Annotated in this window: 58 protein-coding genes, 1 pseudogene and 2 riboswitches (1 of these 61 running past the window's edge); of the genes and pseudogenes, 31 read left to right on the top strand and 28 right to left on the bottom strand. The window is 71.0% G+C overall.

Features of this window, described 5'->3' with window-relative positions; genetic code table 11:
- The first annotated feature begins 194 nt into the window (after window positions 1–194).
- From ACWCWD_RS24995 to ACWCWD_RS24950, 10 genes are all read left to right on the top strand, one after another.
- Window positions 195–803 carry a CDP-alcohol phosphatidyltransferase family protein gene (locus tag ACWCWD_RS24995; protein WP_390966761.1) on the top strand — a complete coding sequence of 203 codons (609 nt, stop codon included), beginning with the start codon at window positions 195–197 and terminating at the stop codon, window positions 801–803.
- A gap of 110 nt (window positions 804–913) precedes the next feature.
- On the top strand, window positions 914–3,409 hold the full coding sequence (locus tag ACWCWD_RS24990; protein ID WP_450775779.1) for a sugar phosphate nucleotidyltransferase: 2,496 nt from the start codon (window positions 914–916) through the stop codon (window positions 3,407–3,409).
- Between the two features lie 110 nt (window positions 3,410–3,519).
- Entirely contained in the window at window positions 3,520–4,440 is a 921-nt protein-coding gene (locus ACWCWD_RS24985) for a DUF881 domain-containing protein (RefSeq protein ID WP_450775777.1), read from the top strand.
- A complete protein-coding gene (locus ACWCWD_RS24980; RefSeq protein WP_031069011.1) occupies window positions 4,437–4,769 on the top strand; it encodes a small basic family protein in 333 nt (110 codons plus the stop codon). The genes ACWCWD_RS24985 and ACWCWD_RS24980 overlap by 4 nt, the downstream gene beginning before the upstream one ends.
- A gap of 5 nt (window positions 4,770–4,774) precedes the next feature.
- Window positions 4,775–5,578, top strand: coding sequence for a DUF881 domain-containing protein (locus ACWCWD_RS24975; RefSeq protein WP_450775776.1), 804 nt, complete (start codon window positions 4,775–4,777; stop codon window positions 5,576–5,578).
- A gap of 202 nt (window positions 5,579–5,780) precedes the next feature.
- Complete coding sequence (locus ACWCWD_RS24970; protein WP_450775774.1) at window positions 5,781–6,545, top strand: FHA domain-containing protein; 765 nt, start codon at window positions 5,781–5,783, stop codon at window positions 6,543–6,545.
- A gap of 44 nt (window positions 6,546–6,589) precedes the next feature.
- Window positions 6,590–7,336 (top strand): transcriptional regulator FtsR, encoded by a 747-nt coding sequence (gene ftsR, locus ACWCWD_RS24965; protein WP_450775772.1) that lies wholly within the window; start codon window positions 6,590–6,592, stop codon window positions 7,334–7,336.
- Between the two features lie 53 nt (window positions 7,337–7,389).
- Complete coding sequence (locus ACWCWD_RS24960; RefSeq protein ID WP_327174595.1) at window positions 7,390–7,863, top strand: bifunctional nuclease family protein; 474 nt, start codon at window positions 7,390–7,392, stop codon at window positions 7,861–7,863.
- A gap of 169 nt (window positions 7,864–8,032) precedes the next feature.
- Window positions 8,033–8,650 carry a MerR family transcriptional regulator gene (locus ACWCWD_RS24955; protein ID WP_450775769.1) on the top strand — a complete coding sequence of 206 codons (618 nt, stop codon included), beginning with the start codon at window positions 8,033–8,035 and terminating at the stop codon, window positions 8,648–8,650.
- 110 nt (window positions 8,651–8,760) lie between these two features.
- Window positions 8,761–10,305: a DNA polymerase IV gene (locus tag ACWCWD_RS24950; RefSeq protein WP_450775767.1), complete on the top strand. Its 1,545-nt coding sequence runs from the start codon at window positions 8,761–8,763 to the stop codon at window positions 10,303–10,305.
- Here the strand turns inward: ACWCWD_RS24950 and ACWCWD_RS24945 are convergent.
- Window positions 10,227–10,598, bottom strand: a complete 372-nt coding sequence (locus ACWCWD_RS24945; RefSeq protein WP_450775765.1) for a PRC-barrel domain-containing protein — start codon at window positions 10,596–10,598, stop codon at window positions 10,227–10,229. The two genes, ACWCWD_RS24950 and ACWCWD_RS24945, sit on opposite strands and share 79 nt — an antisense overlap.
- Window positions 10,599–10,791: 193 nt before the next feature.
- Window positions 10,792–10,888: riboswitch (glycine riboswitch) on the top strand.
- A 191-nt stretch (window positions 10,889–11,079) separates the two neighbouring features.
- On the opposite strand from ACWCWD_RS24945, the gene gcvP reads away from it, so the two are divergent.
- Window positions 11,080–13,965: an aminomethyl-transferring glycine dehydrogenase gene (gcvP, locus tag ACWCWD_RS24940; protein ID WP_450775763.1), complete on the top strand. Its 2,886-nt coding sequence runs from the start codon at window positions 11,080–11,082 to the stop codon at window positions 13,963–13,965.
- A gap of 131 nt (window positions 13,966–14,096) precedes the next feature.
- Here gcvP and ACWCWD_RS24935 read toward each other — a convergent pair whose 3' ends face one another.
- Window positions 14,097–14,303, bottom strand: coding sequence for a DUF5999 family protein (locus ACWCWD_RS24935; RefSeq protein ID WP_266702118.1), 207 nt, complete (start codon window positions 14,301–14,303; stop codon window positions 14,097–14,099).
- Between the two features lie 327 nt (window positions 14,304–14,630).
- Window positions 14,631–15,221, bottom strand: coding sequence for a hypothetical protein (locus tag ACWCWD_RS24930; protein ID WP_450775762.1), 591 nt, complete (start codon window positions 15,219–15,221; stop codon window positions 14,631–14,633).
- Between the two features lie 497 nt (window positions 15,222–15,718).
- Here ACWCWD_RS24930 and ACWCWD_RS24925 point away from each other — a divergent pair, with 497 nt between their 5' ends.
- Window positions 15,719–17,224 carry a glutamate--cysteine ligase gene (locus tag ACWCWD_RS24925; protein ID WP_450775760.1) on the top strand — a complete coding sequence of 502 codons (1,506 nt, stop codon included), beginning with the start codon at window positions 15,719–15,721 and terminating at the stop codon, window positions 17,222–17,224.
- A 64-nt stretch (window positions 17,225–17,288) separates the two neighbouring features.
- Here ACWCWD_RS24925 and ACWCWD_RS24920 read toward each other — a convergent pair whose 3' ends face one another.
- Entirely contained in the window at window positions 17,289–17,537 is a 249-nt protein-coding gene (locus ACWCWD_RS24920; RefSeq protein WP_450775758.1) for a hypothetical protein, read from the bottom strand.
- 149 nt (window positions 17,538–17,686) lie between these two features.
- Window positions 17,687–19,480: a VWA domain-containing protein gene (locus tag ACWCWD_RS24915; protein WP_450775756.1), complete on the bottom strand. Its 1,794-nt coding sequence runs from the start codon at window positions 19,478–19,480 to the stop codon at window positions 17,687–17,689.
- A 130-nt stretch (window positions 19,481–19,610) separates the two neighbouring features.
- Between ACWCWD_RS24915 and ACWCWD_RS24910 the strand changes: the two genes are divergently transcribed.
- Window positions 19,611–20,441, top strand: coding sequence for a CPBP family intramembrane glutamic endopeptidase (locus ACWCWD_RS24910; RefSeq protein ID WP_450775754.1), 831 nt, complete (start codon window positions 19,611–19,613; stop codon window positions 20,439–20,441).
- A 246-nt stretch (window positions 20,442–20,687) separates the two neighbouring features.
- Here ACWCWD_RS24910 and ACWCWD_RS24905 read toward each other — a convergent pair whose 3' ends face one another.
- The 3 genes from ACWCWD_RS24905 to ACWCWD_RS24895 form a co-directional block, all read right to left on the bottom strand.
- Window positions 20,688–21,509 (bottom strand): PhzF family phenazine biosynthesis protein, encoded by an 822-nt coding sequence (locus ACWCWD_RS24905; protein WP_450775752.1) that lies wholly within the window; start codon window positions 21,507–21,509, stop codon window positions 20,688–20,690.
- A 25-nt stretch (window positions 21,510–21,534) separates the two neighbouring features.
- On the bottom strand, window positions 21,535–21,993 hold the full coding sequence (locus ACWCWD_RS24900) for a hypothetical protein (protein ID WP_450775750.1): 459 nt from the start codon (window positions 21,991–21,993) through the stop codon (window positions 21,535–21,537).
- A 159-nt stretch (window positions 21,994–22,152) separates the two neighbouring features.
- On the bottom strand, window positions 22,153–22,578 hold the full coding sequence (locus ACWCWD_RS24895) for a nuclear transport factor 2 family protein (RefSeq protein WP_450775748.1): 426 nt from the start codon (window positions 22,576–22,578) through the stop codon (window positions 22,153–22,155).
- An 85-nt stretch (window positions 22,579–22,663) separates the two neighbouring features.
- On the opposite strand from ACWCWD_RS24895, the gene ACWCWD_RS24890 reads away from it, so the two are divergent.
- Window positions 22,664–23,248 (top strand): TetR family transcriptional regulator, encoded by a 585-nt coding sequence (locus ACWCWD_RS24890; protein WP_450775746.1) that lies wholly within the window; start codon window positions 22,664–22,666, stop codon window positions 23,246–23,248.
- 116 nt (window positions 23,249–23,364) lie between these two features.
- On the opposite strand, the gene ACWCWD_RS24885 is transcribed toward ACWCWD_RS24890, so the two are convergent.
- The 3 genes from ACWCWD_RS24885 to ACWCWD_RS24875 form a co-directional block, all read right to left on the bottom strand.
- Window positions 23,365–24,522 (bottom strand): phosphoribosylaminoimidazolecarboxamide formyltransferase, encoded by a 1,158-nt coding sequence (locus tag ACWCWD_RS24885; RefSeq protein WP_450775744.1) that lies wholly within the window; start codon window positions 24,520–24,522, stop codon window positions 23,365–23,367.
- Window positions 24,523–24,552: 30 nt separating this feature from the next.
- Window positions 24,553–24,641, bottom strand: a riboswitch (ZMP/ZTP riboswitch).
- Window positions 24,642–24,712: 71 nt separating this feature from the next.
- Window positions 24,713–25,768, bottom strand: a complete 1,056-nt coding sequence (locus ACWCWD_RS24880) for a phosphotransferase family protein (RefSeq protein ID WP_450775742.1) — start codon at window positions 25,766–25,768, stop codon at window positions 24,713–24,715.
- 289 nt (window positions 25,769–26,057) lie between these two features.
- A complete protein-coding gene (locus ACWCWD_RS24875; protein ID WP_450775740.1) occupies window positions 26,058–26,714 on the bottom strand; it encodes a PadR family transcriptional regulator in 657 nt (218 codons plus the stop codon).
- A gap of 516 nt (window positions 26,715–27,230) precedes the next feature.
- Here ACWCWD_RS24875 and ACWCWD_RS24870 point away from each other — a divergent pair.
- Window positions 27,231–28,271 (top strand): EamA family transporter, encoded by a 1,041-nt coding sequence (locus tag ACWCWD_RS24870; protein ID WP_450775738.1) that lies wholly within the window; start codon window positions 27,231–27,233, stop codon window positions 28,269–28,271.
- A 171-nt stretch (window positions 28,272–28,442) separates the two neighbouring features.
- Window positions 28,443–29,144, top strand: coding sequence for a Clp protease N-terminal domain-containing protein (locus ACWCWD_RS24865; protein ID WP_450775736.1), 702 nt, complete (start codon window positions 28,443–28,445; stop codon window positions 29,142–29,144).
- Between the two features lie 136 nt (window positions 29,145–29,280).
- Here the strand turns inward: ACWCWD_RS24865 and ACWCWD_RS24860 are convergent, their stop codons facing one another.
- Window positions 29,281–29,994, bottom strand: a complete 714-nt coding sequence (locus tag ACWCWD_RS24860; RefSeq protein WP_450775734.1) for a pyridoxamine 5'-phosphate oxidase family protein — start codon at window positions 29,992–29,994, stop codon at window positions 29,281–29,283.
- Window positions 29,995–30,029: 35 nt separating this feature from the next.
- Here ACWCWD_RS24860 and ACWCWD_RS24855 point away from each other — a divergent pair, with 35 nt between their 5' ends.
- Entirely contained in the window at window positions 30,030–31,361 is a 1,332-nt protein-coding gene (locus ACWCWD_RS24855; protein ID WP_450775732.1) for an aminotransferase class I/II-fold pyridoxal phosphate-dependent enzyme, read from the top strand.
- Between the two features lie 36 nt (window positions 31,362–31,397).
- Here the strand turns inward: ACWCWD_RS24855 and ACWCWD_RS24850 are convergent, their stop codons facing one another.
- Entirely contained in the window at window positions 31,398–31,868 is a 471-nt protein-coding gene (locus ACWCWD_RS24850; RefSeq protein ID WP_450775730.1) for a pyridoxamine 5'-phosphate oxidase family protein, read from the bottom strand.
- 199 nt (window positions 31,869–32,067) lie between these two features.
- Window positions 32,068–32,619, bottom strand: coding sequence for a Rieske (2Fe-2S) protein (locus tag ACWCWD_RS24845; protein WP_450775728.1), 552 nt, complete (start codon window positions 32,617–32,619; stop codon window positions 32,068–32,070).
- A gap of 199 nt (window positions 32,620–32,818) precedes the next feature.
- Between ACWCWD_RS24845 and ACWCWD_RS24840 the strand changes: the two genes are divergently transcribed.
- On the top strand, window positions 32,819–34,486 hold the full coding sequence (locus tag ACWCWD_RS24840; RefSeq protein WP_450775726.1) for an FAD-dependent monooxygenase: 1,668 nt from the start codon (window positions 32,819–32,821) through the stop codon (window positions 34,484–34,486).
- A 42-nt stretch (window positions 34,487–34,528) separates the two neighbouring features.
- On the opposite strand, the gene eno is transcribed toward ACWCWD_RS24840, so the two are convergent.
- Entirely contained in the window at window positions 34,529–35,806 is a 1,278-nt protein-coding gene (eno, locus tag ACWCWD_RS24835) for a phosphopyruvate hydratase (protein WP_450775724.1), read from the bottom strand.
- A gap of 204 nt (window positions 35,807–36,010) precedes the next feature.
- On the opposite strand from eno, the gene ACWCWD_RS24830 reads away from it, so the two are divergent.
- The 3 genes from ACWCWD_RS24830 to ACWCWD_RS24820 all read left to right on the top strand — a co-directional run bounded on the left by ACWCWD_RS24830 (window position 36,011) and on the right by ACWCWD_RS24820 (window position 37,978).
- Window positions 36,011–36,433 carry a MarR family winged helix-turn-helix transcriptional regulator gene (locus tag ACWCWD_RS24830; RefSeq protein ID WP_450775722.1) on the top strand — a complete coding sequence of 141 codons (423 nt, stop codon included), beginning with the start codon at window positions 36,011–36,013 and terminating at the stop codon, window positions 36,431–36,433.
- A 148-nt stretch (window positions 36,434–36,581) separates the two neighbouring features.
- Window positions 36,582–37,178 (top strand): hypothetical protein, encoded by a 597-nt coding sequence (locus ACWCWD_RS24825; protein ID WP_450775720.1) that lies wholly within the window; start codon window positions 36,582–36,584, stop codon window positions 37,176–37,178.
- Window positions 37,179–37,276: 98 nt separating this feature from the next.
- On the top strand, window positions 37,277–37,978 hold the full coding sequence (locus ACWCWD_RS24820; protein ID WP_450775718.1) for an Lsr2 family DNA-binding protein: 702 nt from the start codon (window positions 37,277–37,279) through the stop codon (window positions 37,976–37,978).
- 131 nt (window positions 37,979–38,109) lie between these two features.
- On the opposite strand, the gene ACWCWD_RS24815 is transcribed toward ACWCWD_RS24820, so the two are convergent.
- The 6 genes from ACWCWD_RS24815 to ACWCWD_RS24790 all read right to left on the bottom strand — a co-directional run bounded on the left by ACWCWD_RS24815 (window position 38,110) and on the right by ACWCWD_RS24790 (window position 45,594).
- Complete coding sequence (locus ACWCWD_RS24815) at window positions 38,110–39,915, bottom strand: gamma-glutamyltransferase family protein (protein ID WP_450775716.1); 1,806 nt, start codon at window positions 39,913–39,915, stop codon at window positions 38,110–38,112.
- An 82-nt stretch (window positions 39,916–39,997) separates the two neighbouring features.
- Window positions 39,998–41,020: an ABC transporter ATP-binding protein gene (locus ACWCWD_RS24810; RefSeq protein ID WP_450775798.1), complete on the bottom strand. Its 1,023-nt coding sequence runs from the start codon at window positions 41,018–41,020 to the stop codon at window positions 39,998–40,000.
- Between the two features lie 62 nt (window positions 41,021–41,082).
- Window positions 41,083–42,186, bottom strand: a complete 1,104-nt coding sequence (locus ACWCWD_RS24805; protein ID WP_450775714.1) for an ABC transporter ATP-binding protein — start codon at window positions 42,184–42,186, stop codon at window positions 41,083–41,085.
- A complete protein-coding gene (locus ACWCWD_RS24800; RefSeq protein ID WP_450775712.1) occupies window positions 42,183–43,064 on the bottom strand; it encodes an ABC transporter permease in 882 nt (293 codons plus the stop codon). Before ACWCWD_RS24800 ends, ACWCWD_RS24805 begins: the two co-directional genes overlap by 4 nt.
- Entirely contained in the window at window positions 43,061–44,014 is a 954-nt protein-coding gene (locus ACWCWD_RS24795; protein ID WP_386890004.1) for an ABC transporter permease, read from the bottom strand. The genes ACWCWD_RS24800 and ACWCWD_RS24795 overlap by 4 nt, the downstream gene beginning before the upstream one ends.
- Window positions 44,011–45,594, bottom strand: a complete 1,584-nt coding sequence (locus ACWCWD_RS24790) for an ABC transporter substrate-binding protein (RefSeq protein WP_450775710.1) — start codon at window positions 45,592–45,594, stop codon at window positions 44,011–44,013. Before ACWCWD_RS24790 ends, ACWCWD_RS24795 begins: the two co-directional genes overlap by 4 nt.
- A gap of 507 nt (window positions 45,595–46,101) precedes the next feature.
- Between ACWCWD_RS24790 and ACWCWD_RS24785 the strand changes: the two genes are divergently transcribed.
- Together ACWCWD_RS24785 and ACWCWD_RS24780 are read left to right on the top strand one after the other, a co-directional pair.
- Window positions 46,102–48,687: a glycoside hydrolase family 3 C-terminal domain-containing protein gene (locus tag ACWCWD_RS24785; RefSeq protein WP_450775708.1), complete on the top strand. Its 2,586-nt coding sequence runs from the start codon at window positions 46,102–46,104 to the stop codon at window positions 48,685–48,687.
- A gap of 33 nt (window positions 48,688–48,720) precedes the next feature.
- Entirely contained in the window at window positions 48,721–49,761 is a 1,041-nt protein-coding gene (locus tag ACWCWD_RS24780) for a LacI family DNA-binding transcriptional regulator (RefSeq protein WP_450775706.1), read from the top strand.
- Between the two features lie 75 nt (window positions 49,762–49,836).
- Here the strand turns inward: ACWCWD_RS24780 and ACWCWD_RS24775 are convergent, their stop codons facing one another.
- A complete protein-coding gene (locus ACWCWD_RS24775; RefSeq protein WP_450775705.1) occupies window positions 49,837–50,256 on the bottom strand; it encodes a hypothetical protein in 420 nt (139 codons plus the stop codon).
- Between the two features lie 104 nt (window positions 50,257–50,360).
- Complete coding sequence (locus ACWCWD_RS24770; protein ID WP_450775703.1) at window positions 50,361–51,662, bottom strand: phospholipase D-like domain-containing protein; 1,302 nt, start codon at window positions 51,660–51,662, stop codon at window positions 50,361–50,363.
- Window positions 51,663–51,936: 274 nt separating this feature from the next.
- On the opposite strand from ACWCWD_RS24770, the gene ACWCWD_RS24765 reads away from it, so the two are divergent.
- On the top strand, window positions 51,937–58,419 hold the full coding sequence (locus tag ACWCWD_RS24765) for an RHS repeat-associated core domain-containing protein (RefSeq protein ID WP_450775701.1): 6,483 nt from the start codon (window positions 51,937–51,939) through the stop codon (window positions 58,417–58,419).
- Between the two features lie 206 nt (window positions 58,420–58,625).
- On the opposite strand, the gene ACWCWD_RS24760 is transcribed toward ACWCWD_RS24765, so the two are convergent.
- Complete coding sequence (locus tag ACWCWD_RS24760) at window positions 58,626–59,741, bottom strand: DUF1996 domain-containing protein (RefSeq protein ID WP_450775699.1); 1,116 nt, start codon at window positions 59,739–59,741, stop codon at window positions 58,626–58,628.
- Window positions 59,742–59,829: 88 nt separating this feature from the next.
- Window positions 59,830–62,013 carry a discoidin domain-containing protein gene (locus ACWCWD_RS24755; protein WP_450775698.1) on the bottom strand — a complete coding sequence of 728 codons (2,184 nt, stop codon included), beginning with the start codon at window positions 62,011–62,013 and terminating at the stop codon, window positions 59,830–59,832.
- 846 nt (window positions 62,014–62,859) lie between these two features.
- Here ACWCWD_RS24755 and ACWCWD_RS24750 point away from each other — a divergent pair.
- From ACWCWD_RS24750 to ACWCWD_RS24735, 4 genes are all read left to right on the top strand, one after another.
- A complete protein-coding gene (locus tag ACWCWD_RS24750) occupies window positions 62,860–66,558 on the top strand; it encodes a LamG-like jellyroll fold domain-containing protein (RefSeq protein ID WP_450775696.1) in 3,699 nt (1,232 codons plus the stop codon).
- 203 nt (window positions 66,559–66,761) lie between these two features.
- Complete coding sequence (locus ACWCWD_RS24745; RefSeq protein ID WP_450775694.1) at window positions 66,762–73,394, top strand: RHS repeat-associated core domain-containing protein; 6,633 nt, start codon at window positions 66,762–66,764, stop codon at window positions 73,392–73,394.
- Window positions 73,395–73,551: 157 nt separating this feature from the next.
- Entirely contained in the window at window positions 73,552–73,968 is a 417-nt protein-coding gene (locus ACWCWD_RS24740) for a hypothetical protein (RefSeq protein WP_450775692.1), read from the top strand.
- Window positions 73,969–74,181: 213 nt separating this feature from the next.
- Window positions 74,182–75,027: a prephenate dehydratase gene (locus ACWCWD_RS24735; RefSeq protein WP_450775796.1), complete on the top strand. Its 846-nt coding sequence runs from the start codon at window positions 74,182–74,184 to the stop codon at window positions 75,025–75,027.
- Window positions 75,028–75,162: 135 nt separating this feature from the next.
- On the opposite strand, the gene ACWCWD_RS24730 is transcribed toward ACWCWD_RS24735, so the two are convergent.
- The 3 genes and pseudogenes from ACWCWD_RS24730 to ACWCWD_RS24720 all read right to left on the bottom strand — a co-directional run.
- Window positions 75,163–77,175, bottom strand: a complete 2,013-nt coding sequence (locus tag ACWCWD_RS24730) for an FHA domain-containing protein (RefSeq protein ID WP_450775690.1) — start codon at window positions 77,173–77,175, stop codon at window positions 75,163–75,165.
- Between the two features lie 377 nt (window positions 77,176–77,552).
- A complete protein-coding gene (gene thpR, locus ACWCWD_RS24725; RefSeq protein ID WP_450775688.1) occupies window positions 77,553–78,167 on the bottom strand; it encodes an RNA 2',3'-cyclic phosphodiesterase in 615 nt (204 codons plus the stop codon).
- 124 nt (window positions 78,168–78,291) lie between these two features.
- Window positions 78,292–78,603, bottom strand: a pseudogene (locus ACWCWD_RS24720) (thioesterase II family protein); the annotation flags it as partial.
- Window positions 78,604–78,999: 396 nt separating this feature from the next.
- On the opposite strand from ACWCWD_RS24720, the gene ACWCWD_RS24715 reads away from it, so the two are divergent.
- From ACWCWD_RS24715 to fabG, 3 genes are all read left to right on the top strand, one after another.
- Window positions 79,000–79,860 carry a HipA family kinase gene (locus ACWCWD_RS24715; RefSeq protein WP_450775686.1) on the top strand — a complete coding sequence of 287 codons (861 nt, stop codon included), beginning with the start codon at window positions 79,000–79,002 and terminating at the stop codon, window positions 79,858–79,860.
- A complete protein-coding gene (locus ACWCWD_RS24710; protein ID WP_450775684.1) occupies window positions 79,857–80,240 on the top strand; it encodes a DUF3037 domain-containing protein in 384 nt (127 codons plus the stop codon). Before ACWCWD_RS24715 ends, ACWCWD_RS24710 begins: the two co-directional genes overlap by 4 nt.
- A gap of 257 nt (window positions 80,241–80,497) precedes the next feature.
- On the top strand, window positions 80,498–81,202 hold the 5' portion of the coding sequence (gene fabG / locus ACWCWD_RS24705; RefSeq protein WP_450775682.1) for a 3-oxoacyl-ACP reductase FabG. The gene runs 57 nt beyond the window's last position; the window shows 705 of its 762 coding nt (coding positions 1–705); its start codon is at window positions 80,498–80,500; its stop codon lies beyond the right edge, outside the window.

Raw genomic sequence — 81,202 nt, 5'->3', positions numbered from 1 at the left:
GGTACTGCAGGGGGGACCCTGTGGGAGAGTAGGACGCCGCCGAACAATTTTTCCGGGAGACCCCCGTGCCTTTGGGCACGGGGGTTTTCTGCGTTTCAGGGTGGTTTTCCGACCCCTGCTGCACCTGCGCACGGTGGCTGACGGTAGGGTCAGGGGGCATCATTGGCACATTTCTTCGCACAGGAGGCCCCCGGGTGGAGGTCCAGGAGACTCGGGTTCAGACGGACCGGGTCCTCACCATCCCCAACATCCTCAGCATGGCTCGCCTTGTCGGGGTACCGCTTTTCCTGTGGCTGATCCTTCGCCCGGTGTTCGGCGGCCCACAGAGCGACGGCTGGGCGCTGCTGGTACTCGCGTTGAGCGGTATCAGCGACTACCTCGACGGCAAGCTCGCCCGCCGGTGGAATCAGATCAGCAACCTCGGGCGGCTGCTGGACCCGGCAGCGGACCGGCTCTATATCCTTTCCACCCTCGTCGGGCTCACCTGGCGCGAGATCCTGCCGATCTGGCTCACGGCCGCGCTCGTCGCACGGGAGTTGATGCTCCTGGTGATGGTCGGCATCCTCCGCCGGCACGGTTATCCGCCGCCGCAGGTGAACTTCCTCGGGAAAGCTGCAACGTTCAACTTGATGTACGCCTTCCCCTTGTTGCTGCTCAGCGACGGAAGTGGTTGGCTTGAAACGTTGGCCGCAGTTTTCGGATGGGCGTTCGCCGGGTGGGGTACAACTCTGTATTGGTGGGCAGGACTCCTCTACGTGGTTCAGGTCCGCCGGCTGGTGAAGGCGGACGCAACAGCCGATTGAGCTCGTTGAAGCGGTGCCGTGCAGTGTGGCCGGACCGCGGCAGATGTCTCTCGACGCCGCCCGACGGGCCGAGTCGGCTTAACCGTCGTCTCTAGGAGGACGTTTCCGACATGAAGGCCGTCGTGATGGCTGGCGGCGAGGGCACACGCCTTCGCCCTATGACCTCGAGCATGCCCAAGCCGCTCCTCCCCGTGGCCAACCGGCCGATCATGGAGCATGTGCTCCGACTGCTGAAGCGGCACGGACTCAATGAGACCGTGGTGACCGTCCAGTTCCTGGCTTCTCTCGTCAAGAACTACTTCGGGGACGGGGAAGAGCTCGGAATGGAGCTCACCTATGCCAATGAGGAGAAGCCGCTCGGCACCGCGGGAAGCGTGAAGAACGCCGAGGAGGCGTTGAAGGACGACACCTTCCTCGTCATTTCCGGCGACGCGCTGACCGACTTCGACCTCACCGACCTCATCGCCTTCCACAAGGAGAAGGGCGGACTGGTCACGGTCTGCCTGACACGGGTCCCCAATCCTCTGGAATTCGGGATCACGATCGTGGACGAGCAGGGCCAGGTCGAGCGGTTCCTGGAGAAGCCCACCTGGGGTCAGGTGTTCTCGGACACCGTCAACACGGGTATTTACGTGATGGAGCCCGAGGTCTTCGACTACGTCCAGGCCGACACCTCCGTCGACTGGTCCGGCGACGTCTTCCCGCAGCTCATGAAGGAGGGCAAGCCGATCTACGGCTATGTCGCCGAGGGCTACTGGGAGGACGTGGGCACGCACGAAAGCTATGTGAAGGCCCAGGCCGACGTGCTGGAGCGCAAGGTCGACGTCGAACTCGACGGCTTCGAGATCGCCCCCGGAGTCTGGGTGGCGGAAGGCGCGGAGGTCCACCCCGACGCGACCCTCCGCGGCCCGCTCTACATCGGTGACTACGCCAAGATCGAGGCGGACGTCGAAATCCGGGAGCACACGGTCATCGGGTCGAACGTGGTGGTCAAGTCCGGTGCTTTCCTGCACCGGGCCGTGGTCCACGACAATGTCTTCATCGGCTCCCACAGCAATCTGCGGGGCTGTGTGATCGGCAAGAACACCGACGTCATGCGTGCCGCGCGCATCGAGGACGGCGCCGTCATCGGCGACGAATGCCTCGTCGGAGAAGAATCGATCATCCAGGGGAATGTGCGGGTCTACCCCTTCAAGACCATCGAGGCCGGCGCCTTCGTCAACACTTCGGTGATCTGGGAGTCGCGCGGGCAGGCGCACCTTTTCGGCGCCCGGGGCGTCTCCGGAATCCTGAACGTCGAGATCACCCCGGAACTCGCGGTCCGGCTCGCCGGGGCCTACGCGACCACCCTCAAGAAGGGGTCGACCGTCACCACGGCGCGCGACCACTCCCGCGGTGCGCGAGCGCTGAAACGCGCGGTCATCTCCGCGCTTCAGGCGAGCGCGATCGACGTACGCGACCTGGAGAACGTACCGCTGCCCGTGGCCCGTCAGCAGACGGCCCGCGGAAGCGCCGGCGGCATCATGATCAGAACGTCTCCCGGTGTCCCCGACTCCGTCGACATCATGTTCTTCGACGAGCGCGGTGCCGATCTCTCGCAGGCCCAGCAGCGGAAGCTGGACAGGGTCTACGCCCGCCAGGAGTACCGCAGGGCCTTCCCCGGCGAGATCGGGGACCTGCACTTCCCTTCGAGCGTCTTCGACTCGTACACGGGCTCCCTGCTCCGCAACGTCGATACGACCGGTATCGCCGAATCGGGTCTGAAGGTCGTCGTGGACGCCTCCAACGGCAGTGCGGGGCTCGTCCTGCCCAGCCTCCTCGGACGGCTCGGCGTGGACTCGCTCACCATCAACCCGGGACTCGACGAGTCGCGGCCCACCGAGTCCGCCGAGACCCGGCGCGCCGGGCTGGTCCGGCTCGGCGAGATCGTCTCGTCGGCGCGCGCCGCCTTCGGCGTACGGTTCGACCCGGTCGGTGAGCGGCTCTCCCTCGTCGACGAGCGGGGCAGGATCATCGAGGACGACCGGGCGCTGCTGGTCATGCTCGACCTGGTGGCCGCCGAGCGACGGAGCGGGCGTGTGGCGCTGCCGGTGACCACCACGCGGGTCGCCGAACAGGTTGCCGCGTACCACGGCACGCAGGTGGAGTGGACGACTACCTCGCCGGACGACCTGACGCGGGTCGGCCGTGAGGAGAGCACGATCTTCGGCGGCGACGGGCGCGGCGGATTCATCGTCCCCGAGTTCAGCAGCGTCTTCGACGGATCGGCCGCCTTCGTCCGGCTCATCGGGCTGATCGCCCGCACCCAGCTCACCCTGAGCCAGATCGACGACCGCATCCCGCGCGCCCATGTGCTCCGCCGCGACCTGGCCACCCCCTGGGCGGTCAAGGGACTCGTGATGCGCCGCGTCGTCGAAGCCGCGGGCGACCGGGACGTGGACACCACCGACGGGGTCCGCGTCGTCGAGGCGGACGGCCGCTGGGTCATGGTCCTGCCCGACCCGGCCGAGGCCGTCACCCACCTGTGGGCCGAGGGCCCCGACGACGCCTCCGCCCAGTTGCTCCTGGACGAGTGGGCCGCGGTCGTCGACAGCGCCGGGGACTGACCCCCGCCGCACACCCGTCTCCGGGGAGCCGTCGTACACCGGCGGCTCCCCGGACCCGTGTGGTCAGGCCCATTCGGCGGTAGCCGGGGTGACGTGCGACGATGTGCGGCATGCCGCAGCCGCCCCCCGAACGGAGTAGTTCCGCTCCGCCCGCCCGCCCAGACGCCTCCATGTCGTTGCTGACCCAGGTGATGGACCACAGCCTGGACGAGGGGTACGCCGAGGCCGCGGCGCGCCGCGAGGCCGGCGGGACCGCGGGAGTGCCCCGCAGACTGCGGGCCAAGCTGGGACTCGCCGCCGGACTCGTGCTCATCGCGCTCGTCGTCACCCTCGGTGCCGCACAGGCCAGGGTGTCCGCCCCGGTGGTGGCCAAGGAACGCCAGGAACTCATCGACCGCATCGACGGCGAGACCCACGCGGCCGACTCCCTCGAATCCGAGGTGGAGAAGCTCCGCACGGATGTCGGGGAGCGGCAGCGCGCGGCCCTTCTCCAGCACGGCGGGGACCAGGGCGAGCTGGTCGCCCTGCTCTCGGGGGCCACCCCCGTCGAGGGCCCCGGGGTGAAACTCGTCGTGGACGACGCCGACGAGACCGACCAGGGCACCGACGGACCGCGCGGCACCAGCGGGTTCGCGGACACCGGCAGGGTGCGGGACCGGGACATGCAGCGGGTCGTCAACGGCCTCTGGGAGTCCGGCGCGGAGGCCGTCGCCATCAACGGGCAGCGGCTGACCGCACTTTCGGCGATCCGCGCTGCGGGAGACGCCATACTGGTCGACAACAGGCCCCTCGTGCCGCCCTATACGGTGCTCGCGGTGGGGAACGGGAAGAAGCTGGCCGCGACGTTCCGGTCCAGTGCGGACGGCCAGTACCTCCAGGCCCTGCACGACGGCTTCGACATCCGGACCAGCCTGTCCGACCAGAAGACGGTACGGCTCCCGGCCGCGCCGAGCCTGATCGTACGCACAGCAGAACCGAAGGCCGCAGACACCGGCAGTGGTGCGGCAGACACAGGGAAGGGCACATCGTGATCGCCGTACTGGGCCTCGTCGTGGGAGTCGTGGTCGGACTGTTCGTCCGGCCCGAGGTACCGGCGGTGGTCGAGCCCTACCTCCCGATCGCCGTGGTGGCCGCGCTCGACGCCGTCTTCGGTGGACTGCGCGCCATGCTGGACGGGATCTTCGTCGACAAGGTCTTCGTCGTGTCGTTCCTGTCCAATGTCGTGGTGGCCGCGCTCATCGTGTTCCTCGGTGACAAGCTCGGTGTGGGCGCGCAGTTGTCGACCGGCGTGGTCGTCGTGCTCGGTATCCGGATCTTCTCCAACGCCGCCGCCATCCGCCGGCACGTCTTCCGGGCCTGACGCCGATGAACGACGAAGAGACGCCCCGGGAAGAGGCGACCGACGGCCCGGCTCCGGAGACGGCTGCCGCACGCCCCCCGGAGAAGAACGACCTGAGCGGACGTCAGCGGCTGCGTGCCGGGCTCTGGCCGCCCCGGGTCACCCGTGCCCAACTCATCGTGGCGCTGCTGCTGTTCGTGCTGGGACTGGGCCTGGCGATCCAGGTGCGGTCCAACAACGACGACAGCGCGCTGCGCGGCGCCCGCCAGGAGGACCTGGTCCGCATCCTCGACGAGGTCGACGACCGGACCCAGCGGCTCGAGGACGAGAAGCAGCGTCTCGACGCCCAGCGGACGGAGCTCGAGAACAGTTCCGACCAGGCGGAGGAGGCGCGCAAGCAGACGCTGGAGAAGGAGCGGCAACTGGGTATCCTCGCGGGTACCGTCGCGGCCCACGGACCGGGAATCACGCTCACCGTCGACGACCCGACCAAGTCGGTCGCCCCCGACATGCTGCTGGACGCGGTCCAGGAGCTCCGTGCGGCGGGCGCCGAGGCCATCGAGGTCAACGGGGTGCGCGTGGTCGCCAGTACGTACTTCTCCGGGGACGCCGGGTCGGTGAAGGTCGACGGCCGTGCGGTACAGGCGCCGTACGCCTTCGAGGTGATCGGCAGGCCCGAGGATCTGGAGCCGGCGCTCAACATCCCGGGCGGGGTGGTCCAGACACTGGAGAAGGAGCAGGCGACGGCGGTGGTGGAACGGGCCGACGACATTGCGGTGGACGCCTTGCGACCTGCGAAGCAGCCTGACTACGCTCGGTCGTCGTCGTAGTGGTCCACCGGCGGGGTAAGGCCCTCGGCAACTCCAAGCAGGTGTGCGGGGTTACGGGGGGTCGCCGCACCGTATCCATGGTGCGTGGTGGAAACTGTCGGGTGGATACGGACGTTGTGAGAATGTCCGGGTCGGCAGGTGTGTTCAGTCAGGGTTCGTCCTGCCCCACGGGCGGGTCTATGTCGGTCAAGGGGAATCGCCCGTGAAGTTTTTTGCGAAGTTGTTCGGAAAGAGCGCACGCGAGGACAGCAACAGTGCTGCCCGCCATCGCGCGCCGCGGCACGGCCAGGACGAGGAGCAGGGCGGCGACCGTCCCCTCTTCCGCGACGAGTTGTCCGCCCAGGGCGGCGGCTCCGGAGCGCAGGCGGGTGCCTCCGGCATAGGTTCCGGTGACTCCGGGCCGAGCACCGGATTCCACCCCGCCCCGGCGGGCTCCGGCGTGGCGCTCTGCGCGAGGTGCGGCCACCGGAATCCGGCGACGAGCCGGTTCTGCTCCAACTGCGGCGCGCCGCTGAAGGGCGGAATCCCCGAGCGCGCCTCCGAGACCACGTCGACGATCTCGATCTCCGGACTGGAGGCGTACGACGCCGAGGCCACCGGCCAGACCATGCTGCCGTCGCTCTCTCCCGAGGCGCAGGCGGCCGTGGACGCGCTGCCCGCGGGGAGCGCGCTCCTGGTGGTCCGCCGCGGTCCGAACTCGGGCAGCCGCTTCCTGCTGGACGGCGACCTGACGACGGCCGGCCGTCACCCGCAGAGCGACATCTTCCTGGACGACGTGACCGTGTCGCGGCGTCATGTGGAGTTCCGCCGGGCCGCGGACGGTAGCTTCACCGTGGGAGACGTCGGCAGCCTGAACGGCACCTACGTCAACCGTGAGCGCATCGACTCCGTCGCGCTGACCAATGGTGACGAGGTCCAGATCGGTAAGTACCGGCTGGTCTTCTACGCGAGCCAGCGGAGCGTGTGACCCTGCCCCGGACCACCACGTCCGGGGGAACCCCAGGAAGGCCCATGCTGCGAACATCCCAGGGCGGTGCCGGGAACGGCACCGCCGCCGTGGACCGGCGTGCGATGAGCATCGGCGCGGTACTCTCCCAGCTCCGCGAGGAGTTTCCGGAAGTCACGATCTCGAAGATCCGCTTCCTGGAGGCGGAGGGGCTCGTCGAGCCCGAGCGGACGCCTTCCGGATACCGGAAGTTCAGTTCCGAGGACGTGGAGAAGCTCGCGCAGGTGCTGCGCATGCAGCGGGACCACTACCTCCCCCTGAAAGTCATCCGGGAGTACCTGGACGCCCTCGCCCGGGGGGAGCAGGCCGTCCTGCCCTCCCCGGGGGGCCAGAAGGACCTCGCGGACAGCTGCTGGGACGCGGCGACGGCGGGGGCTCCCACCGCGGCCCGTATCGGCCGTGCCGAGCTCCTCGCCGTCACCGGTGCGGACGAGGAGCAGCTCACCGAATGGGAGTCCTACGGCCTCATCGTGTCCGAGCCCGAGGGCGGGTACGACGCCGAAGCGGTGAACGTCGCGAAGCTCGTTTCCGACCTCGGCAGGTTCGGTCTCGAACCGCGGCATCTGCGCGCCGTGCGGGCCGCCGCCGAGCGGGAGGCCGGGTTGGTCGAGCAGGTGGTCGCGCCCCTGCGCCGGCACCGGAATCCGCAGACCAGAGCACGTGCCGAGGCCACCGCGCAGGAGCTCGCCGAGCTGTCCGTACGGCTGCACGCGGCGCTCGTGCAGACCGCCCTGCGCATGCGTTCGCACTGACCTCGGCGGAGCCCGACTACCCAAACATGGCGAGCACGTCCTAGGGTTGCTGTGTGAACGAGCTCGACGTTGTCGGTGTCCGGGTGGAAATGCCCTCCAATCAACCGATCGTTCTCCTGCGTGAAGTGGGAGGCGACCGGTACCTCCCCATCTGGATCGGTCCCGGCGAGGCCACGGCCATCGCCTTCGCCCAGCAGGGGATGGCCCCTGCCAGGCCGCTGACCCATGACCTTTTCAAGGATGTCCTCGACGCGGTCGGCCAAGAGCTCACCGAGGTCAGGATCACGGACATCCGGGACGGGATCTTCTTCGCGGAGCTGGTGTTCGCCAGCGGTGTGGAGGTGAGCGCCCGGCCGTCCGACGCCATAGCGCTGGCGCTGCGCACCGGAACGCCGATCTACGGCAGCGACGGAGTGCTCGACGACGCGGGGATCGCCATCCCGGACGAGCAGGAGGACGAGGTCGAGAAGTTCCGCGAGTTCCTCGACCAGATCTCGCCCGAGGACTTCGGTACCAACAGCCAGTAACCCGTCCGGACCGGGCGGCGGGCGCGCATTCGGGAAGCCCTTCCCGGTCCGACGTCACGGGAAACCACCCTCAGGGTGATTATCACTCGGCGTGCCGAGTGTGGCGATCGTTGACGCACCCCCGGTGACTGCCTACCTTCGAGGGGGCAGGTCAAGGACGGAGGTCGGCGTGAGAAGCAGCGGCGACGGTGCGGCGGCGGGCGGGCCGTATCCGCAGCACGGGAGTGGGGCCGACCACACCATCAGGCAACCGGTTCACCCGGTGGCCCCGGTGTCGGAAGGTGTCCCAGGGGCGAACGGCATCGGCTACCGCGGGCCGACGGCATGTGCGGCGGCCGGGATCACCTATCGGCAACTCGACTACTGGGCACGTACGGGACTGGTCGAACCGAGCGTCCGGCCCGCCTACGGCTCGGGCACCCAGCGTCTCTACAGTTTCCGCGACGTGGTGCTCCTCAAGATCGTGAAGCGCTTCCTGGACACGGGCGTCGCCCTGCAGAACATCCGCACCACGGTGCAGCACCTGCGGGCCCGGGGATTCCAGGACCTCGAACGCATGACGCTGATGAGCGACGGAGCCACCGTCTACGAGTGCTGCTCGCCCGACGAGGTCGTCAATCTGCTCCAGGGCGGCCAGGGCGTCTTCGGTATCGCCGTGGGGGTGGTGTGGCGGGACGTGGACGCGGCCCTCTCACAGCTGCACGGGGAGCGCGTGGACACGGGGGAGACCCTGATCGGCCACAACCCCACCGACGAACTCGCCCGGCGCCGCAACCGCGCCGTCTGAGACGTCACCGGCGGACGACGCCGGTGACGGACATCCTCCGAAACGCCCGGCCCCCGGCGAACGGGTGCCGGGCGGTGTCGTTGTCAGTGGCGTAGGGCACCATCGGCGGTGTGAGATCCGCGCCCACCATCCTGCACCTCGACATGGATGCGTTCTTCGCCTCCGCCGAGCAGGCCGCCAAGCCCAGCCTGCGCGGCAAGCCGGTCGTGGTGGGCGGCGTCGGCCCGCGCGGGGTCGTCGCCACCGCCTCGTACGAAGCCCGGCGCTTCGGCGTGCACTCGGCCATGCCGACCGCCCAGGCGCGCCGGCTGGCCCCGAACGCCGCCTACCTGGTGCCGCGCTTCTCCCTGTACCGCGCGGTCAGCGAGCAGGTGATGGAACTTCTGGGACGGCTCTCCCCGCTGGTCGAGCCGCTCAGCCTCGACGAGGCCTTCGTGGATCTGGAAGCCGGAGGAGCCGCCGACGACTCCGCCTCGGCCCGCGCCACCGGCGAGCGGCTGCGGGAGGCCATCCGCACGGTCACCGGACTCAGCGGGTCGGTGGGGCTCGCCGGGTCCAAGATGCTGGCGAAGATCGCCTCCGAGGAGGCGAAGCCGGACGGGCTGATGCTCATCGAGCCGGGCACCGAGCGTGAGCTCCTGGCGCCCATGCCCGTACGCACCCTGCCCGGGGTCGGTCCGGCCACCGGGGACCATCTGCGGCGCGCCGGGATGACCACCGTCCACGACCTGGCCGAGGCGGGCGAGGACGAGCTCGTACGGCTGGTGGGCAGGGCCCACGGGGTCTCGCTGTACCGGATGGCGCTCGGCCTGGACGACCGGCCCGTGGTCGCAGAACGCGACGCCAAGTCCGTCTCGGTCGAGGACACCTTCGAGGTGGACCTCCACGACCGCACCCGGGTGCGGACGGAGGTCGAGCGGCTGGCCGGCCGGTGCGTCGAGCGGCTGCGGAAGGCCGGGCGCTCCGGGCGCACCGTCGTACTCAAAGTGCGCCGGTACGACTTCTCCACCCTGACCCGCTCCGAGACCCTGCGCGGCCCCACGGACGACCCCTCGGTGGTGCGTGAGGCCGCCGCCCGCCTCCTGGAGGGGGTGGACACCACCGGAGGGGTGCGGCTGCTGGGCGTGGGCGTCACGGGCCTGGCGGACTACACGCAGGAGGACCTCTTCGCGCAGGCGGCGCAGGCGGAGCGTGCCGAGCAGGCTGCGGAGGCCGAGCGGGCGGCCGGTGAACCGGCGGCGCCGGCCCAGGGGGCGGCCGCGGGGGCGGAAGCGCCCGTCGAGGCGTCCGGCCCGCCGCCCGGGCTCCCCGGTGTACCGCCCGGCCCGCAGGGGCACCCGGCGGCCGGCGCGCCCGGGGACGAGGCCGCCGAGCTCGCCGCGCGACGCTGGTCCCCGGGCCACGACGTACGGCACGGGACGTACGGACACGGCTGGGTACAGGGCAGCGGCGTCGGCCGGGTCACCGTGCGGTTCGAGCGGCCGGGCGACCCGCCCGGCCGGGTGCGCACGTTCCGGGTGGACGACCCGGACCTCGTCCCGGCCGATCCGCTGCCGCTGGTGGCGGAGCCGGTGGACTACTCGTCCTGGCCGGCCAGCCTGCCGAAGTCCCGGTCCGGGCCCGGATCGGTCGCGGAGGAGGAGTCGAGCCCGTAATGCCGGTACAGCTGAAGCTCCTGCTCGGGCGAGAGATGCCGCCCGACACCGAAGTCCGGCGCGTCCCGGATCAGCGCGCGGTCGAACGGGACACGCAGGGTGTCCTCGACGAATTCGCTCGGCTCCAGCGGGACGAAAGCGTCCCTGCTGAACAGGCCGGTTCGGACGGCGGCCCACTCGGGGACGCCGGTTGCGTCGTCGAGGTAGACCTCGTCCACCGTGCCGATCTTGACGCCTGCGCGGTCGAATGCCTTGCGGCCGATCAGGCTGCGCGGATCGATGTCGGTCTGCACGGTGCCTCCCGCTGGTCGCGACGACTGGAGCCGGGCCGTGTCCTCGAGGTGCCGTCTGCCTCCGGCCGAACGACGCCACTTCGAAGACACAGCCGAGCAACTACTCCACAGCCACTACAGAAGTGCAGATTCCGGATATCGGCCACTCGAAGAAACGGCGAAGATCCCCGCTGGTAGGCTGGCACATGGCTGCTGACCCCGTGCGGGAGAGCCTCCGGTGTTGATTCCGGAGGCGCCGAAGGAGCAAATCCTCCCCGGAATCTCTCAGGCCCCCGTACCGCATGGACGAGGTCACTCTGGAAAGCAGGGCGGTCCCACCCGGCACGTGCCCGGTGCGGCCACCCTCACCGACGGTGAAAGCCGGTACGCCCCAGGGCGCGCCGGTGAAGCTCTCAGGTCGAGATGACAGAGGGGGAGGCCGTACGGGCAGCCGCGCCGCGGTGCCCCTCGCAGGTCGTGTCAGACCATGGAGGCCTCCATCATGACCCCCCGCCGCACCCCGCTCTCCCAGCTGGAGCAGGGCATCCCCTTCGAACAGCGCCACATCGGGCCGGACGACGAGGCCCGGGCGAAGATGCTCGCGCAGGTCGGATACGGCTCGCTCGACGAGCTCACCGCCGCCGCGGTGCCCGACGTGATCAAGAGCACCGAGGCGCTGAACCTCCCGTCGGCGCGCACCGAGGCCGAGGTACTGGCGGAGCTGCGTACGCTCGCCGACCGCAACCAGGTGGTCGCCCCGATGATCGGGCTCGGCTACTACGGCACCTTCACGCCCCCGGTCATCCTCCGCAACGTGCTGGAGAACCCCGCCTGGTACACGGCGTACACGCCGTACCAGCCGGAGATCTCGCAGGGCCGTCTGGAAGCCCTGCTCAACTTCCAGACCATGGTCGCCGAGCTCACCGGCCTGCCCACCTCCGGCGCCTCGCTGCTCGACGAGGGCACCGCGGCCGCCGAGGCCATGGCGCTCGCGCGGCGCGTCGGCAAGGTCAAGGGCGGGGTCTTCCTCGTCGACGCCGACACCCTGCCGCAGACGATCGCGGTCATCGAGACCCGCGCCGAGCCGACCGGCGTCGAGGTCGTCGTCGCCGACCTCGGCGACGGCATCCCGGCGGACGTCGCCGAGCGTGGCGTCTTCGGCGTGCTGCTCCAGTACCCGGGCGCCTCCGGGGCCGTACGGAACATCGCCCCCGTGATCGAGCGTGCCCACGAGCTCGGCGCGATCGTCACCGTCGCCGCCGACCTGCTGGCCCTCACCCTGCTCACCTCCCCCGGCGACCTCGGCGCCGACATCGCGGTCGGCACCACCCAGCGCTTCGGTGTGCCGATGGGCTTCGGCGGACCGCACGCCGGCTTCATGGCCGTCCGCGAGAAGTTCGCCCGCTCGCTCCCCGGCCGCCTGGTCGGTGTCTCGGTGGACGCGGACGGCGACAAGGCGTACCGCCTGGCCCTCCAGACCCGCGAGCAGCACATCCGCCGCGAGAAGGCCACCAGCAACATCTGCACCGCGCAGGTCCTGCTCGCCGTGATGGCCGGCATGTACGCCGTCTACCACGGCCCCGACGGGCTGCGGACGATCGCCCGGCGCACCCACCGCTACGCCGCGATCCTCGCCGACGGTCTGCGGGCCACCGGCGCCGATGTCCTGCACGACTCCTTCTTCGACACGCTGACCGTGCGGGTGCCCGGCAAGGCCGCCGAGGTCGTCGCCGACGCCCGCGGCCGCGGGGTCAACCTGCGGCTGGTCGACGCCGACCTTGTCTCCGTGGCCTGCGACGAGACGACCACCCGCGCCCACCTCGAATCCGTCTGGGCCGCCTTCGGCGCGCAGGGCGACGTCGAGGCGCTCGACGCCACCGCCGCCGACGCGCTCCCCGAGCAGCTGGTGCGCACCGACGACTTCCTCACCCACCCGGTCTTCCACCAGCACCGCTCGGAGACGGCGATGCTGCGCTACCTGCGGCGGCTCGCCGACCGCGACTACGCGCTCGACCGCGGCATGATCCCGCTCGGCTCCTGCACCATGAAGCTGAACGCGACCACCGAGATGGAGCCGATCACCTGGCCCGAGTTCGGCGCGCTGCACCCCTTCGCCCCCGCCGAGCAGGCGGAGGGCTTCCTCACCCTCATCCGTGAGCTGGAGGAGCGCCTCGCCGAGGTCACCGGCTACGACGCGGTGTCGATCCAGCCCAACGCCGGTTCGCAGGGCGAGTTCGCCGGTCTGCTGGCCGTCCGTGCCTACCACCGCGCCAACGGCGACGACCAGCGCACCGTCTGCCTCATCCCGTCCTCGGCGCACGGCACCAACGCGGCGAGCGCCGTGATGGCCGGCATGAAGGTCGTCGTGGTGAAGACCGCGGACGACGGCGAGGTCGACATAGACGACCTGCGCGCCAAGATCGAGAAGCACCGCGACGAGCTCGCCGTGCTCATGATCACGTACCCGTCGACACACGGTGTCTTCGAGGAGCACGTCGCCGCCATCTGCGGCGAGGTGCACGACGCGGGCGGTCAGGTCTACGTCGACGGAGCCAACCTCAACGCGCTGGTCGGCCTCGCGCGGCCCGGCAAGTTCGGCGGCGACGTCTCGCACCTGAACCTGCACAAGACCTTCTGCATCCCGCACGGCGGCGGCGGCCCCGGCGTGGGTCCGGTGGGCGTGCGCGCGCACCTCGCGCCGTACCTGCCCAACCACCCGCTCCAGCCCGCCGCCGGTCCGGAGACGGGTGTCGGCCCCATCTCGGCCGCTCCCTGGGGCTCGGCCGGCATTCTGCCGATCTCCTGGGCGTACGTCCGGCTGATGGGCGGCGAGGGACTCAAGCGCGCCACGCAGGTGGCCGTGCTCGCGGCGAACTACATCGCCAAGCGGCTGGAGCCGCACTTCCCGATCCTGTACACCGGCCCGGCCGGCCTGGTCGCGCACGAGTGCATCGTCGACCTGCGGTCGATCTCGAAGGAGACGGGCGTCAGCATCGACGACGTCGCCAAGCGCCTGATCGACTACGGCTTCCACTCGCCGACCATGTCGTTCCCGGTCGCCGGCACCCTGATGATCGAGCCGACCGAGAGCGAGGACCTCGCCGAGATCGACCGGTTCTGCGACGCGATGATCGCGATCCGCGGCGAGATCGAGAAGGTGGCCTCGGGGGAGTGGAGCGCGGACGACAACCCGCTCGCCAACGCCCCGCACACCGCGAACGCGCTGGGCGGGGAGTGGAACCACTCCTACAGCCGTGAGGTCGCGGTCTTCCCGGCCGGCGTCTCGGCCGCCGACAAGTACTGGCCGCCGGTGCGCCGGATCGACGGCGCCTTCGGCGACCGCAACCTGGTCTGCTCCTGCCCGCCGCTGGACGAGTACGACCACTGACGCGTAAAAGCGTCACGGGCGCGTGAGCGCACGCGGACATGCGTCGGGGCCGGTTCCGAGATCTCTCCGGGCCGGCCCCTGTCCGTACCGCCGGGGCTCTCGGGTCCTCGGACGGCTCTCGGGCGGCCTTCTCAGGCGGCCTTCACCACGCGGCCGGTGGCCAGCGGGCGGTGCGGGGCGATGATCTGCCCGTCCGGGAGCAGTTCGCCGGTGTCCTCGAAAAGAAGGACGCCGTTGCAGAGGAGGCTCCAGCCCTGCTCGGGGTGGTGCGCCACGAGCCGGGCGGCCTCCCGGGCGGCTGATTCGGCGGTGGGGCAGGGGGGTTGATGCTGGCACATGGAGGGTTCTTTCGCTGTGTCGAGTGGTGGATGCAGGATCTGCGGGTGAGTGCCGAACGGCCTTTCCGTACAGGCCGGTCGGTCTCAGTGTTGCGCCACGCGCCGCGTTCCGCAGGGATTTCGGCTCAGCTCGTTTCACGCTCCGCCCAGGTGTCACCCGCGCGGACGGCTCACCGCGCGGCCCCCGCCTCTTCGGGGGGTCCGGGGTAGTCCGAGTGGGCCATGGGCGCGTCTCGCCGGGGTGTGCGCCGAGCGGACGGACGTGCGAAGGCCCGCCCCCGTTCGGGACGGGGGCGGGCCTTCGGGCAGTCCTGGGGGAGCGGCGGGTCAGGCCGAACCGACGAGAGGGCCCGGGCGGGGTGCGATGCGCAGGGAGAGTACCGGGAGCAGATCCGCGGCCCGGTAGGGCCGGTGGGCGGCGATCCCGGTCGGAGCGGGCGCGAGCGGAACGAGGATGTCGTTGGGCGCGACCGCGCCGGAGGCCGGGTCGGCCCCGGTGTCACCGTGCAGCCAGAGCGTGAGCATGTAGAGCTCGGGTACGGAGAGCAGTCTCGGCTGGTGGAGCGTTGCCGTCGACTCGGCCTGGCGCAGGGCGCGTTCGGTCGAAGCGAGATAAGGGCCCTCGAAGAAGTGCGAGAAGGCCCAGCCGTCCGCGGTGAGGACGGTGTCGGCGGCGGCGACGATCCCCGACTCGGCGCGGATCAGGAACCGCCAGCCGGTGAGCCGGGTCGCCGGCGCGGGCGCGGCGGCGGACGACCGGTCGAGAACGTGTACGGGCAGGGGGAGTTCGGGGCTCAGCGGTCCCTGGACGGAACGCAGAGCGGGGGTGTGGGCTTCGCGGACCGCGGTGGGAGAACCGAGTGCCGTGAGAACGCTGCGCAGTGCGGGCGCGGGGGCCGGGGGAACATGCAGCGGCATGATGGGTCGCCTCTCGCTTCGGAGACACGGTGATGCGTGGGTGGGTGCAGACGGCGCTGTCGGCGTGCGGGACGTCAGAAGGAGGCCGGTCGACGGCTGGACGCATCGACAATCGGCCTCGTCAGCGGAGTTTATATGACAAGTGTTCGCCCGGTGTTTCCACTAGCTGTCGGTCATATGACGCGCAAGGGTCTTTTGCGCCTTTGAAATGCGGAGTTTCTGGTGATTCATGGTGGGTGCCCCGACCGCCGCCTGCGGGCTTTCACATTTCGGGGTCGGCTCAAAAAGATCGGTGTTTCCGCCACCTGTGTGAAGGGAACGCGAGCCCGAATGAGCCACCCGCGGCATGCCTCCGGAATGTGCCTGATGACCGAGCGGCCCCAGCCTATCCGGTGCCGGACGCTTCCGCAGGCGTTATGGATCACTTCTGCGGGGCATTATCGATCGAGATGCGAGCGGGCCTGGTCGCGGGCCGCCACTGATGGAGGGACTCTTCGATGGGGGAGAAGGTCGTGGCGCACGCCTTTGACCTGTCCGACCGCCCGGCCTACCGGCGCAAGTTGGCCCGGTGTCTGGACGGACTGGAGAGGCTGCTGGAGGAGCGGAGGTTCGACCGTCCCCGAAATTTCATGGGGCTGGAGATCGAGCTGAATCTCGCCGCCTCGGACGGCACGCCCCGCATGATGAATGCCGAGGTGCTCCAGCGGATCGCGAGCAGGGATTTCCAGACGGAACTGGGGATGTTCAACCTTGAGGTGAATATCGTTCCGCACCGGTTGAGCGGCCGGGTTTTCGATCAGCTGGCGGAGGAGCTGCGCACGGGTCTTGCCTATGCCCATCGGAAGGCCGCCGAGGTCGACGCGGGCATTGTCATGATCGGAATTCTTCCCACGCTGGGACCGGACGACCTGGTCTTCGGCAACCTCTCGGACGTGGACCGCTACACCCTTCTCAACGACGAGATGGTCGCCGCTCGGGGCGAGGATTTCGCGATCGACATCGAGGGCGTCGAGCACCTCGTGTGCACGTCTCCGTCGATCGCCCCCGAATCGGCGTGCACCTCCGTGCAGTTGCACCTCCAGGTGACCCCCGCGCGCTTCCCCGACGTGTGGAACGCGGCGCAGGCGGTCGCCGGGGTGCAGATCGCGCTCGGCGCGAACGCGCCGTTCCTGTTCGGCAAGGAACTCATGCGCGAATCGCGGCCGCCGCTGTTCCAGCAGGCCACGGACGTACGGCCGCCCGAGCTGCGGAACCAGGGAGTCCGCCCGCGGACCTGGTTCGGGGAGCGCTGGATCGGTTCGGCGCACGAACTCTTCGAGGAGAACGTCCGCTTCTTCCCGCCGCTGCTGCCGATCCTCTCCGACGAGGACCCGCTGCGGGTGCTCGACGAAGGAGGGGTACCGACACTGGCCGAACTCGTCCTGCACAACGGGACGATCTACCGGTGGAACCGGCCCGTCTACGGAGTCGCGGACGGGGCGCCCCACCTGCGGGTGGAGAACCGGGTGCTGCCCGCCGGGCCGACCGTCGCCGACGTACTCGCCAACGCCGCCTTCTACTACGGGCTGGTGCGCGCGCTCGCCGACGAACCCCGCCCGGTGTGGAGCAAGCTCTCCTTCGAGGCCGCCGAGGAGAACTTCGACAACGCCTGCAGGTACGGCATCGAGGCCGAACTGCTGTGGCCGCGCCCCGGCCGGTCCGGCGGGGTCGCGAAGGTCCCCGCCGTCAAGCTCGTACGGGACGAACTGCTGCCCCTCGCCTCCGCCGGGCTCGACGCGTGGAACATCGAGCCCGCCGACCGCGACCGGTACCTCGGCATCATCGAGGAGCGGTGCCGCCGGCGGACCAACGGAGCCTCCTGGCAGGTCGACACCTACCACCGGGCGCAGGAGGCCGGGCTGGGACGGGAAGCGGCCCTCGCCGCCACCACCCGCAGGTACGGCGAGCTGGCGCGCAGCGGCGAACCGGTGCACACCTGGCCCGTCGGCTTCCCCAAGCCGTGAGCGCGGGCGCGCACCGCTCCGGGAGGTCCACCGCCCCGTGCCCGCACGGGCCCGGCCGGTCCTCTCAGGGCAGCAGGGGGCGTCCCTCGATCGCGGCCTGGATGTGACGGGGTCCGAGCACCTCCGATCCGTGCTCGGCCGTGAAGGCGCGCACGCGGGCCAGAGGCGAGTCGGGCGGCGGCGGCTCCTCGCTGATCGCGAAGCCGTGGGCCTGCGCCCAGAACGCCACACCCAGCTCCTGCGGGTCGTCCAGGTGGGACATGTCCGTCCTGTCCGTCCCGTCCGTCCTGTCTGTCCTGTCGATCGGGTCCATGGAGCGAACGGTAGACGGAGGCACTGACAACGCGTGACCGGCCGGCGCCGTCTTTCGCGCCCGCCGGCCTGCCGGCCCGTCCACCCGCCGGCCGGTGCGGGCCGGTGCGGACGCCCCGTACCGTCGCCGGGCGGAGAGCCGGAGCCGGTCTACTCGGGGATGCGGGCCTGACTTGCCGTCATGATGGCCTGCAGAATGACCGACTGGATCTCGGCGGGGTCGCTCACCCCGTAACCGCCCCCGCCCGTCACCTTCGCGATCTCCGCGACCTCCTCACGGTCCGCGTCCGGCCCCACCGCGATGGCGAGGATCGGCACCGGGCGCTCCGGGTCCGCGAGCGCCTTGAGCTGCTGGACCAGGCCGGTGCGCGAGATGCCGTGGTCGTCCTGGTCGGAGCCGTCCGTCAGGATCACCAGGGCGTTGAACTTGCCCGGCACGTAGCTCGCCACCGCAGCCCGGTACGCGGCGAGCGTGGTGTCGTAGAGCCCGGTGGCACCGTTCGGCACGGGCTCCAACTCGTCGAAGGCCGAGGCGAGTTCATTCCGGTGGGTGGTGCCGCTCGCGGTCCGTTCGCCGAGACGGCGCGTCGGGGTCAGCTCGCGGTAGTCCTTCTCGCCGTCGAGCGTGGTGGCGAACTCCCACAGGCCGATCTCGTCGTCGTCCGTGAACTGGCTCAGCGCCCGCAGCAGCGACTCCTTCGTCACCTCCATCCGCGACTCGCCGCTGCCCGGGACCGGGGTCGCCATCGAGCCCGACGCGTCGACCACCGTGGAGAGCCGGGCGCTCTGCACCGTGATGGTCCACATGCCGAGCACCTCCTGGAGCTCGGCGGCGGTGGGCGCGGTAGCGGGAGCCCCGGCGTACGGCTGCGGGTCGTCCCCGCCCGCCGCCCGGACGATCCGGGCCTCCGCATCGCCGTCCGGGGACCGGAAGCCGTGGGCGGGCAGGACGGCGCCGGGCCCTCCCGCACCGCTCTCGCGGAGCAGTGTCATCAGGCGCAGCGCGGTCCGGCTCTGCTCCACGGTCATCGCCGTCTCGTCCACCAGCGTGTACGGGTAGTTGAGCTGCGGAGCCCCGTCCTTCGGGTAGAAGAGGTCGACCTTGCCGCCCGCGCCGGCCTTCGCGTTGTGCGCGAAGGCGGCCTGCTCCGACAGGATCAGCGCCTGGTTCCGCTTCACGTCGTCCCGTTCGGCCGCCACATCGTCGTGCGCGAGCGTCCCGGCCGCCTGCGGATCGCTCTGCGACATCCGCTCCGAGAGGAGCTTCGCGGTCTGCGCGGCCCGGGTGTCGCTATCGCCGCCCTGGTCCGCGGAGGCCGCCCCGATGGCCGCGAGCGCCAGCAGGCCGGTGGCGCTGCGGGCCGGATCGGCCGCCCCGAGCCGTACGGCACCGTCCGGCCCCAGGGCGGCGGCGACCAGTTCGGCCCAGCCGAGCCGCTTGTCCGGCCAGCCCAGGACCTTCGCCGCGGACGGCACCACCGCGAACCCCACCGGGGAGGTGGCCACCGAATCGCCGGGCGTCAGCGGGATACCGTCCCCGGCCCCCTTCGCCCGGTCCAGCCAGAGGTCCGAGTCCGGCAGCCAGACCTGGTACGGGGCCTTGCCGCCGGCCGCCACGGTGTTGGCGACCTTGTACGAGTCGGCGGCCACCACCCGGACGTCCATGCAGCGTCCGTCCGTGCGCACCTCGTCCTCGCGCGCCCGGTCGGCGACGGCGCGTACGGCGGGGGCGATGTCGGGCGAAGCGGCCACGGTGAGCCGGACCGCGTCGCTCCCGCACGGCTCGGAGAACGAGAGCAGGCCGCCGCGCGCGACCACCGCCGTTCCGGCCGCGACCGTGACGACGAGTGCGCCGGCGACGGCGACCGCGCGGCGACGGGGCGGCGGCGATGCCGCCCCGGGTCTCTCCGCCGCGGAGCGGTCGGGCAAGCTGTGACGTCCCATGTCGGTGGTGCCCTCCTTGAGAATGAACAAGGAAAGGGGGACCACACCATCGGTGATGGTGCTCGTCCCCCGGCCTGTCGCGCATGATCTTCGTACTTGCTTTCGAGACCCTAGCGGTGCGGCGGGTGGCATGGGACGCGATTGCAGAACTAAAGGCGGTGTACCGGTGGAGGTGGGGCGTGTGGCTGATTCTTGTCCCCAAGAGTCGCTTTCCCGAAGGACTTTGCGGTCCGAGACAGTGTTGGTCCTCGCGCTGTCGTTGGGCGCGAGCGGGGTCTCCGCACTCATCAGTTTTGTCGGATCGCTGACGAAACCGGGGGGTTTGAAGGATCAGGCGGCCACGCTCAACGGCTCGTACGCGCCAGGACGTCCATGGCTTGATCTGGCATGGCAAACGTTTGGGATCGCAACGGCTCTGGTACCCGTCGCATTGGTGGCGCACCTGCTGATCCGGGAGGGCGCGAGCCTGCGGACCATCGGGTTCGACCGCACCCGGCCCGGCCCCGATCTGCGGCGCGGCGTCGCGGTGGCGGCCTGCATCGGCAGCGCCGGGCTCGCCTTCTACCTCGTGGCACGGGCCACCGGCTTCAACCTCACGGTGGTGCCCGAGTCGCTGCCCGAGGTCTGGTGGAAGTTCCCCGTACTGATCCTCTCCGCGCTGCAGAACGCCGTGGTGGAGGAGGTCATCGTGGTCGGCTACCTGCTGCGCAGGCTCGACCAGCTGGGGTGGACACCCAGGGCCGCGCTGCTGGGCAGTTCGGTGCTGCGCGGTTCCTACCACCTCTACCAGGGGATCGGCGGCTTCCTCGGCAACATGGTGATGGGCGTCGTCTTCGTCCTGCTCTACCGGCGCTGGGGCCGGGTCGGCCCGCTGGTGGCCGCGCACGCGCTCCTCGACATCGGGGCCTTCGTCGGATACGCGCTGCTCGCCGGGAAGGTGGACTGGCTGCCCACGCCGTGAGCCGCCGCGCTGCCGCGGGGCGTTGGTCGCGGGCGCAACGGGTGATGCGGGCGGGAGCGGGGGAGCAGGGGCGGAGTGGGGGGCGGGGGATCTTCGGGAGTTGTGCGAGTCCGGGGAGTCGTGCGGGACCGGGCCCGGGACTCGTGCCGCTTCCGGGACGGCGGGGGCTCCTGCGGGTGATGCCGCGGGAGCCCCTCGGTGCTGTTCCGGGGCGGCGTGCTGCCGCGTAGGGCTCGCACCGTCCGCTCAGAGCGCGGCGAGGAGTTCCCCGTCGATGACGGTCACGGCATTGCCGGTGAGCAGCGTCCGGTCCCCGCGCAGTTCGGTGCGGACCAGGCCGGTACGGGCGGATCCCTGGAGGCCGGTCAGCGCGTCACGGCCCAGCCGGGCCGACCAGAACGGGGCGAGCGCGGTGTGCGCGCTGCCCGTCACCGGGTCCTCGTCGATGCCGACCCGGGGGAAGAAGCCCCGGGAGACGAAGTCGTACCCCAGCGTGGGGTCCTCGGCGGCGGCGGTGACGATCACTCCGCGCCGCGAACACCGTACGAGGGCCGCGAAGTCGGGCGTCAGGCCGCGTACGGTCGCCTCGTCGTCGAGCTCGACCAGCAGATCGCCGATGTACTCGGCCGTGTCCAGGACCACGAGGGGCTCGGCGCCCAGCGCGCGGGCCAGACCCTCCGGCTCCGGCTCGGGCGTGAGGGGGGAGGTGGGGAAGTCCATCGTGTACGCGGAGCCGGGACGGGCAACGGTGGTGAGCACCCCGGACCGGGTGGCGAACCGTACGGCGCCCGTGGCCGTCCCCGTCGAGTGCAGCACGTGCGCGGTGGCGAGCGTGGCGTGCCCGCACAGGTCGACCTCCGTCGTCGGGGTGAACCAGCGCAGCGCCCAGTCGGCGTCCCCGCCCGGCGGCAGGGGGTGGGCGAAAGCCGTCTCCGAGAGGTTGACCTCGGTGGCGATCCGCTGAAGCGTGCCCGCTTCGGGGAATGCGCCGGAGTCCAGGAGGACGACACCGGCGGGATTGCCGGCGAAGGGCTGGTCGGTGAACGCGTCGACGATACGGATTCTCATGGGGCGACCGTAACGAGGACGGTTCTCAGAAGTTCGCCCGGACCGTTTCCTCGGCGCGCTCCGTTTCCTCGGCGCGCTTCGTTTCCTCGGCGCGCTCCGCCTGCGAGGCAGCCGCGGCGTCCAGCAGGAGCCAGCCGTCGATTTCCACCGGTCCCCGGTCTTCCGGCCGCCATCCGTGCGCCATCGCCGCGTCGAGCAGCGCGCGGGCCGCGCCGGGCTCGTGGAGGTTCAGCGAGCTGCCCCGGATCCACCCCACGTCCCCCGATCCCAGAGGGGCTCCGCCCGGGACGTACCGGTCGGGCCCACTCGCGAAGACGATGCGCAGCGGTCCGCCGGTGCCGGAAGGCTGCGGGGACAGAGTGAGAACCTGGCGGCAGTCGGCCGGCCGGCCGTGCTCGTCCTTGCGGTGGCTGTGGCGATGCTGCCAGAAGTAGGTACGCCCGTCGGCGACCAGGCGGCGGAGGCTTCCCGATTTGCGTGGCACGGGACGGAGGATACGCGGCGCTGCCCGCCCTGCCGAGACGTGGGCCGCACTCATGACCGTGCGGAACCGGTCGCTGTCGGCCTTGCTTTCGGCCTGCTTTCCTCGCTTTCGGCCTCGCTTTCGGCCTCAAGCCGACTTGTGCCGTACGGTTTTGGCGTTTCAGGCTCGGGCGGCGGCGACTCCGAAGCCGTCCATGTAGTCGCGGACGCGCGTGATCAGTCCGTCGCGGACGTGGAGTACCAGGAGACCGGGGACGGTGAACACAGTGGCGTCGGCCGCCACTGTCCCCACCACCACGTGCTCGGCGATGAGCACCTCCGGATCGGCGGTCTCATGGACCGCGATTCGTCTGACCTCCCGCACCCGGGTGGGGCCCGCGCCCCAGGCTGCCCGGTAGCCGGCGCGCACGGCCGCACGCCCCTCGAAGCGCGGAGGGAAGCCGGGCGAGGTGAACGGGAACTCGTGCACCGCGTCGACGGCGTAGAGATCGGCGAGATCGTCCGGGGACTTGTCGAGCATGGCCCGGTAGTAACGGGCCAGCACCTCGTGGGGGGTTCGAACAGCGGACGTCTCGTGAGGCGACACGGGGCCGCTCCTTTCGCTCAACGCTTGTTGACCCACTCACCGTAGGGTCGGCCGGGGATTCGGTCAACGGCTGTAGAGTGAATCGGTGTCCACTCCTTCCTCGTCCCGTGCCGACCGACGCCGAGCGACCGAGGTGCGCATCCTCGACAGTGCCCGGGAGCTGTTCGCGCAGAAGGGATTCGAGCGCACGACCATGCGCGCCGTGGCGGCCGCGGCGCGCGTCGATCCCGCTCTGGTCATGCAGTACTTCGGTTCAAAGCGAGGGCTGTTCGGCCAAGCCGTGCAGGCGTTGCCCGCCCCGCCGACGGTCGCTGCCGACACCGACGAGCTCGTCGATCAGTTGCTGGCCTCGCTCGGCCTCAAGCTCGGCGGCCTTCCCGAGGGCACGCTGGCGATGATGCGGTCCATGCTCACCGACGAGGCGGCAGCCGAGCACGTCCGGGTCGCTCTCGGCAGGCAGATCGGCAGTGTCGGTGCCGCTCTGCCCGCCGAGGATTCCGAACTGCGCGCGGCGCTGCTCGTCACCGCGTTGCTGGGCGTGACCATCGGCCACCAACTCCTCGGCCTGGCCCCGCTGCGTGATGCCTCTGCGGACCGGGTCGCCGCGTTGCTCCGCCCGGCCTTCAAAGCATTGGCCGGAGTGACCGAGCACGCCGGAGCGACGGAGTGACGGCGGTGGACGCAGGGAGGTGACGGGCAGGGGTATCAGGGAGCCTGTGGTGTGAGGGCGCGTACCTGCGGTGTGAGGGTGCGTGCCTGCGGTGTCAGGGTGTCGGTGGCGTGGTGTCAGTGGTGGAACAGCCTCAGCCCGGTGCGTGCCAGGGAGATCCCGTGCTCGCGGCAGGCTGCCTCGACCTCGTCGGACCTGATGGATCCTCCGGGCTCCGCGATGTACCGAACGCCGTGGCGCCGGGCCTGGTCGACGTTGTCGCGGAACGGCAGGGCGCCGTCGGACGCGAAGGCGACCCGGTCGAGACGCTGTATCCATCGAGCACGCTCGTCGGCGGTGAACTCCGTAGCCGGCGTGGTGAGTACCTGCGCCAGCCGTCCGGTCTCGTCCGGAGTGAGGTCGCCCTCGATGAAACGGATCTGCCAGTTGATCCGGTCCTGACGTCGAACGCCCGGACGGAAGTGGAGCGCGCGAACGCCGGGATGGCGCCGCAGCCACCAGGTGTCGGCCTTGGCACCGGCGAGCCGGGTGCAGTCGACCCGGGACTGCTGACCGGCGCCGATTCCCAGCGTCATGCCGTCGCGGACGTAGCAGACCGAATTGGACTGGGTGAAGCGCAGGACCGCCAGTCCCAGGAGCAAGTCCGCCGAGGCGGTACCGGGGAGCGGATCGCCCACGACCGGGTCGAGCAGCGCCGGGGACAACTCCGTGGCGTCGTGCTGCTGGGTCAGGCGCAGGCCGAAGACCTCCCGGGTCTCGTTGCGCGGGGGAGTGAAGGCGACGTCCGCCTCCATGATCAGGAAACGGCCGTTCTTCTTCCTGCGGAGCCGTTCGACCGTGCCGGGCGCGTAGCCGGGGGCGACGATGCCGTCGCAGACCATGCCGGCCAGCAGCTCGGCGAGTTCGGCGTCGACCGGATGGGAGACGGCGGCGAAGTCGCCGTAGGAGGACTTCGGATCGGCGTCCCGGGCCCGCAGATAGGCGCCGGCAAGCGCGCCGATCTCCCCGTCGGCGACCCCGTAGAGCTCTGCGGTGACCTCGTCGATGGGTCCGGAGACGGCCGCCCCCGCAGGTGAGACGTGCTTGAACGAAGCGGCTGCCGGCCTGCCCAGCGTCCGGGCGGCCTCGTGGACGAGCTGCCATCCGTTCAGCGCGTCCAGCATGTTGATGAGGGACGGTTCTCCGTGCAGCAGCCGTACCGGCCATGTGCCGGGCGTCACCGGTGCGGCGTACGCGGTCTCCTGTTGCGGATTGGTTCCGTAGCGCAGCTTCACTTCACGGCCTCCTCAGCGGGACATCGCTGACGGAGGCGCCCAGGCGGTCGACGTCCACATCGGAACAGGTACGGCCGCTCCCCGGTGGTTGTCCACCTTCGCCAGTCGCGGCCGGACAGAACTCTAGCGGCATCCGACAGGCTCGACCCAGCCTTCGGCGAGGCGCTTGAACATCCGCAGAGCGGTCCTCCTACCAAGGGCGGGCGTCGTGCGCGGGCAAGGGGCGCAGCCTCGGCCAGCGTTCGAGCAGGCGACGGGCGAGGGCGGAACCGAGGCTGCCCACGGCGTGCAGACGGTCGTGGTCGCGGGCCATGCCGGCGACCACGTCCAGGCGGTGGACGAGCCGCTCGCGGGCGGAGACGTAGCCCCACGTGAAGTCCTCGGCGGGCACCCGCGCGAGCTGGTCGACCGTTCCGCGGTGGGCCCGTTCGACGAGCGCGTCGCCCTGGATCAGCCAGGCCACGCACGCGTCGGCGAGGTCACCCGGCACGTCCGTCCCGGTGAGGCCTCGCCAGGTGGTCCGGTAGACGTTCTCGACCTCCGCGAGCGGGGCCCCGGTGACCGACATGGCGCACCAGCAGGTGGGGAATCCCGTGCGGAGGTAAGCGAGTTCGATCAGGCCGTTGCCGAGTGACGCCCGCTCGAAGTCGACGAAGCGGACGCCGTCGGCAGTGCGCAGATCATTGCCGGGGCAGGGGTCGCCGTGCAGCAGCGCATGGTGCCCGGTGGGGTCCAACCGCTCCAGGAGGCCGGCGAGTTCATCGGGGACCGTGGACGGTACGGGCACGTCGAGCGCCTGGGCCAGGGCGAGGAAGGACTCCACGTCGGTGGCTGTGGGGCCCGACCAGGCGGGTAGTGCGCCCGCGTCGGCCGGTCCGGTCAGGGCGTGCAGTCGGGCGAGTGACTCGGCGTACCCGGGCATCCAGTCGTTCGTCCTGCCGAGGTCGTCCACGTGCTCCAGGACCATCACCCGCGAGGACGGGTCCGCGGCGAGCACCGCGGGGGCCACGGCGGGCCGGGAGGCCCGTCCCGCCAGGCGCAGCCCGGCCACCTCTCGCGCGAAGCGCGTGTCCGCGTCGGCGCCGGTGTCTCCGCCGTCGGTGATCTGCTTGACGACCACCAGCCGCCGGTCGGTCAGTCGTACCCGCCACACCCGTGACCGGGGACTGCTGTCCAGGAGTCTGGCCGACCTGGGGGTGCCCACGGTGGATCGCAGTGCTTCGCCGAACGGAACACGTCTGAGCATGTCGGTGAGCGTAGACGGGCCTTCGCGCGCGCGAGGGTCTTTGCGTACAACCACCGGTCACGGACCCGGAGACGGTCATGGGCCCGGAGATCGGCACGGGCCCGGACGGCCAGTGCCGAGCCGGCCAGCCCCTTCCGTCGGGGCTCCGCGCCACCGCTCCGCGCCGCCACGGCGGATCGCGACCCGCCGTGCGGGCGGGACGACGGAAAAGAGGCCCCGCGACCAGCTCTCACACGGTGTGAGCCTGTCGCGAGGCCCCTTGTCCCCGCCCGCTCTCGTACCCACGGCCTCAGTTCTCGTCGGCCAGGATGAGGTAGAGCTTCTTCTTGGCGTCGTTGATGACGGCGAGCGCCTTCTTGCGCTGGTCGGCGGAGCCGGTCTTCCAGACCTGGCCGAACGCCTCCATGAGGCCGAACCCGGCCTGCCGGATCTCGTTCACGCTCTCCCAGTCGACGCCGCGCCCGGCGTCCTCCCACGGCGCGTCGGGACCGGACTCGGCCTCGGCGCTCCCGGCCTCGGTGAGCGTGAACAGCTTCTTGCCGCCCTCGCTCGCGCTGACGATCAGGCCCTCGTCCTCCAGCAACTGGAGCGTCGGGTAGACCGAACCAGGGCTGGGCCGCCAGGCCCCACCGCTGCGCTCGCCGATCTCCTGGATCATTTCGTAGCCGTGCATCGGGCGGTCCTTGAGCAGCGCCAGGATCGAGGCGCGTACGTCGCCGCGCCGCGCCCGTCCCCGGCCGCCACCTCGTCCCCGGCCGCCACCGAAGGGGCCCCCGCCGAACGGTCCGCCGCCGGGTCCGCCGCCGAAGGGGCCGCTGCCGAACTGCGGCCCGAAGGGACCGAAGGCGGACCGCCGGCCGTCGAAGTCTCCGCGGCCCGGCCGTCCGGGTCCGCCCTGTCCGCGACCGCCTCGGCCGCGCTCGTTGTCGAATCCATGTGAACGCATGACGCGCTCCTTCCGGTTGATCGGATGACCGGTACGTTCGTACCGATGGCTCAACGATATATCGGAAACTATCGCTCGGCAAGGATGTGCGGGGATCGGCGTCCGGTGACCCGGGCCGGTGGGCGCCGACCGATTGCCGCCGATGGGTGACGCTGCTCGCTGATCGGCAGCTCCCAGGAATCGGCAGGTTCCAGAGCATGGCTGTTGAGACTGAGATCGTTCGCGAGGCGACCGGTGAAGTGGTGGAGGCGTTCGCCCGTCTCCTTCCGCAGCTGTCGTCCAGGGCGAAGACGGGAGTCCACCGTCCACCGGGTCACCCTGCGCTGACGCGCGGCGTCGGACTCCGTCGAGGCCGAGCCGCCCTGCATGGTCCGTACGTCTTCCGCCAGCGGCGTCCGGAGCATGTCCGACGTTGCATCCACAGCCCCGTTCCGGCGGCGAGGGATGCGCGGCGGTGTGTTTCGGCGGAGATGCGACAGGGGTGACCGGGCCGGTTGCACCTGACATGATGTGCCGATGCAGGCGTCTCAGGGGAGAAGTGCCGGCCTGGGGCTCGCCCTGGCCTCGGCGTTCGCGTTCGGTGGCTCCGGGGTGGCGGCGAAACCGCTCATCGAGGCGGGCCTCGATCCGCTGCACATGGTGTGGCTCAGGGTCGCGGGCGCGGCGCTCGTGCTGTCCCCCGCCGCCTGGCGGCACCGGAACCTGCTGCGGGAGCGGCCCGCGCTGCTGGCCGGCTTCGGGCTGTTCGCCGTCGCGGGTGTCCAGGCCTGCTACTTCGCCGCCATCTCGCGTATCCCGGTGGGCGTGGCGCTGCTCGTCGAATACCTCGCGCCCGCCCTCGTGCTGGGCTGGGTCCGGTTCGTGCGGCGCCAGCCGGTCACCCGCGCCGCCGCCCTCGGGGTGCTGCTGGCGGCGGCCGGGCTCGCCTGTGTCGTCGAAGTCTGGTCCGGGCTGCGCTTCGACCCCCTCGGTCTGCTGCTCGCTCTCGCGGCGGCCTGCTGTCAGGTCGGCTACTTCGTCCTGTCGGACCCGGGTGCGCCCGTCGCCGGCCAGGAAGGCGGCGGCGTGCGTCGCGAGCCGCCGCACCCGGTGGGCGTCATCGCGTACGGGCTGCTGGTCGGCACGGCGCTGCTCACGCTGGTCGCCCGCCCCTGGGGCATGGGCTGGTCGGTGCTCGGTTCCACCGCCCGGATGAGCGGCCACGGGGTTCCGGCCTGGCTCCTGCTGGCCTGGGTCGTGCTGCTGGCGACCGTGCTCGCCTACCTGGCCGGCGTGGTCTCCGTGCGGCTGCTCTCACCACAGGTCGCCGGAGTCGTCGCGTGCCTGGAAGCGGTGGTGGCGACCGTGCTCGCGTGGGTGCTGCTCGGCGAGCACCTGTCCGGACCTCAGCTGGTCGGCGGACTCGTCGTACTGGCCGGTGCCTACATCGCGCAGTCCTCGGCCCCGAAAGCCCCGTCGGGGCCGGTGGCGTCGGGGCCGGTCGATCCCGGTGTGCGGGGCGCGGCGGGAGAGGGCGTCGACCGTATGCGTACCGGCGGCGGAGCGGCGTCCGCCTGACGGCTGTAGGGTCGCTCGCCGCGCCGCCGCCGACCGTGCCTGTGTCGTTCGGCGGCCGCCGGGCCGTTCACCCTCACCTGTCGCGCCCTCGTCGCGCGGCTCGCCTCGGCGTACCCGAATAGGCGTCAATTACAGATTGACGGCTAGGGGTCGTCAATCTACGCTTGACGCATGACGCCACTCAATATCAGCCTCGCCGACCTGATCGCCCGTCTGGACCAGGAACTCCCCGACGTCGACCCGCTGGCCCGCATCAGTGAGGCGCACCTCCGCGCGCAGACCCTGTCCGACCTCGGTGAGCAGCTCATCGACCACTACGTCGGCAAGGCCAAGCAGGGTGGTGCGTCGTGGACCGAGATCGGTACCGCCATCGGGGTGACCAAGCAGGCCGCCCAGCAGCGCCACACCCCCAACCCCTTCGAGCGGTACACCAATCTGAACCGGCACAGCATCGTGCTGGCGCAGGAGGCCGCCCGGACGCACAAGCACGAGTTCATCGGTACCGAACACATCCTGCTCGGGCTGCTCGGTGAGCCTCGGGGCCTGGCCCACGAGGTGCTGACGGCGAAAGCCGGGTCGGAGCAGCGTGTCCGCGACGCGGTCGACGCGGTGATCCAGCCGGTCGGGCAGAAGACGCAGCGGGGGCACATCGCCTTCCGGCCGGAGGGTAAGGAGGCCATCGAGCAGGCGATCCGCGCGTCGGCCGAGCTCGGCAACGACTGGGTCGGCACGGAACACACGCTGCTGGGACTGATCCGCGTCGAGGGGAGCCCGGCCGCACGGATCCTGCACGACCTCGGCTTCACGCCGGACGAGCTGTACGAGACGGTGAAGACCGGGATCGCCCGGCGGTCCGCCGCGCGCGAGGAGTAGGGGAGCAGGGGCGGACGGGCGGCGCTGCTGGTGCTGTTGTCGCTCGCGGTGGGGCGTACGCGCTAAGTCGTGCCGGGTTTCGACTCCGCGCGTACGGCCCCGCGTGCGGCCCCTGCGTACGGCCTCTGCGCGCGGTTCAGTGCGCCGCGAGGTACTCCGGGAGGGGGATCGACGGGTCGAGGTCGTCGGACGGGATCGGTTCGCCGTACGTCCGGGCGACCGGCACCACGCCCGCCCAGTACGGCAGCGCGAGGTCCTCGGGCGCGTCGTTGGGCCCGCCGGTGCGGAGCTTCGCGGAGACCTCCTCCAGGTCCAGCCGGATCACCGCGGTGGCGGCGAGCTCCTTGGCGTCGGCCGGCCGCGAGTCCTGGGACCGGCCCGCGACGACCTGGTCCACGATGGCGTCGAGCGCCATCCGCCGCTCGTCGGGGTCCGTCACGGTGTGGGCGATGCCGTGCGCCACCACTGAGCGGTAGTTGATCGAGTGGTGGAAGGCGGAGCGCGCCAGGACCAGCCCGTCGACCTGGGTGACGGTCAGGCAGACCGGCAGGCCGGGGTCCGTGGTGTTGGCCATGCGCAGCGGCCGGGAGCCGGTCGAGCCGTGGATGTACAGCCGCCGGCCGACTCGCGCGTACAGCGTCGGCAGCACCACCGGGAAGCCGTCGCGGACGAAGCCGAGGTGGCAGAGGTACGAGCCGTCGAGTATCGGGTGCACGACCTCGGGGTCGTAGGAGGCGCGCTCCTTGGACCGGGTGGGAATGGTGCGCCCGGTCGCCGCGTAGGGGGCGTGGTCCCCGGCCTCGGCGGCCTCGGCGGCCCGGGGGTCGACGGGCGCGACGGTCTCCGACATTGCGTCCTCCATTGCACTAGTGCATAATGCTGTTTGTGCTAGGAGAGTACATGATCACGGGTGGGCGTGCGGCGGATATTGCCGCGAGCGTGGAACAGGGGGTGGGCTCGGGTGAGCTTGCTCCCGGGCAACTCCTGCCTCCCATGCGGGAGTTGGCGGCGCGACTGGGGGTCAATCCCAATACGGTCGCGGCCGCCTACCGCACCCTGAGAGAACGCGGAGTCATCGAGACGGACGGCCGCCGGGGCAGTCGGGTGCGCCCGCGCCCCGCCACCACCGCGCGCGGCTCGCTGCGCGTCGAGGCGCCCCCGGGGGTACGGGACCTGAGCAAGGGGAACCCGGACCCCGCGTTGCTGCCCGAACTGGCCGATGCCTTCGCGGAGGCGGTCCGGATGTACGGCGAAAACCCCGGGATGTACGGCGAGTTGCCGGTACTGCCCGAGTTCGGCGCCCTCGCGCGCGCGGTCTTCGCCGCCGATGGCGTCCCCGAGGGCCAGATCGTCGTCACCTCCGGCTCACTGGACGCGATCGAGCGGGTCCTGGCGGCCCACCTCAGGGCCGGGGACGCGGTCGGCCTCGAAGACCCGGGCTGGGGAAGCCTGTTGGACCTGGTTCCCGCGACCGGACTGCGCGCCGTACCGGTCGAGGTCGACGAGGACGGACCGGTACCCGCCGCCGTGGAGCGGGCCCTGCGCGCGGGCATCCGCGCCCTCGTCGTCACCGCCCGCGCACAGAACCCGACCGGCGCCGCGATCGGCGAGCAGCGGGCGCGGGAACTGCGCGCCCTGCTCGCCGCCCACCCCGACGTCCTGCTCCTGGAGGACGACCACGGACACGCCTTCGTCGACGTGCCGCTCCACCCCCTGGCCGGAACGACCCGCCACTGGGCGGTCGTACGGTCGGTGTCCAAGGCGTACGGGCCGGACCTGCGGGTCGCGGCGCTCACCGGCGACTCGATCACCATGGACCGGGTGGCGGGCCGGCAGCGGCTGGGACCCGGATGGGTCAGCAGACTGCTCCAGCGCGCCATGGTCCATCTCTGGAGCACGGGCGCCGTCGACACGCCTGCGGTCGCCCGGTCGTACGGGGCACGCCGCTCGGCGCTCGTCGCGGCGCTCGCCGAACGGGGCGTCGTCGCGTACGGCCGCAGCGGGATGAACGTCTGGGTGCCGGTCAGCGACGAGACCGGCGCCGTGACCCGGCTGCTGCGCGCCGGATGGGCGGTGGCGCCCGGTGCGAGATTCCGGATGGACGCTCCCCAGGGGGTGCGCATCACCGTGTCGCCGCTGACCCCGGCCGAGGTCGGCCCGCTCGCCGACGCGGTCGCGGCGGCGGCCGGCCCCGCCCGGCCGATCAGCTACGGCTGAGCGGCCCGACGGGACCGGACCGCGGTCCGGCGGCGGTCAGCCGAGGCCCGCCAGCTTGCGGAAGTCCCAGGAGACGACGGTCTTCGGAGTGATCCGCAGCCAGGCGTGCCGGCCATCGTGCGGCATGGCGTCGATCCCGAAGTACTTCATCGGGAACAGGCTCTCCACGGAGGCGAGTTCGGGGCACGGTTCGCCCGTGCGCGGTGCCTCGCCCACCAGGACGGCCTCGCCCCGCAGCTCGACGCCGCGCAACTCCCCGTACTCGTCACCGTCGTCGACGACCACCGCCGTCCGAGGATTCCGGAGCAGGTGCTCCCAACGCAGGCTGCGGGTCAGCGAGTGGAGCCAGATCGAGGTGCCGTCCCACACGAACCACAGTGCCCCGACATGCGGTTGACCGTCCGCACCGACGGTGGCCACCCGGCAGGTGCGCTGCGCCCTCAGGTAGGCGTCGCGCTCCTCCTCGGTCATCATGATCCGGCGGCCTCGTCGTTGAGCGGCGGCCATGGGGCACCCTCACCTTCTCGCCCCTGGGCGGGATCGTCCGATCCCAGGATCATCGGGTCCCCGGCGCCGCCGCGCAATGCCGGGGACCGTGCCTTTTCAGGAGCCTTCTCGACTCCTTCGCCTCTTGCCGGCCTCTTCCCGGCTCTTCCCGGCCTCTCCGGTCTCCGGCTCTTCCCGGGCCGGAGCGATCGAACTCTTCTCAGGCCAGCGTGATCGATCCGTCCGCGACCGTGATCCGCTTCGAGGGCAGGGCGACGGTCGCCGGACCGCCCGTCGGCTCACCCGTCGCCGGATCGAAGGTGGACTGGTGGCACGGGCAGGTGATCGCGCCGTCGGTCACCCCGCTCACCGCGCAGCCCTGGTGGGTACAGGTGGCGGAGAAGGCCTTGAACTGCCCCGCGGTCGGCTGGGTCACCACGACACCCTGCTCCGCGAACACCTTGCCGCCGCCCTCCGGGACGTCACCGGTGCTGCCTAGGACCGTGCCGCTCTTCGCGCCGGAGCTGTCGGAGTCGTCGGAGCTGTCCCCGTCCGAGGTGCCGGACGCCCCGCATGCGCTGAGGGCCGCCATCGCCCCGGCCGCGCCCACCGCGACCACCACGGCACGTCTTCCGGGCCGGGGCCCTTGCCCCTGCGGTCCACGTTCCGGCGTTCCGAGTTCCTGGGGAGCGTGTTCCTGCGGTGCGTGCTTCTGCGGTGCGTGTTCCTGCGGGGCATGTTCCTGCGGTGCGTGTTCCTGCGTCGTGCTCATGCGGGGGAATCCCTTCGCCTTGATGCGGGGCTGGACCACGGGAACGTACCGGCCCGGACCCGCGTTCCTGCGCGGCCGCCACTCACAGGTTCGGCCCGCCCGCGCCCGTACCGCGTCGCGCTCCGCATCCGTGCTCCCGCACCCCGAACCGATGCGACGCAACGGTCCACGAGTCCTCGGGCGCGAGGGCGGGGCGACGATGGAACGGACCCCCGGGGGCCTTCGTGGGACGGGAGAGACCGTGGTGCGCACCGATGTACTGATCGTGGGCGCGGGGCCGGTCGGGCTGACCGCCGCACTGGAGCTGCGCCGCCGAGGCGTCGCGTGCCGGGTGATCGACAGACTGCAGGCCCCGATTCCGCATGCGAAGGCGGTGGGAATCCAGCCGAGGACCTTCGAGCTGTGGGACCGCGCGGGAGTGATCGACGACGCCCTGGACGCCGCCGTCCCGATGCGCGGCCAGCTCGCCTACGTCAACGGCGAGGAGCGGGGCCGTATCGACCTGGAACTGCCGCCGGACGTGCCGTACACGTTCGCGTCGCTGCCCCAGTACCAGACCGAGCGGATCCTCACCGAACACCTGGAACGGCACGGCACCCGTGTCGAGCGCGGCACCGAACTGGTCACCTTCGTCCAGGACGACGGCGGTGTGTGGAGCACCGTCCTGACGGCGTCCGGCGCGACCCGGGACATCAGGTCCCGCTACCTCGTCGGGTGCGACGGGGCCCACAGCGCGGTCCGCAAAGGACTCGGGCTCACCTTCGAGGGCGGTGCGCTCGCCGAGGAGTACATGCTGGCGGACGTGGAGACCGACTGGAGCCTGCCCCCGGGGTACAGCGTCCGCTCGACGCACCTCGGCGACGACGGCATCCCCGACGACCTGCTCGTCTGCATCCCGCTGCCGGGCCGCTCGCGCTACCGGATGTCGATGCTGGTGCCGCCGGAACTCTCCACGGCGGCCGGCCCGCCGGGCCGGGTCGCCCACGGGGCGCAGGAGGGGCCGCGCCCCGAACTGGCCCACATCCAGGCCGTCGTGGACCGGCTCGCACCCGAACCCGCCACCGTCTCGGAGATGCGCTGGTCGTCCGTGTTCCGCATCAGCCACCGCATCGTGGACCGTTACGGCGAGGGCCGGGTGTTCGTCGCCGGCGACGCCGCGCACATCCACCCGCCGACCGGCGCCCAGGGCATGAACACCGGCATCCAGGACGCGGTCAACCTCGCCTGGAAACTGGCGCTGGCGACGGCGGGCCTCAACTCTCCCGCACTGCTGGAGAGTTACGACGTCGAGCGCAGGCCGGTGGGGGAGGAGGTCGTCGGCCGCACGGTTCGGCACGCCACCGGCGGCGGCGTGCAGGCCGACTCCGACGACCCGGCCCACATCATGATGCGCGAGGCCCAACTCCTCGTCGGCTACCGGGACGGCCCGCTCACCGGAGCGCTCGCCGGGGTGAGCGGCGCCCCCGACTCCGGTGACCGCGCACCGGACTGCGGAGGGCTCGTCGGCCCCCTCGCGACCTACCCGGTGCGGCTGTTCGACCTGCTGCGGCGCGGTCCGGACCACACCCTGGTGCTGTACGGGCCGGACGCCGCGGCGCTGGACCGGTTCGGCGGAGTCGTCGCCGAGGTCTCCCGGCGCACACACCGCCGGGTGCCCATCGTCGCGGTACTCGGCTCCGGCGGGCGGGTGGACGGGAACACCAGGGTCCCCGTATGGAGCGACAGCGGGGCGGAGTTCCGCCGCATCTACCGCACCAAAGGGCCCACCGGCTTCCTCGTGCGCCCGGACGGGTACCTCGCCCTGCGCCTCGGGCCCGACGCCGTACCGGAGCTGTCCGCCTACCTCTCCCGGGTGCTGCGGATCTGAGGCCGGGAGGTCACCGTCAACCCGGCGTGCTGGGTCGGGCGGCTACCTTCGGAGCGCCTCCGCGCCCGCGTACCGTGCGCTGCCGCCCAACTCCTCCTCGATGCGGATGAGCTGGTTGTACTTGGCGGTGCGGTCGGAGCGGGACAGCGACCCCGTCTTGATCTGCCCGCAGCCCGTGGCCACCGCCAGGTCCGCGATCGTGGTGTCCTCCGTCTCGCCCGACCGGTGCGACATGACGACGGTGTAGCCCGCGCGGTGCGCGGTGTTGACCGTGGCCAGCGTCTCCGTCAGGGTGCCGATCTGATTGACCTTCACCAGAACCGAGTTGGCGACGCCGGAGGCGATGCCCTCGCGCAGCAGGGACTCGTTGGTGCAGAACACGTCGTCCCCGGTGAGCTGGCAGCGCGACCCGACCCGCGCGGTGAGGTCCCGCCAGCCCTCCAGGTCGTCCTCGGCCATCGGGTCCTCGATCGACACGATGGGGTAGGTGTCGATCAACTCGGCGAGGTAGTCGGCGTTTTCGGCCGGGGTGCGCCGTACGCCCTCCCCGGCGTAGTCGTAGACGCCGTCGTGGAAGAACTCGGACGACGCCGGGTCCATGGCCAGGGCGATGTCCGTACCCGGGCGGTACCCGGTGCGCTCGACGGCGGCCACCACGAAGTCCAGAGCCTCCTCGGCCGTACGCAGGGACGGTGCAAAACCGCCCTCGTCGCCCACACCCGTGGAGTGCCCGGCGGCCAGCAGGTCGCGGCGCAGGGTGTGGAAGACCTCCGAGCCCATCCGGACGGCCTCGGCGAACGTGGCGGCGCCGACCGGGACGATCATGAACTCCTGGAAGTCCAGGGGATTGTCCGCGTGTGCGCCCCCGTTGACGATGTTCATCATCGGCACGGGCAGCAGCCGGGCGTCGGACCCGCCGAGGTACCGGTACAGCGGCAGACGGTGGGCGGTCGCCGCGGCCTTGGCGTTGGCCAGGGAGATGCCGAGGATGGCGTTCGCCCCGAGCCGGGCCTTGGTGGCGGTGCCGTCCGTGGCGACGAGGGCGGCGTCGAGGCCGGCCTGGTCCTCGGCGTCGCGGCCGATGACGGCGGCGGCAAGCTCCGTGTTGACGTGCTGCACCGCACGGTCGACGCCCTTGCCGTGCCAGCGGGCCGGGTCGCCGTCGCGGAGCTCGACTGCCTCGCGGGCCCCGGTGGAGGCGCCGGAGGGCACTGCGGCCCGGCCGAGCGAGCCGTCTGCCAGTTCCACGTCCACCTCGACGGTGGGGTTGCCCCTGCTGTCGAGTACCCGGCGGCCCGTGACGGAAGTGATGGCGGTCATGGGAGGAGTCCTTCCCGTTGGTCCACGCCGGGTCCTGCTGCGACGACGGTGGCGCTGAACCCGGCGAGCAATACTCTACAGCAATGCTGTGCAGTTGTGCTGAGCAGTTCTGCTGGACAGTTGTGCTGAACAGTTCTGCTGGTTAGTTGTGCCGAGTGGTTCAGCTGTGCGGATCGGTCTTCGCCGCCTGCGATAAAGTGCGGTATGCCCCTCCCGGAATCCGCCGCCGTCGCTGCCGAACTGCGCACAGCGATGGGAAAGCTCACCAGGCGCGTGAAGCTCGAAGACCAGATGCCGCTCGGCCAGGTGGCCGTGCTCGGCGAGCTGGACCGCAACGGCGCCATGACGACCAGTGAGCTCGCGACAGGTCAGCGGGTGCGTCCGCAGTCCATGGCGCGGGCCGTCGGGCTGCTCATGGAACAGGGGTTGATCACGCGCCGCGCGCACCCGACCGACGGCCGCAAGAGCCTGGTCGATCTCTCGGACGCGGGGCGGGCGCTCCTGGAGGAGGAGCGGGAGCGCAGGGCCGACTGGCTCGCGCGGGCCATCGATGCGGAACTGACGCAGGAGGAGCGGGAGTTGCTGGCGCGTGGGATCGGGCTGGTGGAGCGCCTCGCGTCACACTGAGAGGCGTTCCGTACGAAGAGCCGCATGACGGACGCCGCAGCTCACGGGGTGGCCTGCAGTCGTCGGCGTACCCGGACCCTTGTCGGACCCCGCTGCTACGTTGGCGTGAGGATCCAGGTTCGACAGGTTCGACCTCCGGAGAGGGCGCATGTACGACGAACGGCTCGCCGAGTTCTCCCGCGAGCGGCTGGACGGCCGTCCGATACCCGACGATCTGCGTGTGCTCCTGGTGGCGCAGTGGGAAGGCCGCACCGACTTCGCCCGTGTTCTCGGTCTCGAGTTCTTCGGGACGGGAGAGGTCCACCCGCTCCTGGACACCAGCTATCTGAGCGAGAAGGAGCTCGCGGACCCGGAGATGCAGGCCGTCAACGCCGCTGCCGCGGAGATGGCCAGATACGTCAAGCTCGTGGCGAAGGGCGGAAAGGGGTGGGTCGGCTACTGGCTGCACCCTGACGAACCCGCTGACCGCGGCTGGCAACCCATGGAACTCGACACCGAGTTCACCTTCTGGACCATGACCGGCCGCACCCTGACCGAGGGGGTCGCCGCCGAGCGGGCGAGCTACCAGGACGAGCCCGACGAGCGCGACGCGTTCACCCGACTCGCCACCGAACTCGTAGAGCTCGGAGTGCCGTTGAATACTCCGGACTACGACGCCCTGGACGAGGCCGAGTGGCGGGTGGACCCGGAGAAGCTCATGGAGGAACTGACCGAAGGCGAACGCGAGAAGCGTGGTCTCCGCTGAACGGGGAGAACCCTGATCACGCCTCGCAGCGGAACTTGTCCCAGGAGTCCCGGAGCCCCAGGAGTTCCAGGGGTTCCAGGAAACCGGAGCGGAATCGAATGAGCACGCTTGAGCGCCTCGGAGAGCTCTGTCCCCCTCCCGCCGCCCGGCAGCCGCCCGTGGACTGGGCGCGCGTCGAGTCCGTGCTGGGCACGCCGCTTCCCGACGACTACAAGCAGCTCACCACCGTGTACGACCCCGGTTGTTTCGCGGGCTACCTCTGGATCTACGATCCCCGGCACACCTCGGTCCACGTCAATCTGGTCGGCCCCGCGAGCGACCGGCTGCGCGAGCAGATGAGGTCCGACCATGCCCGGGGGATCTGCCCGGCGCCGGTGGACCCCGCGCTTCTGCTTCCCTGCGGTGGTACGGACAACGGTGAGCGAGTGTTCTGGGTGCGGGATCATCGGGGGCGGCCGGACGCCTGGACGATCGCGGTCAACGAGGCGCGCGGGCCGCGCTGGTTCACCTTCGCCGGGAACCTGACGACGTTCCTCGTCTCCGTGCTGGGCGGAGAGACGGCGGTTCCGCAGTTTCCGGGGGATCTCCTGGACGGCGGTGGCGACTTCGTGCCCTCGGATCTCGACCAGTGGTATCCACCGATGCCGTCGGTGCGGCCGCCCGTCGACCTGGAGGCCATCCGGGCGTGGGGCCGCGCGAACGGATTCGACGTACCGACGCGCGGAAGGGTACCGGCCGGGCTGCGAGAGGCCTGGGAAGAGGCTGCCGGGTGCGGTTCCGGCGGGTTCCCGATGGGCTGAAGCCCCGTTCACGGCCGTAGGTTCCAATGCCGGATGCCGGATGCCCGGCCGGTCACCCGAACCCCGGACACGCCGAAGGCCCGGCCGGGGAGTTCCCGGACGGGCCTTCGGAGAGTGCAGCGGGTGTGTGATCAGCGGCCGACCGCGTATCCCTGCATGCCGCGCGGGTTGGCGGCGGCGGACAGCACGCCCGTCTCGGGGTCGCGGGCGACGGCGCAGAGCCGGCCCTCCGACCAGGCATTGCCGACCGTGACCTCGTGGCCCCGGCGGCGCAGCTCCTCCACGACCTCCGGGTCCATGCCCTCCTCGACGGTGACGCTGCCGGGGCGCATGCCGCGCGGGTAGAACGAGCCCGGGAAGCTGTCGTTGTGCCAGTTGTGGGCGTCGACCGCGCCCTGGAGGTCGAGTCCGCCGCGCACCCGGTCGCGCAGCACGGCCGCCAGGAAGAAGTGGACCTGCCACTGGTCCTGCTGGTCGCCGCCGGGGGTGCCGAAGGCCAGCACCGGGACGCCGTCGCGCAGGGCGAGGGACGGGGTGAGGGTGGTGCGGGGGCGGCGGCCGGGGGTGAGGGTGTTCGGCAGGCCCTCGTCCAGCCAGGCCATCTGCAGCCGGGTCCCGAGCGGGAAGCCCAGCTCCGGTATGACGGGGTTGGACTGGAGCCAGCCGCCGCTCGGGGTCGCCGAGATCATGTTGCCCCACCGGTCGACGACGTCGACGTGGCAGGTGTCGCCCCGGGTGGCGCCGTCCTTGGCGACGGTCGGCTCCCCGACACCCGCGGCGGCGAGGCCCATGGCGTCGAAGCCCGGCTCGCCGGCGGCGACGGCGGAGGCGTGCGTGCTGAGGACCGGGGTGCGGCCGTCGGGGCTGCCCGGACGCAGCTCCCGCGAGGCGCGGTCGGTGATCAGGGCGCGGCGCTCGGCGTTGTACTCGGGGGAGAGCAGGGTCTGAAGGGGCACCTCGGCGGCGTCCCCGTACCAGGCCTCACGGTCGGCCATGGCGAGCTTGCAGCCCTCGATAAGCAGGTGCACGTACTCGGCGGAGCCGTACGCGGGCAGCTCCTCGGGGAGCAGGGCGAGTTGCTGGAGGAAGGCGGGGCCCTGGCTCCAGCCGGCGGCCTTGGCGAGGGTCCAGCCGTTCCATTCGTACGTGGCGGGGGCCTCGTACGTGGCGGACCAGCCGGCCAGGTCCGCGGCGGTCAGCGTGCCGGTGTGCCGGGTACCGGTGGTGTCCATGGTGGGCCGGGCGGCCTGCCTGACCATCGCCTCCGCGATGAAGCCCTCGCGCCAGATGGTCCGGGCGGCTTCGATCTGCGCGACGCGGTCCTCGCCGCCGGTCTTCTCGGCCTCGTCGATGAGCCGGCGCCAGGTGGCGGCGAGCGCGGGGTTGCGGAACAGCTTGCCCGGCTGCGGGGACGTCCCGTCGGCGAGGTAGACCTCGGCGGAGGACTTCCACTCGTTCTCGAAGAGCTCCCGGACCGTCTCGACGGTCTGGCCGACGCGCTCGACGGGCGCGTGGCCGTCCTCGGCGTACCCGATCGCGTACCGCAGCACCTCGGCGAGGGTCCGGGTGCCGTGGTCGCGCAGCAGCACCATCCAGGCGTCGAACGCGCCGGGGACGGCGGCGGCCAGCGGGCCGGTGCCGGGGACCAGCTCCAGGCCGAGGGAACGGTAGTGGGCGGCGCTCGCACCGGCGGGGGCGGGCCCCTGGCCGCACAGCACCCGCACGTCGCCGTCCTTCGGCGCCAGGATGATCGGCACCTCGCCGGCGGGGCCGTTGAGGTGGGGTTCGACCACGTGCAGGACGAAGCCGGCGGCCACGGCGCCGTCGAAGGCGTTGCCGCCGCTCTCCAGGACCGCCATCGCGGACTGCGAGGCGAGCCAGTGGGTGGAGGACGCCATGCCGAAGGTGCCCTGGAGGGTCGGGCGGGTGGTGAACATGGATGCGGCTCCTTGCTGCTGCGTGCGGGTGCGCGTGCGAATGCGGTGTTCGAGTGGTGGTGCGCGGAGGATACGGGGGTGGCTACGGGGTCTCCGCGGCCGCCCCCGTGGTCGTGTCCGGGGCCGGTACGTCCGCGGCCGCGTCCGGGGACGTACCGTCGTCCGCGACCAGGTGGCAGGAGACCTGCCGGCCGCCGGGCAGCTCGCGCAGCGCGGGCACCTCGGTGCGGCACCGGTCGGTGGCCAGCGGGCACCGGGTGTGGAAGTGGCAGCCGGACGGCGGGTCGAGCGGGCTGGGGAGCTCGCCGTTGAGCACGATCCGCTTGCGCGAACGCTGGTCCACCGGGTCCGGTACGGGCGCCGCGGACAGCAGCGCCTGGGTGTACGGGTGCTTCGGCGAGGCGAACAGCTCGGCCGTCGGGGCCTGCTCGACGATCTTCCCCAGGTACATGACGGCGATGCGGTCCGCGAGGAACTCCACGGCCGCCAGGTCGTGGGTGATGAAGAGGCACCCGAAGCCGCGGTCGCGCTGGAGGTCGGCCAGCAGGTTGAGCACCGAGGCCTGCACGGAAACGTCGAGCGCCGAGGTCGGTTCGTCCGCCACCACCAGGTCGGGGTCGCAGGAGAGCGCGCGGGCGATGGAGATGCGCTGGCGCTGACCGCCGGAGAGCTCGTGCGGGTGCCGGTCGGCGTGCTCGGGGCGCAGACCCACCTGGGCGAGGAGCTGCTCGACCCGGGTCCGCACCGCCTCGCCGCGTGCGATCCCGTGCAACCGCAGCGGTTCGCCGATGATCTGACCGATCGTCATGCGCGGGTCCAGCGAGGACGACGGGTCCTGGAACACCAGGTGGAAGTCCTTGCGCAGGGGGCGCAGCGCGCGGCGGGACATGTGGGTCACGTCGGTGCCGTTGATCTCGACCGTGCCACCGGTCGGCTCGTCGAGGCGTACCGCGCAGCGGCCGACGGTCGACTTGCCGCTGCCGGACTCGCCGACGAGGCCGACGACCTCGCCGTGCCCGATGGTGATCGAGACACCGTCCACGGCCCGTACGGTGCCGCCGCCGGACGCGCCGAAGTGCCTTTCCAGGGAGGTGATTTCCAGCACCGGGCCCTGCGGGTCCGAGGGGGCGCCGCTCGCGCGGGGTGCGGGGACGGTCTGCGGAGTGGTCACTGTCCGGTCTCCTGGTCGGGGCGCGCGGCGCCGGCCGGCACGGGGGTGGAGGTCTCGTCCGCGGTGAACGGGTGCCAGCAGGCCGCCCGGTGGGACGCGGCCGTACCGGCCGAGAGGTCGACCGAGGAGGCGACGGAGTCGAAGCCGGGCCGCTTGCCGGTGCAGATGTCGTCGGCACGGGCGCACCGGGGTGCGAACGTGCAGGCGTCGGGCCGGGTGTCGAGGTTCGGCACCATGCCGGGGATCTCGGGCAGCCTGCGCTTGCCCTCGCCGCCGGGCCGGAGCACCGCGCCCAGCAGGCCCCGGGAGTACGGGTGCCGGGCACCGGCGAACAGGTCGTGCACCGGGGCCTGTTCGGCCGGACGGCCGGCGTACATGACCAGCACGCGGTCGGCCGCGTCGGCGACGACTCCCAGGTCGTGGGTGACCAGGACGATCGCGGTGCCGAGGCGGTCCCGCAGCGACTGGAGCACGTCCAGGATGCCCGCCTGCACGGTGACGTCGAGCGCCGTCGTCGGCTCGTCGGCGATCAGCACCGACGGGTCGCAGGCGACGGCGATGGCGATCATCACGCGCTGGCGCATGCCGCCGGAGAGCTGGTGCGGGTACTCGTCGACCCTGCGGTGCGGGGCGGGAATGCCGACCAGGGCCAGCAGTTCGACCGCGCGCGCCTTGGCTTCCTTGCGGCCCAGACCCTGGTGCCTGCGGATCACCTCGCTGATCTGCCGGCCGATGGTGAGGACCGGGTTCAGCGAGGTCATCGGCTCCTGGAAGATCATCGCGAGGTCCTTGCCCCGGATCTTCTGGAGTTCCTTCTCGGGGGCGCCGACCAGCTCGCGGCCGTTCAGCCGGATCGATCCGCCGATCCGCGCGGTGGGCGGCAGCAGGCCCATGGTCGCCATCGACGTCACGGACTTGCCGCAGCCCGACTCCCCGACCAGCGCGAGGACTTCACCGCGCGCGAGGTCGAAGGAGACCCCGTCGACGGCGTGCACCGTGCGGTGCTCCGAGGGGAAGGCGACGGTGAGATCGCGGACGCTCAGCACGGGTTCGCCGCCGGGGCCGGTGTCCCGCGCGGGAGGGGAGAGGGTCTCGGTCATCGGGTGCCTCCGCGGGGGTCGAGGACGTCACGCAGTCCGTCGCCGAGCAGGTTGAACGCCAGCGTCGCGGCGACGATGGCCAGGCCCGGGAAGACGGCCAGCCACGGCGCGAGCGCGAGGAAGGACTGGGCGCCGGAGAGCATCACGCCGAGCGAGGGCGCGGGCGGCTGCACACCGAGGCCGAGGAAGCTGAGCAGCGCCTCGCTGATGATCGCGGCGGGGATGCCGACCGTTGCCTGCACGATGAGCGCCGAGGTGGCGTTCGGCAGGATGTGACGGAACAGGACCGTTCCGTCGCCGCCGCCGTTGGCCACCGCCGCGGCGACGTAGTCGACGTGCTTCAGCCGCAGCGTCTCCGCCCGCGTGATGCGGATGACCGCGGGGATCTGCGAGATGCCGATGGCGATCGTGGCGTTGGTCAGCGACGGGCCGAGGATCGCGGCGAGCCCGACGGCCAGCACCAGGAACGGGAAGGCGAGCATCGTGTCGGTGATCCGGGACACCACGCTGTCCGTGAGCCGCCCGTAGTAGCCGGCCGCGAGACCCAGCGGCACGCCGATCAGGAAGGCCAGCACCACGGCGAGCAGTCCGACCTGCATGGACGCCCGGGTTCCGTGGATGATCCGGGAGAGCTGGTCGCGCCCGAGATCGTCGGTGCCCAGCCAGTGCGACCAGCTCGGCGCGTCCAGGACATTGGTGAAGTCCGGCTGCGCGGGGTCGTACGGGGCGATCAGCGGCGCGAAGAGCGCCGTGAGGACGAAGACGGCGGCGATGATGCCGCCGATCAGCGCGAGGCGGTTCTTGCGCAGGGCGCGCAGCTTGCCGCCGCCCGCCTTCCGCGTGGTGGCCTGCGCCGGGGTGGCGAGTGCGGTCGTCACTTGGCACCTCCGAGCCGGATACGCGGGTCGATGACCGAATAGACCACGTCGACCAGCAGGTTGATGAGGATGTACGCGGCGGAGGTGCAGAGCACCACGGCCTGGAGCGTGGCGTAGTCGCGGGTGAAGACGGCGTCGATGGTGAGCTTGCCGAAGCCGGGCAGCACGAAGATCTGCTCGGTGACCACGGCCCCGGAGATCAGGTGGCCCAGCTGGAGGCCGAGCACGGTGACGACGGTGACCAGCGAGTTGCGCAGGGCGTGCCCACCGACGACCGCGCGGCGGGAGAGCCCCTTGGCGCGGGCGGTGCGGACGTAGTCCGCGGAGAGCGAGTCGAGCATCGCACCCCGTGTCTGGCGCATCACCACGGCGGCGAGGCCGGAGCCGAGGACGATCGAGGGGAGCACCATCCGGCGCAGGTTGTCGAGTGGATCGGTGCCGAACGGTACGTAACCGGAAGCCGAGAACACCGGTATGGCGATGGCGAATCCGAGCACCAGCACGATGCCGAGCCAGAAGGTCGGGATCGAAAGGCCCACCAGGGCGATGGCGTTGGCCAGCCACTCCTCCGGCTTGCCGCGCCGGACGGCGGCGATCACGCCCGCGCCGATCCCGATGACGATCGCCAGGAGCAGCGAGAGCGCGGCGAGTTCGAGGGTGACCGGGAGGGCCTGGCCGATGGCCTGGGAGACCGGGAGGCCGGTGCGCGACGAGGTGCCGAGGTCCCCGGTGAGGGCGTGACCGATGAACCGGCCGTACTGGACCACGATGTTGTCGTTGAGGCCGTACGCCTCACGGATCGCGGCGAGCGCCTCGGGGCTGCGCTCCTCGCCGGCGAGGGCGAGCGCCGGGTCGCCGGGGAGCGCCCGGATTCCGGCGAACACCACGATGCTCACGAGGATCAGGGTGATGAGCGACTGGCGCAGGCGCGTCAGCAGGAATTTCGTCAACGGATGTACCCCGCGTTCGTGACCCGGACCAGTCCGTCGCCGAAGACGCGGATGCCCGCGACGTTCTTGGAGGCGACGACGTAGTTCTTCTGCCGGTAGAGGTAGATCATGGAGTGGTCGTCCTGGACGCGCTTGGTGATCTCGTCGTAGATCTCGGTGCGCCGGGCCGGGTCGGAGATGGAGCGGCCCTCGTCGATCAGCTTGTCGAGGTCCGGGTCGCCGATGCCGTAGGCGTTCATGGCGCCCGCGGTCCTCAGGAAGTTGGAGACGTTGCCGTCCGGGTCGAGCCGGCCGGACCAGCCGCTGGTGAAGATGTCGTAGTCACCCTCGTCGGTCTCCGAGATCATGGTCGTGTACTCGGTGGGACGCAGGGAGAGTTCAAAGCCCGCCTCCTTGACCATGGCCTGGAGCACCTGGCCCACGCGGCCCTGCTCCGGGGTGGTGGAGGTCTTCAGCTCGACCTTGACCGGGAGCTTCACCCCGGCTTCCTTCAGCAGCTTCTTGGCCTTGGCGACATCGCGCTTGGGGCAGTCCTCGGGCTTGACCCCGGGGGCGATGCCGGACTGCGGGGAGATGGGGCCGCAGGCCGGTTCGTACATGCCCTGGAAGACCACGGTGTTGAGGAGGTCGCGGTCGATGGCGAGATCGAAGGCCTCGCGGACGCGCACGTCGGAGGCGAGCGGGGTGTCGATCTTCCCCGGCTTCTCACCGAGACCGTGCACGTTGCCCACGTTGACGCCGATGCCCTGGAACCCCAGCGAAGGAGAGTTGAAGAGCTGGAGGTTCGGCTCGGTGAGCGCGCTCTGCACGTCGACCGGGCCCATCTGGTCGCCGATCTGGACGTCGCCCGAACGCAGGTTGGCGAGACGGACGTTGCCGTCGGATATCGGCTTGTAGACGACCTTGTCGAGGTGGACCTTGTCCGCCGCGTAGTAGTTCGGGTCCTTCTCCAGCACGATCCGGTCGCCGCCGACCCGCTCGACGAAGCGGAACGCGCCGACGCACGACGGGTGGTTGGTGAAGTCCTTGCCGTACTTCTTCAGCGCGGTCGGGGACATCACCATCCCGGCCCGGTCGGCGAGAACGCCGGTGAGCGGCGTGTACGGGTGGTCGAGCGTGATCCGCACCGTGGACGAACCGACGGCCACGGCCTTCTTGACCGGGCCGAGCTCCGTGGCACGCGCGGAACCGGGCAGGTCGCGGTGGCGCAGCAGGGAGGTGACCACGGCCGCCGCGTCGAGCGGGGTGCCGTCGCTGAACTTCGCGCCCTGACGGATGGGCAGGGTGACGGTCAGTCCGTCCGCCGAGACCTCGGGGAGCGCCGTGGCGAGCTGCGGCACCAGGGTGCCGTTCTCGTCGATGTCGTAGAGCTTCTCGCACATGCCCGCGAAGACAGTGCGGCCCACGAGGGTCTGGGCAAGGCTGGGGTCGAGTTTGTCCGGGTCGGAGTTGAGCGCGACGGTGAGCGTCCCGCCGTCGCGTACGGGCCGCTCATCGGTTTTCCGTACGCCTCCGACCTCGGTTGCCGAGGACTGCAGCGACGTGCAGCCCGAGACGAGTGACACCAGCGCAACTGCCACGAAGGCAACCGCTTTTCGGCGCACGGGGGCCTACCTCCCACCTGGGGGTCATCAAGGAATATCGCAGACCGTATTTCGCATACAGTCAACAAGCAAGGCCGTTGTCCGCATCCCGGACACTTTCGGTGCAGAGGGCAACTTCGTTATGGGGGAATGTCCCTTATCGGGGTGAAATCAGGGCGGTTGTGGTGCGCGGCGGGGAGTGTGAGCCCGCCGTGTCCGTCGCGTCCGCGCACGGGTGCGTACCGCTGCGCCCTCGCCTCCGCCTGTGGACGGCTGCGAACCCGCACTTCCGTCGCGTCTGTGCATGGCTGTGCCCTCACCTCCGTCGCGTCCGCGCGCGGCTGCCCCCTCGCCTCCCCTCTGCGCGCGGCTGGGCCCTCGTCGCCGCCTCCCGCGCGGCCCCGTTCTCACCGGACCGTGCGTTGACACCCGCGGGGCTTTTGGCGATGCTCTCGGAGAGCGCTCTCCACGCCCTGCGGCGAGCGACTCGCGAGGGGGAACTCGGTGAAGCAGGAAGAGATCGACCGGCTGCTCGACACGCTGGACCCGCGCCAGAAGGTACGGCTGCTCACCGGCGCGACCACCTGGCGCACCGCGGACGAGCCCGCCGTGGGGCTGCGCGGGATGACGATGTCCGACGGGCCGGCCGGGGTACGCGGGGAGAGCTGGGACGAGCGGAACACCTCCGCGCTGCTGCCGTCGGCTTCCGCCGTCGGCGCGATGTGGGACGAGGAACTGGCCGAACGCCTGGGCGGGCTGCTCGCCGCCGAGGCGAAGCGCAAGGGCGTGGACGTCGTACTGGCGCCCACCCTCAACCTGCACCGGTCCCCGCTGAGCGGCCGCCACTTCGAGTGCTACTCCGAGGACCCCGAGCTGACCGCCCGTACCGGCGCCGCCCTGATCCGGGGCATTCAGGCGCAGGGCGTCGCCGCGACGGCCAAGCACTATGTCGCCAACGACTCCGAGACGGACCGCCTCACCGTCTCCGTCGACCTCGACGAGCGCACCCTGCGCGAGGTCTACCTCGTCCCCTTCGAAGCCGCCGTGCGCGCCGCCGGGGTACGGGTGGTGATGTGCGGCTACAACGCGGTCGACGGCACCACCCTGGCCGAGAGCCCGCTGCTGGCACGGCCGCTCAAGGAGGAGTGGGGCTTCGACGGCGTCCTCGTCTCCGACTGGGGCGCGGTGCGCTCCACCGTGCCCGCCGCCCGCGCGGCCCTGGATCTGGCGATGCCCGGCCCCGAGAGCCCCTGGGCCGACGGCCTCCTCCGGGCGGTCGAGGACGGACACGTCCCCATGGCCGCGATCGACGACAAGGTGGCCCGGCTGCTGCTGCTCGCCGACCGGGTCGGCGCACTCGACCCCGCGGCCCCGGCAGCCCCCGCGCTCCCCGCGGAGCCGCCGCAGCCCGCGCCGCTCCAGTCGTCCCAGCCGTCCCAGCCGTCCGCGTCGCTCCCGTCGCTCCCGTCGCTCCCGTCGCTCCCGTCGTGCCCGTCGTGCCCGGAGGACCCAGGCGCCCTGCTGCGGCGCGCGGTCGCGGCCGGATGCGTGCTCCTCGGCAACCGGGACGTGCTGCCCCTGGACCCGGCCTCGCTCACCTCTCTCGCGGTGATCGGGGCACAGGCGGCGGACCCCCGGGTGCAGGGCGGCGGCAGCGCGGGCGTCCACCCCCGGCACGTCTCCACCCCGCTCGACGCACTCCGCGACGCGCTCGCTCCCACCACACGGGTCGTGCACGCGCCCGGCCCGGCCCTGGGCGCACCCCCCTCCCTCGGCGGCCCCGGGTGCCACGACCCGCGCGACGGCCGGCCCGGCGCACTGCTGCGGGTGCTCGGCGCGGACGGCGCCGAACTGTACGCCGGGCACCGGGAGTCGGGCCGCCAGATCGAACCCCCTCTGCCGCCCGGCGCGCACACCGTGGAGATCAGCGCCCGGCTGCTCCCCGGTACGGGCGGCGCCTGGACCTTCGGCGTCGGGGGGTTCGGCCGGATGAGCCTCACCGTCGACGGGACGCCGCTGGTCGACGGGGTGTTCCCGCGCGAGACCGACGACCCGGCCGTGGTGCACGTCAACCCGCCGAGCCAGTACGGCGGGGCCGAACTCACCGCCGGGCGGCCCGTCCTGGTCGTGGCCCGCCGCGAACTCGCCGACGGGACCGGCCGCGCCACCCTGGTGACGGCCGAGCCCCCGAGGCCCGACCGCGCGACCGCCCTGGCGGAGGCGGTGGACGCGGCCCGCGCGGCCGACGCGGCCGTGGTGTTCGTGGGCACCACGCAGGACAGCGAGTCGGAGGGCCACGACCGGACCACCCTCGCGCTCCCCGGCGACCAGGACGAACTCGTCCGCGCGGTGGTCGCCGCCCAGCCGCGTACGGTCGTCGTCGTCAACTCCGGCGGCCCGGTGGAGATGCCGTGGCGGGACGCGGCTCCCGCCCTCCTGCTGACCTGGTTTCCGGGGCAGGAGGCGGGGACCGGGCTGGCCGACGTCCTGTTCGGCGCCGCCGAACCGGGCGGCCGGCTCCCGACCACCTGGCCCGCCACCCTCGCCGACGCCCCGGTCCGCGCGGTCCGGCCGGTGGACGGCGTACTGCGGTACACCGAGGGCCCGCACATCGGCCACCGCGCCTGGCTGCGCGAACACCGCACCCCCGCCTACTGGTTCGGCCACGGACTCGGGTACACGACCTGGGAGTACGAGAGCGCGTCCGTACCCCCGGCGACGGAGGCGGCCGACGAGGAGACGGCCTTCACCGTCTCCGTACGGCTCCGCAACACCGGTGGCTGGCGGGGCCGGGAGGTCGTGCAGGTGTATCTCGCCCGGCCCGGCTCGGCGGTGGAACGCCCCGTGCGGTGGCTGGCCGGATACACCGCGGTCGAGGCCGGTCCGGGCGAGACCGTCACCGCCGCCGTACGCGTACCGCACCGCGCCCTGCACCACTGGTCCCCGCAGGAGCGGGGGTGGCTCACCGAGCCGGGCACGTACGAGGTGTACGCGGGGCCGTCCGCCGGGCGGCTGCCGCTGGCCGCCACCGTGGACGTCCCCCGCACGACGGCCGGAGGCGCGCTCGGAGAGCGCTTCCCGTACCGCTGACGGGCGTTCGCGGACCGCCGGTAGGGTACCGGCATGACCAGAAGCGCCCCCAGGCTCGAAGACGTCGCGCGGGAGGCGGGCGTCTCCCGCGCCACCGTGTCCCGCGTGGTCAACGGCATCCGCAACGTGGACCCGGCCATCCAGGAAGCGGTACGGGACGCCATCGCGCGGACCGGCTACGCGCCCAACGGCGCCGCCCGGGCCCTGGTGACACGGCGGGCCCGTACCCTCGCCCTCGTGGTCTCCGGTGCGGGGGACGACTCCGAGGACGGCCAGAACCTCTTCGCCTCCCAGGCGCTGGCCGACCCGTTCTTCGGACGGGTCGTCAGCGGGGTCGTCGGCTTCCTGCGGCCCCGGTCGATGTACCCGGTGCTGATGTTCGCGGAGACGGACGCCGCCCGGCGCGAAGTGGTGGAGTACCTCCGGCAGGGCCGGGCGGACGGCGCGCTGATCTTCTCCACGCACGCCGAGGACCCGCTGCCCGCCCTGCTGGCGGCCGAACGGCTGCCCTGTGTGCTCTTCGCCCGCCCGGGGGTTCCGGCGCCCGTGACCTACGTGGACCTGGCGCACCGGGACGGCGCCCGGCTTGCCGCCGAACACCTGCTGGCCAGGGGGTGCCGCCGCGTCGCCACCATCACCGGACCGCTGGACCTGCCGGCCGCCCAGGACCGGCTGGCCGGGTTCCGCGAGACGATGGAACGCCACGGCCATCCGTACGTACCCGTCGCCGAAGGCGGGTTCACCGCCGAGAGCGGGGCGTCCGCGCTCCGTCGGCTGATGCGCGAACACCCCTCCATCGACGGGGTGTTCGCCGCCAACGACGTGATGGCGCGAGGCGTCTGCGAGGCCCTGCGGGAGCTCGGACACCGCATCCCCGAGGACGTCGCGGTCGTCGGGTTCGACGACTCCAGCGCCGCGATCGCCGCGGAACCGCCGCTCACCACCGTCCGGCAGCCGATGGAGGAGATGGCGGCCCGCATGGCGAGCCTGCTCCAGGAGGAGATCGAGGGCACGCGGACCGAGCCCACCGCCGTCATCTTCGACCCCGAACTCGTGGTGCGGGCCTCCGCCTGAGCGGACCCGGGGTGGCCGCCGGCCCTCCGGCGGCCCGGCTCGCGAGGGCCGGCCGCCGGAACGGGCGCCGGGCCGTCAGGGAGTGATCTTGTACGGTTCGCCGCAGATGTAGTCCACGCCCGCCTCGGTCAGGCACTCCTGGACCGTGATGGGCGCCTTCAGGATGAAGTCGTCCGTGTTCTCCACGTCGACGCCGGAGGCGCTGACGCTGACCAGGGAGACACAGCCCCCGTCGCAGGCGGACCTGATGTTCACCCGCGCCCCGTGGCTGTCGGACTTGGTGTCCTTGATCTGCGCGTTGACCACGTAGGTCCCCAAGGCCGGACCAGGCGTGAGGGTGCCCCAGGCGTGGGCCCCGACGACGTCGGCCGGGGTGTCGGTGGCGTTCCAGGTGGTGATGATCACGGCGGCGTCCGCCGTCCCCGTCGAGAGAGTGGCGGCGGCGGCCGTGGCGGCGAGGACGGCTCCGGTGCGCAGCAGGTGGGAGAGTCGCATGGTTCCTTTTTCCGGTGGAAGTGAGGCTGAAGAGAGGGACGCAGGGCCGGCGGCCGGCCCGGTCCGGGCATGGAGGCCCACGGGCGGCCCGGTGGGCCGGCCGGCTACTCCGGCTGGCTGACGACACCCTTGCACTCGGGCGTCGCGTCGTCGGTACCCGGACTGGCCGCCGCCTTCACGGCGTTGAACTCGGCCAGGTAGGCGTCGTGCACCGAAGCGATGTCGATCTTGAGGAGGGCCTCGTCGTTCTCGCGCAGGGCCGGGCCCGTGTAGTTGTGGCTGCCGGTCCACATGACACGCTTGACCGTGCCGTCGTACTTGCCGTCGATGAGCAGGTACTTCGAGTGGATGATCCGGTTGCTGGTCGCGGGGTTGTCGTCGTGGTCGTCGTTGTAGCAGACCGGGGAGAAGCCGCTGACCGAGTGCAGCGTCTCCCAGGTGCCGGGAGTGGCACCGTCGGCCGAACTGGCCGCGCTGTCCGTCTCCGTGTAGACGAGCTCGACCGTGCAGCCCGCCTTCTTCATCGCGACGAGCTTGTCCGCGACGCCCTGGCGGGTGAACTTGAACATGCCCACCCGGATCTTCGTGTGCTTGGCCGTCCCGTCCGACGCCGTGTAGTTGCAGGTGATGTTGTCGAGCGTGTTCCAGATGGTGTCCGTGCTGTTGCCCGTCCCCGGGTAGTAGGGGAAGAAGTACACCTTGTACGGGGAGAACGTCTCGCTGGTGTAGGTCCAGGCGGACCAGTCCGCACCCGCGAGCTTGCCGAAGTACTTCGCGTAGGCCTGGTAGATACCGGTGTTGTAGGTCAGCACGTACGCGTCGTTCCAGAAGGCGCTGTACGCGGACGGCGAGAGGTTGGACGAGGTCTGCACGACCACGTCGGACGCCCCGTCCACCTGCGAGAAGAGCCAGAACTTCTGGTGGTTGATGGACTTCCCGAACTCCGGCCTGCCCAGACAGGACTTGCCGGCCGGGCAGGTGGAGACGAACGACGCCTTGGACGTGTCGTTCCCCAGAGCGGCGCTGAGGATCCCGTAACTCTGGTCGCTGGGACGTGAACTGACGGAGCTCTCGTCCAGCATGATCTGAACGTCCACCCCTCGAAGGGTGTGCGCGTCGGCGAGAGCCCGCGCCACGTCCGCGTCCCAGAAGTGGTAGAGCGCGACCTTGATGGAGGAACCGGCCGGGCTGCTGCCGATGTAGCTCAGCAACTGGGTACGGATCGCCTGCTGTTCGGCGGTGGTGCCCAGAGGGTTGTTGAAGACGGCCCGCGACGCCTCGGTCGCGGCGGCCCCCGTGACGGCCTCCGCCGGTGCGGCGTGCACCGGTGGTGCGCCTGTGGTGAGCAGGGCGAGAGCCAGTGCGGCGGCGGCACCGCCTCCCCTGACCCATGGTGCGCGCGACATGTGGTTCCCCCTCCGGTCGGTGGCCGCGCACAGATCGACGAGCCGTTCGTATCGGCGAACGGCGGCGCGGCGTGAGGATCCTCGCAGACCCGAACGCCCATCGAAACGGTTTTGATCAAGCCTCAAGTAGGCCTCAAATTTGTGTGGTTGACGCGTCGGCCACCTTGATGAGGCGCTACGTTCTCGCGCTGTTGGCCATGTGGGCCACGGGGCCCGAGGCGCTCCTGTGGACGGAGCGAAGGGTCCTTCGTCACCGATTCGGGGGATCTCGATCGTGAAACTGAGAGGCAGGGCCGTCGCCGCGGCGACGGCCAAAGCACTGGTGGCGGGGGTGCTCTCCGCAGTGATGTTCACGCCGACGGCGTCGGCGGCGGACATACCGTCGACGCCGCGCGAGCAGAGCGTTCCGGCGCGGGTCCCGGGAAGCCCCGTCGACTCCCCGGCCGAGCCGGCCATGGGCGCCGCACCGAAGGTGGTCTGGCCCGAGGGCGGCGAGGCCACGGTCCGGATACCCGCGGCGGGCGAGCAGCCCGCGGCGGCGCCCGGCCGGCTCGTCTCGCTCCGGGGCGCACAGCGGCCGGCCGCCGCGTCCGCCCGTACGGGGACCGCGGCACCGGCGGTGGCACCCGCCGCGCCGGCCGAGGCCAGGGTCCGGGTCCTGGGAGACGAGCAGGTGAAGCGGTTCGGCGGAGTGGGCCTCGGGCTCACCGTCTCCCGCGCGGACGGCGGCAGGACGAGCGCGCCGGTCGAGGCGTCCCTCGACTACTCCGGCTTCGCTCGTGCCTACGGGGGCGCCTTCGCCTCCCGGCTGCGCCTGGTCGAGCTGCCTTCCTGCGCCCTGACCACCCCCGACGCGTCCGGCTGCTCGGACGGCCGGACGGTCGAGGGGCAGACCAACGACACGGCGAACGGCACGATCACCGCGGTCGTCGAAGCCGCCCCCGGGGTGTCGGCGACGTCCGGTCTGATCGCGCCGGTCCAACCGGGCATGGTCGCGACCGCGCAGGCCGCATCCGTGTACGCGCTCGTCGCCGGCTCGTCCTCGGACGCGGGCGACTACCGCGCCTCGCCCACCAATCCGGCCGGGAAATGGGACGTCTCCCTCGGGTCGGGAGCCTTCACCTACGAGCTCCCCATCGCGGTGCCCAAGCCCCCGGTCGGTATCGCCCCCGACCTCGCGCTGACCTACAACTCGCAGCTGGTGGACGGCCGTACGTCGGCCTCCAACAACCAGGCGTCCTGGGTCGGCATGGGCTGGGACCTCAACGTCGGCTCCATCGAACGCCGTTACAAGAACTGCGCCCAGGACGGACACGAGACCTTCGGCGACCTGTGCTGGGACTCGCCGAACTCCACCGCCGACCCCAACGGCGCCGTCTACACCATCACCATCGACGGCATCAGCTCCGACCTCATCCAGGACAACACCGGCACCGGCGCCTTCCGCATCAAGGACGACCCCGGCTGGCGGGTGCAGAAGCTGAACGGCGGATACGGCTCCGACGGCACCAAGGAGTTCTGGGTCCTGACCAAGCAGGACGGCACCCGCTACTACTTCGGCTGGGGACGCACCGAGCGCCTCAACAACGACGGCGTGCGCGAGGCGACCGACTCCGTCCTCACCGTGCCCGTGGTCGGCGACGACGCGGGCGAGCCGTGCCACGCGCAGTACCCGGAGCCCTGCACCCAGGCGTGGCGCTGGGGCCTGGACCGCGTCGTGACCGCCAACGAGGTGGAGAACTCCTACTTCTACACCAAGGAGCGGAACTACTACCGGTCCGTGGCCGCCGCGGACAAGGCACGCCGCTACGACTCCGCCGCCTACCTGGAGCGCATCGACTACGGCTGGTCCTCGCAGATCGCCGGCGCACAGCTGCCCGCCATGATCGACTTCCAGCACGTCAACCGGTGCGTGGAGCGGACGGAGGAGAAGGACCCGCTGAACAACACCGCGGCCACCTGTCCGACCATCGACGAGAAACCCGAGTCCTATCCGGACGTGCCGGTGGACCTGATCTGCGACGGCAGCTCCGACGACAACGCGTGCCGGGGCAAGACCTACTACCCGACGTTCTTCCAGCGCGACCTGCTCTGGGACATCAACGTCTACGTCCGGAACAAGAACACCGACGCCTGGGCCGACGGGCTGGTGCGCCAGTACCAGTTCAAGTACGCGCTGATGAACCCCTCCGGAGCCGTCGGTGACCAGCTGTGGCTGGACTACGTCCAGCGCCGCGGCTACTCCGGTACGGACGTCGACCTGCCGACCATCAACTTCAACGGCGAGTGGCAGGACAACAAGGTCGGTACGGGCGAGCTCAACTTCCGCCGGGTGAACAAGATCTTCACGGACACCGGATCGACCATCACCGCCACCTACGGACACGCCACCGACGAGGCCGGCGCCGTCGACCGCCAGTGCCCCGAGGCGGGCGCGCCCTCCCAGCCGAACAACACCTACGAGTGCTTCTGGCAGAAATGGGTGCCGGAGGGATCGACGGACGAGAAGTCCGGCTGGTTCAAGAAGTTCGTCACCACCCGGGTCCAGGTGGACCCCGGCAAGGCCGACGACGGCTCGCCGTCGATGATCACCGACTACGAGTACGACGGCGCGCCCGGCTGGAAGTTCGGGGACGATCCGCTCGCCGACGACGAGGACGAGTCCTGGAACGTGTGGCGGGGCTACGGAAAGGTCCTCGTCACCACCGGCGTGAACGAGAACCGGCACTCCACCTACCACTGGTTCTACCGGGGCCTCTCCGGCGACCGCACCTCCAAGACGGACCCCTCCGCCACGCGCACGATCACGGTGAAGGACTCCGACGACAAGGAGTGGACCGACCACGCCTGGCTCAACGGCCAGACACTGGAGACCTCGGCCCGGGACGGCAACGGCGACTCGCAGAAACGCGAGTGGCACGAGTACTGGGCGCACGACACGGCGCAGTACACCGGCCTGCCGGACGCCCGGATGGTCCGGGAGAGCAGGACCCGCACCCTGGAGAAGGTCGTCAACTCCACCGACGGCACCGGCTGGCGCGAGCACATCGTCGAGAACGAGTACGACGAAGCGGAGAAGGCGTCCACCGTGTTCGGACTGCCGATGCGCACCGACGACTGGGGCGAGACCGGAGTCTCCGACAACCACTGCACCGAATTCGGCCGCGCCTACAACACCGACGAACTGGACTCCACCGGCACCACGCGCTGGATGGTCTACCAGGACGACGAGCGGCACTACAGCGCCTCCTGCACCACGGTCGCCGACGACGAGACCGCGGGCACACCCGCCGCCCACATGGACCGGAGGACGGTCACCTTCTACGACGGTGCGACCACCTTCGACGCCAACAACACCAGCCTGGTCGACGGCAACCCGACCCAGTCGCGGACGTACACCGCCGAGACCGCCTACCGCACCACCCGCAAGGAGTTCGACGACGCGGGGCGCGAGACCTCGTCGTGGGACGACGGGAACAACCTCGTCACCACGGCCTACCAGCCCGCGACCTCCTGGCCGGTCGACGGGGTGAAGATCACCACGCCCGACCCGGACGGGACGGGACCGGCCGTGCCCCTGACGACCACGACCTACTATTCCCGCTACTTCGGCGACACGTGGAAGACGGTCGACCCGAACGGCAACACCACCCAGATCGTCTACGACGCGGTCGGCCGTGTCTCCAAGGTGTTCAAGCCGACCGAGGCCGCCGCCTACCCCGACGGCAGCCCCTCCATCTCCTACGAGTACACCGTGCCCGTCGCGGCGTCGGCCACGGGAGTGCCCCGGGTCGCCACCGGTGACCCCATCCGGGTCAGGTCGCGCACGCTCCAGACCGGCACCGTCTACTCGGACGTCTACGCATACGCCGACGGGCTCGGCCGGCCCCGGGAGTCCCAGATCCCGGCCCCCTCCGGCACCGGCCGCACCGTCACAGTGACCCGGTACGACTCCTCCGGGAACGTCGCCGGCACCTCGGCCTCCTTCTACAACAGCGCCGCGCCCGGCTCCGGACTGGTGAACCCCACCGTCGCCAACATCCCCTCGTACACCGACACCAAGAGCGACTGGGCGGGGCGCGTCATCCTGTCCCAGCTCCAGGCGAAGGGGGTCGTCCAGTCCGCCAACCTGACGACGACCCAGTACCAGGGGGCCGACGAGAAGACCGTCTTCCCGGCGGTCGGCTCGCCCACCAAGACGGTGACCGACGCCTTCGGCCGGACCGTCAAGGTGGTGGAGAACCTCGGCGCCGCCCAGTACGCCACCACCTACGAGTACACCCGGTCGGGCAAGCTCAAGTACCTCCACGACTCACGGGGCAACACCACCCACTACACCTACAACTGGGCGGGCGAGCGGCTGACCACCGAGGACCCCGACACCGGCACCACGACCACCGTCTACAACGGGCTCGGCCTGCCCGCCACGGTCACCGGCCCCGCAGGCGTACTGACCTACGCGTACGACGGACTGGGCCGCGCCACCACGGTCAAGCAGGGCACCACCCTGCTGAGCGCCACCAGTTACGACACGGCCACCGGCGGCAAGGGCCAGCCGGCCGCGGTCACCGGTTACGCCAACGGCTACGCCTACGTCAACAAGGTCGACGCCTACGACGCCCGGATGCGGGCCACCTCCCGGACCGTCACCGTGCCCTCCGACGGGTCCGGCCTGAACGGCGCGTACACCCTCACCTACGGCTACGACCTGGCGGACCACCCGACCTCGGTCGGCTACCCGGCGGTCGGCGGACTCCCCGCCGAGACGGTCACCACGACCTTCACCGACGAGCGGCTGACCAAGGTCGCCAGCCCGCTCCAGTCGTACCTGGCGTCCTCGGCCTTCGACGACCAGGGCCGCCTGCGGAGCCGCTCCCTGGGCACGACCGGCACCACGACCAGCCTCACCCGGTCCTTCACCTACCAGGACACCGACGGGACCGGCCGCCTGGGAGGCGTCACCACCGACAAGCTGACCGGGGGAGTCACCAGCAGGATCCAGGACGACTCCTACACCCGCGACGCCCTCGGCACCCCCACCGCGCTGCGGGAGAACACGGCCGGCCAGCAGCAGTGCTTCCGGTACGACGACCTCCAGCGCCTGACCGGGGCCTGGACCACGGCGGGCACCACCTGTGCCACCACGCCGCAGTCCGACTTCACGGGCCCCTCGCCCTACCAGTCGGCCTTCACCTACGACCAGCTGGGCAACCTCCAGTCGGTCACCGGCAAGGCGTCAGCAGCCGCGGCGGCCGTCACCCGGGACTACAAGTACCCGGGATACAACGCCGACGAGACCGTCTACACCGCCGGCCAGGCCCGTCCACACGCCGTCACCGGGGTCGTCTCCACCTCGGGCACGACCGACAGCTACGGCTACGACGGCGCGGGCCGCATGAACGCCCGCACCGTGGCGGGGGTCGCGTCCTCCGTCGCCTGGGACCCCCAGGGCCGGGTCGCCTCCGTCACCCAGAAGAAGAGCACCGGTGACGAGACGAGCACCTACGTCTACGACGGCGGCGGCAACCTCCTGATGCGCAGGACGAAGTCCGAGAACGTGCTCTACTTCGAGGGCCACGAACTGCACCGCGCCACCGGCGGCACCACGCTCGCCACCCGCTACTACACCGCCAAGGGCACCTCGCTCGCGATGCGCACGGCGCAGAGCACCGGCGGAAACGGCCTGCTGACCTGGCTGCTCTCCGACGGGCAGTCGTCCACCCAGCTCTCCGTGGGAGCGGCGGACGGGGCGGTCGTCCGACGGCGGACCACTCCGTTCGGCGCCGCGCGTTCCACCGCGGACGCACTGGCCGCCTCCAGCGACCGGGGATTCCTCGGCAAGGCCGAGGACGACGCGACGGGACTGGACTTCCTCGGTGTGCGTGTCTACGACCCGTCGCTCGGCCGGTTCCTGACGAGCGACCCGCTCAACACGCCGTACGTGCCGCAGACCGTCAACGCCTACAGCTACTCCGGCAACAACCCGGTCGCCTTCTCGGACCCGACCGGCTACGAGAGCTGCTACCCGCACTACTGCTCGGGCAGCAACGGAACCTACGGGGACTACAAGGAGGAGAACGACCCGGCTTCGCCGAAGTACGACGGATCCTCGCACGACGGCACCGGCAGCGGCCACAGCGGCACCGGCACCGGGAGCGGCGGTTCGACGCCGGCCCCGCACCTGTGCGACGGCTGCACCACGCTCCCGTACCTGCCGGAGGGCATCTACGTCCCCGCCGGCGGGTTCGACGTGGCCTGGTCGACCACCGATGTCCTCTACGAGGACGACTGGACCGACTACTCGACGTCCGCCTTCTACAACCCCTCGGGCGAGGAGAAGTCGGCGTCCATCACCGCCACCTTCCAGCAGATCACCCAGGTGACGAACCAGTTCACCAAGAGGATCGGAGGCAGTGTCACGGTCGAGACGGGCGCGAAGTCGGGTATTCCCATGGTGGCCGAAGGGAAGATCAACATCGCGGTGCAGGTCAATGGCGACCTCACCTGGAGCGACTCGACGTCCAAGAGCAACAGCAGCCAGTACGCGGTGCAGGAGACCGTCAAGATCAAGAAGGGGGAACGGTACGGCCTCTCGCCGACGGGCAAGCTGAGCAGCTACAAGACCACCTACCACCACTGGGACGGAAGCACTTCCTCCACGACCTGGGGGTCCTTCCAGATCTCCACGTGGAGCGTGGTGAAGTACTCGGAGACACCGAGGACCCTGGTTCCGCTCTCCTCGGGGCCGGCCGGCTGACCGCCCCGCACCACGAACGCCGACGGGCGGTCCTCGGGCCGTGACCCCGTCGGCGCCCGGAACGCACAGGAGAGCCGTCCCGGTGACCGGGGCGGCTCTCCCGTCGTGTGCGGGCACGGACCCGCGGTGACCCGGCCCGTCCCGCGGCGGGGCGGAAACGGACGGGCCGGGGGCTTACGGGTGGAGCGGGCCGGTGCGGCGCGCTCCTACGGCAGGCGGTAGTCCGCGTTCAGCGCGGCGCCGGCCTCCGGGTGGTTCTGGTCCCAGCCGCGGGCGTCGCACTGCAGGCCGCCGACGATGCAGTGGTCGACCATCGCCTTGAGCGTCGGCTCGTTCCACGCGTTGAAGAAGTCGTAGTGGAACGAGTAGCCGCGTCCGCTCGCGAGCCTGACCTGTGACATGTCCCCGCTGACGGGGAACGCCATCTTGAACTCGACCATCGGCAGAGCCACCGGGTGGTCGGCCGGGCACACGTTGTCGTTGGTACCGGGCTTCACGACCGGATACGCCATGTGGGCCTGGTGGTTCGGCGTGTCCAGGTGCAGGCCGTCCCAGCAACTGGGCGCCTGCATGCGGATGTTGAGCTGACTACCTGCCGGGCAGGTGGCCGGGAAGTCGATGTTCCCGAAGGACTCCCCGCACTCCCAGCCCTCCACCCAGCCCTTGAGAGCGCGGAACTGCTCCGCGCTCTGCAGCGGGCTGCCGACGACGTAGCGCAGCCCCTTGGGGAAGGGGCGGACGCTGGTGTAGTCGGTGACGCCCGCCTTGTAGTAGATGACCTGCGGACCGGTCGGGAGCACCTTCGTGTCGCCCTTGAAGAGGGACGGCATCCAGTACGCCGAGGAGTCCCCGGGCACCTTGCAGGTGGTGTTGCCGCCGTACAGCGAGGCGGTCACGGACTGGGCGTTGGTCGTCGTGTTGCCCATGAAGGTGTGGTCGTGGGACGCGCCGGCCTGGCCGGGGAAGACGATCGGGTCGTCCGGCGCGGTGTGGGTAACCGAACAGTTGGCCTGGAACTCGTGGAAGTAGCGCGGCGTGGGCGTCCCCCACGACGGGGTCACGCCGGTGACCGGCGGGACGGCGGGGATGTAGCCGTCGCCGTCCACGTCGTCGGCCGAAGCGGCCGAGGCCGCGGCGGCGACGTGCCCCATGTGGGGCGAGAGGGCCGTGCCCGTGTCCGCCGCGACGGTGGCGGACGACGCGTCGGGCGCGCCCGCGGTCAGGGTAGATCCGACGCCGAGGAGGGTGGCGGCCATGGCCGTGCCGACCAGCACGGCCGAGAGCCTTCTCGCCGCGCTCTTCTGCTTCTTCGTGCCTTTCATGGAGTGCCTCTCCGCTGGAGGGGGGTGGGATGCCGCCGGTGCCGGTCGGGCACCGGCGGCACGGAGGAGGGGGTGCGGCGCCCGTACGTCAGGCGTACACACCGATCTCGTGCAGTGAGTAACCCCAGCCGGTACCCCGGGTCTTGAGGGCGAGCCGCACGTAACGGGCCGACTGCCCGAGGGCGACGGTGTCGATGTCGCCGTTGCCGGTGGTGGTCGTGTAGACCGTGCGCCAGGTGGCGTTGTCGTCGGACAGCTGCACCTCGTACGAGGAGGCGAAGGCCGGGTCCCACTGGAGCTGGAGCGTCCGCAGCGCGGTGCGCGCGCCCAGGTCGACCTGGATGGACTGCGGGTCGCTCCAGTCGCTGGCCCACCGGGTGACCGGGTTGCCGTCGACCGCGTTGGCGGGGGTGCAGGGGCAGTCACCGTACGAGGCCTGCGAGGAGGAGGCCGTGGCCGGCTTGTGCAGCGCCACGTTGGTTCCGTCCACCGGCGGCGCCACCACCTTGACCGACTTCGTCTCGAAGCCCGCGTTCCCGTGGCCGTCCTCCGCACGGATGTAGACCTTCCAGACACCCAGCTTCTCGGGCGCCGTCACGGCGAAGGTGCCGTTGCCGGTGGACCGCCACGCGGCCTCCACCAGCCCCTTGTCGCCGTTGGCGTAGTTGCCGCTGAGGAAGATCTTGTACGTCACCGGGTCGTTGTCCGGGTCGCGGACGTCGGCGCGGACGGTGAACTCCTTGCCGGCCGGGGCCGCCGAGGCGGGCGAGACGGTCATGTTGCTGATCACCGGCGGCGTGTTGTCCCCGGCGGTCGAACCGGCGTACGCCTGCTTCACCGCGTAGTACGAGAGCCGCTTGAACCCACCGGGCAGCAGGTTGAACCAGATCCCGCCGAAGTCGTGCTCGGTGCCGTAGTGGAACATCGTCGCGCCGAGCGCCACACCCCGGTGTGCGGTGACGCAGTTCCACGCGTTGGTGTACCCCGCGGCGGTCTGCACGTCGGTCTTCTGCTCGGGGATGCCGTTCGCGTCGTTCGCGACCTCCCACTCACCGGCCGGGCCCGTCTCGGTGATGATGTAGGGCTTGGTGTAGCCGCCCGCCACCCAGTCCCGCTGCACGTTGCAGACGTCGCCGTACGAGTTCATCGCGTACAGGTCGAGGTCGGGCGCGTTGCGCTTGTAGTACGGCCAGGCGCCGGTCCACGCGTCGGTGGAGGTCACCGGGTGGTCCGGGTCGATCGAGTGGATCTTCTTGGCCACGTCGTTGACGAAGGTGGTGTACGCGTTGCGCTGCGCCTCCAACTCCGTACCGCTGTAGCAGTTCTGGAGCCCCAGGACCGACTCGTTGCCGACGTTCCACATCAGGGTCGCGGGGTGCGACTTGTAGGCGTCCACCCACTTGGCGAACTCCGTCAGGGAGTTGTTCTTGTAGGTGGTGTCCGTGACGTAGTTGACGCAGCCGCCGCTGCCCGGGCCGCCGCCGGGCTGCAGCCAGAAGCCGTTGATGATCCGGATGCCGTTGGCCGCCGCCGCGTCGAGCAGCGGCTTGGTCGAACCGTCCGTGCCCCAGGTGCGGATGGTGTTGACGCCCATGGACTTCACGTCCGGCAGGTACTTCGGGGAGTCCGCGACGGACGGGCCCCAGGTCAGTCCCTTCACGGTGTACGGCTGGCCGCCCACCTGGAGCTGCCAGTTGCCCTGCGAACCGGTCACCTTCACGGCGCCGCCGGTGGCCGGCGGGGGAGTGGTGCCGGTGCTGCCGTAGACCTGGAACTCCCAGAGGGAGTAGCCGTATCCGCCGGACCGCTCGGTGCCGAGCATCCGGACGTACCGGCCGGAACCGGAGAGAGCGAGGTCGTCCGTACCGCCGTCGCCCTGGGTGACCGTGCGCAGGCTCCGCCAGTCGGTGCCGTTGTCGGACGCCTGGATCTCGTACGACTTGCCGTAGGCGCCCTCCCAGGTCAGGACGGCCCTGCTGAGGCTCGCGGTGGCGCCGAGGTCGATCTGGATCCACTGCGGATCGCTCCACTGGCTCGCCCACCGGGTGCCCGTGAGGTTGCCGTCGACGGCGGCGGCGGCCGAGTAGCCGTCGCCCTCCTGCGAGGAGGCGGTGGCGGTCCGGCCCTGGGACAGCAGGGTGTCGGCGGCCGTGGCGCCCGGCGCCGCGAGGAGGGTGAGCGAGGACGCGACGAGGGCACCGAGGGCGGTGAGGGAGACGAGTCGGCGACCGGCCCGTGGGCGGCCGAGAACAGCGTGCGGTGGTCTGAACACGTGGACTCCTGGCGGGTGCTGAGGGGAGGCCGGCTTCCCGTAGCCGGCCTTGGAGAGCGCTCTCCCGAGAGTGTCGCGGGGGCGTGCCCCTGTCAATGAGATGGGCGCGACCTCTGTGTGGGGCGTCGGGATGCGGGCTCTCGCGGCGCGTGCCCCGGTGTGCCCGGCTTCGGGGGATCGGTGAGGTGGTTGCGGCATGTCCGCCGGGCCGCAGGGGCCGGCCGAAGGGTGGCCGGGTGGCCGGGAACCGCCGGGGAGGGGTGGGGCCGGCGGGGGTGGTTCCGGAAGCGGCAGGGGCGTACGGAGTCGTTCCGGGAAGGCCTACTCGGTTCGCTCTTCCCGGAGTTGACCATAAAAGCGTCAAGTAACCCGGATGTGCGTGGAGTTGGGGAGAGTGGCACCGGGAGAGGCGGGTCTGTGTGGATGCGAGGAGGTCGGCAACCCGCTCGGTGGAGCGTGTTTGCCCTGGTGAGGGCGGGGTGAGGGGCGGTGGGCGGGGTCGTCGGAGCGTTGGGCGGTCCGCCTCCGGGTGTATTGATTGTGTAAAGAACCTTCACGGTGCACGTGTTGCGGGGGAAGGGCGACCGTCGAGTCCCGGGTGGCTCAAAAGTGACGTCGGGCTACGTGTTTGGCTCCATGTCCGGGAGAGCGCAGGGAGGCGTTCAAACCCGAGGAGGATGGCTGATTTATTTCTTGCGCATGAAGCGCGCGTGAGAAAAACCGACGTGATGGCACGTCATATTCCGCACAATCCCCCCTGTTCGAGAAGTTGCGATGTCGAAACGGTGGTGGTCTCATCGGGCGGTTGTTCTGTACACGTACCGTCTGGGGTGGGATGCAGTGGGCATGGTGAGACGCCGATTCGGCGGCGTAGTGGGCAGACGTATGAGGGCGGTCTCCGCGCTGGCGGGATCGGCCCTGCTCCTGGCGGCACTTCCGGTGGCCGGACCACGTCCCGCCGCGCAGGCGGTCGCCGCCGACGCCGCGTCGACAGAGCTGACGGAGGGACAGAAGGACCTGGCCACGGCGAAGGAGTCCGGCCAACGGGTCGAGGTCGTCGGTGAGCGCGCGGAGCGGAGCACGGTCTTCGCCAACCCGGACGGCTACACCTTCACCCTGGAGGAGTCGGCCGTTCCGGTCCGCGTCAAGAAGGCGGGCGGCGGCTGGCAGGCCCCGGACCCGACGCTGGAGGTCCGGGCCGACGGCTCGGTCGCGCCGAAGGCCGCCGCGGTGGACATGGCGTTCTCCGGCGGCGGTGACAAGTCCCCCCTCGTGAAGATCGACGACGGCGGGAAATCGCTGCAACTGGGCTGGCCCGGCGAGCTTCCCGAGCCGGAACTGGACGGATCGAGCGCCCTGTACCCCGAGGTCTTCCCCGGCGTCGACCTGAAGGTCACCGCTTCCGTCGAGGGCTTCCAGCACGTCCTGGTGGTGAAGACCCCTCAGGCGGCCGCCTCGGACGAACTCCAGCGGATCTCGTATTCGATGAAGGCCTCGGGGCTGGACATCCGCACCGGGCAGTCGGGCAGCCTGGAAGCCGTGGACGGCGACGGCAAGCGGGTCTTCCGGGCCCCGCCCGCCCAGATGTGGGACTCGGCCGGGGCCCAGTCCGCTCCGGCGGCGCAGACGGCCGTCCTCTCCCGCGCGGCGGTGGAGACGGAGTCGGCGGACGACACCACTGTTCCCGCCGTCGATTCGCCGGTCGTCGGGACCGAGCCCGCCGCCGGTGACACCGTCTCCGACGTCGCGGTGAAGGTCTCGGACGACGCCCTGACGGTGGTCCCGGACGCGGACATGCTCAACGGCACCGAAGCGTCGGCCTTCCCCGTCTACATCGACCCGACCGTCACCTGGAGCGAATCCGAGCGGACGCTGCTCCGCTCGGACGGCTACGAGTCCTACGGCTGGGGCAACGGCGACGACGGGCTCGGCAAGGGTGTCGGCAAGTGCGGTACCTGGAGCGGCTACTACTGCGGCCCGGGTTACGTGCAGCGCCTGTACTTCGAGTTCTCGCCGGCCAGTCTCAAGGGCAAGCAGGTGCTGAGCGCCACCTTCCGGGTGACCGAGCCCTGGGCGTTCCAGTGCGACCCGCGCTGGGTCGACCTGGTGAGGACCCCCGGCAACATCTCGTCCTCGACCACCTGGGCCACCCGCCCGACGAGCGGCTGGGACACGATGGTCGACCGCTACGTCTCGGCGGGCCGCGGTTCGCTCTGCGACGCGGACTCCCCGGACGCCCCGATCGAGTTCAAGGACAACCCGGAGGAGACGAACGAGAACCTCACTCCGACGGTCCGCAACTTCGCGGCCGGCAAGTTCTCCCGCCTCACGCTGATGGTCAAGGCGCACGACGAGACGGACACCAGCGCCTGGAAGCGGTTCAAGAACGACGCGGTGCTGTCGGTGGACTACGTCGGCATCCCGGCGAAGCCGTCCGGCATCGGCCTGGTCACGGGTACGGGCACGGTCTGCGAGACCACCGAGTCCGACCCGGCCATCGTCTCCGACCCGACCCCCTCGCTGACCTCCACGCCGCAGACCGCCGCCGGCGGTGAGTCCGGTGCGCAGCTGCGGGTCGCGATGGACATCGACAAGAAGGCGGCCGACGGCACCTGGTCGAACGCGATGGACAACATGGAGCGCCCGACCAGCGGCTACATCGGGGACAACGTGAAGGTCACGGCCTCCGCGCCCACCCTGACCGAGGGCACGCTCTACCGCTACCGGAGCTGGACGCGCTCCTACTACGACGGCGGCGCGAGCGCCCTGGCGGGCCCGTCCAACGGCTCGACGACCGGCTGGTGCTTCTTCAAGGTCGACCCCACCGCCCCGAAGGCCCCGGTGATCACCATCGGAGCGCCCTACACGTCCTGCACCAGCAACGACTGTCAAGCCATGGGCGGTCCGGGGCAGAAGGCCACCTTCACCTTCGCCGCGGCGAGCGGGGACGCGAACAACACCGCCTACCAGTACAAGCTCTCCGGGGCCGCGGCCTGGTCCGCCGAGACCACCGGGGCCAAGGTGAGCCAGGTGATCACGCCCGAGCGATCGGGTACGTACACCCTGTACGTGCGGGCGAAGGACGTGGTGGGCCGCTGGGGAGCCCAGGGCGCGGTGGACTTCCTGGTCGCCGCGGGTGAAGGCCCGGTGGCGCGCTGGCACTTCGACGAGGACAGCGGCGCGGCCGTCGACTCCGAGACCGCCGACGGCGCGAACGACCTGACGCTCCAGGGCACGGTGAAGCGCGACGACCGCGGCAGGCGCGGGGTCATCACCCAGGACTCCCAGGGCGTCCCGCTCGACACTCCGGTGACCGACAAGGGCCTCGCCTTCGACGGCACCGCCGGGTACGCGGCGGCGAGCAGCCCCGTCCTGGAGACGCGCTCGCCGTACTCGGTCGCCGCGTGGGTCAAGCTCAACTCCACGGCGGCCAACGCCTCGATCCTGTCCGGCCGGGACAGTGTGAGCAGCCCCTTCCTGTTCGGTTACCTCACGTCCGCCAAGGGCTGGTACTTCGGCGTCCGCGACCCCGCCCAGAACGACTACTACTGGGGAGTCGCCTCGGACACCCCGGCGGTGACGGGGGTGTGGACCCATGTGGCCGCCACCTTCGACCCGGGTACGGGTGTGGTCCAGCTCTACATCAACGGCAAGGTGCAGATCAGCACCGCCCACGTCACGGGTTCCTGGCCCTCCACCGGCAACCTGGAGGTCGGCCGGCACGAGTACAGCACCGGACCGGGCATGTACTTCAACGGTTCGATCGACGAAGTCGCTCTGTGGCAGCGGACGCTGACCCCCGAGGAGGTCACCGACGAAGCGCGGCTGCTGACCTCGCAGGGCAACGCCGGTGTCGAGCTGGTCGCCGACTGGTCCGCCGCGACGAGCACGGGCACCACGCTCACGGACGCCACGTCCGGTTACGGCAGGAGCCTGGAGCTCACCGGCGGTGCGACGCTGGACGGTGAGGCGGCGGTGCTCGACGGTGTCGACGACGCCGCCACGGCTTCCGCCCCCGTGGTGGACGACACCGGCTCGTTCACCGTGACCACCTCGGTGGAGGTGAACGGAGCCAAGCTCGGTGCCGAACCGGTCGGTTACTCGGGCCAGGTGCTCGGCCAGCGGACGGCCACCGGCTCGTCCTGGGGCCTCTGGTACGAGGTGCGGGGCAGCGAGACCGTCCTCGACGAGGAGACGCTGGAGGAGTCCACGGTCGCCACGGGCGTCTGGCACTTCGGCCGCCTGGAGGACGACGGGACCTACAGCTCCGTCGTCTCCGACGAGGTCGCCCTGACGGACTCGCCGGTCCGTCTCACCGGGGTCTTCGACGCGCAGGACGGGACGATCAGCCTGTACGTCGGATACAACCGCAACGCCGAGCCGCGCGCGTTCACCGCGAAGGCGGGCTCCGGCGAGTTCGCCGCGGGCAAGGGGTTCACCTCGTCCGCCTGGGGCCACTTCCTGCCGGAGCGCATCTCCGAAATCCGCCTCTGGGCGGGCGCGATGGCCGGGCCGGACCAGATCAGCGAGCGCGTGGGGGACTGAATTCCAGGGGGTGCGGCGCCGCTCCGGCGGCCGCCGCACCCCGTACGCGTGTGTGTCCGCGCGGGGGCGGCGCGGACGAGCCCCGGGCATCCGCCCCGGGTGCCCATTGGCATGCCCATACCGAAATCGCCCACGGCGTTCCCGCCGTCACGGGCCGGCCCGACGGGGCCGGTCCCCCCATCCGTACGTACGAAAGGACAGGCATGTCCTGGCCCCAAGTCAGAGCAGGAACCAACCGCGTCGCGAGGAGCGTGCGCGAGGGAGTGCGGCGCCACGGCAGCCGTTCGCTCATCGCCGTGGTCTCGCTGGCCATCGCCGTCCCCGCGGGACTGGCCGCCCCGTCCGCCTTCGCGGCCGACGGGGGCCTCGGCCGGCCCGATCTGCCGGCCACCCGCGTCAGCAAGGTCCACGAGGTGAAGGGCCTGGGCGCGAAGGAGGCCCGGGACCGGGTCGCGCACGACAAGAAGGCCAACGCGGAACAGGCCGCCCGCGCCCGCGCCGAGCAGAACGCCGCCTGGCCCACGAAGGGCTCGGCGACCGTCGAGGTCCGCACCGGGAAGGCCGCGTCGGCGTCGCCCGGCGGCCTCCCCCTCACCGTCCGGCAGGCCGACGGGACGAAGAAGGTCCCCGCCGGCACCGAGACCCGGCTCACCGTGCTCGACCCCTCCGCCGCCGACGCGGCGGGCATCACCGGCGTGCTGCTGACCGCCGACGCAACGGTGTCCGGCAGCGCCGAAGTCGGCATCGACTACGGCGCGTTGGCCGGGGCGATCGGCGGCGGCTGGGCGCAGCGCCTGCATCTCGTACAGCTCCCCGCCTGCGCGCTGACGACCCCGGAGAAGGCCGCCTGCCGCGAGCAGACCGAACTGAAGTCCACCAACGACGTCTCCGCGCAGCAGGTCACCGCCACGATCTCCGTCCCGGCAGGGCAGCCGGCCGCGGGAACGGCGACCGCCACGACGGCCGCCGCGAGGACCACGGCGACGACAGCCGTCGCCACGACCGCGCAGGCCACGACCGCGCAGGCCACGACCGCGCGGGCCACGACCGCCGGCGTCGCCACGTACAGCGCGGCCGTGTTCGCCCTCACCGCCACGGAGAGCGGCACCGGGCAGTCGCCGAACGGCAGCGGCGACTACTCGGCCACCGACCTCTCGAACTCCTCCACCTGGGAGGCGGGCGGCAGTTCCGGCTCGTTCAACTGGAACTACGACTTCACCATGCCGCCCGCCGCGGCCGGGCCGACCCCGCCGCTCTCCCTCGCCTACAGCTCCGGGAGCGTCGACGGCCACACCGCCCTCTCCAACAACCAGGGCACCTCGGTCGGTGAGGGATTCGCGATGAGCGAGTCCTACATCGAGCGCACCTACACCGGATGCGACGACGACGGCCACGACGGCGTGCACGACCAGTGCTGGAAGTACGACAACGCGCGCCTGGTCCTCAACGGTTCGTCCTCGCTGCTGGTCAAGGACAAGGACACCGGCGACTGGCGGCTGGAGAACGACGACGCCTCCACGGTGACCCGCTCCACCGGAGCCGACAACGGCGACGACGACGGCGAGTACTGGACCGTGACCACCGGGGACGGCACCAAGTACGTCTTCGGCCTCGACAAGCTCGACGGCGCGACCACCCAGCGCACCAACTCCACTTGGACGGTGCCGGTGTTCGGCGACGACCCGGGGGAGCCCGGCTACTCCGCCGGCTCCGAGTTCGCCGACCGCGCCCTCACCCAGGCGTGGCGCTGGAACCTCGACTACGTCGAGGACACCTCCGGCAACGCGGCGACCTACTGGTACGCCAAGGAGGAGAACCACTACCGGAAGAACAAGTCGGAGAAGGCCAACGCCTCCTACATCCGCGGTGGTTACCTGACCGACATCAAGTACGGCCTGCGCAAGGGCGCGTTGTTCACCGACGACGCCGACGCCAAGGTCACCTTCGGCTACGCGGAGCGGTGCACCGCCTCCGACTGCGACTCGCTGACCAAGGACACCGCGAGCAAGTGGCCGGACGTGCCCTTCGACTCGCTCTGCTCCAGCGGGGACGACGACTGCCTGGCCGTCGGCCCGTCGTTCTTCTCCCGGAAGCGGCTGACCTCGATCGCCACCTCCTCCTGGAACGCCACCACCAGCAGCTACGACCCGGTGGACTCCTGGGCCTTCACCCAGGAGTACCTGGACGGCGGGGACATCGGGGACACCTCGGACCAGGTCCTCACCCTGAAGTCCCTGCGGCGCACCGGGAAGACCGGCACCGCCATCGAGACGGACCCGATCTCCTTCACCTACGACATGCGCCCCAACCGGGTCGACGGCACCGACGACATCCTGCCGCTCACCCGTCCGCGCATCTCGACCGTCACCTCGGAGACCGGAGCGGTCACCACGGTCACGCTGTCGTCCCCGGAGTGCAAGCGCTCCGAGGTGATCGGCGCCGCCGAGGACACCAACACCCGCTCCTGCTACCCGCTCTACTGGCACATAAACGGCGCCGAGGACGCGGCCGTGGACTGGTTCCAGAAGTACCGGGTGCTCGCGGTCACCGTCGCCGACCCCGCGGGGCAGAACGACCTCGTCGAGAACGAGTACAGCTACAGCGGCGCCGCCTGGAACTACGCCGACGACCCCTTCGTCCCCGAGGACGAGCGGACCTGGTCCGACTGGCGCGGCTACCAGCAGGTCACCGAGTACAAGGGCGCCTCGGACACCACCCGTTCGAAGAAGGTCTCGCTCTACATGCAGGGCATGGACGGCGACAAGCTGAAGAGCGGCACCCGCTCGGTGAGCGTCGCCCCCCTCAGCACCCCCGCCCTCGGCCTCGCCACGCTCAAGGACAGCGACCAGTACGCCGGACACCTGCGCGAGGAGATCACCTACGACGGTGCCACCCCCGTCAGCGCCACGTCGAGCGAGCCCTGGTCGGCCGAGACCGGCCGGCAGACCGTACCCGGCGCGGGCGACCAGGTCTCCCGCTTCGTACGGCCCGCGAAGGAGACCACCTTCACCTACCTGACGGTGCCGAAGACCTGGCGCTCGCGCACCCTCACCAAGAGCTACGACGACTACGGCATGATCGAGTCGGCCGAGGACCGCGGCGACGACGCCAAGTCGGGCGACGAGACCTGCACCCGCACCTGGTACGCGCGTGACGCGGCCGCGGGCCTGACCGACTTCGTGTCGCGCGAGCGCGTGGTGGGCAAGCCGTGCACCGTGGAGGACACCGCACTGGACCTGCCCTCCGACGCGACCGAGCGCGGCGACGTCCTCTCCGACACCGCCACCGCCTACGACAACGCCACCTGGTCGACGTCGATGAAGCCGGTGAAGGGCCTCAAGACCTGGACCGGCCGCGCCAAGGGCTACACCGCCACCGTCCCCAGCTGGCAGAAGACCGCCGGCACCGGCTACGACACCCTCGGCCGTGCCACCTCGGCGACCGACGGTGCCGGGCGCACCACGACCACCGCCTACACCCCGGTGTCTGCCGGACCGCTGACGAAGAAGGTCGTCACCGATCCGATGGGCTTCACGGCGACCAGCTTCATCGACCCGCGCCGCGGCCTCGACCTGCGCACCTACGACGCCAACCAGAAGAAGACCGAGCTCGCCTACGACGCCCTCGGCAGGCTGACGGACGTGTGGCGGCCCAACCGCAGCCACGCGGCCGGATACAGCCCCACCCAGAAGTTCACGTACGACCTCAGCGCCACCAAGCAGTCCGCGATGTCGTCCGCCACGCTCAAGGCCGACGGCGAGACGTACAACACCACCTACACCCTGTACGACTCGCTGCTGCGCACCCTCCAGGTCCAGGCGCCGAGCCCCAAGGGCGGGCGGATCCTCACCGACACCCGCTACGACTCCCGCGGCCTGGCCTACGAGCAGTTCGAGGGGATCTTCGACAGCACCTCCGAGCCGAACACCACGTACACACGCGCCGAGTTCGGCGAAGCCCCCACGCAGACGGAGACCGTCTACGACGGCGCCGAGCGCCCCGTCTCCAGTTCGCTGGTCGTCTACGGCGTCCCCAAGTGGACCACCACCACCGGCTACACCGGTGACTCGACGGCGGTCAGCGCCCAGCAGGGCGGCAGCGCGACCCGTACCCTCACCGACGCGCGGGGCCGGGAGACCGAGCGCCGCGAGTACGCGGGCACCAGCCCGGCCGACGCGGACTTCGGCGGCGGTCTGGGTGCCGCTTACAGCACCACCGCCTTCCAGCACACGCTGGACGACAAGGAGTCCGTCGTCACCGCGGCGGACGGGGCCGTCTGGACCTACGGCTTCGACCTCCTCGGACGGCAGACCAGCGTTACCGACCCCGACAAGGGGACGACGACGATGGAGTACGACGACGTCGACGAAGTCGTCAGGACCACCGACTCGCGCGGCCAGTCCGTCCTGACGGAGTACGACGACCTCGGCCGGACCAAGGCCACCTGGAACGGGGTCAAGGACGACGCCCACCTGGCGACCGCCCAGACCTACGACACCCTGCTCAAGGGAATGGCCGACGCGACCACCCGCTACGTCGGCGGGAAGTCCGGCCAGGCGTACACCAAGACGGTCACCGCGTACGACACGCTCGACCGTCCCACCGGCACCACGCTCACCCTGCCCGCAGGTGACCCCCTGGTCGCCGCAGGCGCTCCCGACACCATCGCGTTCTCCAGCTCCTACGGCCTCGACGGCACCCTGGAGAGCAACGACGAACCGGCCCTCGGCGGCCTGCCGTCCGAGAACATCGAGTACGACTACACCTCGCTCGGACAGGTCACCTCGATCACCGGCAGCACCGGCTACCTCCTCGACGCCGACTACTCCAGCCTCGGCCTCGCCGAGCGGTACACGCTGGGCGCGGCGAACACCGAGGCGTTCAAGAAGGTATTCGTCTCCAACTCCTACGAGGAGGGCACCAACCGCCTCACCCGCAGCTACGTCACCGACCAGACCCACGGTTACATGCTGTCGGACCTCGACTACACCTACGACGACGCCGGCAACGTCACCGCGATCGCCGACCCGACCACCCTCGGCGGCACGTCCGCGGCCGAGACCCAGTGCTTCACCTACGACGGGCAGCGCCGCCTGAAGGACGCCTGGACCCCGGCGTCGCAGAAGTGCTCGGACGCACCGGACGCGGCAAGCCTCTCCGGCCCCGCGCCGTACTGGACCGGCTACACCTACGACGAGGCCGGCCAGCGCACCTCCGAGACGCAGCACACCGCGCAGGGCGACACCCGCACCACCTACTGCTACCAGGAGGGCCGCCCGCACCTGCTCTCGGGCACCAGCACCACCGCCGACTGCGACGACCCCGGGAAGACCTACTCCTACGACGCCTCCGGCAACACCACGAGCCGTCCCGGGGCCACCGCACAGCAGGACCTGAAGTGGACCTCCGAGGGCCGGCTCTCCCAGCTCACCGAGGACGGCAAGGACACCGACTACGTCTACGACGCCGACGGATCGCTCCTGATCAAGACCGCGGAGAACGGCGAGCGGATCCTGTACACGGGCAACACCGAACTTCACCTGCGGGCCGACGGCACCACCTGGGCGCAGCGCACGTACTCCTCCGGCAGCCTGAGCATCGCGGTGCGCAGCAACGAATCGGGCACCAACAAGCTCACCTACCTCGCGGGGGACCACCAGGGCACCCAGACCGTCGCCGTCTCGGCGGACAGCGCCCAGGCGGTCAGCAAGCGCCGGCTGACCCCGTTCGGCGACGAACGCGGCACCGACACCGGCTCGGCCTGGCCCGACGACAAGGGCTTCCTGGGCAAGACCAACGACACGAACACCGGGCTGACCCACACCGATTCCCGGGAGTACGACCCGTCCATCGGGCAGTTCATCAGCGCCGACCCCAAGTTCACCACCGACCAGGGACAGTCCCTGAACGGCTACTCCTACGCCAACAACAACCCCGTCACCTTCTCCGACCCCACCGGCGAGATCGTCCCCGAATGCCGTGAAGGCAAGATCAAGTGCGTGGGCGGCGTCCCGGTTTCCACCGGTGGCGGTGGCGGCGGCTACTGCCCGAGCCTGACCAACCCGAAGTGCCCCGAGTACCAGGGCGGCAAGAAGGGTGGCGGCGGCGGTGGTGGCGGTGGCGGTGGCGGCACCACCGGCGGAGGGGGCGGCGGCGTCGGTGTCGGCAACGGCAGCTACGTCTCCTACTCGAACGGCTGCGGCATGCCACCGCGTCCGGTGTGCCCCGGCCCGGTCTACGGACCTCCCTCCCAGCCCCCGCTGCTCATGGGGCCCGACCCGGTGCCGCTCCTCTCCTTCTCGGCCAACTGCGGCATCGAGACGGACTGGAACTACCTCTGCAACGCCGGAAACGGCCTGATGACCTCCGGGGCGTACGCCCAGGAAGGATTCGGCGCGGCCGACGACATCATCACCAAGGCCAAGAAGGACATGCGCTCCAACGTGCGGTCCGACCGCGTCCTGAAGGCGGTGAAGAACAAACCGGGTATCGCACGCCTCGGCGCCATCGGAGCCAGCAAGCCGATGCAGATGGCGAGCAAGGGGCTGCTGGTGGGCGGAATCGCCTTCACGGCGTACTCCAACTACCAGTCAACCGGCGGTGACATCGGGCTGACCGCGACCGAGACGGCCGTCGACACGGCGATCGTCATGGGCACCACCAAGGTCGGCGCGACCCTGGGCGCCGCCATCGGCACCGCCATCGCACCGGGCGTGGGCACCGTCATCGGCGGCGCGATCGGCGCCGGTGCCGGAGCGGTGACCGGCATCCTCGCCTCGGGGCCGGTCAACAACGCCCTGTCGAAGGGGTGGAAGGGCGTGAAGAGCTGGTTCTGACCGGTCGGTCGAACAGCTTACGGGGGCGGGCTCCGGACGACGTACGGCATGTCCGGGGCCCGGCCCATGCCCGTGGGACACCGTGGGGCCGGAGCCCGCCCCGCGCCCGTGGGACACCGTGAAATGACGAAAGGGATGACGCACGATGGTCCTGCTGGTGATCGTTTTCGGATTCCTCGTGGTGGGAAACGCCTTCATGACCTGGAAGGCCGTTCAGCTCTGGCGCGACCCGGACCTGGTCGACTTCTTCCAGGGCGCGTTCACCTTCCTGCCGTTCGGCCCCCACACGCGCAGGGGCGAAGTACGGTCGGTCGGCCTCACCGTGGTCACCCTGTGGGGCGTCGTGGTGCTGCTGGCCCTGGGAACACTCGATGCCGCTTTCAGCAACCCGGTGGTCCTGGTGGCCTTCGCCGCGGACGTGCTGATCATCCTGGGGGCGGGGCTGGCCGAGGTGTGCGTGATCCTCTTCAACGCCCCGAAGTTCGCCGTACCGCCGCACATGCGGGCCGAGCCCGGAGTCCTCGCGGCACGCCGGGCGCGCAAGGCCGAGAGCACGCGACGGCCCGGAGCCTGAAGCCCCCGAGCCCGACACCGCGTACGGCCGCCGCACCGGAGGACCCGGCGGGGCGGCCGTACGGCCGTTCCCGCGCCACCCCGCGCCCGGCCCGGCTCACCACACCCTGGTGTGCCCGGACCGGGCCCGTACTCCGATACTGCTTACATGCGGTCACGCGGAGGCAACTCCGGCGCCCGCGACAGAAGGCTCCACGGTGGAAGGCAGAACAAGGTGACGATCGTCGCATATCAGGGGGAACCGGGCTCCAACTCGGCGACCGCCGCCCACGCGTTGTTCCCGGGCTGCGGTGAAGTGCCCTGCACGGGCTTCGAGCAGGCGCTGGACGCGGTCACGCTCGGCGACGCCGATGTCGCGGTGATCCCGGTGGACAACTCCGCCGCGGGACGCGTCGCCGACGTACACCATCTGCTGCCGGAGTCCGGCCTGTTCATCGTCGCCGAGTACTTCCTCGCGATCCGTTTCGACCTGATGGGCGTCCCGGGCGCCTCGCTCGATCAGGTGGAATGCGTACGCAGCCATGTGCACGCCCTCGGCCAGTGCCGGAAGCTGCTGCGCGAGGGCGGCTGGCGCACCCACGTCAGCGACGACACCGCCGGCTCGGCCCGCGAGGTCGCGGAGTTGGGCGACCCCCGGCACGCCGCCCTCGCCCCGCCCGCCGCGGCGGAGCTGTACGGGCTGGACGTGCTGCGCCCGGAGGTCGAGGACGACCCCGAGAACACCACCCGCTTCGTGGTGCTCTCCCGCGACTCCGGTTCCTGGCCGGAACCGGACGGCACCACGATGACCAGCCTCTTCTTCTGTGTACGCAACATTCCCAGCGCGCTCTTCAAGGCGCTCGGCGGGTTCGCCACCAGCGGCGTGAACCTCACCAAGATCGAGAGCTACCAGATGAGCGCGGGTCTCAGCCCCAGCCGCTTCTACGTGGAGATCGAGGGCCACCCCGACGAGCCGCACGTCGCTCTCGCCCTGAACGAACTGCGGTTCTTCTCCTCCGAGGTGCGGGTCCTCGGGGTCTACCCCTCGCACGCGCACCGGCTGCGCGGCCGCACCGGCTGACCCTTCCGCGCCCGCCCCGCGATGCCCGTACGGACGGGAACCGGTGGGGCGGGGCGCGAACGGTCCCCGAAGCGTGCCGCGAAAGTCCCGCCTGTCCGGCCCTCCGGACGGACGGCGCTACTTTCGCGACACGCTCTACTGGACGCCGGCCGAGGGCAGACCCCGGGGATCGGCGGCGCGGGCACCGGAGGGAAGGGGACCCGCCGGAGGCGGACCCGCCTGATACGCGCCTGCCGGCTGCGGACCGTCGGGCCGGGGAACGTAGACCGGCGACTCCGACTGGTAGAAGAGGTCGATGTCGGCCTCCTCGCCGCCGACGATCAGGGTGTCCCAGGCCCCGCTCTCCTGGAGGGTGCGCAGCGTGGCCGGGGCCACCGAGGCCAGGTGGGAGCGGAGCTGCTCCATGGTGGGCATGCCGGGCAGCCGGGGCGCGAGACGGTCGCGGATCGCCGCCATGCGGTCCAGCAGCTCGTCCAGATCGGTACGCCCCGACACCTTGCCCGACTCCCGCCCGGTGTCCTGCCCCGCTTCCCCCGCGGCTTCCGCACTGCGGGCGATGATGTCCTTGATGGCGCGGGTCACACCCTGCTCGTCGGTGGTCACCATCGCGTTCCAGGCCCGGCTCTTGTGCCGGTACTGCAGCATGGACATCGCCGCCTCGTGCCGGATGAAGTCCGCGTCGCGCAACGGCCTTCCCCGCCAGGCGCGGCTGAGCGTCCGGGCGAGAGAAGTGGCCGACGCGAGCCCGCTGTTGAGTCCTCGGCCGGGCCAGAAGTGGATGGCGTTGGCGGCGTCGCCCAGCAGGAAGCCGTACGTACCCGGCGTCGTCGCGGTCGGGCGCAGGAGCTGGGCCGTGAACCGGGGGCGCTGCACCATGTCCAGCCGGAACGACGTGATCGCGGAGAGATCGTCCTCCGGCACGCCGAACAGCTTCAGGCCCTGCCGGATCTCCTTCCACAGGGGCGAGCTGCGCAGCAGGGCGGGCAGGAAGAGCGTCCCGTGCGTCGAGCAGCGGAACTCGTTGTCCTCCTCGCGGTTCATCAGGCACGGGCGGGCCGCGATGCACTCCTCGAAGACCTGGCGGACCGGGTCGATGCCGATCACGCCCTTGGCCTCCTCGCGGGTGAGCCGCATGTTCAGGAAGCCTTCGCCCCGCAGGGAGTTGAGCAGGAACCGGTTCTGCGACACGGTCAGCAGCACGCTCATCGGGTCCGACAGCCGCGACTTGACCCGCAGCCCCAGCACGACGTCCTGGAGGTGCTCGCCGTCGAGGGAGTAGATGGAGGCGTCGGCCGTGCCGAAGCGGTCCGCGAAGTGGTCGCGGGTGCGCGAACGCCCGCCCTCCCCGATCACCAGGACGTGCTCCTGGGCGAGCCGGCTCTTCCGCTCGACCGGGTCGAAGCGGCGCGGTACCAGCTGGATCGCCGGCCGCGTGTTCGCCAGGGCGAGGAGCCGGTCCTCGATGTAGGCGATCCGGATGTTGCGGGGCGGGCGGCCGTCGACGGAGTCCGGCCCCACCGGCCACATCTCCGAGTACGCTCCGTCGTCGCCGAACAGCGCCGCGCGCACCTCCTCGGAGAGTGCCAGGTACTGCCGGCTCTGGACCGTCACGACCTGCTGACGGCGGACGTTGCCCTGGGACTCGTCCTTCCAGACGACGTCCGAGCCCTTGCGGGTCCACCGCCCGTCGTAGACGGTGATCGCCACGCGTCCGCTCAGCGCCTCCTCCAGGGCCAGCGCGAAGGCGAGACCCACCGGACCGCCGCCGGTGACCGTGACCCGCAGCATGCCGGGGTTCGCCGCCGCGTTCAGCCGGGGGAGATGCAGCTGGGAGAGGTCGATGACCGTCTCCATGACGTCCTGCGCCTCGAAGAGGAAGGTTTCGTCACCGATGCGCACCTCGTCGTTCGGGCGCAGTACGTGGCGGGTGACGCGCTGGTCGTTGACGAACGTGCCGTTCCTGCTGTCGCGGTCGTGCAGGACGTACTCGCCGTCCTCCCTGACGATCTCTGCGTGCAGACGGGAGGCGCTGGGGCTCACGATCACGACCCCGTTGTCTCCCTTGCGCCCGAACGTCAGAGACGCGGCGCCCAGGACCACGCTCTGACCGGCGAAGGGGCCTGTCCGGCCCACGATGACTGATGGCATGGCACACTCCTTGTGAACGACGCCCATCTCCAACGGGCCGCCCCGCACCGCCGATCCGGCCCGCGAGCGGTCCCGTACCCCCCGTACTGACGGGCCCGGCGGTCCGGCGCGTCCCGCACACCGTGCCCGCCGCCCACACCGTTCACAACGGTCGCGCCCGTCCCGTTCCCCGCTCCTGACGCATCATCAACAACCGGTGTCACAGGCGGCGTTGACCGGCCACCGGCGAGCGTTCGAAGTCTACGGGACCGCCCCGGACACCGCTTCGAAGTGGCGAAGGTGACCCGGCGCACGGGGCGCCGGCGCACGGGACACCGGCGCACGGGACACCGGCCCACGGGGCACCGGCGCCAGGGGCGTACGTCGGCCGGCGTGCGTCAGACGGTCTCCGGGCCCGGTGCCGGAGCCGCCCGCCCGTCGCCCAGGGGCCACGCCTCGATGTCGCGGTAGTGGATCGGCCCGCTGCTGCGGCCCGCGTTGCTGCCGACCAGATGCAGACGCGCGGCGAGCCACTCGCCGCCGCTGAACCCGGCGAGTCCGGTCGCGATCTCGCCCGCCGAGGTAAGGTCCCCCCGGCGTGCACGGGCCAGGGTCAGATGAGGCCGGAAGGGCCGCTCCACGAAATCGACACCGTGCTCCCGGACAGCAGTCCGCACATCGGTGGCGAGTCCGTGCAGCTCGTCGAGTTCACCGCCGATCCCGCTCCACAGCACCCGGTCGTCGAAACTCCCGCTGCCCCGCAGCGCCAGCCGGGGCGCCCGGTGGACCGCGGCGAAGCCCGCGAGGAGCGGACGCAGCGCGGGGACCGTCTCCACCGGGAGCTCGCCGAGGAACGCCAGGGTGATGTGCCAGTCCTCGACACGGTTCCACCGCATCCGCGGATGCGTGCCGTAGGCGGGGCGCAGCTCCCGGGCCAGCTCCTCCTTGGCGTGGTCGGGCGGGGCGAGGGCGATGAACACGCGAACGGTCGCGGGTCGGTTCTCTTCGTTCACACCTGACTTCGTACCGCATGCGGGCGCGCGAGCGTCGGCCGGGGGCGAGGACGGCGGCGACGACGGTGTCGGTCGGCTGGTCGGAGAAGTAGAAGTGGCCGCCGGGGAAGACCTGGAGGTCGAAGCCGGCGGTGGTGTGCTCGCTCCACGCGGCTCTCTCTTCGAAGCTCACCCGGGGGTCGGAGTCGCCGACCAGCCCGAGGATCGGGACGCCGAGCGGCGAGGCATCGGGCGCCAGGCGGTAGGTCTCGATCGCCCGGTAGTCGCTTCGGATGGGTGGAAGGACCGCCCGCATCACCTCGTCGTCCAGGAGGTGGTCGGCGGACGTGCCGTTGAGCGCCCGGATCTCCGCGATGACCCGGTCGGCGTCCATCAGGTGCACTCGCTCGGTGCGTACCAGCGAGGGCGCCCGGCGCGAGGAGGCGAACAGCGCCACCGGCGTATGCGCACCGTCGCGCTCCAGCCTGCGTCCCGGCCACCTCCGGTTGCGGCGGTCAGCGCTTCGGCCACGCGCTACGGAAACGCCACTGCGGTAAACACTCGGAACATCCGCACCTGGAATCCCGCGTGGGCCGGGGCCGGCGTCGTCCCGCCGCGCGTCGAGGGCGTGAAAGCCCTTCGGTCACCCTGAGTTACTATGCTCACTTCGTGCCGGAGGCCGGCGGTGAGGCGCGCGGCGCCATCGGCGGGCCGCTCGGAGGTGTGGGGAGAACGGCGTGCCGGTCGAAACTCCCCGGATTCCCCGAGAGTCCCCGGCCGGCTTGGCTTCCCGCCGCACCGGCACGAGGGATTCCTTGGATTGCAAGGTTGAAGAGATGGGTGGCTTGCGAAAGTGCTGAAAGAGGTCATCGCGACCCGTTACGTCACGCCCCTGCGTGAGGGCGGTTCGCTCCCCGGGATCGTCGAGGCCGACGACCTCGGTACGTACGTCATGAAGTTCACCGGGGCGGGGCAGGGGCGGAAGACCCTGGTCGCGGAGGTCATCTGCGGGGAGCTCGGCCGACGTCTCGGGCTGCGGGTGCCGGAGCTCGTGACCATGCAGCTCGACCCGGTCATCGGGCTCGGCGAGCCCGACCAGGAGGTGCAGGAGCTGCTCAAGGCGAGCGGCGGGCTGAACCTCGGGATGGACTACCTCCCCGGTTCCCTGGGCTTCGACCCGCTCGCGTACCACGTGGACCCGGTGGAGGCCGGTCGGATCGTCTGGTTCGACGCGCTGATCAACAACGTCGACCGGTCCTGGCGCAACCCCAACATGCTGGTCTGGCACGGCGACATCTGGCTGATCGACCACGGGGCCACGATGATCTGGCACCACAACTGGCCGGGCGCCCAGGCGTCCGCGGCCAAGCCGTACAACGCCTCCGACCACGTGCTGGCGCCCACCGGCCCGGACGTCGCGGCAGCGGCCGCGGCGCTCGCCCCGCTGGTCACCGAGGAGCTGCTCACCGAGGTGGCGGCCCAGGTGCCCGACGAGTGGCTCCTGGGCGAGCCCGGGTTCGACTCGACGGACGAGCTGCGGCGTGCGTACGTGGCACCCCTGCTGGCCCGTGCCGCGACCATCCACGAGCGCCTCGTCATGGACGCGCCGGCACCGACCGGCCCGTCCAAGGCCCCCGGCTGGCTCGCCGACCGCCTCGCCCCGAGGACCCAGCAGGCGAGCCCCGCCCCGACGCAGAAGGACGAGACCCGATGAGTGCACGCGAGGTCTTCGAGTACGCGCTGCTGCGTGTCGTCCCCCGGGTCGAGCGCGGGGAATGCTTCAACGCCGGGGTGCTCGTCTACAGCCGGGCGCACTCCTTCGTCGCCGCCCGTACCCACCTCGACGAGAGCAAGCTGAGGGCGCTCGATCCCGCTGCCGACATCGTCGGGGTGCGGGCCGCGCTGCGGGCGGTGGAGAACGTCTGCGGTGGCGGCGACGCGGCGGGTCAGGCGGCCGGTGACGACGCCGGACGGCGGTTCCGCTGGCTGATCGCCCCCCGCTCCACGGTCGTCCAGCCGGGCCCCGTGCACACCGGTCTGACGCTGGATCCGGCGGCCGAGGTCGAGCGCCTGCTCGATCTGCTCGTCCGCTGAGGAGTCCGTACCGCACTTCCCGAAGGGGCCGCCCGCGACTGTCGCGGGCGGCCCCTTCGCCGTCTCCTTCGGGTGTGACATGCACCCCTGGGTGTCGTGGCCGTTGACACCGAGTGCCAGGGCTTCTAGCGTCGCAACCACAACAGTACTAAGCGCTTGCTCAGCAAAACGGGACTGTGCGCCGCACCGGGAATGTCCGGCGTGGTGGCATGGCCGGTGCCGGCTGGGCCGCGATCCAACGGCGAGGAGAACCCAGCATGTCCACCACCGAGCAGCGTGTCGCCATCGTGACGGGAGCGGCGCGAGGCATTGGGGCCGCGACCGCCGTGCGCCTGGCGGCCGAGGGCCGCGCCGTGGCCGTACTCGACCTCGACGAGGCAGCCTGCAAGGAGACCGTCGGGAAGATCACCGCCGCCGGCGGCACCGCGCTCGCCGTCGGCTGCGACGTGTCGGACGCCGCGCAGGTGGAGGCCGCCGTCGCGCGTGTCGTCGCCGAACTCGGTGCGCCGACGATCCTGGTCAACAACGCGGGCGTACTCCGCGACAACCTGCTCTTCAAGATGAGCGAGTCCGACTGGGACATCGTGATGAACGTCCACCTCAAGGGGGCGTTCCTGATGGCGAAGGCCGTCCAGAAGCACATGGTGGACGCCAAGTTCGGGCGTATCGTCTCGCTCTCCTCCTCCTCGGCGCTCGGCAACCGCGGCCAGGCCAACTACGCGGCCGTCAAGGCCGGTCTCCAGGGCTTCACCAAGACCCTCGCCATCGAGCTCGGCAAGTTCGGCATCACCGCCAACGCCGTCGCGCCCGGCTTCATCGTGACGGAGATGACCGCCCAGACCGCGGCCCGCGTCGGGATGGGCTTCGAGGAGTTCCAGGCCGCCGCCGCCACGCAGATCCCCGTCCAGCGCGTCGGCCGCCCCGACGACATCGCCAACGCCATCTCCTTCTTCACCGGAGAC

Source organism: Streptomyces sp. NPDC001493 (genome assembly GCF_053597235.1).
The sequence above is the reverse complement of the archived record's forward strand: the minus strand, read 5'-3'. Positions and strand labels throughout refer to the sequence as shown.

Excerpts from the sequence above, each read along its gene's own strand:
- ACWCWD_RS24990 (WP_450775779.1), top strand. The coding sequence starts at position 914 with ATGAAGGCCGTCGTGATGGCTGGCGGCGAGGGCACACGCCTTCGCCCT.
- ACWCWD_RS24985 (WP_450775777.1), top strand. The coding sequence starts at position 3,520 with ATGCCGCAGCCGCCCCCCGAACGGAGTAGTTCCGCTCCGCCCGCCCGC.
- ACWCWD_RS24975 (WP_450775776.1), top strand. The coding sequence starts at position 4,775 with ATGAACGACGAAGAGACGCCCCGGGAAGAGGCGACCGACGGCCCGGCT.
- ftsR (WP_450775772.1), top strand. The coding sequence starts at position 6,590 with ATGCTGCGAACATCCCAGGGCGGTGCCGGGAACGGCACCGCCGCCGTG.
- gcvP (WP_450775763.1), top strand. The coding sequence starts at position 11,080 with ATGACCCCCCGCCGCACCCCGCTCTCCCAGCTGGAGCAGGGCATCCCC.
- ACWCWD_RS24935 (WP_266702118.1), bottom strand. The coding sequence starts at position 14,303 with ATGTGCCAGCATCAACCCCCCTGCCCCACCGCCGAATCAGCCGCCCGG.
- ACWCWD_RS24930 (WP_450775762.1), bottom strand. The coding sequence starts at position 15,221 with ATGCCGCTGCATGTTCCCCCGGCCCCCGCGCCCGCACTGCGCAGCGTT.
- ACWCWD_RS24925 (WP_450775760.1), top strand. The coding sequence starts at position 15,719 with ATGGGGGAGAAGGTCGTGGCGCACGCCTTTGACCTGTCCGACCGCCCG.
- ACWCWD_RS24920 (WP_450775758.1), bottom strand. The coding sequence starts at position 17,537 with ATGGACCCGATCGACAGGACAGACAGGACGGACGGGACGGACAGGACG.
- ACWCWD_RS24915 (WP_450775756.1), bottom strand. The coding sequence starts at position 19,480 with ATGGGACGTCACAGCTTGCCCGACCGCTCCGCGGCGGAGAGACCCGGG.
- ACWCWD_RS24910 (WP_450775754.1), top strand. The coding sequence starts at position 19,611 with ATGGGACGCGATTGCAGAACTAAAGGCGGTGTACCGGTGGAGGTGGGG.
- ACWCWD_RS24905 (WP_450775752.1), bottom strand. The coding sequence starts at position 21,509 with ATGAGAATCCGTATCGTCGACGCGTTCACCGACCAGCCCTTCGCCGGC.
- ACWCWD_RS24880 (WP_450775742.1), bottom strand. The coding sequence starts at position 25,768 with ATGCTCAGACGTGTTCCGTTCGGCGAAGCACTGCGATCCACCGTGGGC.
- ACWCWD_RS24875 (WP_450775740.1), bottom strand. The coding sequence starts at position 26,714 with ATGCGTTCACATGGATTCGACAACGAGCGCGGCCGAGGCGGTCGCGGA.
- ACWCWD_RS24870 (WP_450775738.1), top strand. The coding sequence starts at position 27,231 with ATGCAGGCGTCTCAGGGGAGAAGTGCCGGCCTGGGGCTCGCCCTGGCC.
- ACWCWD_RS24865 (WP_450775736.1), top strand. The coding sequence starts at position 28,443 with ATGACGCCACTCAATATCAGCCTCGCCGACCTGATCGCCCGTCTGGAC.
- ACWCWD_RS24860 (WP_450775734.1), bottom strand. The coding sequence starts at position 29,994 with ATGTCGGAGACCGTCGCGCCCGTCGACCCCCGGGCCGCCGAGGCCGCC.
- ACWCWD_RS24850 (WP_450775730.1), bottom strand. The coding sequence starts at position 31,868 with ATGGCCGCCGCTCAACGACGAGGCCGCCGGATCATGATGACCGAGGAG.
- ACWCWD_RS24845 (WP_450775728.1), bottom strand. The coding sequence starts at position 32,619 with ATGAGCACGACGCAGGAACACGCACCGCAGGAACATGCCCCGCAGGAA.
- ACWCWD_RS24840 (WP_450775726.1), top strand. The coding sequence starts at position 32,819 with ATGGAACGGACCCCCGGGGGCCTTCGTGGGACGGGAGAGACCGTGGTG.
- eno (WP_450775724.1), bottom strand. The coding sequence starts at position 35,806 with ATGACCGCCATCACTTCCGTCACGGGCCGCCGGGTACTCGACAGCAGG.
- ACWCWD_RS24830 (WP_450775722.1), top strand. The coding sequence starts at position 36,011 with ATGCCCCTCCCGGAATCCGCCGCCGTCGCTGCCGAACTGCGCACAGCG.
- ACWCWD_RS24825 (WP_450775720.1), top strand. The coding sequence starts at position 36,582 with ATGTACGACGAACGGCTCGCCGAGTTCTCCCGCGAGCGGCTGGACGGC.
- ACWCWD_RS24820 (WP_450775718.1), top strand. The coding sequence starts at position 37,277 with ATGAGCACGCTTGAGCGCCTCGGAGAGCTCTGTCCCCCTCCCGCCGCC.
- ACWCWD_RS24815 (WP_450775716.1), bottom strand. The coding sequence starts at position 39,915 with ATGTTCACCACCCGCCCGACCCTCCAGGGCACCTTCGGCATGGCGTCC.
- ACWCWD_RS24805 (WP_450775714.1), bottom strand. The coding sequence starts at position 42,186 with ATGACCGAGACCCTCTCCCCTCCCGCGCGGGACACCGGCCCCGGCGGC.
- ACWCWD_RS24780 (WP_450775706.1), top strand. The coding sequence starts at position 48,721 with ATGACCAGAAGCGCCCCCAGGCTCGAAGACGTCGCGCGGGAGGCGGGC.
- ACWCWD_RS24775 (WP_450775705.1), bottom strand. The coding sequence starts at position 50,256 with ATGCGACTCTCCCACCTGCTGCGCACCGGAGCCGTCCTCGCCGCCACG.
- ACWCWD_RS24770 (WP_450775703.1), bottom strand. The coding sequence starts at position 51,662 with ATGTCGCGCGCACCATGGGTCAGGGGAGGCGGTGCCGCCGCCGCACTG.
- ACWCWD_RS24760 (WP_450775699.1), bottom strand. The coding sequence starts at position 59,741 with ATGAAAGGCACGAAGAAGCAGAAGAGCGCGGCGAGAAGGCTCTCGGCC.
- ACWCWD_RS24750 (WP_450775696.1), top strand. The coding sequence starts at position 62,860 with ATGGTGAGACGCCGATTCGGCGGCGTAGTGGGCAGACGTATGAGGGCG.
- ACWCWD_RS24745 (WP_450775694.1), top strand. The coding sequence starts at position 66,762 with ATGTCCTGGCCCCAAGTCAGAGCAGGAACCAACCGCGTCGCGAGGAGC.
- ACWCWD_RS24730 (WP_450775690.1), bottom strand. The coding sequence starts at position 77,175 with ATGCCATCAGTCATCGTGGGCCGGACAGGCCCCTTCGCCGGTCAGAGC.
- ACWCWD_RS24710 (WP_450775684.1), top strand. The coding sequence starts at position 79,857 with ATGAGTGCACGCGAGGTCTTCGAGTACGCGCTGCTGCGTGTCGTCCCC.